Here is a 115,343-nt window from a genome sequence, read left to right on the forward strand (position 1 = left end):
TTCGATGTTGTCGATGCCGCCGAGCCCGGCGACGATCTTCTCAGCCTTGGTGGCCATGTGTTTCTCCCTGTCCGTTCCGTTCGCGCGAGCGCGAATCTCGGCGCACCTGCGGTCCGCTTTGTCACGGTAACCCACGGTTGGCCCAACTTCGCGAGCGAGTGCCGCCGTTCTGCCGAATGATGACGATCACCGGCGGCCTGTCCTCAGCGGGCTCCCGGAGCCTACCGCAACTGGTCTACACCAGTGCGCAACGGAATGCGGACCCGGCTTGTTCCGGGCAGGGAGGACGCCGATGAGTACGGAAAGCGCCGCGGCAGCGCCGAAGAAGCCCGTGTGGAGCGGACTCTTCCAAGGGCTGCAGAAGATGGGGCGCAGTCTCCAGCTCCCCATCGCCGTGCTGCCCGCGGCGGGCATCATCAACCGGCTCGGGCAGCCGGACGTCTTCGGCGCGGAGGGTCTCGGCTGGGACAAGGTCGCCGCGGTGATGGCGGGCGCGGGCGGCGCCCTCCTCGACGGCAATCTCGGCCTGCCGCTGTTGTTCTGCATCGGTGTCGCGATCGGCATGGCGAAGAAGTCGGACGGCTCGACCGCGCTCGCGGCCGTCGTCGGCTTCCTCGTCTACTACACGGTCCTCCGTCAGTTCCCGAAGGACTGCCCCCCGGGTACGAGGGACATCGGCGGCGGCTGCCTGGCGCCCGGGGAGGCCTTCGCCGCCTACACGTACCAGAACCCCGGCGTCTTCGGCGGCATCGTCATGGGTCTGCTCACCGCGTACCTGTGGCAGCGGTACCACCGGACGAAGCTGGTCGACTGGCTGGGCTTCTTCAACGGCCGCCGACTCGTCCCGATCATCATGACGTTCGTGGCGATCGCGTTCGCCTCGCTCTGCCTGTGGGTCTGGCCGCCGATCGGCGACGCCCTGGAGAACTTCAGCGACTGGCTGGTCGGCCTCGGCGCCTGGGGCTCCGGCATCTTCGGCGTGGCGAACCGTGCGCTGCTCGTCATCGGCCTGCACCAGTTCCTGAACGTGCCGATCTGGTTCCAGTTCGGCACGTACGAGAAGCCGGACGGCTCGGTTGTCCATGGCGACATCCCCATGTTCCTGGCGGGCGACCCGAACGCCGGCCAGTTCCTGACGGGCTTCTTCCCGATCATGATGTTCGCGCTGCCGGCGGCGGCGCTCGCGATCACCCACTGCGCGAAGCCGCACCGCCGCAAGGAGGTCGGGGGCCTGATGCTCTCGGTGGCGCTGACCTCGTTCGTCACGGGCATCACCGAGCCGCTCGAGTACTCGTTCCTCTTCATCGCGCCGGTGCTGTACGCGATCCACGCCGTCCTCACGGGCGTGTCGATGGCCGTGACCTGGGCGCTCGGCGTGAAGGACGGCTTCAGTTTCTCGGCGGGTCTGATCGACTACGTGATCAACTGGGGCCTCGCGACGAAGCCGTGGATGATCATTCCGATCGGTCTCGCCTTCGCGGTCGTGTACTACGCGATCTTCCGGTTCGCGATCACCAAGTTCAACCTCCAGACGCCCGGCCGCGAGCCGGACGAGGTCGGGGACGAGATGGAGCGGGAGAACATCAAGTAGCGCTGCGGTCACCCTGCAGAGGGCGACCGATTCGGGGCTTTCGACCCCCTCGTAAGCCCTGCGCAAGGCCCCTGGACCTGACGGTCCGGGGGCCTTATGTCGTGCATTTCCGGCTATGGCTGAGCCCACAAAATTCGCAGGTTCCTTATCTAAGTCTCACGTGCTAAAACTGGTCTACACCACTGATTGGTGTAGACCACGCGGTCCAGACCACCGCGTTCCACGAGACGTCGCCTCCCCCCGTGTTCACCATCCCTGGCGGCGCCTTGCCTTACTGGAGGAAGTTGATGAGTACGGCCACCGCCCAGGCCGCCGCTCCCGCGAAGAAGCGCGGATCCGGCCTGTTCCAGGGCCTGCAGAAGGTCGGTCGCAGCCTGCAGCTGCCGATCGCCGTTCTGCCGGCCGCGGGTATCTTGCTCCGTCTCGGCCAGCCCGACGTCTTCGGCGCCGACGGCCTCGGCTGGGACAAGGTCGCCTCTGTCTTCGCCACCGCAGGCGGCGCGGTCTTCGACAACCTGCCCCTGCTGTTCTGCATCGGCGTCGCCATCGGCTTCGCCAAGAAGGCGGACGGCTCCACGGCTCTGGCCGCGCTCGTCGGCTTCCTGGTCTACAGCAACGTGCTGAAGGCCTTCCCCGTCGCCGAGGCCGTCATCAACACGACCGCCAACAAGGGCGTCGACGTCGCCGCGAAGTACAACAACCCGGGTGTCCTCGGCGGCATCCTGATGGGTCTCATCGCGGCCGTCCTGTGGCAGAAGTTCCACCGGACCAAGCTCGTCGACTGGCTCGGCTTCTTCAACGGCCGCCGCCTCGTCCCGATCATCATGGCCTTCGTCGGCACCCTCGTCGGTGTCGTCTTCGGCCTGGTGTGGGAGCCCATCGGCAACGGCATCTCGAACTTCGGCGAGTGGATGACCGGCCTCGGTGCCGGTGGCGCCGGCCTCTTCGGCCTCATCAACCGCGCGCTGATCCCGGTCGGCATGCACCAGTTCGTGAACACCGTCTCCTGGTTCCAGATCGGTGACTTCACCAACGCGGCCGGCGAGGTCGTCCACGGTGACCTGAACCGCTTCTTCGCCGGTGACCCGAGCGCCGGAATCTTCATGTCCGGCTTCTTCCCGATCATGATGTTCGGCCTCCCGGCCGCCGCGATCGCCATCGCCCACGCCGCTCGCCCCGAGCGCCGCAAGGCCGTCATGGGCATGATGCTCTCCCTCGCGCTGACCTCCTTCGTCACCGGTATCACCGAGCCGATCGAGTTCACCTTCATGTTCATCGCGCCGGTCCTCTACGCGATCCACGCGGTCCTGACCGCCGTCTCGATGGCCGTCACCTGGGCCTTCGGTGTCCACGCGGGCTTCACCTTCTCCGCCGGCGGTATCGACTACCTGCTCAACTGGAACCTCGCGACCAAGCCCTGGCTGATCATCCCGATCGGTCTCGTCTTCGCGGCGATCTACTACGTGGTCTTCCGCTTCGCGATCGCCAAGTTCAACCTCCCCACCCCCGGTCGCGAGACCGACGAGGAGCTCGAGGACCTCACCAAGGCGTGATCCTCACCCGCACGAAAGGGAAGGCCCCGGAACCGACAGGTTCCGGGGCCTTCCCCGTATGTACGGAGGCGTCAGATCTCGTAGACCGCGCCCGGCCGCGCCAGCTCCGACGGGCCCGTGTACACCTCGCGCGCGTCCCGCAGGTTCTGTTCGCCGTCCGTCCACGGCGGGATGTGGGTGAGGACCAGCCGGCCCACATCGGCCCGGGTCGCCTGCGCCCCGGCCTCGCGGCCGTTGAGGTGGAGGGCCGGGATGTCCTCCTTGCCGTGGGTGAAGGAGGCCTCGCAGAGGAAGAGGTCGGTGCCCTCGGCGAGCTCGTGCAGCGCCTCGCAGACCCCGGTGTCACCGGAGTACGTGAGCGAGCGGCCGCCGTGCTCGATGCGGATGCCGTACGCCTCGACCGGGTGGCACACCTTCTCCGTACGGACCGAGAAGGGGCCGATCTCGAAGGAGGCGGACTTCAGCGTGCGGAAGTCGAAGACCTCGCTCATCGAGGTGGGCGAGGGGGTGTCCGCGTACGCCGTGGTCAGCCGCTGCTCGGCGCCCTCCGGTGCGTAGACGGGGATCGCGTCGCAGCGTCCGCCCTCGTGCCGGTAGTAGCGGGCGACGAAGTACCCGCACATGTCGATGCAGTGGTCCGCGTGCAGATGACTGAGGAAGATCGCGTCGAGGTCGTACAGACCGATGTGTCGTTGCAGCTCGCCGAGGGCGCCATTGCCCATGTCGAGGAGCAACCGGAAGCCGTCGGCCTCGACGAGGTAGCTCGAACAGGCCGAATCCACGGATGGGAACGACCCGGAGCAACCGACGACGGTGAGCTTCATGGAGCGTGAACCTCCGTGGACGGGTGCGGAAAGCGCGCTGAGGGAGGGGGAGGCTGTGCGGTCTGTCGAGCGTAAGGCGCACCTGGGCCTGTCGCTCCTTCGTGGCGGCCCGTTGTGGGCGAACTCACGGGCTCTGTCACCGGTTCGGATGGATGGCGGGCCGTCACGGCGGAGTGGGCCGCGCGCCGGTACGGTCTTGAGGTATGGACACGTCATGGTGGCCCGCGCTGGTCGCGGTCGTGGTGATCGCGCTGGTCGTGGCGGTCGCCGGCGGACGGAAGCGTTCGTCGGGGAGGCCCTCGGGCCGGAGGCCTTCGGGGCGGCAGCCCTCGGGAAGGCGCCCTTCGGAGCTGACTCGGCCGCCCGGCAGGCCGTCGGGGCCGCGGAAGGCTCCGTCGCGGCTGCCGCGGGCGGGGGAGATCTGGTGGGCCGACGTGCCCTTCGAGGACGGGCCCGGTTCGAAGGACCGGCCGTGCCTGGTGCTCTCGCTCCGGGGTGACAGCGTGCTCGTCGCCAAGATCACCAGCAAGTACCACGACGAGCGGCCGGGGGTGATCCCGCTGCCGCCGGGGGCGGTGGGCGACGCTCAGGGGCGGCCGAGCTTCCTGGAGACGGACGAGCTGCGGGACGTGCCCGTGGTGGGCTTCCGCCGGAAAGTGGGAACGGCGGACCCGGTCGTGTGGGACCAGGTCCGCCATCTGGCGCGCTGACGTCGTACGGGCCCGCGGGTGCGGGTCCGGGCGGCTACGCCCAGAGCTGGCCCTGGACCGTCTCGATCGCCTCTTCCGTCGTCGCGGCCGTGTAGAGGCCGGTCGACAGGTACTTCCAGCCGCCGTCGGCGACGACGAACGCGATGTCGGCGCTCTCGCCGGCCTTGACCGCCTTGTTGCCGACGCCGATGGCCGCGTGCAGGGCGGCGCCCGTCGAGACGCCCGCGAAGATGCCCTCCTGCTGGAGGAGTTCGCGGGTGCGGGTGACCGCGTCGGCCGAGCCCACCGAGAAGCGGGTGGTGAGGACGGAGGCGTCGTACAGCTCGGGGACGAAGCCCTCGTCGAGGTTGCGCAGACCGTAGACCAGGTCGTCGTAGCGCGGTTCGGCGGCGACGATCTTGACGTCGGGCTTGTGCTCGCGCAGGTAGCGGCCGACGCCCATGAGCGTGCCGGTCGTGCCGAGGCCGGCGACGAAGTGCGTGATGGAGGGCAGGTCGGCGAGGATCTCGGGGCCCGTGGTGGCGTAGTGGGCGCCCGCGTTGTCCGGGTTGCCGTACTGGTACAGCATCACCCAGGACGGGTTCTCGGCGGCGATCTCCTTGGCGACGCGTACCGCCGTGTTCGACCCGCCCGCCGCGGGGGACGAGACGATCTCCGCGCCCCACATGGCGAGCAGCTGGCGGCGCTCCTCGCTGGTGTTCTCGGGCATGACGCAGACGATGCGGTAGCCCTTGAGCTTGGCGGCCATGGCGAGGGAGATGCCGGTGTTGCCGCTGGTCGGCTCCAGGATGGTGCAGCCAGGCGTGAGCCGGCCGTCCTTCTCCGCCTGCTCGATCATGTGGAGCGCGGGGCGGTCCTTGACCGAGCCGGTCGGGTTGCGGTCCTCCAGCTTCGCCCAGATACGGACGTCGTCCGAGGGCGAGAGCCGGGGGAGGCGGACCAGCGGCGTGTTGCCGACCGCCGCCAGCGAGGAGTCGTAGCGCATGTGGATCAGACCATGCCGCCGGCGACGGCCGGCAGGATCGTGACGCTGTCGCCGTCGGTGAGCTTGGTGTCGATGCCGTCGAGGAAGCGGACGTCCTCGTCGTTCAGGTAGACGTTGACGAAGCGGCGGAGCTTGTCGCCGTCGACGATGCGGGCCTCGATGCCGGTGTGGCGGGACTCCAGGTCGGCGAAGAGGTGAGCGAGGGTCTCGCCGCTGCCCTCGACGGCCTTGGCGCCGTCGGTGTAGGTGCGGAGGATGGTGGGGATGCGGACCTCGATGGCCATGGCGTGGGCTCCTGTCGGAAGTGGCGTGATCGGCGCGTGGCGGGGGCCCCCGCGCGGAGGGGGGTCGTGCGAGAGGTGCGCTCGGTGTGCGTGGGTCGCTCAGAGCGCAGCGCGGGGCGTACACATCGCGCTGGCGAGGCGGCACAGGTCGACGTGCAGGCGCGCCACGAGCAGGGGTGTGCCCGGGGTCTGTTCGCTCACGTCATGGGAAACCATGGGCTCATCGTATCGATTCCCGGTCCGGGTTTCGGAATGTGATCTCACATGGTGGATAGTTTCTGACCGCCTGCCGGACTGTGCAGGTAGACGACGGTCGGGCTGCCGCTCCTCGGATGCGGAATGACCTCGGCGTCCACCCCGTAGACGGCGTCGAGGAGGTCCGGGGTGAGGACCTCGGCGGGGGTGCCGCCGGTGACGACTCTCCCCCGCTCCAGGACGTAGAGACGGTCGCAGTACGCCCCCGCCAGGTTGAGGTCGTGCAGGGCGAGCAGGTTGGTGGTGCCCAGGGTGCGGACGAGGCGGAGGACGTCCAGCTGGTGGCGGATGTCCAGGTGGTTGGTGGGCTCGTCGAGGACGAGGAGGGCCGGGTCCTGGACGAGGGCGCGGGCGACCAGGGCACGTTGGCGTTCGCCGCCGGAGAGGGTGGGGTACGCGCGGTCGGCGAGCTCGGTGAGGCCGACGCGGGCGAGGGCGGCGTCCGCGCGCTCGTGGTCGGCGCCGGTGTCGCCCTCCCAGAACCGTTTGTGCGGGGAGCGGCCGAGGGCGACGAGTTCGCGGACGGTGAGTTCGAACTCGGTGGCGCTGTCCTGCGTGACGGTGGCGACGCGGCGGGCGCGGGCCTTGGGGCCGAGGGCACGGAGATCGTCGCCGTCGAGCGTGGCCCGTCCCTCGGTGGGGGTGAGGGTGCCGTAGACGCAGCGCAGGAGGGTCGTCTTGCCGCTGCCGTTGGGGCCGATGAGGCCCACGGTCTCGCCGGGGTGGACGGTGAGGTCGACGGAGCGGAGGCGTTCCTCGTACGAGAGTCCGTGCAGCCGGAGTTCGGTCACAGGGGTGCTCCTTCGGGACGGCGGCGCATCAGCCAGAGGAAGAACGGGCCGCCGGTGAGCGCGGTGAGGACGCCGACGGGGATGTCCTGGGGTGCGGCGACGGTCCGGGCGGCGAGGTCGGCGAGGACGAGGGCGAGCGCCCCGCCGAGCGCGGCGACGGGGAGGAGGCGGCGGTGCGGGGCGCCGACGGCGAGCCGGGCGGCGTGCGGGGCCATGAGGCCGATGAAGCCGACGGCTCCGCTGGCCGCGACCATGACGGCGGTGACGAGGGAGGCGAGGACGAAGACGGCGGCGCGGAAGCGGGCGGTGTCCAGGCCGAGGACGGTGGCGCCCTCCTCGCCGACGAGGAGGAGGTCGAGCGGGCGGGCGAGGGTGAGGAGGACGCCGACGCCGAGGGCGAGGACGACGGCGGGTAGGACGAGGGTGTCCCAGCGGGCGCTGCCGAGACCGCCGAGGGACCAGTACAGCGCCTCCTGGAACTGCTCGGGCCGCCCGGCGACGACCAGCAGGAGGGTGGCGAGGGCGGAGAGGACGTACGAGACGGCGACGCCGGCGAGGACGAGCCGGGCGCCGGTCATGGTCCCGCCGCGGCGCGCGAGCCCGTAGACGAGGACGAGGGCGAGGAGGGCGCCGGCGAAGGCCCCGCCGGGCAGGGCGATGGTCGTCGTCACCCCTCCCCCGATGCCCAGGACCAGGACGAGGACGGCGCCGGCGGAGGCGCCGGAGGAGATCCCGAGGAGGAAGGGGTCGGCGAGGCGGTTGCGGACGAGGGCCTGGAGGACGGCGCCGACGACGGCGAGCCCGGCGCCGACGACGACGCCGAGCAGGACCCGGGGCAGTCGGACGTCGAGCACGATCGTCCGGTACGGGGAGGGGGCGGCCCGCCCGGTCAGGGCGTCGAGCACCTGGCCGGGCGGGATGCGGACGGACCCGAGGGCGAGGGAGGCGAGGCCGGCGGCGGCGAGGGCGAGGGCGAGGCCGGTGACGACGAGGGCGTACCGGACGGGGCGTGCGGGGGCCGGGGCCCGGACCGGAGTCCGGGCCCTGTCGAGGACCGCGGTCACCGGGCCGGGTGGAGCTGGGCGGCGAGCTTGTCGACGGCGGCGGGGACGCGGACGCCGAGGACGGTGTCGGAGAGGGGCATGACGGCGAACCGGCGGTTCTTGATCGCGGGCACGTCCTTGAGGGCGGGGTCGTCGAGGAGCCGCTTCTTCTTCTGCTCGACGGTGGTGGTGCCGTAGTCGTAGATGACGATGACGTCGGGCCGCCTGTCGACGACCTGCTCCCAGGTGGCGTCGCCGAAGGCCTTGTCGAGGTCGGCGAAGACGTTCCGGCCGCCGGCCCGGGTGATGAGCTCGTCGCCGATGCCCTTGCCGCCCGCCGTGAACGCGGTCTTGTCGCCGCTGTCGTAGACGAAGACGGAGACGGGCGGGGTGCCCTTGAGGCGCTTCTCGGTGGCGGTGACGGTGGCGCGTGCCTCGCGGGTCCAGGTCTCGGCCCGGTCGGGGACGCCGAACGTCCGGCCGATCTCGTGGACTTCGCGGTAGAGGTCGTCGAGGGAGGTCGAACCGGAGGGGCAGTACTCGATGTTGAGGCGGGTCCCGATGCCGGAGCGCTTGAGGTCGTCGCGGCCGCGGCCGTCCTTGGCGTCGAAGGCGGAGGCGTAACCGCCGTACACGAAGTCGGGGTCGGCGGCGAGGAGGGCCTCCTTGGAGGGGTACTCCTTCGCGAGGACGGGGACGGAGTCGTAGGCCTTCTTGTACGCGGGGAGGATCGCGTCGTCGAGGTAGGCGGTGCCGGCGAGCGACTTCTCCAGGCCGAGGGCGAGCATGATCTCGGTGACGTGCTGGTTCATGGTGACGACGCGCTTCGGCGGGGCCTGGTAGGTGGCCTTCACGCCGCAGTTGTCGACGGTGTACGGGAATCCCGGTGCGGGCTTCGCCGAGGGGGCGGGCTCCGAGGGGGCCGAGCAGGCGGCGAGGAGCGGGACGAGAGCGAGCGCGGGCAGCAGGGCGCGGCGGGGCCGGGTCATGACGGAATGCCTCCTCCGGGGATTTCCACGTCCCCGATCGGTGGTGAGAGGCGGCAGGTCAGTTCCTGGCTCCCGACGCCCGAGGGCGCCGGTCACAGTGGCGGGACCGTGCCGGATTCACACCGGCTTCCTGGGTCCTGCCGCCCGTTGGTCCGGGCCAGTCTCTCACTCGGCCGGTCCGTCGCTCCGAAGGTCCCTCACTCCGGTCCTTCACTCCGGTCCTTCACTCCGGCCAGGACGACTCGCGGATGGTCGTCACGAAGTCGCCGGGTGTGAAGCCGGGGACGTAGTGGCGCAGGACGTCCGCCTTCACGTTGCCGAAGGTGGTGTCCGGCCTGGGGGCGATGCCCTCGGCGAAGGCCTGCAGGATGCGTCGTTTGAAGTCGGGGCGGGGGTGGGCTGCGACGATCGCGGCCCGGTCCTCGGGGGTGAGGGCGGCGGGGTCGTCGTAGCCGATGCCGAGGACGTCGTACTCGACGCCGGCGGTGACGAGCGCGACCTCGGGTTCCATGAACTCCGGTATCCCGGGGGTGGTGTGGAGGGCGATCGCGGTCCAGACGCGGCGGACGGCGTCCTCGTCGGCGCCGTGCGCGCGGAGGAAGGCGGCGGCTTCCTCGGCGCCGTCGACCTCGAAGCGGCGGCCGCCGCCCCGGTGGGTCTCCGCCAGGCCGAGGTCGTGGAACATGGCGCCGACGTAGAGGAGTTCGGGGTCCAGGCCGCAGGTGCGGCCTGGAGGACGCCGAAGATGCATACGCGGCGGGAGTGGTGTTGAAGTTCTCTCCCAGGTGAACTCGGGAGACTCTCCCCTGGATCGCTCCGGGGAGTTTGACAGGTCATGCCTGTCCGACGACGACCCTTCCGGCCGCCGGAACAAGTACGAGACTCGTTCGGCTTGCTGGGGCCTTGACTATCGCCCCCGACAATGCACTGAGCGTATCAGATTCATTACGGAGCGGAACCGCGGTGCAGCGCACCACTCAAGTGTTCGGTACGGCCGGGGCGGGTTACGAGGTGCGGGTGTGTTCGCCCGGCGGGCGGGACGTCCGCACCTCCTGCGGGCTGCGGATCGGCGCCGACCTCGCGGCCGGGGAGGTGTCCGGCGCGGACACGCTGATCGTGCCGGGGGCGGTGGACGTGGAGCTCTGTACGGCGCTGGCGCCGACGGTGGAGGCCCTGGCGGCGCGCTCGCGGCGGGTGGCGTCCGTCTGCACGGGGGCGTTCGCGCTCGGGGCGGCCGGGCTGCTCGCCGGGCGGCGGGCGACGACGCACTGGGAGCACGCGGCGGAGCTGGCGCGGCGCCATCCGGACGTCGAGGTGACGGCGGACGCGATCCACGTGCGGGACGGCGAGGTGTGGAGCTCGGCGGGGGTGACGGCCGGGATCGACCTGTGTCTGGCCCTGGTGGAGGAGGACCGGGGCCCGGCGGCGGCCCGCGCGGTGGCGCGGGACCTGGTGGTCTTCCTCCAGCGGCCGGGCGGGCAGTCGCAGTTCTCGGCGGCCTCGCGCACTCCCCCGTCCGGGCATCCGGTGGTCCGCCCGCTTCTGGACGCGGTGGTGGCGGATCCGGCGGCGGACCACAGCGCGTCGGCGCTCGCGCGGCGGGCGGGCGTCAGCGTCCGGCACCTGGCCCGGTTGTTCCGGGAGCAGATCGGGGCGACCCCGGCGGCGTACGTGGAGCGCGTACGGGTGGAGGCGGCGCGGATGCTGCTGGAGGGCGGGGCGAGCGTGACGGGGGCGGCGGCGCGGAGCGGGCTCGGCAGTGACGAGAGCCTGCGGAGGGCGTTCGCCCGGCACTTCGGGGTGACGCCCTCCGCCTACCTGGCCCGTTTCCGTACGGCGGCCTATCAGTCCTGATAGGCCTCGACGATCTTGACGTCCTCCTCGGTCACGACGCCCTCGACGATCGTGAAGGAGCGGAACTGGAAGGGGCCCGCGCCGTCCGTGTCGGCGGTGGAGACGAGGACGTAGTGGGCCTGCGGCTCGTTCGCGTACGAGATGTCCGTGCGCGACGGGTAGGCCTCGGTGGCGGTGTGCGAGTGGTAGACGATGACGGGCTCCTCGTCCCGGCCGTCCATGTCGCGGTAGAGCTTGAGCAGGTCCGCGGAGTCGAACTCGTAGAAGGTGGGCGAGCGGGCGGCGTTCAGCATCGGGATGAAGCGCTCGGGGCGGCCGCTGCCCTCCGGGCCCGCGACCACGCCGCAGGCCTCGTCGGGGTGGTCCGCACGGGAGTGTTCCACGATCTGGTCGTACAGGGCCCGGGTGATGGTCAGCATGCCGACAGGATAAGCAGACGGGCCGTCCCGTACCGAGGAGTGGTACGGGACGGCCCGGATGCCGAGACGCCAGGGGGTGTCTTGCTGATCGGCAAGACACCCCCTGGAGGTCAGGACCGCTTGGCGAAGGCGGCGCCCTCGGGGTTGCGGGCCTTCAGGACCAGGTACGAGACGGCGAGGATCAGGCCCCACACCGGTGCGCCGTACAGCGCGACCCGGTTGCCCTCGTCCATCGCCATGGTCACGATGACCATGGCGATGAAGGCGAGCGAGAAGACGCTGAGCCAGATGCCGCCCGGCGCCTTGAACGGCGACTGCGGCAGCTCGCCCCGGTCGGCCTTGAGCCGGTAGCGGATCTGGCAGATGAGGATGACGATCCAGGCCCACATGCCGGAGATGGTGGCGAAGGAGACGACGTAGTTGAACGCCTCGCCGGGCCACTGGTAGTTGATCCAGACGCCGACCATCATGAGCGCGGCCGAGACCGTGGTGCCGACCAGCGGGGTGCCGGACTTGGTCAGCTTGGTGAAGGCCTTCGGGCCCTGGCCGTTGAGCGCGAGGTCGCGCAGCATGCGGCCGGTGGAGTACATGCCCGAGTTGCAGGAGGAGAGGGCCGCGGTCAGGACGACGAAGTTGACGATCGCGGCGCCGACGCCGAGGCCCATCTTCTCGAAGGCGGCGACGAACGGGCTGACGCCCGGCTGGAACTCGGTCCAGGGGACGACCGACAGGATCATGATCAGCGCGCCGACGTAGAAGACGGCGATGCGCCACGGGACGGTGTTGATCGCCTTGGGCAGGACCGTCTTCGGGTCCTTGGACTCGCCGGCGGTGACGCCGACGAGCTCGACCGCGAGGAACGCGAACATGACCATCTGGAGGGTCATCAGGGTCGAGCCGATGCCGTTCTCCCCGGCGAAGAAGCCGCCGAGGTCCCACAGGTGGGTGACGGAGGCGGTGTCGCCGGCGTCGGAGAAGCCGAGGGTGAGGATGCCGGCGCAGATCAGGATCATGCCGACGATCGCGGTGACCTTGACCATGGAGAACCAGAACTCCAGCTCACCGAAGAGCTTCACGGAGATCAGGTTGGCGCCGTAGAGGATGACGGTGAAGACGAGGGCCGAGATCCACTGCGGGATGTCCCACCAGTAGGTCATATAGGTGGCGGCGGCGGTGACCTCGGTGATGCCGGTGACGACCCAGAAGAGCCAGTACGTCCAGCCGGTCGCGAAGCCCGCGAACGGGCCGATGAACTCCCGTGCGTACTCGGAGAAGGAGCCCGAGACCGGGCGGTACATGAGGAGCTCGCCGAGCGCCCGCATGATGAAGAAGATGACGAGGCCCGCGACGGCGTACGCGAGGATCAGGCTGGGCCCCGCGATGGAGATGCCCTTGCCCGCTCCGAGGAACAGTCCGGTGCCGATGGCACCGCCGATCGCGATCATCTGGATCTGGCGGGCGCCGAGTGCCCGGTGGTAACCCTCGCCCGACGTGGAGTCCTCGGCCTCATTGCCGTCGTGCTGCTTGTCGACCTGCACTGAGGTCATGGTGGTGCGCCTTTCTCCATGCTGATCCGCGCGACTGCGTGTGCGTCTGCCGCGGATCAGGTCCTGATCCCCCCGGATGTGGAATGGAGTGCCACCGGCGGTCAGCCGGTCGAAGCGCCCTCGGGAACATGGGTGGCGTCCCCGAGTGGTCGTGAAGATTTATCACGGGGTGGGGGGTGATCGACGGAGATGCGTGTGGCGCACGCCACAGAAAAAGGCAGACAAAAGGGACTCAACACGGCAAGGGTGACGCTCTGATAACGCATTCGTTATCCGGATTTGAGCGTCCGCTGAGCGAACACCGCCCGCTTCCGCGGTGGTGCCCCTACGACATCAGGGTCTCGACGAGGGACTCCTGGAGCGCCCCCAGCCAGAGGTACGCCATCACCATCGGCTTGCGCGGGTCGGAGTCCGGCAGCCGGTACAGCCGCTCGCTCTCCTCGTCGTCCGCGACCTCCAGCCGGGTGCCGATCGTCAGGCGGAGGTCGTTGAGCGCGCCGAGCCAGGCCCGGGCCTCGTCGACGGTGAGCTTCAGGACGGCCCCGCCCTCGCCCACCGAGGCGCCGGCGAGCGAGTCCAGGGCGCGCACGACCACGAGGGCGTCCTCGCGCTTCCGGGCCCGCAGGTCGTTCTCGGTGTAGCGGCGGAAGTCGGCGGCGGAGGCCCGCAGCTCCTCGCTCCCGTCCCCGTACGCGTCGGGGAAGAGGCGCCGGAGGGCGGGGTCGGACGGGGGCTCGCTCGGGCCTTCGGCGAAGAGCGCGGCCAGCGGGTCGGCGTCGGCGTCGGGCTCGTCGCCCGGGCCGATGAGCTCCAGCAGCTGGACGGAGAGGGAGCGGAGGATGGAGATCTCGACCTCGTCGAGCGCGACGGCCGCACCGCCGCCGGGCAGGGTCTCGAAGTGGCCGGCCATCAGAAGCGGTCCTGGGAGAGGGTCGCCCAGAGGCCGTAGCCGTGCATCGCCTGCACGTCCCGCTCCATCTCCTCGCGGGTGCCGGCGGAGACGACGGCCTTCCCCTTCTCGTGCACGTCGAGCATCAGCTTGTGCGCCTTGCCTTTGGAGTATCCGAAGTACGACTGGAAGACATAGGTCACATAGCTCATCAGGTTGACCGGATCGTTGTGCACGAGGGTCACCCAGGGCACGTCCGGCTCGACGACCGCGGAGACCTCCTCGGCGGATTCCGTACGTTCGATCTCAATAGGCGCGACGCTCACTCACCCCATGCTGCCACTCTCGGGGGCCCATCGCACAAACGGGGCACACCCGCCACGACGCGAACGCCCTAGAAATCGTCACTCTGACGATTTCTGCGCTAGCATCGCTGACATGAACGCTGCGGACCTTGGGTTGCCGGTGGACGTACCGTCGACCGCGCTCTTCACCGATCAGTACGAGCTGACCATGCTCCAGGCGGCCCTCCGGGCCGGTACGGCCGACCGGCACTCCGTCTTCGAGGTCTTCACCCGACGGCTCCCCGAGGGGCGCCGCTACGGGGTCCTCGCGGGTGTCGGACGGGTCCTGGACGCCGTCGAGAACTTCCGCTTCGACCCCGCCGTCCTCGGCTTCCTGCGCGAGCACGGCATCGTCGACGAGCCGACCCTGGAGTGGCTGGCGCGGTACCGCTTCTCCGGCGACATCTGGGGATACCCCGAGGGCGAGGTGTACTTCCCCGGCTCGCCCGTGCTGCGCGTCGAGGGCTCCTTCGCCGAGTGCGTGCTCCTGGAGACCGTGATCCTCTCGATCCTCAACCACGACTCGGCGATCGCGGCCGCCGCCTCCCGCATGTCGGCCGCGGCTGGCGGGCGCCGGCTGATCGAGATGGGCGCCCGGCGCACCCACGAGCTGGCGGCCGTCGCCTCCGCCCGCGCCGCGTACGTCGGCGGCTTCGAGGCGACCTCGGACCTCGCGGCCGGCTTCCGCTACGGCATCCCGACCGTCGGCACCTCCGCCCACGCCTTCACCCTGCTCCACGACACCGAGCGGGACGCCTTCCAGGCGCAGGTCGAGACGCTGGGCCGGGGTACGACCCTGCTCGTCGACACCTACGACGTGACCGAGGCCGTCCGTACCGCCGTCGAGGTGGCGGGGCCCGAGCTCGGAGCCGTACGCATCGACTCGGGCGACCTGCTGCTCGTCGCCCACCGGGTGCGGGCGCAGCTCGACGAGCTGGGCGCGCGGGACACGAGGATCGTCGTCACCTCGGACCTCGACGAGTACGCCATCGCCTCGCTGGCGGCGGCGCCGGTCGACGCGTACGGGGTGGGCACGCAGCTGGTCACCGGCAGCGGCCACCCGACCTGCTCCATGGTCTACAAGCTGGTCGCCCGGGCCGGCTCGGCCGACCGCAAGGCGCCGCTGGTGCCGGTCGCGAAGAAGTCCCTGGGCGGCAAGGCCTCGGTCGGCGGGCGCAAGTGGGCGGCCCGGCGGCCCGACGCGTACGGGGTCGCCGAGGCGGAGGTCGTGGGCACGGGACCGGTCCCGCCGGAGCTCATGGACCACCAGCTCCTGGTCGAGCTGGTGAAGAGCGGCGAGGTGGTCGCCCGGGAACCCCTGGAGGCCGCCAGGTCCCGGCACATCGCGGCCCGCTCCGGGCTGCCGATGTCGGCGATCCAGCTCTCGCGCGGCGAGCCGGTGCTGCCGACGGAGTACGTGTAGGAGTCCCCGGAGACGCCCCCTCCCCGGAGGAGGGGGAAGTCTCTAGGCTCGAACCCATCGAACCCGTCGCCCCCGTCGAACCCCTCGCATCCGCCCCATCCGACGCGCTAAGGACACCCGCCATGCACCGCGCATTGATCGTTGTGGACGTTCAGAACGACTTCTGCGAGGGCGGCAGCCTCGCGGTGACGGGCGGCGCGGACGTCGCCGCCGCCATCACCGACCTGGTCGGCCAGACGGCGGGCAGCTCCTACCAGTACGTCGTGGCCACCCGCGACCACCACGTCGACCCGGGCGCGCACTTCGCCCCGGAGGGCGAGGAACCGGACTACGTCACGTCCTGGCCGGTGCACTGCGTGGCCGGTACGGAGGGCGTCGGCTTCCACCCGAACTTCGCGCCCGCCGTCGCCAGCGGGGCGATCGACTCCGTCTTCGACAAGGGCGCCTACGCGGCGGCGTACAGCGGCTTCGAGGGCCGGGACGAGAACGGGCGGACGCTCGCGGAGTGGCTGCGGGAGCGGGACGTCACCGAGGTCGACGTGGTGGGCATCGCCACCGACCACTGCGTCCGCGCGACGGCCGTGGACGCGGCGCGGGAGGGCTTCCGGACCCATGTGCTGCTCGACCTGACGGCCGGGGTCGCGAAGGCGACGACGGAGAAGGCCCTGGAGGAGCTCCGGGCGGCCGGCGTACGGCTGACGGGCAAGCCGGTGGTGTGAGGCGGTACGCCCAGGCCGTGGGCTTCCAGGCCGGGGGCTCCCAGGCCGGCGGACCCCAGGCCGGCGGACCCCAGGCCGCGGGCTTCCAGGCCACGGCCCCCGGGCTGCAGGCTTCCAGGCCGCGGACCCCAGCCGTGGGCTTTCTACGCCGCCGGCTCCTTCGGGAGCGTGCGGACCGGGTGCCAGAGCTCCTGGGCGGCGCCCGGGGCGGATCTCCACAGCAGGCCGTCCGGGTGGTGCAGGACGGCCGTGATCTCGTCCGGTGTGGGCGGCTCGGTGTTGCCGCGGAGGTAGACCGCCCGCAGGCCGAGGTTCCGCAGCCTGGTCAGGGCGCGGGACCGGTTCGCTGCGTGGACCAGGAAGCGGACCGAGGCGCCGTCGCGGGCCGGGCTGGGCAGCCCTATCGCGACGACCACGCTGCCTCCCGGCAACTTGCAGAACCCTCCGTTGGGCATGCGGAACCACTCCCCCGTGGATCAGATGTCAATAAGAACTGCGTCAGACGCACCTAAACACGATCGGCCGCCGCCCGCTAGGGGGCGACGGCCGATCATGGCTTGACCTGCAGTTTCACCAATTACTTGGTGGACGGACCCACCTGGACCGTGATCGTCTGGCCGTTCTTCGGCTCCTTGACGACCTGGATCTTGGTGTTGGTGTCAGTTACCTTGACACCCGCGCGCGGGGTCTCCGGGAACCAGTAGGTGCCCTTGCGGTCGTCGAAGGTCGGGTTGCCGGCCTGGGACGGGACCCAGGTGCCGACGCCGGCCTTGTGCAGCTGGAAGCCATCCGTGCGGGAGATGCTGAACGGGGCGTCGTACGACTGGACGCGGTTGCGCATCAGCGTGCCGTCGGACCACTTCAGCGGGCTCGGGTGGGCGTCGATCGGGAGGACCCGCCCCACCCCCTCGTGCTGAGAGGTGTTGTTGTCCTTCTGGGACAGGTCCCACTTCCAGATGAGCAGACCGTTCTGGTACGGGTAGTGCTCGACCCAGCCGGACTTGTCACCCGTGAAACCGAAGTTGTACGGGCCGACCTTGAGGGTCTGGTCGTACGAGACGTACTGGCGGTTCTCCGCGATGTAGTACTGCTCGTAGTCCTTGCTGAAGCCCTTCGCGATCCGCGAGAAGCCCTTCGAGACCCAGCCGTTGTCACCGTTCTCGGCACCGTCGGCGAAGACCGCGGAACCGTCGGCGGTCAGCGTGATGGCGTCGGCGGTGAAGCCCTTGCCGCCCGCGCCGCCGTCCGTCTGGTAGCGGAAGCGGAGGTCGAACTTCTTGCCCGCGTAGGCGCCCAGGTCGTAGACGAGCTTCTTGTGCGCTTCGGAGACACCGGTCAGCGCCGAGGCGCCGCTGGCGTCACGCGGGAGCGCCACACCGTCGGCGGTGCCGTCGAGGGCCGTCCAGTTGGCGCCGCCGTCGGTCGACACCTCGGTGTAGAGGTAGTCGTACTCGGCCTCGATGTCGTACCAGCCCTGGAGCTCCAGGGAGGCCGACGTCTTGCCGGTCAGGTCGACCGAGCGGGTCAGGGTGTTCTTGAGGTCGTCGCCCATGTTGCTCCACCACTGCGAGGCACCCTCGGCGGGGGCCACGACGTCGGTGGTGACGGCCTTCTTCGGCAGCTCGACGAGGAGCGCCTGCGGGTTCTCGGTGTTGTACTCCGAGACGCCCAGCTTGTGGGTGGTCTTGGTGCCACGCTGCCAGTCGTTGACCTTGGCGTAGTTCAGCCAGCCGAGCTGGAGCTTGTCCCAGGCGGTCATGTCGCCGGGCAGGTCGCCGATCGCGTCCTTGCCCTGGCCGAGCCAGGAACCGGACGACATCAGGGTCCAGAACCCGGTCGAGTTCTCGCCGCCCGAGGTGTCGTAGTGGTCCGGCAGACCGAGGTCGTGGCCGTACTCGTGCGCGAAGACGCCGAGGCCGCCGTTCTCCGGCTGCATCGTGTAGTCGCCGACCCAGATGCCGGTGTCACCGATCTGCGTACCGCCGGACTTGTTGTTGTCCGGGCCGGTCTTGCCGGCGTTGGTGCCGTACGCGTACCAGCGGTGGGCCCACAGGGCGTCGCCGCCCTGGGCGCCGCCGCCCGCCGACTCGTCCTCGCCCGCGTGGACGATCTGGAAGTGGTCGATGTAGCCGTCGGGCTCGTTGAAGTTGCCGTCGGCGTCGAAGTCGTAGCGGTCCCACTGGTCGTACTGCGCCAGGTCGGCCTTGATCTGGGCGTCGGTCTTGCCCTTGGCCTTCTGGTCCGCGGCCCACGCCGTGACACCGTCACGGACGGTGTCCCAGACGTTGGCGCAGTTGGTCTCACCGCAGTAGTTCGAGCCGTAACGGGCCTCGTTGTACTCGACCTTGACCCAGTCGGAGACACCGCCGTCGACCGAGTAACGGCCGGACGAGGTCTTCTCGTAGTAGGTCTTCAGCGACTGCTTGGGCTGTCCCTTGGCGTCCTTGCCGGTGCCGAAGTACAGGTCCTGGAAGTGCTGCCGGCTGTAGTCCGCCTGCCAGGCCGTGGAGTTGTCGTTCGCACGGTCCGGCTGGGCTATCTGGTTGTGCAGGGGACCGGGCTGGCCGCCGAACTTCGGCTTGAGCTCGGTCGTGTCGTCGTCCTTGCGGTCGACAAGGGTGGTCGTGTCGACCTTGTCGCCGAACTCGACGAGGATCGTGAAGATCTTGTCGGTCTTCTCACGGCCGAGTTCGACGTACTTCTTGCTGTCGAGCTTGACGACCTTCGAGCCGTTGCGGCTCTCGACCTTGGCGTCGCCGTTCAGCACCTGCTCCAGGGCAGCCTTGCGCTGCTGCTCCTGCTGCTTGCTGTACGGGCCCTCGAGGTCGTGGTCGACCGTCGTCTTGTCGACGGTCTGGATGCCGGCCGGCTGCACGCTTCCGTGGTTGTCGGCCCAGGCGGTGGTGAAGGTCGAGGCGGTCGCGGCGGTGGCCGCGAGCGCCACGACGACTGCGGACGCTCTGATCGCCCGTCGTCTGTTGGTCACTTGATGTAGTCCTCCCCGGCGCCCACGCCTGCGGACCGAGGGTGGGGTGTCCGTCCGGCGGGGTCGCGCGTCACAAGTGACGACATTTGACCGGAGTGGCGCAAGAAAAGACAGATCTTGACTTGCCCCGACCAACTGCACTATGTGGGAGTAGATTTCCGATAATCGGTGACACCGCGGGCACGTACCGGCGGATGGCGCGCGTTCCGTGACTCCGTGCGCCCCCCGTGCACCGGCACCGTGGGTAAGGTCACGCTTACTTCCGGTCCCGCCAGGGCATCCACCGTCATAGAGTCGTACCGAAGTCCTGAGGGGGCGGTACCCGTCATGCAGCGTCCGAACGCCGCACAACTCGCCTACGGTTCGGCCACCGTCGCCCTCGCGACCGTCGCCCTGCTGTTGCTCTCCCGTACGACGACGACCCTCGGGATCGCGGTGATCTGTACCGCGGGCCTGCTCCTCGGCGTTCTCGTGGCGGTGACGATGCCGGTGCGGGCGGGGTCCGTCAAGACCTCCGCGACACCGGTTCCCGCCGCGACACCGGCCCCTGAGGACAAGAAGATCCGGGTACCGGCCGCGCGCGTGGGCGCGGGGGCCGATACCCGGATCGGTTCGTGACGCTTCGTCCGGACACGTACGGATACGCGTACGGGGCTGTCCCTACTGGGCGGTGACCACCACCGTCTTCGCCGCCTTGTCGTGCAGGCCCTGCTTGTAGGGCTTGTCGACCAGGATGAGGATCAGCAGGAGCAGCGGCCACAGGCAGGCGCAGCAGATCAGCGCGGGCAGCCACAGCACGACCGCCCGCAGCAGCGACTGGCTCATCGGGGGCGTCGAGCCGTCGTTGAGCATCGCGACGCGGAGCTTCATCAGCTTCTTGCCGAGCGTCTGACCGTTCTTGGCCGTCATCACCGTGTCGTAGGCGACGTACGCGACGATCGTGATGAGCTGGAAGACGAGCTGGCTGCCGCCGTTGAGGCTGTTGACCGTGTCCCCGAAGTCGTTGCCGTCCTCGGTCGCCCGCGTGTAGATGTCGAACGGGATGCCGATGATCGCGAGCGGCACCGCGATGATCAACCAGTCGATCAGCCGCGCGAGGATGCGCCGGCCCGACTCGGCGAGCGGCGGCATCCCGGAGAGCGGATCGGTCCCGCCGTAACCACCGCCGTAACCGCTCCCGTACGGGGGTGGGGGCGGGGGCATGTTGTCGTACGGGCTCCCCGGCGGGGGCCCCGGCGGGGTGCCTGGCGGGGTGCCGTACGGGTTCTCCGGCGGAGGCCCCGACGGCGGCGGACCGTCAGGTGGCGGCTGACCCGCGGAGGGTGGCGTGGGCTCCTGCGGCCTCTTGAGGAACGGGTCCTCCTCGGGCGGCTGGCCGGGCGGCGGCTGGTCGGTGCTCATGGGGGCAGTGCATCCCGGGGGCGTCCACCCCGCAAGGAATCATCGCCCGTTCGGGGGACGCCCCCGCCGACCCGCCGCCATACCGGTCACGGAGCCGGCTACCGCGCCACGAAGGTGCGGGCCGCCTTGTCGTGCCAGCACTGGCGCCACGGGCGGTCGAAGAGGCACCACAGGACGTTGAGGACGCCGACGGCCAGGAGCCCGAGGACGCTGTAGACGAGCCAGCGCCGCAGGGCCGCGCCGAACCTCGGCGGCTGGTGCGCCTCGATGTCCCGCACCTCGATCCCGCACAGCTTCTTGCCCAGGGTGCGGCCCCACTTGGTGGTGGGCAGCACCTCGTACAGGATGCCGATGACGAGCAGCGAGGCCAGCACGATCCCGAACTGGACCGAGGTCGTCGAGTCCAGGAGCCACACCTGGACGGTGGTGCCGGACTGCTTGGCCGCTTCGATCTTGCCGTCGATGTGCTCCAGGGCGGCGGTCACGAAGGGGACGGCGGCGGCGCCGACGAGCGCGCCGAGGACCACGGTGTCGATGAGCCGGGCCAGCAGCCGCCGGCCGAGACCCGCGGGACGGGCGGCGGCCTGGGCGCGGGCCGCCTGCTGGAACACGTCCTCGACGGGCGGCTTCCACGGCAGGACGGGCTGCTGCTCCTGCTGCTCCTGGGGCTGGGGGTGTTGCGGCTGGTGCGGCGGCTGCTGCTGTGCCCAGGAGGGCGTGGAGGGTACGGGGGCGGGCGCCTGGGCCACGGGCTCGGGGGCCGGCTGCGGCCGGCGTACCGGGGTGGGCGCGGGAGCGGGGGCAGGAGACGGCGTGGGGGCCGGCGAGGGCGTCGCCACCGGGGTGACGGGCATCCCGCCGAGGCGCGCGGCTCCCCCGGTGGCCCGGGGGTCCGCCGCGGGCACGGGGGCCGGGGCCTGCGCGGCGGCCGGGGCCTGCGCGGCGGCGCGGGGCTCGGCCGGTTCACTCGCGCCGGCGACGGGCCAGTCGGCCGGGGACCGGGGGTCGGGGACGGGCTGGGGCCGGCGTTGAGCCTGGGGCTGGGCGGCCTGGGCCGGGGCCTGGGGTTGGGGCTGGGGCTGGTCCTGGGGTGTGCCCCAGGAGACCTTCCGGTCGCTGTCGCCGCCGAACCCGGACTGCCGGGAGGTGTCCGCCTGCCAGGCCGAGGAGGGCTCCGGCGTCACCGGCTCCTCGTCGTAGTCGTCGAAGAAGACGGGCCCGGTCTCCTCGACCGCGGGGACGGGCGCGGGGAGGGCTGCCGGAACGGGCGCCGGAGCCAGCGCCGAGCTCGGACTCGGGGCATGGCTCTGGGCCGGGGCCGGGGCCGGGGCCGGGGCCTGGCTCGGCACCGGGGCCTGGGTCTGGGCAGGTGCGAGGTTCTGGGCCGGTGCGACGCTCTGGGCCGGTGCGAGGTTCTGCGCGGCGCCGGGGTACTGCGCGACCACCGGCGCGGACGCCGGGCCGGAGGCCAGGACCGGACCCGCGGGGACCGCCCCGGCGGGCGGGTTCGGCGTGCCCTCGCCGTCCTTGGGAGCGGGCCGGCTCGTACCCGGCACCCAGGCACCGCCGTTCCAGTACCGGATGTATCCGGGAATGGACGGGTCCGGGTAGTACCCCGCCTGCGGTACCTCTCCGCCGCCTCCAGGAGGAGTAGCCACTGACCCGACTCCGTTCAGTCACAACGCTTTTGATCCCACGGCCGCTCCCCCGGGCAGCCGCGCCCAAGGAGGACAGTAACGAAGAACGTCCCCGAGGGAAGAAAGAGCCCGTGAGAAAGACCGCCTTCGGGCGACAGAGACCGGAATCCCTCACTCACGGTGATGTTCGGGCCGGTGCCTCCGGGGTCCGAGAGGGGCGCTGAAAACTTTCCGAAAAAACTTCCCGAAGTCGCGTAATGAACGGCGTGGACCCCGCTCTCTCCTGGTGAAGGCCCGTCCGGGGCCCGCCACGAGAGGACGTACGACCATGCAGAACACCGACAACACCACCGTCGAGCGCGAGCTGGAGCTGAAGCTGGTGCTCTCGCCCGAGCGCGCCGTTCCCGTCCCCGCCCGGCTCGCCTACCGCACCGACGACCCGTACGCCGTCCACATCACCTTCCACGTCGGCACGGACCACCCGGTCAACTGGACGTTCGCGCGCGAACTGCTCGTCGAGGGCGTCTTCCGGGCGTGCGGCCACGGCGACGTCCGCATCTGGCCCACGAAGGTCGAGGGCCGCAGCGTGGTCCTGATGGCGCTCTCCTCCCCCGACGGCGACGCCCTGCTCGAAGCCCCCTCCGCGCAGGTCTCCGCGTGGCTGGAGCGGACCCTGCGCGCGGTGCCGCCGGGCACCGAGTCCGAGCGGCTCGGCATGGACGAGGGGCTCGCCGAGATCCTGGCGACCACGGTGATCACCGACGAGCTGTGGCTGCGCGACCCGTGGCCGTCGGACGAGTCGCAGGACGGCGAACTGTGAGCCGCCGTACCCGCCACCTGACGCTCGTGCGCCTCGCGCCCCTCGCGCCCCTCGCGCCCCTCGCGCCCCTCGTACCGGAGGTCTCAGAACAGCTTTCCGGGGTTGAGCAGCCCCAGCGGGTCGAAGGTGTGCTTGATCCCGCGCTGGAGCTCGAGACCGACCGGCCCCAACTCCCTGGCCAGCCACTCCTTCTTGAGGACGCCCACGCCGTGCTCGCCGGTGATCGTGCCGCCGAGGGCGAGCCCGAGCGCCATGATCTCGTCGAAGGACTCCCGCGCCCGCCGCGACTCGTCCTCGTCGGCGTGGTCGAAGCAGACGACGGGGTGGGTGTTGCCGTCCCCCGCGTGCGCGCAGACGCCGATGGTCAGGTCGTACTTCTCCGCGATCGCCGACGTGCCGTCGAGCATCGCGGCCAGCTTCGTCCGCGGCACGCACACGTCGTCGATCATCGTCGCGGGCTTGATCGTCTCCAGGGCCGTGAGGGAGAGCCGGCGCGCCTGGAGGAGGAGTTCCGACTCCGCGGTGTCCGCGGCCGGGACGACCTCGGTGGCGCCCGCCGCCGTGCACAGCTCCCCGACGGCGGCCAGATCGGCGACCGCGTCCCGGGTGTCGAAGGCGCACAGGAGCAGCGCCTCGGTGGTGTCGGGCAGACCCATACGCGCCAGCCTGTTGACCGCCTGGACGGTGGTGCGGTCCATGAGTTCGAGCAGCGACGGGGTGTGTCCGCGCTCCATGATGGTGCAGACGGCCTCGCAGGCGGCGGCCGCGGAGGGGAACTCGGCGGCGAGCGCGAGCTGCGCCGGAGGCTGCGGCCGGAGCGCGAGCACGGCCCCCACGACGATGCCGAGACTGCCCTCGGAGCCGACGAAGAGCCTGGTCAGGTCATATCCGGCGACGCCCTTGGCGGTGCGGCGGCCGGTGGTCAGGAGCCGGCCGTCGGCGAGGACGATGTCGAGGCCGAGGACGTACTCGGCTGTCACCCCGTACTTCACGCAGCACAGGCCGCCGGAGGCCGTGCCGATGTTCCCGCCGATGGTGCACGTCTCCCAGCTGGAGGGGTCCGGCGGGTAGTACAGGCCGTGTTCGGCGACGGCGCGTGACAGCACGGCGTTGACGACGCCCGGTTCGACGACGGCGATCCGGTCGACCGGGTCGATCTCCAGGATGCGGTCCATCTTGACCAGGGAGAGCACGATGCAGCCCTCGGAGGCGTTGGCGCCGCCGGACAGGCCCGTGCGGGCTCCCTGGGGGACGACGGGGACGCGGAGTTCGGTCGCGGTGCGCATGACGTGCTGCACCTGTTCGACGGTACGAGGGAGCACGACGACCGCGGGGGTGCCGGCCGTGCAGAAGCTCGCCATGTCGCGGGAGTAGGAGGCCGTCACGTCCGGGTCGGTGAGGAGCGCCTCGGCGGGGAGCCCGGCGCGCAGCCGCGTCAGAAGATCGTCCATGCGTCCAGCGTGGCACCCGGGGCCATCGGTGTGAACCCGCCGGGGCGGGCGCTTCGTGTGCTCTTCGTACTGGCGCGTACGGGCGCACAGTGAGCGCCATGAAGACCCAGAACGTGTCGAGGACGGTCCTGGCGGCCGGAGTGGGCGCGGTGCTCGCGGCGACGGCCCTGCTGTACGTCCCCGAGTTCGTCGGCCAGGGGCCGCCTCCCCCGCCGGGCCCGGCGGAGCGGGCGACGATCGCGGCGCACGCCGGCGCGCAGGCCGCGCTGCCCGACCTGGCCGCGCTGATCACCGACCGGGAGAAGTGGCTGCGCGGCCATCCGGACGACGACGCGTCCTGGGCGGCGCTCGGCGCGGCGTACACGGAGCGCGGGACGCGGATCGGCGACGTACGGGACTACCCGAGGGCCGAGCGGGCGCTGCGGCGCTCCCTGGCCGAACGGCCCGCCGCCCGGGGCAACGTGGACGCGCAGCTGGGTCTCGGGGCGCTCGCGGGGGCGCGGGGCGACTGGAGGTCCGCCAAGGAGTGGGGCGAGCGGGTACGGAAGGCCCAGCCGGGGCGCTGGCCGGCGTACCCGGTCCTGATCGACGCGTACAACGGCCTCGGGAAGTACGAGGCGGCCCGGACGGCGGCGGAGAAGCTGGAGGAGCTGCACGCGGGCGCGGTCGTGCGCGCGCGTGCGGCGCAGACGTACCGCGACCGGGGCTGGCGCGAGGACGCCGACGCGGCGGCGCTCGACGCGGCGGCGCTGGCCGAGACCGACGCGGACAAGGCGTCGTCGCTCGCGCGCCTCGGGGACCTGGCGTGGGAGCGGGGCGAGGCGGAGGAGGCCCTCGCCCGGTACGGGGCGGCGCTGCGGCTCGTACGGGATCACGGGCCGTCACTCGCGGGGCGTGCGCGGGCGCTCGCGGGCCTGGACCGGCCGGACGAGGCGCTGCGCGACTGGCGGTCGGCCCTGTCCCGGCTGCCGCTGCCGGAGTACGTCCTGGAGGCGGGCGAGCTGTACGAGGCGATGGGCCTGGACGAGGACGCGCGGGCGCTGTACGCGCGGCTGCGGACGGGGACGTGGGTGCGGGCGGAGGTGCCTCTGGTGTTGCTCGACGCGGACCACGGCGACCCGGTGGCGGCGGTCACCCGGATGCGGGCGGAGTGGGCGCGCGGGCACCGCTCGGTGGCGGCGGCGGACGCGCTGGGGTGGGCGCTGTACCGGGCCGGGCTGCCGAAGGAGGCGCTGGGGTACGCGAAGCTGGCCACGGACGAGGGCCTGCGGAGCGCGCTCTTCGCGTATCACCGGGGCGAGATCGAGCGGGCCCTGGAGCAGCACGGGCCGGCCCGCCGCCATCTGGCGGAGGCGCTGCGGATCAACCCGCGCTTCTCGCCGCTGCTCGCACCGAGGGCGGCGGAGGCGGTGGCGGCCCTGGGCGAACCGCCGGACGAACTGCCGCGGGAGCTGCGACCGGAGAAGGCGGAGACGGCGGAGACGGCGGCACAGACGGCGCAGACGGAGAAGACGGAGAAGACGGCGCAGGTGAAGAAGTCCGCGGGGGCGTAGGACGAAGGGAGGGGGCCCGGAACCGGACCCCCTCCCTCGTGGCGACTGGCGACTGGCGCCTGGGCGCCTGGGCGCCTAGAGGTTGCCGCGCTTCTCCTGCTCGCGCTCGATCGCCTCGAACAGGGCCTTGAAGTTGCCCTTGCCGAAGCCCATCGAGCCGTGGCGCTCGATCATCTCGAAGAAGACGGTCGGGCGGTCCTGCACCGGCTTGGTGAAGATCTGCAGCAGGTAGCCGTCCTCGTCGCGGTCGACGAGGATCTTCAGCTCGCGCAGGGTCTCGACGGGCACGCGGGTCTCGCCGGCCCACTCGCCGAGGGTGTCGTAGTACGAGTCGGGGGTGTCGAGGAAGGAGACACCCGCCGCGCGCATCGCGCGGACCGTGGCGACGATGTCGTTGGTGGCGAGGGCGATGTGCTGGACGCCGGCGCCGCCGTAGAACTCCAGGTACTCGTCGATCTGCGACTTCTTCTTCGCGATCGCCGGCTCGTTGATCGGGAACTTCACCTTGAGGGTGCCGTCCGCGACGACCTTCGACATGAGCGCCGAGTACTCGGTCGCGATGTCGTCGCCCACGAACTCCTTCATGTTCGTGAAGCCCATGACCTTGTTGTAGAAGCCGACCCAGTCGTTCATCTTGCCGAGCTCGACGTTGCCGACGCAGTGGTCGATGGCCTGGAAGGTGCGCTTGGCCGGCGGCTCGACGATCGGGTTCGCGGAGACGAAGCCGGGCAGGTACGGGCCGTCGTAGCCGGAGCGCTCGACGAGGGTGTGGCGGGTCTTGCCGTAGGTGGCGATGGCGGCGAGGACGACGGTGCCGTTCTCGTCCTTCAGCTCGTACGGCTCGGTGACGCCGGTGGCGCCGTGCTCGACGGCGTAGGCGTACGCGGCGCGCGCGTCCGGCACCTCGATGGCCAGGTCGACGACGCCGTCACCGTGCTCGGCGACGTGGTCGGCGAGGAAGCGGCCACGGTCGGTCGAGACCTTGATGACGGAGGTGAACACGAAGCGGGCTGCGCCGTTGGTGAGGACGTAGCTGGCGGTCTCGCGGCTGCCGTTCTCCGGTCCGGAGTAGGCGACGAGCTTCATGCCGAAGGCCGTGGAGTAGTAGTGCGCGGCCTGCTTGGCGTTGCCGACGGCGAAGACGACCGCGTCCATTCCCTTGACCGGGAAGGGATCGGCCTTACGCGCGGTGGAAGGGGTGTGATCGATGGTCTCAGTCATGGCAGCAATGTCCCGCCGTTCGGCAAGGTGCGCAAGAGTTTGTTGTTCTGCTGGTCAGGTTGTACAGCGATCGGCGAGTATGGCGGTGCGACTTGTACATCCTGACCATGGGGAGACCGCTGTGGCGATCGATCATTTGGACGGCCGTCTGATCACGCTCCTCGCGCGCGAGCCGCGCATCGGGGTCCTGGAGGCCTCCCGGCGCCTCGGGGTGGCGCGCGGGACGGTGCAGGCGCGGCTCGACCGGCTCCAGGAGAGCGGGGTGATCCGCGGATTCGGGCCTCAGGTGGACCCCGCGGCCCTGGGCTACCCGGTGACGGCGTTCGCGACGCTGGAGATCAAGCAGGGGCAGGGCGCGGACGTGCGGGAGCACCTGGCGACGGTTCCGGAGGTCCTCGAACTGCACACGACGACGGGTCACGGCGACATGCTCTGCCGGCTGGTCGCACGCTCGAACGCGGACCTCCAGCGGGTGATCGACAAGGTGGTGGGCTTCGAGGGGATCATGCGGGCGTCGACGGCGATCGTGATGGAGAACCCGGTACCGCTGCGGATCATCCCGCTGGTGGAGCAGGCGGCGCAGGAAGGGTCGTAGGAGGTAAGGGCGCAAAGAATTCGCTGCAAAAAGGTCTCTGCAAAGAAGAGGTTGCAAAGAACCCCTTGCAACTCTTCCTTTGCAACTCTAGGGTCGAGTCATGTCCGAGCCCGAGGAATTCCTGAGCCGCACCCTGGACCCGCGATCCCTGCGCGGGCTCGCCCACCCGCTGCGCATCCGGTTGCTGCGCGCCCTGCGTCGCCACGGGCCCGCCACCGCCTCCCAACTGGCCGAGCGGCTCGGCGAATCCAGTGGCGCGACCAGCTACCACCTACGCCAGCTCGCGGTCGTCGGCTTCGTCGAGGACGACCCGACGCGCGGCAAGGGCCGGGAGCGGTGGTGGAAGGCGGCCCAGCAGGGGACGCGTCTGGACGAGACGATCCACAGGAACCCGGACCCCGACGTCCAGGGCGCCCTGGAGGTCTTCCTGTTCGAGATGGCGACCATCCACGCACAGGAGATGAACACCTACCTCGGCACCCGGCACGACTGGGACGAGGACTGGCAGGGCGCCTCGGACATGAGCGACTTCACCCTGCGGCTGCCGATCGAGCAGCTGCGCGAGCTGACCGAGAAGATCCACGAACTGATCGACGTCTACCGCGACACCGCCGACACGGACGCGCCGGGCGCCGAGCGCGTACGCGTCCATCTGCACGCGTTCCCCCAGCAGGAGGACTGACCGCCACCACCGGCGCGTCCTCACCCACCGCTCACGGAAGGAACCGCACCATGCATGCCGACATCCACCTGCAGCTGCACGCACTGACCGCCGAGGAGCTGCGCCGCGAGGCCGCCGGCGCCCGCCGGCACACCACCACCCAGGCCCCCGCCGCGCCGCTCCGCGTCCAGCTGGGCTGGAAGCTCGTCGAGTTGGGCCTGCGGATGGTCACGCCCACCGACCGCCCGGTCACCCTCGCGGCATGAACGCTCCGGGGGGAGAAGAAGCTGATGTGGCACAGGGCTCCCGCGGCCCGCTGACCACCGTCCTGACCGCCAACGCCATCTCGATCACCGGCAATTCACTCACCCTCATCGGCGTCCCGTGGTTCGCGCTGGACACCACGGGAAGCCCGGGCAAGGCAGGGTTGGTCGCCTTCTGCGCGGCCCTCCCCGTCCTCCTCTCCACACTCGCCGGCGGCCCGCTCATCGACCGGTTGGGCCGCCGCCGGGTCAGCATCGCCTCCGACCTGGTCTGCGGACTCGCGCTCGCCGCGATCCCCCTGCTGCACCGCTTCGGCGTCCTCGAGTTCTGGATGCTGTGCGCCCTGATGGCGGTCACCGGCCTGTGCCACGCGCCCGGCGAGATGGCCCGGCACGTCCTGGTCCCCGACCTCGCCCAGCGCGCCGGGATCGCGCTCCCCCGGGTGGCGAGCCTGTACGACGCCGTGGCGCGCGGCGCTCGGATGGCGGGCGCCGTACTCGCCGGACTGCTCGTCGCGTTCATGGGCGCCGACACGGTCCTGTTCCTCGACGCGGCCACCTTCGGCCTCTCCGCGCTGCTCGTCGCCGCGGGCCTGCGCGGGGTGCCGTCGGCTGAGCCGATGCGCGACGGGCCCCGGCTCTCCCCCGCCCGCTACCGGGCCGATCTGCGCGAGGGGTACGCCTTCCTGTTCCGCAGTCGACTACTGCTCGGCATCATGGTCATGGTGATGGTCACCAACGGCCTGAACCAGAGCTGGAGTTCGGTACTACTGCCGGTCCACGCCAGGGCGGAGCTGGACGGTCCGGCCGCGCAGGGCCTGCTGGTCGCGGTCTTCGGCGGCTGCGCGCTCGCCGGGGCGCTGCTGTACGGGGCGGTCGGGGAGCGCTTCCCCCGCCGGGCCGTGTTCGCTGCCGGGTTCCTCGTCGGCGGCGCCCCGCCGTACCTGGTGGCCGCGTTCACGGACACCACGGCGCCGCTGCTCGTGACGATGGCGGCGGCCGGGTTCGGCGTCGGAGTGCTCAACCCGATCCTGACGACGGTCATGTACGAGCAGGTGCCGGACGCGCTGCGCAGCCGCGTCATGGGGGCGAGCACGGCGGGAGTCCTGCTCACGACGCCGCTCGGAGGTCTGGCGGCCGGCTTCCTGGTCGAGCGGGTCGGGCTGACGGCGACGCTGCTCGGGATCGGCGCGCTCTACTTCGTGGCGACGCTCGCCCCGGTCGTCTTCCCCGCCTGGCGGGGCATGGATGTCACGGTGTCGACGGGCATACCCGGCGGCGGCAGAACCATCACCGGACCGACAGGGTCCAGGCCGACCGCCGCCGGACCAACCGCCGCCGGACCGACAGGGTCCAAGCCGACCACCGCCGCCTGACCGGCCACGTCCGGGCCCACCGGGTCCGGGGTGGTCAGCAGCTCGGAACCTTCGACTCCTGCCCCTGTTCCAGGGCCCGGAGGGACTCCACGGCGTCGCTGAGCGCGGTGACGGGCACGAGCCGCAGGCCCTTCGGCTGTTCGGCCTGAGCGTCGGAGCACTCCGCCTTCGGTACGAGGAAGACGGTGGCCCCGTCCCGCGCGGCGGCCTGGGTCTTGAGGGAGACGCCACCGACGGCGCCGACCGTGCCGTCCGCCTCGATCGTTCCCGTACCGGCGACGATCCGGCCGCCGGTGAGGTCGCCGCCCTCCCCGTCGCCGTCGAGCTTGTCGACGATGCCGAGGGAGAAGAGCAGTCCGGCGCTGGGACCGCCGATGTCGGCGAGGTGCAGGCTCACCTTCACCTGCTCGGGGCTCAGCTTGAGGTAGTCGAGAGCGGCGAGGGTGGCCGCGTCCTGCGACTCCTTCATCTGACCGAGGTTGTGCTTCTCGACCTCGGCGTCGGACTTCCCCGAGGGGTAGACGGAGTCGTGCGGCAGGACGGCCCGGTCGGTCCGGAACCAGGCGTCGGCCACGTCCCCGAGGTCGACCTCGGTGGACGGACCGGTGGCGACGATCGTCGTCATCCGGAGCTGCCCCTCGGTCGGCCGGACCGGGGCGCCGGTGATGGTGATGATCTCCCGCCCCTTGTCCTTGCCGAGCACGTCGGCGGTCGTGCCGGGCTGCGCGATCGCGTACGGCAGCGGCGCGAGCCCGACGACGGCGAAGAGCGCGACGACGGGCAGGGCGCAGAGCGCGAGGGCACGGTGACGAGGAAGGCTGGAGAGCACGCCCCCAATCTACTGGGACGCGCGCCGCCCCCGGGCCGGGGGCGCGGGCACCGGCAGGTGGCGGGCGAAGAACGATCGCGTCCCGCGCCGCACGGCGTCGACCGCCGCCGCCGGGTCGGCCGCCCCGACGAGCGCGGCCCTCGCCGCCTCGGTGACGAGCCCGGTGGCCTGGAGCTGGGGGACGAGGAACGCGTAGTCGGCGAACACCCAGTGGTCGCTGTCGGTCAGCAGGACGCGCCGGGCGCGCAGCCGCTCCCAGGAGCGTTCGAGGCGCTCGGCGCCGTCGAAGCCGTCGGTGCGGAACAGGAGGAGGGGCCGGTCGAGCCCGTCCAGCGGGTCCGGATCCAGGTCCCGATCCCGATCCCGATCCCGTTCCCGATCCCGATCCCGGTCCAGGTCCAGGTTCAGGTCCAGATACCCCTCCAGGTTCACGCTCGCGGCGAGCCGGTCGTCGGCGGCCAGCGCGAGCCGCCCGGAGTTCGTCCGGTCGGAGCTGGAGCGGGTGTACGCGGGCGGGGGCCCGGTGCCGCCGTGGATCCGCGACCTGCACGGCGGGGACGAGGGCGCCTGGCGCAGGCTCGACCACGCCCAGGGGGCGGCGTACGAGACGGTCCTGGCCCCGGTGTGGCCGCTGGTCCAGGACCTGCACCGGGCGGAGTTCACCCGGCACGCGCTGACGGTCGCGGAACAGGGCCTGGGCGCCGCCCTGACGGCCGCGGCCCCGAGCTCACGGCTGCGGGACGGGATGTGGGAGTGGCCCGGCGTCCCGGGCGGCCGTGACGTTCACCTCGACGGCCGGGAGCTCGTGCTGCTGCCGACCTTCCACTGGCGGGGCGGGCCGCTCGTCCAGGACCTGCAGGGGCGCCCCGTGGTCCTGGCCTACCCGGCGGGCCGGGGCCTGCCGCTCGCCCCGGACGGCGGCGGGACGCGAGAGGAGGCTCTCACGGGGGTCCTCGGCAGGACCCGGGCCGAGCTGCTCCGTGCCCTGGACGAGGCCAGGACGACGACGGGCCTGGCCCGCCGTCTCGGCGTCAGCAACGCGACGGCCTCGGCCCACGCCCAGGCCCTCCGCACGGCGGGCCTGATCACGACGACCAGGACGGGCAGGTCGGTCCACCACGAGCGGACCCCGCTGGGCGGTCTCGTCGCGGGCGACAGCCCGTGAGACGGCGATCCGGTCGGCCGAGCCCCGACCGGCTGCCGCGCGCTCACGACGCCCCCTAGGGGGCGTCCGGCGGATCAGGGCAAGACGCCCCCTAGCGCAGCGCGTCGGCGACCTCGCGGGCCGCGTCCACGACGCGGGGGCCCACGCGCTCGGGGACGGCGTCCGCGAGCATCACCACGCCGACGCTGCCCTCGACGCCGGTGACGCCGACCAGCGGCGCGGCGGCCCCGCTCGCGCCGGCCTCCAGCTCGCCGTGGGTGAGGGTGAAGCCGGGTTCGATCAGGGAGCCCTGGCGGGCGGCGAGGATCGCGCGCCCGGCCGCGCCCCGGTCGAGGGGGTGACGGAAGCCGGCCCGGTAGGCGACGTGGTAGTCGGTCCAGGTCGGTTCGACGACCGCGACGGCGAGCGCCTCCGCCCCGTCGACGAGGGTCAGGTGGGCCGTGGCCCCGATGTCCTCGGCGAGCGAGCGCAGCGCGGGCAGGGCGGCCTCGCGCACCAGGGGGTGCACCTGGCGGCCGAGCCGGAGCACACCGAGGCCGACGCGGGCGCGCCCGCCGAGGTCGCGGCGGACGAGGGCGTGCTGTTCGAGTGTGGCCAGCAAGCGGTAGACCACCGTCCGGTTGACACCGAGTTTGTTGGACAACTCGGTGACCGTCAGGCCGTGGTCGGTGTCGGCGAGCAGTTTGAGGACTCTGAGTCCCCGGTCGAGCGTCTGGGAGGTCTCCGCGGTCACGACGCCCTCTCCTTCGGAGTGAGTGGCGGCGGGCTCTCACGGGAGTGCGACGCCGGTCCCGTCGGCGACGCACGTCAGAGGCCGCCGGCAGGAAGGGGTACACCGGCTGCGCTCCGTGGCGGCGCTGCCACGGGACGATTGCTTTTGAGCCGGGACAGTAGCGACCCGCTCCGCTCAGCGGAAGACCTCGTCCAGAATCCGGGCGTCGACGACCGGATAGAGACGGTTCGGGACCTTCGTCGGCCGTACGAAGGACTTTGGCGGACAAGATCGGCTTTGTCGTGCGCCTAGTTTGGAAGGCGCTCGGAGGCCGACCGTGGGGGCCGGTCTCCGAACCGGATCCCGTCCCCACGGGATGCGTGAGGCCCGTACGCGCAGACTCGTACGGGCCTCATCGGCATCCGGCGGCCACTCGGCCCCGGCGGGAACTCACCGCATCCGGGTGGCCCACTCCTGGACCTTCTTGATCCGCTCGCGGATCTGCCCGGCGGTGGCCTCCGCGCTCGGCGGCCCGCCGCACACCCGGCGCAGCTCGGTGTGGATCACGCCGTGGGGCTTGCCGGTCTGGTGGACATAGGCGCCGACCATCGTGTTGAGCTGCTTGCGCAGCTCCAGGAGCTCCTTGTGGGAAACGACAGGGCGGCGCTCGGCGGGAAGCTCCAGGAGGTCCGCCTCGTCGTCCGGCTTCTTGCGGCTGTGCGCGATCTGCCTGGCCTGGCGCTTCTGCAGCAGCAGCTGGACCTGGTCGGGTTCGAGGAGGCCGGGGATGCCGAGGTAGTCCTGCTCCTCCGCGCTGCCGGGGTGGGCCTGCATGCCGAACTCGGCGCTGTTGTAGAGCACGCGGTCGAAGACGGCGTCCGACTCCAGCGCCTCGAAGGGCAGCATGTCCTGCTCGCCGGTGTCCTCGTCCTGCTGGCGCTCGGCCTCGGCGAGCTCCTTCTCGGACTCGGCGTACGGGTCCTCCTCGCCCTGCTTCTTCGGCTTGTCGAGGACGTGGTCGCGCTCGACCTCCATCTCGTTGGCGAAGCCGAGGAGGCTGGGGATCGTCGGAAGGAACACGGAGGCGGTCTCGCCGCGCCTGCGTGAACGCACGAAGCGGCCGACGGCCTGGGCGAAGAAGAGCGGGGTCGAGATGGTCGTCGCGTACACGCCGACCGAGAGGCGGGGCACGTCGACGCCCTCGGACACCATGCGGACGGCGACCATCCAGCGGTCGGTGTTCTCGCTGAACTCGTCGATGCGGTTCGAGGCGCCGGTGTCGTCGGAGAGGACGACGGTGGCCTTGGTGCCGGTGATCTCGCGGATCAGCTTGGCGTACGAGCGGGCCGATTCCTGGTCGCTCGCGATCACCAGCCCGCCGGCGTCCGGAATCGACTTCCTGACCTCGGTGAGCCGCTGGTCGGCGGCGCGCAGGACGTTGGGCATCCAGTCGCCCTTCGCGTCGAGCGCGGTGCGCCAGGCCTGCGAGACGGCGTCCTTGGTCATCGGCTCGCCCAGCCGGGCGGCGATCTCGTCGCCCGCCTTGGTGCGCCAGCGCATGTTGCCGCTGTAGGAGAGGAAGATGACCGGCCGGACGACGCCGTCGCCGAGGGCGTTGCCGTAGCCGTACGTGTAGTCCGCCGAGGACCTGCGGATCCCGTCGTTCCCCTCCTCGTACGTGACGAAGGGGATGGGGTTGGTGTCGGAGCGGAACGGGGTGCCGGTGAGCGCGAGGCGCCGTGTGGCGGGCTCGAAGGCTTCCAGGCAGGCCTCGCCCCAGGACTTGGAGTCTCCGGCGTGGTGGATCTCGTCGAGGATGACGAGGGTCTTGCGCTGCTCGCAGCGGTTGCGGTGGAGCATGGGCCGGACGCCGACACCGGCGTAGGTGATGGCGACCCCGTCGTACTCCTTGCTGAGCGGCCCGGCGCTGTAGTCCGGGTCCAGCTTGATCCCTATGCGCGCGGCGGCGGCGGCCCACTGCTTCTTCAGGTGCTCGGTGGGCGCGACGACGGTGATCTGCTGCACGACGTGGTGGTGCAGCAGCCAGGACGCCAGGGTCAGCGCGAAGGTCGTCTTGCCGGCGCCGGGGGTGGCGACGGCGAGGAAGTCCCGGGGCTGCTCCTGGAGGTACCTGTCCATGGCGCCCTGCTGCCAGGCACGCAGCTTGCCGGCGGTACCCCAAGGGGCCCGTCCGGGGAAGGCGGGAGAGAGGTGATGGGAGGTGGTGGTGGTAGTAGTCACGATCTCCGGGTTCGACGCTCGTCCAGATATGACAACCGGGCCACCTTACCGGCGGCCCGGTCGGAACCTCGTATGAAACGGGGTGGGGATGGTGCGGTTGCGACTCACCTCACGTCGGGTCACGCGGCCTCGTGCAGCCCCCGCAGACGGCGCGCGATCAGGGCGATGTCCTCCAGGTCGCCAGTGGCCACGTCGATGACCAGCTTGTACGCCTCGTCCTGGTCCACGCCGACCATCTCGGTACCGTTGAAGTCGAGGAAGACCACAGCGCACATCCACGCCATGCGCTTGTTCCCGTCGACCAGCGGATGGTTCACCGCGAGCGACTGAAGGAGGGCGGCGGCCTTCTCGAAGAGATCGCTGTACGCCTCGACACCGAACATCTGGGACTGCGGGCGGTGCACCGCCGAGCTCAGGAGTCCGAGGTCCCGAACGGCGATCTGCTGGCCCGCGCAGGCGAACTCGGCCAGCTCCAGGACCTCCTGGACCGTCAGGTACTTCACTTACTCCCCCAGGCGCTTCAGCAGGTCGGCGTGGTGCAGGGCGTACTTGGCGCCGAGCTTGCGGACGACCCCCCGGTCGGCCTCCTGCTCCAAGTAGCGGTCGATCGCTTGAAGCACTATGGCGTGCATGCTGCGGCCCTCCTCCTCAGCACGGAGCTTGAGGGCCTCTTGCTGGTCGTCGCGGAGACGCAGGTTCATTGCCATACCTGAACGGTACCACCAGTGGGGCCATCTTGGTACTAAATGCTCAGCCCTGCACCCGCTCCGCCTCCAACCGCGTAGCGACCCACGCCCCCACCGCCGCCACCCCCGCCATCGGCAGGAAGACCGCCGCGAAGGCCGCCGGGTGGGAGCCCGTGGCCGCGTGGGAACTCACCGCGTGGCCCGCCGCGCCGCCGCCCAGGGCGGCGAAGGCCGCGCCGCCGGCGGCGAGGAGCAGGACGTTCGAGAGGCCGTCCGAGATCTGGAGGGCGGCCGAGTTCGCGCCCGCCTCCTCCGGCGCCGAGAGCTTCATGAGCAGCACGCTCGTGGAGGCGATCACCGCGCCCATGCCCAGGCACCCGAAGGCCCAGGCCACCGCGACCACCCACACCGGCACCGCAGTGATCAGGACGCTCGGCGCCGCCGCGATCGCGAGGGCGACCAGGACCATCCCGGCGACGACCAGCCGTTCGCGGTACGGCTCCGTCCACGGCCGGGACTGGATCCACGAGCCGAGCGCCCAGGTGAGACCGCCCACCGCCAGGGAGAGCCCGGCCAGGGTCACGCTCAGGCCGCGCTGGGTGACCAGCATCAGCGGGACGAAGGACTCGGCGGCGATGAAGGACCCGGCGGCGATGCCGCGCAGCAGGATGACCGAGGGCAGGCCGCGCTCCGCCCGGGAGGTGCCGCGCGGGAGCAGGCCGCGAATGGCGGGCACGAGGAGCGCGACGCCCGCGGCGGCGGGGAGCAGGGAGAGCCAGCGCAGCTCCTGCCCCGCGTACTGGAGGAGTCCCGCGCCGGCCGAGATGGCGAGCGCGAGTCCGATCTGCCGCCGGTCCCAGGGGGCGACGGGCGCCTCCGGGTCCGCGGGGCCCGAGGCGGTCCGGCGTATCGCGGGGAGGGCGAGGGCGAGCGGCAGGACGACGAGGGCGGGGATGCCGACGAAGACCCAGCGCCAGCCGAGGTGCTCGGTGATCGTTCCGGAGGCGAGCGGTCCGACGACGGAGGGCACGACCCAGCTCGCGGCGAACGCGGCCATGATCGCGGGCCTGAGGTGCTCCTCGTACGCCCGGCTGACGATCACGTACAGCGCGACGATGACCAGACCGCCGCCGAGCCCCTGCACGGCCCGGCCGAGGATGAACATCAGCATGCCGCCGGCGGTCCCGGAGAGGAGCAGTCCGGCGGCGAAGGCGGTCATTCCGGTGGCGAGGGATCCGAGCGGCCCCCGCCGGTCGGACCACTGGCCGGCCAGGACCATGCCGAAGAGGCTGGTGGTGAAGTACGCGGAGAAGGCGAAGGCGTAGAGGGAGACGCCGTTCAGCTCGCGGGCGGCGACGGGCATCGCGGTGCCGACGGCGGTCGCCTCGAAGGCGATGAGCAGGACGACGGAGACGATGCCGATGCTGAGCGCCCGGTGGTCGCCGTCGAGGACGGACCCCTTGGTGTCGTCGTGTGCGGCGGCACGGGGTTCGGGGAGGTCGGCGATGTCGGTGGCGGCGGCATCTGCGCCGGCGTCACGGGGTTCGAGGGCACTCATTCCCCCAGAGTAAGAGGTGAAGTGCTGAATGACCCCTGTCAGGAGTCCCGGTCACGCTCGGTCCTTGGACGTACGACCGGACGTGAGGACAGGGCAGGCCCGGGGCGCGACCGGGCCCGACCGGGGCAGACACGGGGCGCGACCGGGCCCGACCCGGGGCAGGGCCCACGCCGTACCCGCGCGCGACTGTGAACGGCGTGTGGCAGCGGTATGGCAGTCGCATGGCACGGCCCCGGAACCCCTTGAGCCCCTCCCGGCCCCCGCCCTACGGTCGTACCAGTGCACAACACGACCGTGTGCCCGAGTGGTTCAGGGGCTCGCCTGCAAAGCGAGTTACGTGGGTTCGAATCCCGCCACGGTCTCTCATTCCCCCTCCGCAGGCCCCCGTAGGCCTCCGCAGGCCTCCGCAGGCCCCCAGGCCCCCCATGGGAACAGGCGGCGGCCGAGCGCCCCACCGTGAGCGTCGGCCCCGCCGTCCCTCACTTCACGGGCTTGAGCACAGGCTCCCCGGTGAGGCCCGCGTCCCCCTCGCAGCCCAGTTCCCGTGCGACCGCCAGGCCGACGGAGTGCAGCACCGTGAGGTTGGCCTCGCGGACGGCGGCGGTGTCCTGCGGGAACGGGGGCCCGACCTCGACCGTGCCCCTGATCCTCGCCGGACGCTCCTGCGAGCCCTTGAGCCGGGGGCTGACGCACTCCAGGAAGAGGTAGGCCCTCTTGGAGCCCGCCCGCGCCTCACGACCCATGTCGTACGCGTACAGGCCGGCCGACCGCGTCTTCCCGAAGAGGTCGCTCTCGTCGTACAGGCCGAACTGGACGTCGAGCCCGCGGCGCCCGTCGGCGTCCTGCACCTCGCACATCGACGGGTGCGACGTCCGCCGCTCGCCCTTCGCCTGGTCCTCCTCCAGCTGCTCCACGGCACGCCGGAGCCCACCGCTCCCGGCGGGGTTGAACGTCTTCGTACCCAGCACCGTTTCGAGCCCCTCGGCCGCGCCCTGCGACAGCGTGCCGTCGCACTGCTGCGCGGCGGTGACGCGCGGCGGCTCCTCCTCGCCGCCCGTGCAGGCGGTGAGGAGGACGCAGAGGGCCAGCCCCGCGGTGACGGACGTGAGCGTTCTTGCCATGGCGTTCCTCATGAGCGGTCGAGCGGTCGGGGGATCAGCCGGTCTCCGGGGTGTTGCCCGTCTGGTTCGCGTGGTCGTTGCCCTTCGCGTAGCCGCCGTCCACGGATTCGATCATGTTCTGCTTGAACTCGCTGCTCACCTTGTCGCCGTGCTGCGCGAGGAACCGCTCCATCGGCGACTCGGCGCTGTAGCGGCCCGCGGTGTAGAGCTCCTTCGTGTCGTCGTGGATCTGCCCCTCGGTCTTGCCCTTGTGGTCCTCGACGGACTTGTCCGACCAGTCCCCGATGACCTGACCGGCCAGCTGCTCCATGACGCCGGAGCCGGTGTCGACCGCGAGCGGTACGAGGATGGCGGCCGCGCCGACCGCCGCGGTGGCGGGCAGGAAGGCGACACCGGCCGCGATGCCCACCGTGGCGCCGAGCTCCACCCAGCCGGCCTTCGCCGCCTGCGCCTTCTCGTACTCCTCGTGCTTCTTCATGCCCTCGGCCTCGACCTGGTTGGCACGCGACTCGTCCAGCACGCCCTGCAGCGTGGCGCCCGTGTACACGGTGGCGCGGGCGGCGCCCTCGTCGATCTTCCCGTCGGGGCCGACCTGCGCCTCCAGCACACTGGTGGTGTAGAGGCGTTCGGCCGTGGAGACCGTGGCGTAGGCGTCCGGGTGCTGACCGAGCGTGGACAGGAAGTCGATCGCGCCCTCCCGCCCGAACTCCGGGTGGGCCCCCGGCATCTTCGACGGCGCGAAGACGCTCTCGGGGTCGTTCTTGGCGAGGGCCCAGTTGAGGTCGTCGATGTAGCCGGCGCCCATGTTGCCGAGGCTGTCGGCCATCGAGGACTGGTACTTCTTGAGGAGCTCCGGGTCGCTGCCGTACTTCTCGACGACCTGCGTCATGATCTCCGCGCTGGTCTCGTCGCGCTTCAGCTCCGGCTTCGGGTCGTCCCAGCCGTGGCCGAGCGTCGCCGCCTCCAGGGCGTGGCCGAACGCGTCGGGCATGTAGTCCGCGGACTTCTTGGCGTCGTCGGGGTGGTGCCCGTCGATGTCGGGGAAGAAGTCGTACTTGGCGTCGGCGAAGTAGTCCAGGTAGTTGGTCTGCTTCCCGTCCTTCTTCGGGTCCAGGTCGACCGAACCGCCGACGCTGCCGTCCTTGTTGTACGAGGTCGGCTCCTTGGAGAAGTACTCCTTGGCCGCCTCCGGGCTGTGGCCGAGCGCCTCCAGCATCGAGATCATCGGGTCGAAGCCCGAGCCGTTGACGCCGGACGGGTTGTACTGGTTCTTCAGCCAGCCGCCGCCCAGCGGCTTGCTGTCGGCGAACATGTACGGGTCCTTGGCGTGGAGCTGGGTGACGTGCTCCGCGATGGGGACCACGAACTTCGGGTCGTAGTTGCCGAAGCGCATGATGCCGCCGAGCAACTGGTAGCCGAAGGCCGGGTTGTTGTCGTACTTGGCGAGGGGGATGCGCTCCGTGCCGAGCTTGCGCATGTCCGCGGACCACTTGTCGGTCCAGGCGTCGCCGCCCTGCGTGGCCGTCGCCAGGTTGAGACCCAGGTTCTTCTGGAGCTCCTGGACGTCCGCGAGGCGCTCCTTGTCGACCTTGGAGTACTCGTACGTGTCCGTGGACAGCTGCCCGAAGAACTCCAGGGAGCCCTTGGGGCCGAGGCCGTCGTAGAAGGTCCTGGAGAACTCCTTCGAGCCGCTGTTGTCCTTCAGCAGCTCGTTGAGGCGCATCAGCTCCTCGTGGGAGATGTCCCGGCCCTTCTTGGCCAGGTCGACGGCGCGCTGCGCCTCCTCGGCGTCGAGGCTGGTGTACTTCGGGCCGCTGAAGTTGTGCTTGTCCCCGGTGATGTTGGCCTTGAGCGCGTTGGAGCAGGACACGTCGGCGTCGTCGCAGGTCTCGACGATGGTCTCGATCCGCTTCTGCATCGCCGCGATGTCGGCGCGCTCCTTGCGGCACATGTCCTGGAAGTCGGGGTCGTGCCGCATGCCCTGGTCCTTGGTGGAGGACAGCGGCTCCCTGGCCTCGACCGTGCCGTCGGACTTCACCAGGAAGCCCTTCGCGGGGGCCTCCGTCTCGGCGATCGTCTTGAGGTCGTCCTTCGCCTTCTTGAAGGCGTTGTAGCCGTCCTCCAGGACCTTGTGGATGCCGTCGGCGGCCTTGGCGGCGTCGTCGAACTCCTTGGCGGTCTTGTCCACGAACGGCTTCGTGACCTCGGCGTTCACGCCGCGCCAGTAGTCGTCCTTGGCCTTCGCCGCCATCGTCGTGCGGGCGTCCTCGGCGAGCTTCTCCAGCTTGCCCTTCATCGCGGACCAGTCGTCGGATGCCGCCTTCATCTTCTCGAGCGGCGCATGGACGACGTTGTCGTAGGTCAACACAGCAGGGCCCCCGCCTACTTGAAGTATTCGTTGATCTTGGACGCCGCGAGGGACGCCCGGATGTCTTCCTCTTCCTTCGCGTGGGAGGCCGCGCTGTAGTCGAGGTGGTTGGAGATGTTCGCGCAGGCGTCGAGCAGCGTGTTCAGCTGCGAGCTCCACGTCTCCTGCACCGTCGACATCGCGGATCCCGTGAGGAAGCCGTTGCTGGACATGCCCGTCGCCGCTTCCGTGGTGTTCGTGCGCGCGTGGTTCCCGTCCTTGACCAGCCGGCCGTGCAGCGCGTACGCGGCGCTGCCGATGGCCCCGAGCTTGTCCTGGTCGACGCTGAGGTCGGCGTTCCCGCCGCCCCCGCCACCGGGCTCCGGGGCGACCTGGTTGAGTCTCATGCTCACGCTGGTCGTGGACGTGGACCGGACCGACGCCCACTCCTCTTCGAACGACATGCTCTCCCCCGTGCGGTTCGTGCGGTTCATACGGTGATCGTGCGGTGATCGTTCCGGCTTCGCCTCAGCAAGTTCCGTGCCCGCGGAATCATGGGCGATCGTAGTCGCACGGCCATCCGTTCGAGCACTCCCTACCGGGAAATCCCGTACGGAACGAGATCTTCACGACGCTTCACGGCACGCTCATGCCCACTTCACCTTCGCAACTCCGGACAGCCCTGGGCGTTCCGGGCCCGCCCGCGGCCACCCGGCCCGGCCCCGCACAGCCCCGAGCCCCCGACGCTCCCCGGTCCCTGCCCCGCCGGGCCGTGCGGCCCGGCGGCCTCGATAGGCTCGTCCCACCCCGGGCGGCCCCGGGGACGTCGCAACGACAGGCGTGACGGCAGCCGCAACGACAGGGGGACGCACCGGTGGAACGGTCGCGCACGCAGGGGGAGTCCGCACGCCGGAACGCCCCGGACCGGTCGGCGGACCCGGACGGACGGAACGCCCCGGACGGAACGGCGCCCCACGCGCGGCCCGCGGCACAGGGACAAGGACAGGGACAGGGACAGCCGAACGCCCAGGCCCGGCCCTCGACCCCGGACCGGCGGATCGGCCCGTACCGGCTCATCACCCGCCTCGACCCGCCCGGCTCCGCCGTCCCCTGCCGCCGGTTCGTCGCCCGCACGCCGGACGGCGACCGTACGGTCCTGCTGAGCGCCCCGCTGCCCGGCGCCGACCCGGCGCGCTTCGCCGCCGAGGCAGACGCGGCCCGGCGCCTCCTCGGCCCGTGGATCGCGCCGGTGTCGGACGCGGCCGAACCGACCGCCCCCGCCTGGTACGCGAGCCCGTACGTGCCGGCGCTCCCGCTCCCCGTGGCCCTGGCCGTCCACGGCGGCCCCCTGCCCGAGGCCACCGTCCGGGCCGTCGGCGCCGCCCTCGCCGAGGGCCTCGCCGCCGCGCACTCCCAGGGCCTCACCCATGCCGGGGTCTCCCCCGCCGCCGTCCTGCTCACCGCCGACGGACCCCGGCTGAGCTGCTTCGGCGCGGTACGGGCGGCCGCGGCCGACGGCGAACCCCGCACCGGTCTGCCGGGCCTCGACCCGGGGGCGCTCGCCCCGGAGCAGGTCTCGGGCGGCAGGCCCCGCCCGCCGGGCGACGTCTTCGCGCTCGGCGCGGTCCTCGCGTACGCCGCCACCGGCCACACCGTGCCCGAACGCGAGGAACTCCCGCCCGCCCTGCGCCCGGTGGTCGCCGCCTGCCTGGCCCGCGACCCGGCCGACCGGCCCACGGCGGCGGCCCTGATGGCCTCGCTGGCGCCGGCGACCGGGCACCAGACGGTGCTGAACTCGGCCGGCACCCTGCTCACCCCCGGCTGGCTGCCGGGCCGGGTGGTCGCGGCACTGGCCCGCCAGTCGGCGGAACTGCTCGCGGCCGAACTCCCCGAGCCCGCCCACCCGTAGCCCCACCCGTAGCCCCACCCGCAGGCCCCACCCGTGGGCCCGCGCCCACGCCCCGCCCCTGCCCCACCTCCTGGATCTGACGGACCTGACCTCATGCTGTCGCCCCTGACCCACGACGACCCGGCCACCGTCGCCACGTACCGCCTCCTCGCCCGCCTCGGCTCCGGCGGCATGGGCACGGTCTACCTGGCGCGCACGCCCGGCGGCCGTACGGTGGCCCTCAAGACCGTGCACGCCCGGCTCGCCATCGACCCCGCCTTCCGCGCCCGCTTCCGGCTGGAGACGGACGCGGCGCGGATCATCGGCGCACGCCACGGCGCGGCCGTCGTCGACGCCGACCCGCTGGCCGAAACCCCTTGGCTGGCCACCGAGTACGTCCTCGGTCCGCCGCTCGACGACGCCGTCGCGCTCGGCGGCCCGCTCCCCGAGCCGACGGTCCGCGCGCTCGGCGCCGCGCTCGCCGGAGCCCTCGCGCAGCTGCACTCCTCGGACGTGGTCCACCGCGACCTCAAGCCCTCGAACGTCCTCGTCACCGCCTACGGCCCGAAGATCATCGACTTCGGCATCGCCCGAGCGGCCGGCGACGACCACCTGACCCGCACGGGAGCGGCGGCCGGCACACCCGCCTACATGTCCCCGGAGCAGGCGAGCGGCACGGAACACCCCCCGGCCGGCGACGTGTTCGCGCTCGCGGGCGTCCTGGTCTTCGCCGCCACCGGTCACGGACCCTTCGGTACGGGCTCCCCCGCCGACCTCCTGTACCGCGTGCGCTACGCCGAGCCCGACCTCACCGGCGTACCGGAGGCCCTGCTGCCGCTCCTGACGGCCTGCCTGTCCAAGGACCCGGCGGCCCGCCCCACGACGGGCGTCCTGGTCGACCATCTCCACGACGGCCACGGCGAGTTCGCGGACCACCTCCCGCCGCTCGTCCTCACCGACATCGCCCGCCGCGCGACCGACGTCTGGCTCCAGTCCCCCCACCGCCTCCCGGCCCCGGCGGGCGCGTCCGTCGCGGAGACCACCCCGAGCACCCCCCTCTCCCGCCGCCGCGCCCTCACCCTCGGCGGAGGCTCCCTCGTCGGCCTCGCGGGAGCGGGCGCGGGTGTGTGGGCGTGGCTGGGGTCGCGGGAGACGGCCACCACGGGTACGGGTGGCGCGCCGGCCCCGACCGGCCCGACCGCGATCCCCGCCACGACCGCCTCGGACGGCGCCCCGGCGGCGCTGTGGCAGGGCGAGTCCCTGGACCGCGAGCAGAGCACGACGCAGCTGCTCGCCGGGGACGTCGTGGGGTTCGCCGAGACCGTCTCGTTCCGGGCGCTGGACCCGCGGAGCGGGGCCGTGCTGTGGGAGGACGGCATGGTGATGGATCCCCAGCAGGTCACCACGGACGGCACGAACTTCTACGTGTCCGACGGCCCCAACAATGGGCCGGGCTCCCTCCTGATCCGGACGCTCTCACCCCGTACCGGCAAGGAGACGGCCCGGACGATCCAGCTGAAGGGCTTCGAGGGCACCCAGTTCGGTACGAAACTCCTCACGGCCTCCGGCGGGCGGCTCTTCGCCACCTCACGTCTCGGCAGGCAGACGGACCCCCTGGAGGAACGGGACAACGGCTGGCACCTGCTCGCCGTCGACCTGCGCACGGGCAAGGAGCTGTGGCGCCGGCCGTATCCGTACGGCAACGCCCGCCGGTGGCTCTCCCTCGTCGTCGGCGACCGGCTGCTGCTCGGCAAGAACAGCGACGACCTGGAGTCCTTCGTCGTGGAGACGAGGGACGTGCGCACCGGCCGCCAGCTGTGGCGGCGGAGCATCCCGCTCGAACAGTCCCTGTCCTTCATCCCCGGCCAGCTCGCGGCCGACGACCGCCACCTCTACCTCGGAGGTGACCGTCTCCGGGCGGTGCGCCTCACCGACGGCGGGACGGCCTGGGAGTACGGCAAGGGTTCCGTCTTCGGCGTGCCGGCCGTCTCGGGTGGTCTCGTCCACGCGAACGAGGCCGGTCGCGGGCTCGTCGTCGTCAGCGCCGACAAGGGCGTCCGGAGCTGGCAGGAGGAGCCGTCCGGGCGCAGTCTCACCCCGGCTCTCCTCACCGTCCCGGTGGTCGGCGAGAAGTACGTGTACGCGCCCGTGCAAGGCGGTCTGAGCGCGATCGACCGGGTGACCCGCCGTTCGGCCTGGGTGTTCCCGACGGACGCCGAACGGTACGTCGTCGACGCGACACGGACCCGGATCCTCGGAGCGGGCGAGACGTCCGTCGTGGCGATCCCCTTCGCCTGACCGCCCGTACCGCCCTCTCACCCCCTCCCTCCCTCTCCCCCTCCCCGGATCGTTCCCACCGACTTGGAAGCCCACGTGACCACACAGCCCCTCGCCACCGGAGACCCGCTCCGCCTCGGCCCGTACCGCCTCCTCGGCGTCCTCGGCGAGGGCGGCATGGGCAAGGTGTACGTCGGCAGGGACGCCTCCGGTACCCCCGCCGCCGTCAAGGTCCTCCGCCCCGAGCTCGCCCATGACCAGCACCTCGCCCAGCGTTTCGTCCGCGAGGCCGACATGGCGCGGGCCGTCACGAGCCACGGCGTGGCCCGGGTCCTCGACGCGCAGACCGAGGGCGGACGGCCGTGGATCGCCGCCGAGTTCCTCGCCGGTCCGACGCTGGACGTGGCCGTCCGCGCGTACGGGCCGATGGACGTGCCGACGGTCCGCGCCCTCGCCGCCCACCTCGCCCGGACGCTGCACGACATCCACGCCGCCGGGCTCGTCCACCGCGACCTCAAGCCCGCGAACATCGTGCTCACCTCGACCGGCCCGCGGATCATCGACTTCGGCATCGCCCGCCCCGAGCACGGACTCACGCTCACGACGACCGGCCAGATCCCGGTCACCCCCGGGTACGGGGCCCCGGAGCAGGTCCTCGGGCAGCGCGTCGGCCCGGCCTCCGACGTCTTCTCGCTCGGCGCGGTCCTCGCGTACGCGGCGAGCGGCCGGCGCACCTTCGACGCGGGTCATGTGGCGGCGGTGCAGTACGAGGTCGTCCACGGCACCCCGGACCTGAGCCTGGTGCCGCCGGAGCTCCAGGAGCTGATCGGCCCGTGCCTGGCGAAGGACCCGGCGTTCCGCCCGGCTCCCCCGCAGGTGGCCCAGGCCTTCGCCCCGCCGAAGGGCGCCGACCGCGCCTGGCGCAAGGGCCCGCTCGCCGAGGACATCAAGCGGCGCGAGACGGCGACGAAGCGTCTGGCGGCCCCCGAGGACACCGCCGTACCCTCCTCCTCGCCGTCCCGGCGCCGCTTCCTCACCGGCGCGGCCGTGGGCCTGGCGGTCCTGGGCGCGGGCGGCGGGGCGGGCGCCTGGTGGCTGAACCGCGAGGGGACGAAGTCACCGACCGCCGACGTGCCGCCCGCCGTGGCGACACCCGAGGCGGCGTTCATCTCGGTCATCGACGCCCGGCTGGGCGAGACCCCGAAGGCCCTGTGGGGGCCGCTCGACGTGATGACGGAGGAGGGTGAACTCCCCCTGCCCGTACGGGACGTGCTGGTCGTACGGGCGAAGGCGGGCGGCCTGCTCGCCCTCTCCGTCACGAACGGCGAGGAACGGTGGCGGGCCGACGACATCGACGCCGACGCCGGTTTCGTCTCCGTCGCCGGCCGACTGGTCGTGGGCGTCGACGCGAACGGCGTCGCCCATGCCTTCGTCGCCTCCACCGGCAAGCCCGTCTGGCAGTCGCAGAACGACGTCGACAGCCTCCTCGCCGCCGACGACACCCACGTCTACCTGGTGACGAAGGGCAACGAGGTGCGCGCCGTCGACGCCTGGACCCTCACCACCGCCTGGACGCGCCCCATGGCGTCTCCGCGCTCCCCGAGCGGCGCCGCGAAGGCCGCCGTGGGCGGGAAGCGGCTCGCGATCCACGGCAGGGACGGGCTCGTCACGGTCCTGGACACCGGGACGGGCGAGACGGCGTGGAAGCTCAAGGGCCAGGGAACCCACGGGCAGGCCCCGGCGATCGGCGGCAACACCCTGTACCTCGGCGGCCAGTTGCTGATGGCCCGCCGCCTCGACAACGGCTCCTTCCTGTGGAAGGAGGACAGTCAGGGCTTCAGCAACGAAGAAGTGGGCTGGGGCAGTCCGACGGCGGAGGAGGAGTCCGTCTTCGCTGTCGACGGGTTCACCGCCCACCGCTACAGCACGCTGCCCGAAGCGCGCTCCGCGTCCACTGACTGGACGGACTACCTGGACGGCCTGGGCGGCAACATCACCGCCCCCGTCGTGGAAGGCGCGACGGCCTGGCTCCCGGCTCCGGACGACAGCTACGTCCGCGTGGTCCACAAGGCGACCAAGCGGCCCTTCTTCACCATGAAGAGGGACGGCGGAGGCTCCCACGAGCTGGCGAGCGACGGCAACCGCGTCTTCATCGCCAGGGGCGGCCGGATCACGGCGATGCCGGTGTACGGGGCCTGAGACGGCTCCCCTCCCGGCCGGGGCCACCCGGGCAAGGCCACCCGCTCCCGGGCGAGGCCGCTCCCAGGCGGCCCCGCCGTCGGCGCGTGACCGCCCTCAGCCCCGCCGCGAGCGCCGTACGGATACGGCGACAGCGGCACCGATCAGCGCGGCCGCACCGATCCCGAGGCCGATCCAGAGGCCCGTGCCGCCACCCTCGTCGCTCGCCGCCTGGGCGTCGGGAGCCGGCGCGGGCGCGGCGGGGGACGACCCTGACGGGGTCGGCTCCTCCGACGGCCGGCCTTCGGAGGAGGGCGTGGCGGACGCGGTCTCCGGGGCGGCCTCGACGAGGTCGTCGATGGGCCGGACGTCGGCCGGGCCGGGGTCGCCGGGGGTCTTCAGCGTACGGAGGGGCCGGATGGCGCCGTAGCCGACGAAGTCGCTGCGCTGCTCGCCCCCGGTGGGCTTGGCGACGGTGTTGAGCATGACCTTCAGGACCTGGTTGTTGGTCCAGTCGGGGTGCTTCGACCAGAGGAGCGCGGCCGCGGCGGAGGCGAGGGCGGTGGCGTCACTCGTACCGACGGACACGCACATGCCCGTGTCGCTGCCGCAGGCGTGCACCAGGTCCTTGCCGGGGGCCACGATGTCGACCTGGCTGCCGTGCTGGGAGGTCGGGATGCGCAGCATCTTGTCGTCGACGGCGCCGACGCCGACGACGCCGGGGGTGGCTGCCGGGTACTCGACCTGGTTGCCCTTGTCGGCGGTGTTTCCGGTGGCCGCGAAGATCAGTGCGCCCTTGTCCAGGGCGTACTTCACCGCTTCGGTGAGCTGCGTCGAACCCGCCGTGGCGCCCTGCGAGATGTTGATGACCTTCGCCCCGGAGTCGGCGGCGTAGCGAATGGCCTGCGGCACGATCCGGTTGAACTCCGCGTTGGCCGCCGCCTGGCTGGTGTCGCCGATCTCCGCGCTCGACACGCGGACCGGCAGGATCTTGGCGCCCGGGGCGAGCCCGTAGGCCCCGTTACCGCCGTCCCGTGCGCCCGTGCCGGCGATGAGACCCGCCATGCCCGTACCGTGCCCGGTGTTGTCGGTGTACTCGTCTCCCGACGTGTCCGGAGAGAAGTCCTTGCCCTTGAGGATCTGGCCCCTCAGGTCCGGGTTGTCCTTCTCCACACCGCTGTCGAGGACCGCGACGGTGACGCCCTTGCCCGTGCTGAGCTGCCAGATCTCCTCGGCGCCCATGGCGTCGAGGTGCCACTGCCGCTGGCGGAAGTTCTCCGCGTGAGCGGGCACGGATGCGATGCCCACCAGCAGCATCCCCAAGGCGGCCGAGGCGGTGACACGGGCACGGCTCCGACGAATACTGCTGGTACGCATCTGCTTCCTCGCGCTGATCAGTCGACGACGGGCGGCGCCACACGGCGGTTGCCCTGCTGCCAGGTCTCCTCGTCCTCGACGAGGTAGTCGGGACGCTCTCCGTTCCGTTCCTCGCGCCGGTCACCGGCGGGAGTGGAGGCTCCGCGCACGAGGCCGGAGCCGCCGGGCGTGAAGGGGCGCGCGCCGCCGGCCGCGGCGCCGGAGCGCTGCGCCTTGCCGCCGACGACCCCGCCGGTCTCACCGGCGAGGCGGCGCCCGCCGCTGACGCCGTTCTGGCCGGCTCCCATGCCGCCGCCCATGGCGCCGCCCATACCGCCGCCCATCGGGCCGCGGCCGACGCCCGAGCCGTTGCGTCCGCCGGTCTCGCCGCCGATGACGGTGCTGCGCGGGATGCCCGTCGCGGGACGCCCCTGCGTACTGGGCACCTGCCGGCCGCCGCTGATGCCCTCGCGGGTGCCGCCCAGCGGACCGGGGCCCGTCGGGAGCCCACGGGGACCGGTGGTCACCGGACCGCGCGTGCCGCCGGTGGAGGGACCGAGGGGAGGCAGCTGTCCGGTACCGCCGCCCTTCGTGGTGAACGGGGGGACCCCGGTGGTGGTGGTGACGAACGGAGGCGTACCACCGTCCGGCTTCACCGGCGGCGGCGTCGGCCCGGTGGTCTGCGGCGGTCCGGTCGTGGGCGCCGGCAGGGTGTCCACGCTGTCGATGCCGAGGTCCACGGGGACCTCGGGACGGGTCTCCGTGCGGCCGTCGGGACGGATGACGTGCGTCGGCCCGGTCGGGTCACCCGACGGCGGGACGGTGTTCGTCTCGGTCGTGGGGCGGGTCTCCGACTGCTGACGCGGGGTCTGCGTCGACGTCCCGTTGTCCGTGCCGGTGGAGTAGCCGTCGCTCCGCTGGGTGGAGCCGATGGAGGTACTGGTGCCACGGTCGGCGGAGGACTCCGGCACGAACGCCCCGGGCGGCGGCGGGAACGTCGGCGGTTCCGTGTTCCCCATGTGGAAGCTCGACCACTGGTACGCGGAGGAGAGCTTCTCCATCTCGGCCGCCGCGGCCTGCTGGTTCGCCTTCTCCTTGGCCTCGATCGCCGCGAGCTCCTCGCTGGCGGCCATGGCCTTCCTCGCGTTGGCCGCGACGGTCGCCGAGTCGGGGTCGTTGCGGTACTTCTGCGCGGCTTCCAGGTTCGCCTTGGCGGACTCGTGGGAGGTGTACCGGGGAATGGCGCTCTGCGCCAAGGAGATCGCGGAGGCGTTCTCCGTCATCCAGACGGATCCGCGCTCGCTGTAGTCCGCGAGGCCGGTGGTCGCGTTGGCCACGTTGTTGGCCCACTCGACGAAGGCCTTCTCGGCCTCGCCCTCCCAGTCCATCTGACCCATGCTGGTGCGCAGTTCGTCGGCGATGACCGCCAAATGCGCCGCGACGGCCTTCAAGCGCTGAGCCGCCGCTCCGACGTTGTAGCTGCTGGCCTCGTCGACCCACGCCAGCATCTGCTGGTGGGTCATACCGCGGAAGTTGGTACCCCCGCCTCCGCCGCCCTCTGCAGGCCTCATCTCTCGCCTCTTCCCCGTGTTCCCCGAAATTCCGTCTTCGCCGGCCTACTTGAAGGACGTGTCGCTCTCGGTCCCCTGGCTGCCCTCGCTCGCCGAAGGCCCCCGGCCGGCTTCCTTGTCCGCCTTCTCCTTGGCGTCGAAGGTGCGCTGGTGGATCGCGATCATCTTGCGCTTGACGTCGTCGTCCATCTCCTCGAAGCCGTTCTTGGAGGCGACGACGGCGATGCCGAGGCCCTCCAGGCAGTCGTTGAGAAGGCCGGAGAGCTGCACCAGCTTGCCGAGGACCTCGTCGTAGGCCGCGTGAGCGCTCTGCGCCTCGCCCCAGGCCGCGCCGCCCCCGCCGAACTGGGTTCGGGTGACCTGATCGGACTTGAGCTTGCCCGCGCCGGCCTCGGAGCCTTCGAGCTGCGTGATGAGGTGCTCGACGCCCTTCCTGAAGGTCTCCATGGAGTCGGCGCTGTACTTCACGGCCTGCGTCCGCATCCCGGACGCGAGTCCTCCCACGTAGGCTTCCATGCCCGCGCTCCTCCCCCTGTGAACCACATACCGCGTACTACCGAGTCTAGAAGTTCACTGTAGTCAGGAACGACGACAGTGCGCACCTCCCGGTTGCACAAGCAACGGACATCACATGGTTACGAATTGGGCACGGCCACGGCCGCCTGCGGGCGGATCGGGAGGCGGTTGACGGGGCGTCCGGTCGCCGCCCGTACCGCTGAGGCCACTGCGGCGGGTGAGGTGACGACCGGGATCGCGCTGGCCGCCTTCGCGCCGAAGGGGGCCACGACGTCGCGTTCCTCGACGAGTTTCACGATGCGAATGTCCGGGGCATCCAGGGATGTCGGAAGTGCGTAGCCCGTGAAGTCGGGGTGCCGGACCAGGCCGCGGGCGGTGCGGAGGTTCTCCGTGAGGGCCGCGCCGACGCCCTGGGTGACGCCCGCCTCGATGCGGGTGGCCAGCTGGGCCGGGTTGAGGATGCGGCCGACGTCCTGGGCGACGGCCATCTCCACGACCCGTACCGCGCCGAGTTCGATGTCCACGTCCACCACCGCGCGGATCGCGCAGAAGGCGAGGCCGACGAAGGCGTCGCCCTGGCCGTCCTCGTCGAGCGGTTCGGTGGGGTGGGGGCGGCACTGGGCGGTGGCCCAGAGCTCCTTGCCGTCCATCGCCTCCGTGACCGTCGTCGAGAGCACCCCGTCGTACGAGGTGATCTTGCCGTCGGTGATCTGGAGCAGCTCCGTCGACATGCCGAACTTGTGGGCCAGCGGCTGGAGGAGCTGGGTGCGGACCATCTTGGCCGCGCGCTCCACCGCCCCGCCCGAGACCCAGGTGTGGCGCCCGTGGGCGGACGCGCCGGCCGGCGGCTGGTCGGTGTCGACGGGGGCGACGTGGACCTCGTCGATGCCGAGGGTCTCCTGCACGATCTGGCGGGCGAGCGTCGAGAAGCCCGAACCGGTGTCCACGGCCGAGCAGATGACCGTCGCCACGCCGTCCATGACCCGTACGGTCGCCGTCGAGACCTCGTCCGTGCCCTCCGCGCCCAGCATGTGCACCATGCCGAGGGCGTAGCCCACGCCCCGCCGCACCGCGCCGGGTTCGCCCGCGCCCTCGGGGCCGCCGGGCAGCAGCCAGTCGTCCTCCGAGGTGTCCTTGGGGAGCGGCGGCAGCGGGAAGTCGCGTACGGCGGAGAGGAGTTCGGCCACGGGGGCCGGGCAGGTCACGGTCTGGCCGGTCGGCAGGATGTCGCCGGTCGCCAGGACGTTCCGCATCCGCAACTCGGCCGGGTCCAGGCCGAGTTTGACCGCCAGTTTGTCCATCTGCGCCTCGTACGCGGCACACACCTGCATCGCGCCCTCGCCCCGCACGTGTCCGGACGGCGGGTTGTTCGTACGGACCGCCCAGCCCTCCACGAAGGCGTGCGGGACGACGTACGGGCCACAGGCGAAGGCCACGGCCGCCGCGAGGGACTCGGACGAGGAGTCGGCGTACGCGCCCGCGTCGAGCAGGATCTGCGCCTCCACCTTGACCAGGCGTCCCTCCGCGTCCGCGTGGTGGCGGTAGCGCAGCAGGGTGGGGTGGCGGTGGGCGTGGCCGAGGAAGGACTCCTCGCGCGTAGCGGTGAGCTTGACGGGGCAGCCGGTACGGAGCGCGAGCAGGCCCAGCGGGATCTGGAAGCCCGGGTCCTCCCGGTCGCCGGTGGCGCCGGGGACGCCGGTCACGACCACCTTGACCTGGTCGGGCCGCAGGCCGAAGCAGGCGGCGGCCAGGTCACGGTCGGTGTGCGGGTCCGTCGACGCGGTGTAGAGCTCGACGCCGCCGTCGGGGCGGGGCACGGCGAGGCCGGCCTCGGCACCGATCGGCGCCGGGTCCTGGCGGCCGATCCGGTACAGCCCCTCGACGATGGTCTCGCCCGTCGCCTCCGGGTCGCCGAAGCGCAGGGGGATGTGCCGGATCAGGTTGCCGTCGGGGTGCAGCGGCTCGGCGGCGAAGGCCTTCTCCGGGTCGGTCACCGGGTCGAGGAGCTCGTACTCGACGCTGATCGCCGCCGCGGCGAGCCGGGCCGTGTCGGGGTGGTCGGCGGCGACGGCCGCGAGGGCCTCGCCGTGGTGCCGGACCAGGTCGGAGGCGAAGACGGGCCGGTCGGCGACGCGCCGGCCGTAGGTCGCCGCGCCCGGCACGTCGGCGGCCGTCACCACGGCCCGTACCCCCGGCATGGCGACGGCGGCCGACGTGTCGACGGAGACGATCCGGGCGTGCGGGTGCGGGGAGCGCAGGATCGCCGCCCAGAGCAGGCCCTCGGCCCACAGGTCGGCGGCGTACGGGAAGGTGCCCTCGGTCTTCGCCCGCGACTCGGCCTGCGGGAGCGAGGTGCCGAGGCCGTGCGCGGCCGGCTCCTGCCCCGGGGCGCCGGGGGCGCCGGGGGCGTCCGGAGCCGCGGTGGTCGCGTCGCTGCTCACGCCATGCCTCCGTCGTGCGGGTGGGGGATCCGGTGCGGTACGCGGGCCTCGCCGGCGGCCTCGGGCTGGGTCGGCGCCGCGGCGGCGGCGCTCGCCTCGCGCTCGGCGACGACGTCCCGTACGGCTTCGAGGACGCCCCGGTAGCCGGAGCAGCGGCACAGGTTGCCGGCCAGGGCCTGGCGGGTCTCCAGTTCGGTGGGGGCGTGGTTGCCCTCCAGGAGGTCGTGCACGGTCATGCACATGCCCGGGATGCAGAAGCCGCACTGGACGGTCCCGCACTTGGCCATCGCCCGCTGCACGTCGGACGGCTCGCCGTCGGTGGCGAGGCCCTCGACCGTCCGCACCTCGGAGCCCGCGGCGGTCGCCGCCGGCACGAGACACGAGGCGACGAGCCGGCCGTCGACCTTCACGTTGCACGCGCCGCACTCGCCCTGGGAGCAGCCGTCCTTCGCCCCGGCGAGGCCGAGGCGCTCGCGCAGGACGTAGAGCAGGGACTCGCCGATCCAGGAACCCGTGACGGGCCGGTCGGTGCCGTTGACCCGCAGGGTGTACGAGGTGTGGGGGTGCTCGTCGCTGTCGGTGGAGGCGTAGCCGTTGCCGTGGGCTTCGGTGGTGGTGGCGCTCGGGGCGGGAAGCGCGTCCTCGGCGCCCGGCACGTCGTCCGGGGCCTCCACGGTGTCCTCCGGGGCGTCCGGCGCGGCGGGTTCCCCCTCCGCCTCCGGCTCCTCGGCCGCCGCCTCCGGAGCGGTCTCCGGCTCCTCCGGGAGGGCCCAGGGCGCGGGCGCGCCGCCCGGCAGGGTCGCCGGGGCCTCGGCGTACGACGGAGGGAGCGCGGGCTCCACCGCGTCCGGAGCCGCCGGGATCTCCCACTGGCCCGTGCCGCCGCCGGCGAAGTTCCACTCGGCCGTCGCGTGCGGGTCCTGCCCGAAGTTCCCGCCGTACTCCACGCGCTCCGCGTGGTCCGTGTGGTCCGCGTACTCCACGCGCTCCGCGGGCTCGGCCTGCTCCACCTGGTCGAAGTACTGGACGTGCTCCGCCTCCGTCGGCAGGTGCACCGTCCACGAGCCCGTCGCCGCCGGATCGGTCGCGGCCGCCGGGGTGAGCGGCTGCAGCGGGGTGATCATCGGCGGTACGTAGCCGTGGCCCGGCGCCTCCAGGGGGACGCCGTCCAGCATGAAGTCGGGCGGCAGCTGGACGAAGGCGGTCGCGTCGCCGTCGTACCCCTCGCTCTGCGGGATCGGCTCCCAGCCGCCCGGGTTCCCGTGCTGTTCGTCAGTGCTCACGCCAGTGCCCTCCCCAGTGCCCGTCGAGCGAGTGCGGCGACCGTGCGCCGCAGGTGCAGTACGGCCGGCGGCAGCTGTTCGCCGTCCTGCGGGTCCGGGATGCAGGCGGCGGCGACGTACTCGCCGAACGCGGTCAGCGCCTCCGGGGCCAGCCCCCGGTCGTTGTCCCAGTCCACCAGCGAGGCGATCCAGCGCTCCGCCTCCAGCGGCCGCAGCGGCATCGGGGCGACGGCGCCGACCGCGCAGCGCACGCCGCGCCGGGCCGGGTCGAGGACGACGGCGACGGAGGCGGTGGCGCGGGCCGGGCCGGTGCGGCCGGTGGCCTTCACGAAGACCTGGGGGGCGTGGAGCAGCGGTACGCGGACGAAGCCGACCAGCTCGCCGGGGGCCAGCAGGTCGCGGCCCGCGAGCAGGTGGGAGACGGGGATCTCGCGGGTGCCGAGGGGGCCGAGGACGACGAGGTCGGCCTCCAGGGCGGCGAGCACGGGCAGCGAGTCGCCGGTGGGCGCGGCGGTGACCACGTTGCCGCCGAGGGTGCCCGCGTTGCGGATCTGGGGCGGTCCCGCGGCGCGGGCGGCGGCGGCGAGGGCCGGGATGAGGGCGGCGAAGTCGGGGCGGCCCATCCGGGCGTGGGTGAGGCCCGCGCCGAGGAGGGCGTGCCCGTCCTGGTACTGCCAGCCGCGGATCTCGTTGATGCGGCTCAGCCCGACGAGTCCGGCGGGGCGGAGCTGACCTCGGTTGACGGCGGCCATCAGGTCGGTACCACCGGCGACGGGCACGGCGGCCGGCATGGCGGTGAGCGCCGCCACGGCCTCGTCGAGCGAGGCGGGCAGCGTCACGGACTGCGCCGTCTGTGGTGCGTGCGTGGTCAACCCGCTGCCCCTTCCCGGTGTCCCGGTGGTCCCCGACTGTGCCCGGCGGTCGCGCCTGTGTGTGGGCGTACCGTACGTGCTCACAGGCCGGACGTGGCAACTCTGGCACATCTTCCGAGCCGTCCGGCGCGAGGGTCCACGAAGGACTGTTCCGTCCGGGACGCCCCGGGAGCGACGGTAACTTCCGTTTCGCCGCTCTTGGGTGAACCGGGGACGCGACGTCCCTCACACGATCGGGGGCGTCCCCTCCAGAGGTCGTCCGACCACTCCCGGGCGCCGCTGCCAGGGGTGGGGTCCGGCGGGCGGCCGGTAGTCGACGCCGAGGGCGTCGAGGCGCCGGTAGTGGGTGTCCATCCGGCGGGCGAAACCGGCGTGGTCGCGGGCGTCCGGGGCGGGCAGCTCGGACCAGGCGACCTCGGCGAAGGCGGCGAGGCGCGGGAAGACCTGGTAGTCGACGCGGGCCCGGTTCTCCATGACCTCGGTCCAGACGTTGGCCTGGGTTCCCAGGATGTGGGCGGCGGCCTCCGGCGAGAGCCCCGGCGGGACGGGCTCGAAGCGGTAGACGTCCTCCAGGGTGCGGACGTATCCGATGGGCATCGGCTCGTCCTCGCCCGGCGCCTGACGGTGGTCCAGGTAGACGTGCTGCTCGGGGCACATGACGACGTCGTGGCCGGCCTCGGCGGCGGCGATCCCGCCCGCGTACCCCCGCCAGGACGAGACGGCCGCGCCCTCCGCGAGTCCGCCCTCCAGGATCTCGTCCCAGCCGATCAGACGCCGCCCGCGCGCGGCGAGCCAGCGGTCGAAGTGGCGGATGAACCAGGACTGGAGCTCGTCCTCGTCGGCGAGCCCGAGTTCCTTGATACGGGCCTGGGCGGCCGGGGAGGCCTTCCACTGGTCCTTGGGGCACTCGTCGCCGCCGACGTGGACGAAGGTGGACGGGAAGAGGTCGAGGACCTCCTCGAAGACGCCCTCGTAGAAGCGCAGGACGGCCTCGGTCGGGGCGAGGACGTTGGGGTTGACGCCCCAGGTGTCCCAGACGGTGAGGGCGGCGGTGTCGACGACGTCGGTGTTGCCGAGCTCCGGGTACGCGGCGATGGCGGCCTGCGCGTGTCCCGGGAGGTCGATCTCGGGGACGACGGTGATGTGCCGTTCGGCGGCGTAGGCGACGATCTCGCGGATGTCGTCCCGGGTGTAGAAGCCGCCGTGCGGGGTCTCGGTCCAGAGCGGCGAGGCCCGGTGGCCCCACTTGGTACGCGCCCGCCAGGCGCCGACCTCGGTGAGCTTCGGGTGGCGCGCGATCTCGATGCGCCAGCCCTGGTCGTCGGTGAGGTGGAAGTGGAAGACGTTGAGCTTGTGGGCGGCGAGGAGGTCGAGCTGGCGCAGGACGTCGTCCTTGGGCAGGAAGTGCCGGGAGACGTCGAGGAGGAGTCCGCGCCAGCCGAAGCGGGGACTGTCCTCGATCGTGATCAGGGGGAGGTCACGGTCCCCGTCCTGCACGGGCGCCTTGCGGTACGCGTCGGGGCCGAGGAGCTGCCGGAGGGTCTGGGCGCCCCAGAACACCCCGGCGGGGCCGCCGCCCTCGATGACGACGGCCGCGTCGTCGGCGACCGAACCGTCGGTGGACAGGCGGTAGCCCTCGGGGCCGTACTCCCGCGCGACCTCCTCGCTGATCCGCAGCCGGACGGCGTGCGGGCCGGCGCCATCGGAGAACGGCAGTCCGGTGGCGGCGCCCAGGGCGGCGCGCAGCCAGCGCGCGGTGGACTCGGTGCCCGCGCCGGCGTCGATGGTGGTCCGCCGGTCGAGCGGGACGTGTCCGGGGGTGCTCCCCCGGTGCTCGACCGTCAGGGGTGCGGGGATGAGATGCAGATCGTCCGTCATCACGTCGGTTCCTTAGTCCTTCACCGCCCCGCCCAGTCCCGAGACCAGGCGGCGCTGTACGAGTACGAAGAAGACGAGCACCGGGATCGTCATCACGGTCGACCCGGCCATGATTCCTCCCCAGTCGTTCTCGTCGGGCTTGAAGAAGACGAGCAGTGCCATGGGGAGGGTCGACTGCGAGGTGTCGCTGATGAGGAAGGACTTCGCGAAGAGGAAGTCGTTCCAGGTCGAGATGAAGGAGAAGACGCTCGCCGCCAGGAAGGCGATGAGCGCGGAGGCGAGGACGACCGTGCCCGCCACGATCAGCGAGTTGACGAAGTAGCGGCCGAACTCCTGCTGGTCGAAGACGCGTCGGAAGGAGTCGAGGGACGGGGAGAGCGTCCACGGCCGGGGGTCGGTCGACTGGATCTCGCCCGCCGGCTTGAAGGCCGAGAGGACCATCCAGTACAGGGGGAAGGCGACGGCCGCCGCGACGAGGAGCGTCACGGCCTCGGCGGCGAGGCGCCCGGGCCGCCGGATCCGGATACGGAACACGGTCAAAGTTCTTCTCCCTGGCGTCGCAGGAGCCTCAGGTAGACCAGGGTCACGGCCAGCAGGATCAGCAGCATGACCACGCCGATCGCCGATCCCAGGCTCACGTGTTTCCTCCTGCCTCGGGTAGGGATGCATCGTCCACCGGCGTCCGGTGTCGCAGCTGAGTACGGGGATCGAATGCGTGACCTTTTCGTGGGGGTGTCGTTGATCGGATGACAGCATCAGTGGCGGGAAGGGGTTCTGGTGAACCGGAGACTGCCGCTCACCGAGGGCGAAACCGCTCGCACCGCGTGCACCCGCGCATTGCTTCGTACGGGAGTTGACGAGGGGACGGGCGAACTCCTGGCCGCCTCTGCGTTGGCTGAACGGATCGACTGGGCCACTGACCTCGTGTGTGGAATGGCTCGCGGACTGCTGGTCGAGCATTGGAACGCAGGCGATGTCGACGCCCTCGCCTCGGGTGTGGACCCGGGCGGGCAAAAACTGCCGTCGAACGCGTGGATGGCGCTGCGCCGGCTGGGCTGGACCGTGACCGAGCTGGACGGTATCCGTGTCAATGACCGGATCGTGCGGATGGCTCAGGAGCAGGCCGGGCGCACGTTGCGGTCGGCGAAATGGCGGGTTGATCTGACTGCCGGGGTGCTCGCGACCTGGCCCGCTGATCCGGCCAGGCGCACGCCCGAGGAGTGGGATGCGGTACGGGCTGCCATACCCGGTGGGAAGCATCTGCCGTCCAGTGCCATCAAGGGGCGCACCCGGCAGATCGCCGCGTATCTGCGCAGGAACGGGCGGCCGCCGGTCGATGTCTTCGAAGCGGAGACCGCGCCCCGGATCGCACGGATGCTGCTGCTGTCGGCGTGTGACGGGCAGCAGGCCACCATCGAGCGGCACGAGACCGATCCGGGCCGAGCGCTGATCCGGCTGCAACTCCCCGCCCGGCCCGATCCGCGGTCGTACAAGGACTGGACGTGGGTGTCCTGCCCGATCACTCTGCCGCCGACGATCCCGGCTTCGGCGGCGTTGCACCTGCCCACCCTGCGCGTGGCCGGCGGCCGGGTGCGCGCGGATCTCGCATACTCCCACGCCGTTCCCAGGGCCGCCAGAGCCGGGCACACGGTCGCACTCGGCGTGGACTGGGGCCTGAACACCCTGCTCAGTGCCGGGGCTGTCCGGCTCCACGATGACGGCCGCCTCACCGCCCTCGGAGCCGGGGGCATGTTCCGTGCCGGCGGTGTTCTCGCCAAACAGCACCGGCTCCGCCGCGAAAGCGGGTACGTGCAGGCCAAGGCCGACCACTACCAGCGGCTCATCGAGGGGACCACCGCGCATCAGCTGGCCGCCGGACACGATGTGCTCCGTGAGGAGATCCACCGCCTGTCCGAGCGGCGGACGAACCTGAACGATGCTCTGGCGTGGGCCGCGGCGCGGTGGGCTGTCGACCAGGCAGTTGCCGCCGGAGCGACCGTCATCTACGTGGAAGACCTGCGGTCGATGGAAGCACGCGGCATGGGCCGCTCGATGAACACCCGCCTGTCCCAGACAGTGCGCGGGCAGATCGCGGACCGCATGCGGCACCTCGCCACCGAGGTGGGCATCGCGGTGGTCACCGTGCCCGCGAAGAACACCTCGAAGCACTGCCCGGAGTGTCTGACCCCGCTGCGGCACCGCAAAGCCCCCGACCGGCCCACCGTCCCGGGATGGAAATGGGCTATCTGCCCCGGCTGCGGATACCAGGGCGACCGCGACCAGGGTGCGTGGAAACGCATCGCCGCACGCGGCCTCACCCACCAAACGAAGACCGTGACCGAGCGCGCCAACGGCGGCGTCATGGCCATCCGCTCGGTGGTAGACAAGCTCGAAGCCAAAGCCGTGGTCAACCCGACCACCGCTAAGACCAGCCGGGACCGGTCCAAGACCGGACCCACCCGGCGACAGACACCATGCCCCGCGCCCAGGCGACGCAGGGCACCCTCCCCCACCAGGTCGCAAGGCCAGGCGGGCAAGCGTCCGGAGGGACACGCTCACACGGACCGGCCCCGACTGCCCCGCGCAGCCCACCGGCACCAGGACGTGACGACGATCAGCACACCCACCATCGGCCACCGGCCACGAGGAGCAGCCCTGGGCGCGGGATTCCACCTGCACGCCCACGCCACCCCTCCACGATGGGAACCCCGATGCCAGACACTACGTCTGACACGGGATCGCTTAGCTGATTAGAGACGCTGTACTGGGACGAGGCGAGCTTCGCTTCATGCGGACCCCCCTCCAAGCGTGTTGCAACATACGCAATGAGCGTTTCGTTCTGCACAACACGCGTGAGGTTAGGCGCGCCCGCCGCGGGCCGACAAGAGGTCTCGACCACCTCAACCACTCCGTGACCGGAGAAAGCACCCTGCGCAACGGCCGGGCGGCCCCGCGCGCCCCGGAAACGTCCCGCGAGCCCCGGAAACGCGGAACGGCCCCCGTCGCACGTGCCGAAGCACACGCGACGGGGGCCGTCCCCGACGTCGGACCCGCGGGGTCCGCAGGACCCGCTTACTCGTCCTTGCCGCTACTTGTCCTTGCCGCCCTTGTCCTTGTCGCCGCCGCCGGCGCCCATGGACTCGTAGATCTCCTTGCACATCGGACAGACCGGGTACTTCTTGGGGTCGCGCCCCGGTACCCAGACCTTTCCGCACAGCGCCACGACGGGAGTCCCGTCGAGGGCGCTCGCCATGATCTTGTCCTTCTGGACGTAGTGGGCGTAGCGCTCGTGGTCGCCGTCACCGTGGGACACCTGCGGAGTCGGCTCCACGAGGGTTCCCGTACCTGCCCCGCGCTCGGGCTCGAGAGTGCTCATAACCGCCAAGGGTACTGAAAGGCGTGGGGCTCAGTTGAGGGACGGGTCGTCGGGGTACGTCGCGATCATGGCGAGCTCGCCGCGCTGGCGCCGCAGCACCTGGCGCCAGAGGGTCTCCGGGCGCGGCGAGGAGACGTCGCCGGGCTCCGACTCGACCACGTACCAGGCGCCGTCGCCGAGCTCGGACTCCAGCTGGCCGGGGCCCCAGCCCGCGTACCCGGCGAAGATCCGCAGCGAGCCGAGGGCCGGTCCGAGCAGTTCGGGCGGGGTCTCCAGGTCGACGAGGCCGATCGCTCCGTACACCCTCCGCCAGCCGAGAGGGCCCTCGTCACCGGGGATCACGGCGACGCCGAGCGCCGCGTCGAGCGAGACGGGCCCGCCCTGGAAGACCACGCCGGGCTCGCCGGCGAGTCCGGCCCAGGGCGCGAGGATGTCGCCGACGGTCACCGGCGTCGGCCGGTTGAGGACCACGCCGAGCGAGCCCTCGTCGTCGTGGTCGAGCAGCAGGACCACCGCGCGGTCGAAGTTCGGGTCCGCCAGCGCGGGGGTGGCGACGAGCAGTCGTCCTGTGAGCGAGGACACCTCGGTCATGCGACACATGATCCCGCATCTTCGCCGTTCGCGGAGGCCGTCCGGCGCGATCGGGTCGCGATCCGTCCACGATCCCGGGAAGTCGGCCGCCTTCGCAGTTCAGAGGGGGCGCGCCCGGTCCCCGGGCCCACGCGGGCCGAAGGAAGCGGACGGTAACGCTCCGCAAGATCACGGGAGCAGAGGGTGTTGTGCCGAATTCATTACATCTGACAGACCCCCCGACACACCCGATCGGGGTCTCATGGCCCCTTACCCTTTTCTCTGGCCACCCGACCGACTCCACCGGAACGCGAGATTCATGACCGGCACAGACGATGTCCTGCTTGTCCACGGCGGAACCCCGCTGGAGGGCGAGATCCGCGTCCGCGGCGCGAAGAACCTCGTGCCCAAGGCGATGGTCGCCGCCCTGCTCGGCAGCGGTCCCAGCCGACTGCGCAACGTTCCCGACATCCGTGACGTCCGCGTGGTCCGCGGACTGCTCCAGCTGCACGGGGTGACGGTCCGTCCGGGCGAGGAGCCCGGCGAGCTCGTCCTCGACCCGACGCACGTGGAGTCCGCGAACGTCGCCGACATCGACGCGCACGCCGGCTCGTCCCGCATCCCGATCCTCTTCTGCGGCCCGCTGCTGCACCGCCTCGGCCACGCCTTCATCCCGGGCCTCGGCGGCTGCGACATCGGCGGCCGGCCGATCGACTTCCACTTCGACGTGCTCCGCCAGTTCGGCGCCACGATCGAGAAGCGGGACGACGGCCAGTACCTGGAGGCCCCCCAGCGCCTTCGCGGTTGCAAGATCCGCCTCCCGTACCCCTCGGTCGGCTCGACCGAGCAGGTGCTGCTGACGGCGGTGCTCGCCGAGGGCGTCACCGAGCTGTCGAACGCGGCCGTGGAGCCCGAGATCGAGGACCTCATCTGCGTACTGCAGAAGATGGGCGCGATCATCTCCATGGACACCGACCGGACCATCCGGATCACCGGTGTCGACCGCCTCGACGGCTACACCCACCGGGCGCTCCCGGACCGCCTGGAGGCGGCCTCCTGGGCGTCGGCGGCGCTGGCGACCGAGGGCAACATCTACGTGCGCGGCGCCCAGCAGCGCTCGATGATGACCTTCCTCAACACGTACCGGAAGGTGGGTGGCGCCTTCGAGATCGACGACGAGGGCATCCGCTTCTGGCACCCGGGCGGCTCGCTCAACGCGATCGCCCTGGAGACGGACGTGCACCCCGGCTTCCAGACGGACTGGCAGCAGCCGCTGGTCGTGGCCCTGACGCAGGCCTCCGGCCTCTCCATCGTCCACGAGACGGTGTACGAGTCGCGCCTCGGCTTCACCTCCGCGCTGAACCAGATGGGCGCGCACATCCAGCTGTACCCCGAGTGCCTGGGCGGCTCCGACTGCCGCTTCGGCCAGCGCAACTTCCTGCACTCGGCGGTCGTGAGCGGCCCCACCAAGCTCCAGGGCGCCGACCTGGTCATCCCCGACCTGCGCGGCGGCTTCTCGTACCTGATCGCGGCGCTCGCGGCCCAGGGCACCTCCCGGGTGCACGGCATCGAGCTGATCAACCGCGGCTACGAGAACTTCATGGAGAAGCTGGTCGAGCTCGGCGCGAAGGTCGAGCTCCCGGGCAGCGCGCTCGTCTGACGGCCCGTACGCACGCACTGAGGGGCCTCGCATCCGCGGGGCCCCTCAGTGCGTACAGCGTGCGTACAGCGCGTTCTGCCGGGCAAACGGAAGGGCGGCCACCCCCTGACAGGGTGGCCGCCCTTCCTGCGCCTACAGGCTGCCTTACTTGCCCTTGGCGGCTTCCTTGAGCTTCGAGCCCGCGGAGACCTTCACGCTGTAGCCGGCCGGGATGTTGATCGGGTCGCCGGTCTGCGGGTTACGAGCGGTGCGAGCGGCACGGTGGGTGCGCTCGAAGGTCAGGAAGCCGGGGATGGTGACCTTCTCGTCGCCCTTGGCGACGACCTCACCGACGGTCTCGGCGAGAGCGGCCAGCACGGCGTCGGCGTCCTTGCGGGTCACCTCGGCGCGGTCGGCCAGGGCGGCCACCAGCTCACTGCGGTTCATGTTGTTACTCCCGTGTTCTTCTTGCCTGTGAGGCGTGCCACGCGGCGGAAGCCGCGTGATTGGGTACAGCGAAGCCGATGCTGCCAGGGCCTTCGGACAGTCCCCGGACCCGGGTCTAATGACAGACCCTCGCGCCCAAACACGCATCCTGCCCCCACCAGCGGCGGGAACGCCAATCCGGCACCCCCTGGGGTCACACGAAAAGTGCCGGAGCCCCGTGGCGGTGACGTTCCGTCGACTCCGCGATTTCCGTGCGGAGCCGAAAAGCCACCCTAAAGGCGGGTTTGCGGCTCCGCGAATCGCGACGCGCCGTCAGCGCGCGCCGGGTGAGTACCGGGTGAGTGCCGGATGCATGCTTGATGCATGCCGGATGTGCGCCTGGCGGGCGCTGTCAGCGCCCGTTCGACGCCGCGCCCGCGCCCGCCGCCTTGGCCGCGGTGCGCACCGCTCCCGCGACCGCGCCGGCGACCTTGTCGTTGAAGACCGACGGGATGATGTAGTTCGGGTTCAGCTCGTCCTCGGTGACGACGTCGGCGAGGGCCGTGGCCGCCGCCAGCATCATCTCCGTGTTGACCGTACGGGACTGGGCGTCCAGGAGGCCGCGGAAGACACCCGGGAAGACCAGGACGTTGTTGATCTGGTTCGGGAAGTCCGAGCGGCCCGTGGCGACGACGGCGGCCGTCTGGCGCGCGGCGGCCGGGTCGACCTCCGGGTCGGGGTTCGCGAGCGCGAACACGATGGCGCCCTCCGCCATGGCGGCGACGTCGTCCGCGCCCAGCAGGTTCGGGGCCGAGACGCCGATGAAGACGTCCGCGCCGGCGACGGCCTGCTTGAGGGTGCCGGTGACGCCCTCCGGGTTGGTGTTGTCGGCGATCCAGCGCAGCGGCGAGTCGGCCGGGGCGTCCACGAGGTCCGGGCGGTCCGCGTGCACGACGCCCTGGATGTCGGCGACGACGGCGTGCTTGACGCCCGCCGCGATGAGCAGCTTGAGGATGGCCGTACCGGCGGCGCCGGCACCGGACATGACGACCCGTACGTCACCGATGCCCTTGCCCACCACGCGCAGCGCGTTGGTGAGGGCGGCGAGGACGACGATGGCCGTGCCGTGCTGGTCGTCGTGGAAGACGGGGATGTCGAGGGCCTCGCGCAGCCGGGCCTCGATCTCGAAGCAGCGGGGCGCGGAGATGTCCTCCAGGTTGATGCCCGCGAAGCCGGGGGCGATCGCCTTGACGATCGCGACGATCTCGTCGGTGTCCTGGGTGTCGAGGCAGAGCGGCCAGGCGTCGATGTCGGCGAAGCGCTTGAACAGGGCCGCCTTGCCCTCCATGACCGGCATGGCGGCCATCGGGCCGATGTTGCCGAGGCCGAGGACGGCGGAGCCGTCGGTGACGACCGCGACGGTGTTGCGCTTGATGGTGAGGCGGCGGGCGTCCTCGGGGTTCTCGGCGATCGCCATGCACACGCGGGCGACGCCCGGGGTGTAGATCATGGAGAGGTCGTCACGGTTGCGGATGGGGTGCTTCGACGCCATCTCGATCTTGCCGCCGAGGTGCATCAGGAACGTACGGTCGGAGACCTTGCCGAGGGTGACGCCCTCGATGGTGCGGAGCTGCTCGACGATCTCGTCGGCGTGCGCCGTGGAGGTCGCGGCGATGGTGACGTCGATCCGCAGCTTCTCGTGGCCGGAGGCGGTCACGTCGAGGCCGGTGACGGATCCGCCGTGGGACTCCACCGCCGTGGTGAGCTGGGAGACCGCGGTTCCGCTCGCGGGAACCTCCAGCCGGACCGTCATCGAGTACGAGACGCTGGGCGCCGTTGCCATGGCCGAGTTCCTCTGCTTTCCCTGAGCTTCGTTGCTACGCCGCCCCGGCTGGTTGCCTGGCGGCGCCCTCCGATGGTCGCACCTACCTGCCGGTAGCAGGTAATGCGGTCATTTTGTTTTCGGAAAGTAGTTTCCACCATACGAGAGGCATGGGGGAAACAGAAGAGGCTCCCGTCACCGGAGGTGACAGGAGCCTCAACTTTGTGCGTACGTCTAAGTGGCACCGACCCGCCATGCTCGCCTCGCGGCAAGTGGTCCCTCAAAGGGACGAAGGTTGGGCCCGGGGGCTTGGATCGAGCCGGTGCCACGACAAGGCTAACAAACCACCCTGCTTGGCGATTCCAGCGCCACAGGTTGACCGGAAATCGTCCCCGCCAACCCGCGCCCGGCTCAGTCCCGCAGCAGGTCGGGCACCCCCGCCTCGTCCGGCATGTCCCCCGGTCCCGCGACCACCGTGAGCTGCTGCGTCGCCCGCGTCAGCGCCACGTAGAGCACCCGCAGACCGGCCGGGGACTCGTCCGCGATCTCCGCCGGCGACACGACCACCGTGGCGTCGTACTCCAGGCCCTTCGCCTCCAGGGAGCCCAGCGCCACCACCCGGTCACCCAGCTCGGCGAGCCAGCGCGCGGCCTCCGCGCGCCGGTTCATGGCGACGACGACACCTACCGTGCCCTCGACCCGCTCCAGGAGCAGGGCCGCCTCGGACCGTACGGTTTCGGCCAGGCCGGCCTTCTCCTGAACCGGGACGAACCGGGGCTCGACGCCCGTCGAGCGGACCGCGCGCGGCGACTCCTTGCCCGGCATGGCGAGGGCCAGCACCTTGGCGGCGAGCTCGGCGATCTCCGCCGGGTTCCGGTAGTTCACGGTCAGCTCGAAGCGACGGCGCGGCCGGCTGCCGAGCGCCTCGTCCCGGGCCTCCGCGGCCTCGTCCGGGTTCGACCAGGAGGACTGCGCCGGGTCGCCGACGATCGTCCAGGTGGCGTGCCGGCCGCGTCGGCCGACCATCCGCCACTGCATGGGCGTGAGGTCCTGCGCCTCGTCGACGATGACGTGCGCGTACTCGGTGCGCTCCGCCGCGAGCCGCTCGGCCCGCTCCCGCTGCGTCTCCTCCCGTACGGGCATGAGCTCTTCCAGGCCCGAGAGCTGGTCCAGCGGGTCGTACTCCCGCTTCTTGCGGGGCCGGGCCGGGGCGCCGAGCAGGGTGTGCAGCTCGTCGAGGAGCGCCACGTCGTGGACGGAGAGCTCCCGGCGGCGCAGCGAGCGGGCGAGCCGCCGCACCTCGCCCGGGTTGAGGATGCGACGGGCCCAGCGGCCGAGCCGCCGCTCGTCCGCCATCGCGTCGAGCACCCCGCGCGGGGTGAGCTCGGGCCACCAGGCGTCGAGGAAGCCCAGGAAGGAGTCCTCGGTGGAGACGTCCTCGTCGAAGGAGGAGCGCAGCTCGGCCGCGAGCTCGGGGTCGCTGTGCCGGCCGACGGCGCCGGACTTGGCGTACAGCGCGTCGAGGAGCAGCCTGCGGGCGCGCGGGCGCAGCAGGTTGACGGGGGCGGTGCCGCCGAGGACGTTGTGGCGGATGCGCCGGAGGTCGTCGGCCTCCAGCTCGATCCGTCGGCCGAAGACGACGACCCGGAGCCGGCTGGGCGTCCCGGTGGGCGCGGCGGCCTCGTCGTCCTCGTCCAGGGCGAGCTGGGCCCGGGGCGCCGGGGTCTCCAGGGCGCCCCGGGCCGCCTTCCGCAGCACGTGGAGCATCCGGGAGGAGCCCTTGACCCGGGCGACGGCCGGGTCGTCGTAGGCGGTGGCCTCGCAGCCGTCGACGAGGCTGCCGACGGCGCGGATCGCGACCTGGCCCTCCTCGCCGAGGGAGGGCAGGACGCCCTCGGTGTACGAGACGAGGAGCGGGGTCGGCGAGACGATCAGGATGCCGCCCGCGTACCGCCGCCGGTCCTGGTAGAGCAGGTAGGCCGCCCGGTGCAGGGCGACGGCGGTCTTGCCGGTGCCGGGGCCCCCCTCCACGTACGTCACGGAGGCGGCGGGCGCGCGGATGACGAGGTCCTGCTCCGCCTGGATGGAGGAGACGATGTCCCGCATGGTGTGGCTGCGCGCCTGGCCGAGGGCGGCCATCAGCGCGCCGTCACCGATCACGGGCAGCTCCTGCCCGTCGAGGGTGGCCCGGAGCTCGGGGCGCATCAGGTCGTCCTCGACGCCGAGGACCTTGCGGCCCTTGGAGCGGATGACCCGGCGGCGTACGACCCGGCCGGGGTCGACCGGGGTCGACCGGTAGAAGGGCGCGGCCGCCGGGGCGCGCCAGTCGATGACGAGCGGCGCGTAGTCGGAGTCGAGGACCCCGATGCGGCCGATGTGGAGGGTCTCGCCGATATCGGCCGTGTTGTCGGCGCGTACGGCGTCGTCGGCGGGCTCCACGGAGGTGTACGCGCCGTCGGGCCCCTTCTTGCCGTCCTTGCCGTACAGCAGGTCGATCCGGCCGAAGAGGAAGTCCTCGAACTCGTTGTTGAGCCGGTTGAGGTGGATGCCGGCGCGGAACACCTGGGCGTCGCGCTCGGCGAGGGCGCCGGGCGTGCCGACCTGACCCCGCTGGGCGGCGTCGTTCATCAGGAACTCCGCCTCGTGGATCTTCTCCTCCAGCCGGCGGTAGACCTGATCCAGATGTTCCTGCTCGACACCGATCTCACGGTCTCTGACCGTGTCCACGGCTTCCTGCGCGGCCACCTAAGGCCCCCTTCTGACGTGCACTGGGCAGCCGTCGAGCGTACGCCACCGGAAGGCACCGTGTCAGGCGCGATCACCGTTCGAGGGGACCGAACCCGGGAATCCGGGTGGCGGGTCGTCGTGGAGGAGCCGCTGGAAGAGGTGGTGGTCCCGCCATTCCCCGTCGATGTGGAGGTAACGGGGCGCGGTGCCGATACGGGCGAACCCGCTCTTGGCGAGGACCCGTTGGGAGACATGGTGGTCGAGGACGGTGCAGGCCTCGATCCGGTGCATCCCCAGCTCCTCGCGGGCCGTCCGGCAGGCCTCCTCGACGAGCGCGGTGGCCAGGCCGCGCCCGGTGTGTTCCCGGTCGACCCAGTAGCCGAGGGAGCCGCTGCGGAAGGGCCCGAGGACGATCCCGGAGAGGGTCGCGGAGCCGATCACGGTCTCCCCCTCGACGGCGAACCACCGCACGCCGCCGTCCGCGAGCCGCTCGGCCTGTGCCTCGGCGGTGTAGTACCGCTCGGGGCGGTACGGCTCCCAGGGCTTCATGTGCGCCCGGTTCCGCAGCAGGGCGGCGGCGAGCGCGGACGCGTCGCCGGGGTCGGCGGGGTCGGCGAGGCGGATCCGGAAGGGGACGGTGGCTGCACGCATCCCCGTACCGTAACTCCCGGGGGAACGCCCCCTAGGGGGCGTCTTGTCGATCAAGCCGGATCAGGGAGCGGGGCCTGGTGCGTGCGGTCGCAAGGCGGAGGAGGGAGTCAACGCGGAGCGTTGGCGACTGACGACAACGCGGCGAACGTGCGTGCCAGGCCCCGCGAGCCCGGCCTGATCGACAAGACGCCCCCTAAAGAGTGTCGTACTTGTCGTCTGCGGCCGGGTCCAAGGCCAGCCGGTAGCCGCGCTTGACGACCGTCTGGATCAGCTTCGGGGTGCCGAGCGCCGTCCTGAGGCGGGCCATCGCCGTCTCCACCGCGTGCTCGTCCCGCCCCGCGCCGGGCAGTGCCCGCAGCAGGTCCGCCCGGGAGACCACCCAGCCGGGGCGGCGGGCGAGGAGCCCCAGGAGGGCCATCCCGGCGGGCGGGACCGGGCGCAGGGCGCCGTCGACGAGGACCGCGTGTCCGCGGACCTCCACCCGGTGACCGGCGACCGGCAGGACCTGGGAACGGGCCGGGAGCTCCTTGCCGAGCAGCTGGACGAGCGGGCCGAGCCTGAACCGCTCGGGCTGGTACGTGTCGACGCCCTCCGCCTGGAGCGGGAGCGCCGTCACGGGCCCCACGCACACCGCGAGGACCCGGCTCCTCAGCGCGGCGACGAGTTCCGCCCGTACACCCTTCTCCTCCGCCCGGGAGAGCAGCGAGGCGGCGGCCGGGGCGCTGGTGAAGGTCACCGCGTCCAGGCTGCCCGCGAGGACCGCGTCGAGGAGCCGGTCCAGCGGGCCGGTGTCCTCCGGGGGCATCCAGCGGTAGACCGGGACGACGACGACCTCGGCGCCGCCGGCCGTGAGGGCCTCCACGAAGCCCGGCAGCGGCTCCCCGTGCAGCTGGAGCGCGATCCGCCGGCCGGCCACGCCCTCGGCGAGGAGCCGGTCGAGGACCTCGGCCATGGACTCCGAGGAGGGCGACCAGGACTCGGTGAGCCCGGCGGCCCGGACGGCCCCCTTGACCTTCGGGCCCCGGGCGAGGAGCTCGACCTCCCGCAGGACGGCGAGGAGTTCCTCCCCGTACCCCCAGCCGTCGGCGGCCTCGACCCACCCCCGGAAGCCGATCGCCGTGGTGGCGACGACGACGTCCGGGGCGTGGGCGATGAGGTCCTTCGTCGCGGCGAGGAGTTCGGTGTCGTCCGCGAGCTGCACGATCCGCAGGGCCGGTCCGTGGACGACGGCCGCGCCGCGCCGGCGCAGCAGCGCGATGAGTTCGTCCGCGCGCCGCGCCGCGGTGACACCGACCGTGAAGCCGGCGAGGGGGCCGTGTTCTTGCTCGTCCATGGGGCCAGAGCCTGACGGGGATGCGTGACGGACTCGGTTCGCCCGTATTTCCTGGTCGTTACGGTCCGCGCCGGGCACGGTGGATCACACCTGCGCGTATCCGGACCGGGGCGCCACGTCCGCGACCGCCTCCGTGACCCCCTCGGCGGTCTCGGGCACGGCCGCCGACCGCCGAAGGTATACCGCCCAGGTGACGACGATGCAGGCCGCGTAGAAGGCCAGGAAGCCCACGAAGGCCCCGGTTCCGGTGCCGGCGGTCTGGAAGGACTGGCGGAAGGCGAGGTTGATGCCGAGTCCGCCGAGCGCCCCGACCGCGCCGATGAGGCCCATGGAGGCCCCGGAGAGCCGCCGCCCGTAGGCCTCGGCCGCCTCCCCCGCGAGGCCCTTGCGGTGCCCCTGGGCGAGGAAGATCGCCGGGATCATCTTGTACGTGGAGCCGTTGCCGAGTCCGCTGAGGACGAAGAGCCCGATGAAGCCCACGAGGAAGACGGCGAGGGACTCGGCCACGGAGGCGTAGATCACCACACCGGTCGAGGCGGCCATCGCGACGAAGGTCCACAGGGTGATGCGGGCGCCGCCGTGCCGGTCGGCGAGGGAGCCGCCGACGGGCCTGATGAGGGAACCGAGGAGCGGCCCGATGAAGGTGAGCGAGGCGGCCTGGAGCGGGGTGCGCCCGAACTGGGTCTGGAGCACGAGCCCGAACGCGAAGCTGTAGCCGATGAACGAGCCGAAGGTGCCGATGTAGAGGAAGGCCATGATCCAGGTGTGCCGGGCCCGCACGGCCTCCTTCGCGGCGCCGGTGTCGTTCTTGACCGGGGCGAGGTTGTCCATGAAGAGCGCGGCGCACACCGCGGCGACGACGATCAGGGGCAGGTAGACGCCGAGCACGATCCTCGGGTGCATGGCCCCGGCGGTGCCGATCACGAGCAGGCCCACCAGCTGCACGACGGGCACGCCGATGTTGCCGCCGCCCGCGTTGAGCCCGAGCGCCCAGCCCTTCTTCCGCAGCGGGAAGAAGGCGTTGATGTTGGTCATGGAGGAGGCGAAGTTACCGCCACCGACGCCGGTCAGCGCCGCCACCAGGACGAACGTCGTGTACGAGGTGCCGGGCTCCATCACCGCGAAGGCGACGCCGGCGGGCAGCAGGAGCAACAGGGCGCTGAAGATCGTCCAGTTGCGTCCGCCGAAGCGGGCCACGGCGAAGGTGTACGGGATCCGGATCAGCGCGCCGACGAAGGTGGCGGTCGCGATCAGGAAGAACTTGCCGGCCGGGTCGACGCCGTACTGCGGCCCCATGAAGAGCACCATGACCGACCACAGGCTCCAGACCGAGAAGCCGATGTGCTCGGAGAGCACGGAGAAGATCAGGTTCCGCCGCGCGATCCGCTCCCCCTTCTCACGCCAGAAGGTCTCGTCCTCCGGTTCCCACTGTTCGATCCACCGGCCGCCGCCCATGTCGTACCTCCGCGGGTGTCGGGTCCTGGGGCGTCCACAGCCCCGGTCCTCCTGTCGCAGACGCTAGGGAGGCCGCGTTTCAGCCCGGTGCCGCGAGGTGACGGGAGCGGAACCTTGCTCTCACCCGGCGCGCGGGCGCCCTGTGAGCCGCCTTTTCTTTGGGCTCGGTTCGCCTCCGGGGCGCTCCAGCCGGGCTCACGGCCCCGACCGTGCTCGACCCCTCCTTCGTCGGGGCCTCCGCGCGCTCGGGACCGTTCCCCCGGCCGCGCCCCTTCGGCTCACTCGCCCGGCCCGGGGGTGGGCGTCCTCCGGATCGGGGTGGCGGGTGCAGGCCTGGGTGACGGGGTGACGGGGTGTCCCGGTCACCCCATCACCGGTCACCCCATCACCGGTCACCGGTCACTGGTCACCCGGTATCCCCGGCTCGCCCTCCGGCAGCCAGGAGCCCGGCGGGCGGTTCAGCCAGCCCTCCTGGGCGCCGATCTCCGCGGCGGCGGTCCGCAGGGCGTCCAGGCCGGGGTGACGCAGGCCCTTGCGCCACACCAGGCTCACGGGAGACAGGGGTACGGGGTCGACGAGCGGCCGCAGCACGCAGCCCGGCATCGGCGGGAAATCGACGACGGCGAGGACCGGGTTGCGGTGCTTGGCCATGATCCGCCGGAACTCCTCGTGGCCGATCGCGAGCGGCGCGGGCGCGGCGAGCTCGAGCCCGCGCCCCGCGAAGAGCCGCACGGCGAGGTCGGTCCACTCCGGCGTGCGGTCGTTCCCCGCGCCCGCGTAGATCCGCTCCCCTGCCAGCCGGGCGAGCGGCACCTCGGGCAGGGCGGCGAGCTCGTGGTCCTCGGGGAGGATCACGGCCATCCGCTCGTACCGCACGAACTGGCAGCCCAGCCGCGCCCGGAGCCCGGCGGCCAGCCCTCCGTACCGCCCGAAGGAGGTGTCGAGCCGTCCGGCGAGGATCTCCCGCGCGGCGCCCGTGAGTCCGCTCTCGTAGCGGGCCATCAGCTCCTGCTCCGGGGCGAGTTCACGGGCCCGGCGCAGGACGCGCTCATGGGCGAGGCCGGGGGTGTTGAGGTCGACGAGCAGGGGCCGGGGCTCGGCGCGGAAGGCATCGGTCAGCTCGTCGTGGGCGGCCAACACCCTTCGCGCGTACGGGAGAAGGCGTTCGCCGTCGGGAGTGAGGGCGACCTGCCGGGTGGTCCGCACGAAGAGCTCGACGCCCAACTCCCCTTCCAGGCGCCGGATGTCCCGGCTGAGCGCCTGCTGGGCGACGTAGAGGCGAGCGGCGGCACGGGTGAAGTGCAGCTCCTCGGCGACGGCGGCGAAGGCGCGCAGGAGGCGGGGGTCGATGTCGTACGAGGTGGCCACCGCCGCATTTAACAACACAGGTGCGTGAATGGCCACCGATCAGGTGTTGGACCCACCGGGTCCGCGCCCGCGAACCTTGGTCCATGCCGCAACCGGACCTCACCCTCACCCCGGCCGGCCCGGCCCTCGCCCCTCGCTACCGCGACCGGCGAACCGCCGCGGCCGACGAACCCGCCGCGACTCGTGGACCCGTCCTGGGCCGCGGAACCGCCACGACGCGCAAGCCCGTCCTGGGCCGCGGCCCCGGGCGCCGGGCCACCGCGTCCGACGGCCACAGCCTCGGCCACGACCGTGACCGCGACCGCGACCTGCCGAAGGTCTCGCCCCGCAACCCCTACCTCCGCCTCTTCGCCCTCCCCGGCACCCGCGCCTTCACCGTCGGCAATCTGATCGCCCGGCTGCCCAGCGGCATGTTCGGCGTGAGTGCCCTGATCATGATCGCGGGCCGGTACGACTCCTACGCCCTGGCCGGTTCCGTCACCGCCACCGGCCTCACCGCGGGGGCGCTGGCCGCCCCCTGGATCGCCCGGCTCGTCGACCGGCACGGCCAGGCGCGCGTCGCCGTACCCGCCACGCTGTACGCGGTCCTCGGCCATCTCGTCCTGATCCTCTGCGTCCACCAGAAGGCACCCGTCTGGGCGCTCTTCCTCACGGTCGCCGTCAGCGCCACCGCCCCGAACACGGGCGGCATGTCCCGGGCCCGCTGGGCGCACCTCCTCCGGGGCGATCCGGACGCCCTGCACACCGCCAACGCCTTCGAGCAGGCCGCCGACGAGCTGTGCTTCATGCTCGGCCCGATGCTCGCCGTCCTCCTCTGCTCGGCGCTCTTCCCGGAGGCGGGGACGCTCGTCGCCGTCGTCCTCTTCCTCGGCGGCATCCTGTTCTTCGCCGCCCAGCGCGCCACCGAACCGCCGGTCTCCCCCCGCACCGCCGCCGGCTCCCCGCTGCGGAACCGGGGCATGGTGCCGCTGCTCGCGGTCTTCCTCGCCACCGGTGCGGTCTTCGGCTCGATGGAGGTGGTGGCGCTGGCGTACGTGGACGGCCCCGCCGCCGGCCCCGTCCTCGCCCTCCAGGCCGCCGGCTCCTGCGCGGCGGGGCTGCTCTACGGCCGCGCCCGCCGCACCGCACGGCTCCGTAGCTGCCTGGCCGCGATGGCCGTCCTGATGACGATGCCGCTGCTCGCCGCCACGACCGGCTCCCTGCTCGCCCTCGCGGGCGGCCTGCTCGTGGCCGGCATGGCGACGGCCCCGACGATGGTCACGGGCATGGGCCTGGTCCAGCGCCTGACGCCCGTGTCGCAGCTCAACGAGGGCATGACGCTCGCGGTGACCGCGCTGCTCGCCGGCATCGCCGCGGGCTCCGCCACCGGCGGCTGGTCCGCCGACCACGCCCCCTTCGCCGCCTTCGGCTTCCTCGTCCCGGCCGCGGCCGCGGCCCTGGCCCTGGCGCTGTGCGCGGTGACCGGGGTGGGCCACCGCGCACCGGCCCGGAACGAACAGGCCTGACGCGCCTCAGCTCTGCCGCAGGGGCGGCATCGGCACCTGCACGCCGTAGGCGGTCGCCCCCGCCCCGGTGCCGCCCTCGCAGCCGTTGGGCTCCTGCGTGCCGAGGCCCCGCGTCGACGGCTTCTCCGCCGCCCAGAACATGTACCCGAGCAGCCCGGCCGTGGTGCCCGCCCCGTTCGGGGCGGCGTTCCGCACCCAGTCGCCGGTGGCCTTCTGCAGCGAGTTCGCGAAGTCGGTGCACTCGGGCAACGGGCTGCGCCCGTACGCCAGGTAGAGCCCGGCGGTACTGCGCCTTCCCGGGGGACGACCCCCGGACCCCCAGCACGCAGCAGCGCCCCCCTGCGCGAAGCCCCCACCGCCAGGCACCACGCCGGCAGCAGGCCGCGCGCCCTCCCTCGTTTGAGTGACGCCCACGCGCAGGACTCAGCGGTACGGTTCAGGTGTACGCCCGTAGCGGAGGAGAACGCATGAGCGCTCAGCACGCCGAACCCGCCTACCCCACGGCACCCCGCCTGAAAACGGTCGGCGACATACGTGCCGCGTTGCGTCAGGGACGCGGTTTTCCGGGCGACGCGGAGAGCTTTGAAGCCGACCTGGCCCGGGCTCTGGACGCCTCCACGCCCACTGACCTCCACCGTGTCGCCGACGTACTCAACGAGTACGCGGGGAGCATCGCTGCCTACTCGGACCCCGAGTTCGACGCAGCGGTAGAGGAAGGGCTCGACCTGATCTCGGAGATCAAGAAGAGGGGCCCGCTGTCTTGAGCCGACGCACCACGATCGCCGAGATCACCGCAAGCGCGGCTCGACGGTTGAAACTCCTGGGGCCTGTCGCGGAGGAAGCGGTCGAGTCTCTCCGCCGGAAACTCGAGTACGCACCGCGCCTCGGCGTCCGGCGAGAACCTGTCCGCGGGACAGGCGAAGCAACCGCGTACCGGACTCGCGTCGAAGAACGTCCAGGCATGCCAGGGCTGACCATCGTGTACCTGTACCTGCCTCAGCCGGCGCCCCCCGCCGTCGCCATCATCACGGTCACTCCCGATGACTCCGATCGGGACGAGTAGCGGACGGCATGACAAAGGCCCGGCAGTCGTGACGACTGCCGGGCCTTTGCCCACATGGGATGAGTGGAGATGGCGGGAATCGAACCCGCGTCCACCGGTGCAGAAACAGGGCTTCTCCGTGCGCAGTCCGCTACGAGTTTCTCAGCCCCGGAGATCACGCGGACAAGTCTCCGACGGGCTCAGTCACTGTTTGATTTCCCTCTAACCCCCGTGACCGGGGCTAGAGGTTTAGATCCCTAAATGACGCCAGGATCCGGGTCGGGACCACCCCCGGGCTGACGCTCCTCACAGAGGCTTCTGTTCGTTACCTAAAATTAGGCAGCGAGGGCGAAGCGGGAGTTATCGCTCTTGGAGTTGGCGATTATTGGTTGCGACATATGGTTTACGAGATCATTGCCGCTTCCTCGACACGCTTCCCCTGTTTCGACAATCCGCTGTCGAAACCGATCATCCCCATGTTGCTGTATTTAATTGAAAACACAGTTCAAAAGCCGCACCCTCTGTGGGGTGCAAGGCCCATCGTACGTGACCGACGGGTGCTGTCGCCAGCGTATTACCCGCGACCCCGCCGCCGGCAGGCCGCTACGCCGACTGCGCCGCCCGCTGCCTGCGCTTGGCCGCCGCGATGGCCCGGTTCGTCTCGCGCGTGTCCTGCTGTTCCCTCAGGGTCTGACGCTTGTCGTACTCCTTCTTGCCCTTGGCGAGCGCGATCTCGACCTTGACCCGACCGCCCAGGAAGTACAGCGCGAGGGGCACGATCGTGTGACCCGTCTCCTGCGCCTTCGACTCCAGCTTGTCGATCTCCTCGCGGTGCAGCAGGAGCTTGCGCTTCCGCTTCGCCGAGTGGTTGGTCCAGCTGCCCTGCATGTACTCGGGCACATGGATGTTGTGCAGCCACGCCTCGTGGTCGTCGATCTGCACGAATCCGTCGACGAGCGACGCCCGACCCATCCGCAGCGACTTCACCTCGGTGCCCATGAGCACCACACCACACTCATACGTGTCGATGATGTGGTAGTCGTGGCGCGCCTTCTTGTTCTGCGCGATGAGCTTGCGCTCGGGCGCCTTGTCCTGGTTCTTCTTGGCAGGCTTGCCCTGCACGTTCACGAGTCCCTTTGCCATAGTGCGGCCATTTTCGCACTACGAGCCCCCTCTGAGGCCACTCAATACCGTGCGGGCCTGTTCCTCGGCCCCTTCCCCCGCCGTCAGGTCGGGTGTGATGCCCCGGCCGTCCACCGCGTGCCCGGCGGGCGTGCGGTAGTGGCCGACGGTCAGCTCGGCCACGGAGCCGTCCGGAAGGGCGCTCGGCATCTGCACCGAGCCCTTGCCGAAGGTGCGCGAACCGACCGTGACCGCCCGGCCCCGGTCCTGGAGCGCGCCGGTGAGGAGCTCGGCCGCACTCATCGTGCCGCCGTCGATCAGCGCCACCAGGGGCCGGCCGGTGTCGCCGCCCCCGTCCGCGTACACGGCCCGCTGCTCGCCCTCCACGTCGTACGTGGCGACCAGGCCGCCGTCGAGGAAGGCGGAGGCGGCGACGGCGGCCTCCGCGACGAGACCGCCCGCGTTGCCCCGCAGGTCCAGCAGGACCCCGGCGCCGGCCGGGGCGTCCCGTACCGCGTCCCGCACCCGCGCGCCCGCGCCCTTCGTGAAGGCGGCCACCTTGATCAGGACGGCCCCGTCGTCGAGGCGGCGGACGCTGACCGGGTCGGTCGCGAGCCGGGCCCGGTGCAGGGTCCGCGTCCAGGCGACGCGGCCGCGCTCCACCCGGACGGCGACGGCCGATCCCTGGACGCCGTCGCCGCGCAGCAGGGAGACGACCTCGGAGACGGAGAGCCCTCCGACCGGACGCCCGTCGACGGCGACGAGCCGGTCACCGACCCGGAGCCCGGCGCGCTCTGCGGGGCCGCCGGCCTGCACCCGGGTCACCTCGACCCCACCGCCGCCGGTGGCCCGGCCCGCGGAGAGCCCGACGCCCGTGTAGGCGCCGTCGAGGGCCTGCTCGAAGTCGGCGTACTCCTTCTTGTCGTACACCGCGCCCCAGCGGTCGCCGCTGCGGCTGACGAACTCCTCGGCGGCCTGCTTGCCCGACTTCCCGTCGGCCATGGCCGCGGCGGCGGCCCGGTTCAGGGCGGCGCGGTCCACCGTGGCCGTCAGGGCCGGGTCCGGCCGCTCCGCGCCCGCGGTGTCCTGCCGGGGCAGGGAACCGGTGGCGGCGGCCGTGGCGAGGACACCGGTGAAGACCAACGTCAGAACGGCCCCACGGAGCACTCCGCGGGGCCGGATACAGAGGAGGTCGGCGCCGCCCGGCATGGCGCCCACTCTAGGACAAGCGAACGGCGCCGCACGGGCTTTGCCCGTACGACGCCGTTCGCCGTCAGCGGTGTCTTCTCACACCTTCAGGTACTTGCGCAGCGCGACGAACGCGGCCACGGCCGGCATGAGCAGACTGATGGCGAGCATGAGCGGCAGCATGGCGAGGACGGCGTCCCAGCCGATGAACTGGACCAGCTGCATCTTCTCGGCGAGCGCGATGCCGTGGTCGATGAGGAAGTACCGGCCGACGATCAGGAGCACACAGGCCACACCGCCGCCGAGGAGTCCGGCGAACGCGGCCTCCATGATGAACGGCATCTGGATGTAGAAGCTGGACGCGCCGACGAGCCGCATGATGCCCGTCTCGCGGCGGCGGCTGAAGGCCGAGACGCGGACGGTGTTGACGATCAGCATCAGCGCGATGACGAGCATCAGCCCCATGACGCAGAGGGCGGCGATGTTCATTCCGTTCATCAGGTCGAACAGGTTCTGCAGGATGCCCCGCTGGTCCTGCACCGACTCGACGCCGTCACGGCCGGCGACGGCCGTGGCGACCACCTTGTACTTCTCCGGGTCCTTGAGCTTGACCCGGAACGACTCCTGCATCTGGTCCGGCGTGATGACGGAGGCGATGGCGGTGTCGCTGTACTGCTCCTTGTAGTGCTTGAACGCCTCGTCGGCCGACTCGTGGTGCACGGACTCGACGAGGTCCATCTTCTCCAGATCGGCCTCGATCTGCTCCTTCTGCTGACCCGTCACCGCACCCTTGGCGCACTTGGGCGTGGTGGACGCGTCGGTCTTGTTGCAGAGGAAGATCGAGACGTTGACCTTGTCGTACCAGTAGTCCTTCATCGTGCTGACCTGCTCGCGCATGAGCAGCGCGCCGCCGAAGAGGGCGAGCGAGAGGGCCACGGAGATGACGACCGCGAAGGTCATCGTGAGGTTGCGCCGGAGACCGACACCGATCTCGGAGAGCACGAACTGAGCGCGCATGGGTCTGCTTTCTCCTACTCGCTACAGGCTCAGTGCTGGTATCCGTAGACGCCACGCGCCTGGTCACGGACGAGGCGGCCCTTTTCGAGCTCGATGACGCGCTTGCGCATCTGGTCGACGATGTTCTGGTCGTGGGTCGCCATGACGACGGTGGTCCCTGTCCTGTTGATCCGGTCGAGCAGCTTCATGATGCCGACGGAGGTCTGCGGGTCGAGGTTGCCGGTGGGCTCGTCGGCGATCAGCAGCATCGGGCGGTTGACGAAGGCGCGGGCGATGGCCACGCGCTGCTGCTCACCGCCCGAGAGCTCGCCCGGCCGCCGGTCCTCCTTGCCGCCGAGCCCGACCAGGTCGAGCACCTGCGGTACGGCCTTGCGGATCTCGCCGCGCGGCTTGCCGATGACCTCCTGGGCGAAGGCCACGTTCTCTGCGACGGTCTTGTTGGGCAGCAGACGGAAGTCCTGGAAGACGGTGCCGAGCTGGCGCCGCATGTGCGGCACCTTCCAGTTGGAGAGCCGGGCCAGGTCCTTGCCGAGGACGTGCACCTGGCCTTGGCTGGCGCGCTCCTCACGCAGGAGCAGCCGGAGGAAAGTCGACTTTCCGGAGCCGGACGAACCGACGAGGAAGACGAACTCCCCCTTCTCGATCTCCAGGGAGACATCCCGGAGCGCGGGGCGGTTCTGCTTCGGATAGGACTTGGAGACGTTGTCGAATCGGATCACGGATGCACCACGGTCGGCCGGGGGTAGGTGTGCGTGACCTTACGCGAACGGGGATGGCCCGCGCAGTCGCGGTCCTGGCTTGCGTGCTTTATCCTTTTCGCCCTTTGAGTCGGGCGGTGGGTGATCCGTCGGGGCGCGCCGAAACGTCCCGGAGCTGGCACAGTGGTAGGGGGGAACGTCCGGACACCTCCGGGCGTTGTCCTGGTGTGGATCCCTGTGCGGGAGGAGGAGAGCGCATGACCTACGACCGACTGGTGTGCGCCAACTGCGCGGGCCCGGTCGCCGAGGGCCGCTGTCGCGTCTGCCGCGCGAACCGGGAGCGCCTGACCCCTCAGGGGTTGAGCCCCGCGATGCTGCTGACGCTGGCGATCGCCCTGCTCGCCGCGATCGCCCTGCTCACCGCGGTCCGTACGGCCTGATCGGCAAGACACCGCCGGACAGGCCCTAGGGGCGTACGGACGGATCCGGGCGCCCGGGTGGGCGCCGCACGAGCCGGAAGCGCGAGGAAGGGCCGGGGAGATCTCCCCGGCCCTTCTTTCACGCACGTACGTTCACGCGCTCACGCGGGTCCGTCAGACGGCCGCGCGGCCGCCACCGGCCACGAGGCGCGGCAGCATACGGAAACCGATGCCACCGGCGATCATGGTCGCGGCGCCGATGATCAGGAACGAGGTCTCGGCCGCACCGGTCTCGGCGAGCTCTTCCTTCGCCTCACCCTGCTGCACGGGCTGCGAGCCGGCGTTGTTGGTGTCGGTGTTGTTGTTACCGCTGTCCACGCACTCGGCGCCGTCGAGGTCGACGGTGCAGGTGCCGGCGTCGTCACCACTGTCGCCACCGGAACCGGTGGAGCCGGTGGAGCCGTCGACGGTGTCGTCCGGCGTGACGGGGCTCTCGGTGGAACCGCTGCCGCCACCGGTGCTGCCACCGGTGCTGCCGTTGCCACCGTTGCCGTTGCCGCCATTGCCGTTGCCACCGTTGTTGCCGTTACCGCCGCCGGTGTTCCCACCGGTGGTCGGCGGGTCGACGGGCGGGTCCACCGGCGGGTCCACCGGGGGATCGACCGGCGGGTCCACGGGCGGGTCGACCGGCGGGTCGACGGGCGGGTCCACCGGGGGATCGACCGGCGGGTCCACCGGCGGGTCCACGGGCGGGTCGACGGGCGGGTCCACCGGGGGATCGACCGGCGGGTCCACCGGCGGGTCCACGGGCGGGTCGACCGGCGGGTCCACGGGCGGGTCCACCGGAGGATCGACCGGCGGGTCCACCGGCGGGTCCACCGGGCAGTTCAGCGGGTCGGTCTCACAGCTCGGCGGGTCGTCCGTCACGCTGAAGACGTCCACGTCCACGGCCTGCGCCGCACCCGCTGCGGTCAGCGAAGCGCCGGCGGCGATCATGGCGCCGGCCGCGATGCGCGCCATGCGCACTCGCATTTTTCTCGTCATCTGGTTGCTACCCCCAGTAGTCCAACGCGTCATGGGGCAGCGCTCGGGGCCCCGCACAGCAGGGGCAACGTCACGACTGGACCGGCCCCCGTTCACACGCGCCCCAGAAATGCGCATGCCAGTACGCCACCCTTCCGAGTTTCCGATGAAGCGTCAAGGTCGTTGCGCGTGCGATGCCCGAAAGATCCACAAGTGACCGACATGAGACGATGCAACTGTGACGTAAACCCGTAACTCCGGGCCCCACGACATCAGTTGCCTTGTCGACAAAGCACCCCGAGAGTCCCCGTTCCGCTTGCGGCAGCGAATCCGCGCGACGGTACGGAACGAGTCCGGGCCCCGCACCGAGGAGGTGCGGGGCCCGGACTCGTACGGCTGAACGAATCAGCCGGGAAGGCTACTTGTCCTGCTGCTTGCGCCAGCGGATGCCGGCCTCGAGGAAGCCGTCGATCTCGCCGTCCAGGACCGCCTGCGGGTTGCCGACCTCGAACTCCGTCCGGAGGTCCTTGACCATCTGGTACGGGTGGAGGACGTACGAGCGCATCTGGTTGCCCCAGGAGCTGCCGCTGTCCTTGAGGGCGTCCATCCTGGCGCGCTCCTCCTGGCGCTGGCGCTCCAGGAGCTTGGCCTGGAGGACGTTCATGGCGCTCGCCTTGTTCTGGATCTGGGAGCGCTCGTTCTGGCAGGAGACCACGATGCCGGTCGGGAGGTGCGTGATGCGCACCGCCGAGTCGGTCGTGTTGACGCCCTGGCCGCCGGGGCCCGACGCGCGGTACACGTCGACGCGGAGCTCGGACTCGTCGATCTCGACGTGGTCGGAGGACTCGACGACCGGGAGGACCTCGACGCCCGCGAAGGACGTCTGACGGCGGCCCTGGTTGTCGAAGGGCGAGATGCGGACCAGTCGGTGCGTGCCCTGCTCGACGGAGAGCGTGCCGTAGGCGTACGGCGTCTTCACCACGAAGGTGGTCGACTTGATGCCGGCCTCTTCCGCGTACGAGGTCTCGTAGATCTCCGTCGCGTAGCCGTGGCGCTCCGCCCAGCGCAGGTACATGCGCTGGAGCCGCTCGGCGAAGTCGGAGGCGTCGACGCCACCGGCCTCGGCGCGGATGTTGACCAGGGCCTCACGCTCGTCGTACTCGCCGGAGAGGAGCGTGCGGACCTCCATCTCGTCGAGGGCCTTGCGGACGGAGATGAGCTCCGTCTCGGCCTCGGCGAGGGTGTCCGGGTCGTCCATCTCCTCTGCGAGCTCGAAGAGCACCGCGAGGTCGTCGATCCGCCCGCGCAGGGTCTCGGCCTTGCGGACCTCGGCCTGGAGGTGCGAAAGCTTGCTCGTGATCTTCTGCGCCGCCTCCGGGTCGTCCCACAGGGACGGGGCCGCGGCCTGCTCTTCGAGCACGGCGATGTCGGCCCTCAGCTTCTCGAGGTCCAGGACGGCCTCGATCGACCCCATGGTCGAGGAGAGGGACTTCAGCTCTTCGGATACATCGACGACTGCCACGCGTCCAGCGTAACGGCTCCGGGCAAGGAGCCGAACCTTCGGCCGTCGCGGCTGTGCCTACGGCTGGGAGGACTGCTTCGAGTCCTGCGGCGGCGCGTCCCCGTCACCGGAGACCGCCAGGTATCCGCCGGCGCCGAGCGCCCCCGCGACCACGACCGCCGCGACGGCGAGGGTGATACGGCGTTTGCGGACCACGCCCGCCTTGTGGCGGGCGGAGCCGGGCCGCCGGGCGCCCGCCGGGCGCGGGGCGCGGGCGGTGCCGAGGGGGCCGCCGGAGAGCTCGTCGGGGGCGGGGACCCGCATGGAGGTGTGGGTGTCGCGGTTGGAGTCGGCGGAGGCGCCGGGGACGAGCGGGACGGCGGCCCGGCGCGGGCCGGGCTCACCGGCACCCGCACCGGTGGCGTACGCGTCCTCCTCGTACGGCTCCGGTGTCGACGCCGGCTCCGCGTCGGGTTCGTCCACGTCCAGCGGCGGGATGCCCTTGAGCAGCGGCAGGACGTCCTTGAGGCGGGCGGCGAGCTCGGAGGCGCGCAGCCGGGAGGCGGGGGCCTTGGCGAGGCACTGCACGATCAGCTGCCAGAGCTCCTCGGGGATGCCGGGGAGCGGGACGACGGTCTCGGTGACGTGGCGGCGCAGGACGGCGCCGGGGTGGCCGCCGCCGAAGGGAGTGAAGCCGGCCAGCAGCTCGTAGAGCACGGTGGCGAGGGCGTAGATGTCGACGGCGGCGCGCGGCGGGAGGCCCTCGACGATCTCGGGGGCGAGGTAGTCGGGGGTGCCGATGATCCGGGTGGCCTTGGTGCGGCCCGGGGTGTCGATCAGCTTGGCGACGCCGAAGTCGGTGAGGAGGGCGGGGTGGGCGCCTCCCGGGCCGAGCGGGCCCTCCATGTCGAGCAGGATGTTCTCCGGCTTGACGTCCCGGTGGACGACCCCGGCGGCGTGCGCGGCGGCCAGGGCGTCGGCGACGTCGGCGATGATCGCGACGGCGGCCTCGGGGGCGAGCCGTCGCTCCCGGTCCAGGCGGGTGCGCAGGTCGGTGCCGCGCACGAGGTCCATGACCAGGGCCAGGTCCGTGCCGTCGACGACGAGGTCGCGGACCTTGACCACCCGGGGGTGCTCGAGACCGAGCAGGGCGGTCCGCTCCTGGACGAAACGGCCGACGAGCTCCTGGTCGGAGGCCAGGTCTTCGCGCAGCAGTTTGACGGCGACGGGCCCTTCGGGTCCCTCGCCGAGCCACACCGTTCCGGCGCTGCCTCGCCCGAGGATCTGGTGGGCGGTGTAGCGGCTGCCGATGTTCCGTGCCAAGACTGCTCCCTCAGCGGCTGCGGTTCGCGTCAAAACTACGCGTCCGCAGCCGCCGATCGTCACTTCCGAAGGGAAATCACCCTTCGGAAGTCGATAAATCGGCAGTATTACTGCCCCGTACCGCCGGTAGTACCCCCGGAGCCGGTGGCTTCGCCGATCGTGGAGACCCAGTCCGTGACCGTCGAGATGCCGTCTCCGATGGCCTCCCAGTAGCCCTTGCCCTCGGCGATCCAGCCCTGGAGCGGGGTCAGCTCCCAGATGAGCCAGCCCGCGATCACGAACAGGACGATCGTGAACAGGCAGCCCTTGAGGCAGCCGAGGCCGGGGATCCTCATGGGGTTCGCGCTGCGCTGGCGCGGCGGGCGCGGCTCGCGGGGCGCGGGGGCCTGGGGCGGCGGCTGCGGGGGCGTGTACTGCTGCTGGGGCGGCGCGTACTGCTGCTGCGGGGCCGGCGGCTGCGGGGCCGCGTACTGCTGCGGCTGGTGCTGCTGCTGGTACTGCTGCTGCTGCGGAGCCGGGTGCTGCTGGTGCTGGGGCGGCCGCTGCTGCCCGTACTGACCCTGCTGGCCGTACTGACCCTGGCCCTGCTGGCCGTACTGCCCTTGCTGGCCCTGGCCCTGCTGGCCGTACTGACCCTGCTGCCCCTGGCCCTGGCCCTGGCCCTGGCCCTGGCCCTGCTGACCGTACTGACCCTGCTGCCCCTGACCCTGCTGCGGGCGCTGCGGGCGGCGGCGCAGCGGATCCTGGCTCGGGTCCAGGTACTGCACCTGCGTCTGCTCGTTGCGGTCGCGGGCCGCGCGCAGCTGGCTCTGCCAGGGGTGCGGGTCCTCGGACTGCGGCGGCTGGGACGGTACGGGCGGCATGACGGCGGTCGGGTCGGCGCCGCCCGCGGGACCGCTGGTCGGCATCACGCTGGTCGCCGCGGCGGGGTCGTACTGCGACGGGGCGCCGGAGCCGCTGGGCAGCACCTGGGTGGCGTCCGCGGCCCCCGGGGTCTCGGGGACCGGCGCGGGCGCCGGGTCCGGGGCGAGGAGCGCGCCGACGCCGTCCGCCGCCTCGATCTGGGCGGGAGTGGCGTGGACGCCGATGCCGGCGGCGACCGCGCGCAGGCCACGGGCGAGGTTCTCGGCGCTCGGCCGGTGGTCGGGGTTCTTGCTGAGGCAGCGCTCTATGACCGTCCACAGCGGTCCGGGCACGGTCGAGGGCCTGCGCGGCTCCTCGCTGAGGTGCCGGTGGAGGACTTCGAGGGCGGTGCCGCCCGCGAACGGGGGCCGGCCGGTGACCAGCTCGTAGAGGAGGATGCCCGCGCCGTAGATGTCGACGGCGGAGGTCTGCGGGCGGCCCTCGGCGGACTCGGGCGCCACGTACGCGGGCGTGCCGACGAACTCGTGCGTCCGGGTCAGGCCCGGGGAGTCCGCGAGGCGCGCGATGCCGAAGTCGGTGAGCATCGGGTGCATCTGGCCGCCCTGCTCGGCGAGCAGGACGTTGGCCGGCTTGAGGTCGCGGTGGACGACCCCGTCGGCGTGACTGGCGGCGAGCGCGTCGGCGATCTGGGCCGTCAGGAGGGAGGCGGCGACCGGGGTGAGCGGTCCGCTCTCCCTGATGTACCGGTGCAGGTCGGGGCCTTCGACGAGGTCCATGACGAGGGCGAGGACATCGCCCTCGACGACCAGGTCGCGGGTGCGCACGATGTTCGGGTGGGTCAGCCGGAGGAGCACGGACCGCTCGCGCAGGAAGCGCATGACGATGTCCGCGTCGTTGGCCAGCTCCTCCTTGAGGACCTTGATCGCGACGGTCTCGCCGGGCTGGCCGGGCACGGCCGCCTCGGCGCCGGCCGTCTCCCGCTGGCGGGCTCGCCAGACGGTGCCCGTGGCGCCGCGTCCGAGCGGCTCCTCGAGCAGGTACTTGCTGCCGATAGGCCGCACGTCACGCGCTCCCTGCTGATCGTGGTCCTGGGGTCGTTCCGGTGTTGTCCCCGGTGTCCCTGTCCTCTGTTGTGACCCGTCCGGGTGTCCGACCCACTTTAGTGCCGCCGAACGGGTCACAGCCCGGTCGTCCACAGGCCGGTTTTCCGGGCCCGCGCACGGGGTCGCGTACGGGTCGGGCACGCGTCGCGTGCGCGTCGGGCGGAGCTCCGGCTCCGGCCCGACGCGCCGGGAACCGGCCTGGATCGTGTCCGGAACTTGTCCGGAAGAAGACGCTCCACGGGCCGCGACGGTTGCCAGGCATGCTCCGAAGGCATGCTCAACCAGGCATTTTTAGGACCGCAGCCGACCATTCAAGATCACTTGTGGCCGACCCGGGGGCAGGTTGTCGGTGGCAGGTGCGAGGATGCCTACAGCACGTCGCATCGGTGGGGTCGGGAGCCCCCGCGCCGTGCCGACCTGTACCGGACGACGCGTCCGTGCCGGGTGGGGGGAGTCACAGGGCGGTCCCCCTGCCGGGCATCTCGCGCAGAAGGGACCGCTGACGGCGATGCAGATCCGGCTGACCGTCCTCGCGCCGCACTCCGGCCATGGCAGCCACGGCGGCCACGGCGCCGGGCGCGCCTGTGACGTGCTCGTCACGGCCCCCGCCGGGACGGCGCTCGCCGCCGTCGCCTCCGGTCTGGCCGCCGCCGTCACCGGCCCCGACACCTCCGCCTCGGGCACGACCGTGCTCTACGCCGGCGGGGAGCGCCTCGACAGTCGGCGGTGCGTGCTCGGCGAGCCCCCGCTCGTCGACGGCGCCGTCCTCTCGCTCCAGGTCCCCGGCCCCGACGACCGGGTCGGTGAGGCCGCCTCCGCGCGGCTGCACGTCGTGGCGGGACCGGACGCGGGCGGGGTGCACCTGCTGCACGGCGGACCGATCAGAATCGGCCGTTCCGTCGACGCCGACGTGCCGCTCGACGACCCGGACGTCTCCCGCGCGCACTGCACGGTGACCGTCGGCGACGACGGCCGCGTCACCGTCTCCGACCTGGGCTCGACGAACGGGACGACGCTCGACGGCGCCCCGGTCGGCGGCCGCCCGGTGCGGCTCCTCCCCGGTTCCCTGCTGCGCCTCGGCGAGTCCGCCCTCCGTCTGACCGGCCCCGGCGACGAACTCGGGGGTACGGACGCGGTGGCGACCGCACCCGACGGCGAAGGCCACCTGCGCGTCGCGCGCGGGGCGGCCGGACCGTCCGGACCCGAGGGGACGCCGTCGGCCGGCGCGCCCCCCGCGCCCTCCGCCCACCCGGTGGACGACACGACCCACGGGGGCGCGCGCGGCATCCCGTACGACGCCTCCCACGCCACCTCCCCGGGTGCCCGCCGCAACGACGTCTACGTCGATCCGTACGCCGATCCGTACGGCGGCCGCCCCGGTGTCGACTCCCCCGGCCACGCGCGCGCGGAGGAGCCCGAGGACCCTGACGACCACGCCGGCGGCGAGGCCCACAGCCGGACCCGTCCGTCCCGTCGCGAGGCGGCCGCACCGGCCCCCGCGCCCGGCCGCACGGCCGGGAAGCGCGGGCTCGGCGCGTGGGCCCGGCGCCTCGCGGGCGGGCGCGAGGAGCTCCCGGCCACCGCAGCCGACCCCCTGACCACCCCGGACACGCACGTGGGCGCGCCCGCGAGTGCCCGGGCAGGCGAGCGGCCCGGCCCCGGCGCGCGGGACACGGCCACCGGGCCCGTGCCCGTGGCCGACACCTGGCCCGACCCGGCCACCGTCCTGCTCACCGCCCTCGGCCCCGGCCCGCGCCTCTGGGAGCGGGCGGAGGGCCATCCCGAGTCCCTCGTGGTCCGGCTCGGCACCACCGACCGCGCCGAGCTCTCCGGAGTGCCGGTCACCATCGGGCTGCGTGAGGCCGGTTCGCTCGGTCTCGCGGGCCCCGCCGACCGGCTCGCCGGGCTCGCCCGCTCGGTCGTGGCCCAGCTCGCCGCCCTGCACTCCCCCTCCGACCTGGAGATCGTGCTGATCAGCGCCGACCGGAACCGCTCCCTTGAGGAGCGGCGCCGCGCCTGGGGCTGGCTCGGCTGGCTCCCGCACGTCCGGCCGGCCCACGGCCAGGACTGCCGCCTGCTCCTCGCGTACGACCGCGAGCAGGCCCAGGCGCGTACGGCCGAGCTGACCCGGCGACTCGACGACGGTCCGCTCGGTCCCGGCTGGCCCAGCGCCGACCGCGCGTCCGTCGCCGAGGCCGCCGCGCGCCACGGCGGGCCGGCGACGGTCGTGATCGTGGACGGCGACCCCGGTTCGGCCGCGCTGCGCGAGACGGTCGCGCGGCTCGCGGGCGCCGGTGCGGCGGCCGGCATCCACCTTCTGTGCCTCGCCGAGGCGCCCTCGGCGACCCCGGAATCGCCCGTGGCCGCCACCTACGAGGCCGCCTGTGCCGCGTCCCTCGCCTTCCGCGAGTGCGGGGCCGCCGCGCTCCTCAGCGGCGACGTGGCGACGGCCCTGCGGCTGATCCGCACCTCCGGCGGGCGGGTCGCAGGCCACGGCACCGTCGGCGTGGTCGACGCGGTCTCCGTCGCCTGGGCCGACCGTTTCGGCCGCGCCCTCGCCCCGCTGCGTACGGAGACGGCGGCGGCGCCGCGCGGCCGGGCCGCCGCCCTGCCCCCGTCCTCGCGCCTGCTCGACGAGCTCGGCCTGGCCCGGGCCACGCCCGCCTCCCTGCTGGCCCGCTGGGCCTCCGCCGGGGACGGCACCGTCGTGCTCGGCACGGGCCCGCGCGGCCCGCTGGCGGTGGACCTCACCCAGGAGGGTCCGCACCTGCTGATCGAGGGACCCGCGGGCAGCGGCCGCACGGAGCTGCTCCGCTCGGTCGCCGCCTCCCTGGCGGCCGGGGGCCGCCCCGACCGGCTGGGCCTGCTCCTGGTGGACGGCGCGGGCGGCGACCGCGGCGAGGGCCTCGCGGTCTGTACGGAACTGCCGCACGTCACCGAGCACCTGATCGCCTCCGACCCGGTACGGATGCGGGAGTTCGCGCAGGCGCTGGGCGCCGAGCTGAAGCGCCGGGCGGAGATCCTGGGCGACGGCCACTTCGCCGACCGCCGGGGCACGCGCGCGGCCGACCGGCTGATCGGCCAGCGTTCCGCGAGCGCGGCGGAGTCCGTACCCCAGGGTGCCCGCGCGACGGTCCGCGTCACCGCCGACCCGGGGGATCTGACGGACCGCCCGAGCGGCCGCACCCTCCGCACGGGCGACGGCACGATCGGCTCCCTCCCGACCGGCCGGGGGACCCGTACCCCCGACGGCGACCTCGGCGGCCGCCCCAGCGGCAGGATCACGTACTCGAGCGCGGCCGACCTGAACGGCCGCTCCGGCGGACGCGTGTCCCGCACCGGCGACAACAGCCTCCACGACCGCCCCAGCGGCCGTACCCTCCGCGTCGGCGACGACGACACGGCCCGCCCCGGCACCCAGGCCCCGCACCCGGGCGCGGACGACGTGGGCGGCCGCGCCAGTGGCCGGGTTCCGTACCCCGGCGCGGACGACGTGGGCGGCCGCGCCAGTGGCCGGGTTCCGTACCCCGGCGCGGACGACCTCGACAGCCGCACCAGCGGCCGCGTACCCCGCACCGGCTCGGGCGACATCGGCGGCCGCCCCAGCGGACGCCTCCCCTACCCCGGCACGGACGACCTCGACAGCCGCACCAGCGGCCGCGTACCCCGCACCGGCTCGGGCGACATCGGCGCACGCCCCAGCGGACGCCTCCCCTACCCCGGCGCCGACGACCTCGGCGAGCGGTCCGGTTCCCGGACGCGGCCGGCCGGCGGGGGCGCCTTCCTGGCCGATACGCCCAGCGGGCGACTGCCTCGGCGTGAGGGCGGGTCCCTTGAGGATCGCCCGAGCAGCCGGACCCTCCGCACCGGCAACGGTGACCTCACTGACCAGTCGAGCGGGCGCGTGTCGGCCTCCGGGGCCGGCGGGCGCGTCCCGCACCCCGCGAGCGAGCAGCAGGCCGGGGCAGCCGACCCGGCCAGTGGGCGGATTCCGCGTCCCGCCGTCGGGGAGCCCGGGGCCGCCCGGCATGCGGCGGGTTCCGGGCCGCTGCCCCGGCTCGTCGTCCTCGTCGACGACTTCGACGCCCTCGTCGCCCCGGCGCTCGGCGCCCCCGGCCGTCCGGCCGCCGGGTCCGTCGTGCGGGCCCTGGAGGCCGTCGCCCGGCACGGCGAGCGGCTCGGGGTGCACCTCGTCGCCACCTCGGCGCGCCCGGACCGTACCGCCGACACCGAGCTCGCCCACGGGGCGCGGCTGCGGATCGTGCTCGACGCGCCCCCGGTGGCCGCGGGCCCGGACGTACCGGCGGCAGGCCGGGGCAGGCTCGGGCACCCGGACGGGCGCGTGACCCCGTTCCAGGCGGGCCGCGTCACCGGCCGCATCCCCCGGACGGCGACGCTCCGCCCGGTCGTCGTCCCGCTGGAGTGGGAGCGGATGGGCGACCCGCCCACCCGTCGCCCGGTCCGCGAACTGGGCAACGGCCCGACGGACCTGGCACTCCTCGCGAGCGCCCTGGACCGGGCGGCGCGTTCGGTCGAGGCGTCCCCCATAGCACCGCTCGCCCCCGCCACCCGCACCTGACGGCACGTCACGAGGGCATCACGATCGCCCACTTGACGCGGAAGGCGGTATTGCGGGGGCGCCTCCGCCCGGCGTAGACCTGTCGGCACGGGACAGCGACGCGCACAGGAGAGACGGGGCAGCGATGCGTACAACTCTTCGTCCACGCAAGGCCGCAGTGACCATGACGGCGCTCACGGCACTCACCGCACTGGCCCTCGCGGCCTGCGGCACCGAGACCCGCAAGGACCCGGGCGATCCCACGTCCGGCCCCGGCTTACCCCTCAAGGGCGAGGAGATCGAGGTCGCCGCCGTCTGGACGGGCCCCGAGCAGGAGAACTTCACCAAGGTCCTGCGGGAGTTCGAGAAGCGCACCGGCGCGACCGTCACCTTCGTGCCCGCCCAGGACCCGATCGTGAACTTCCTCGGGACGAAGATCGCCGGCGGCTCGCCGCCCGACGTGGCGATGCTCCCGCAGGTGGGCGCGATCCGGCAGGCAGCCACACAGAAGTGGCTCAAGCCGGTCGGCCCCGAGGCCAAGGCCCAGCTCGCCGCGCACTACTCGCCCGGCTGGCAGCAGCTCGGTGCGGTCGACGGCACCCAGTACGGGGTCTACTTCAAGGCCGCCAACAAGTCCCTGATCTGGTACAACACCGCGGTCTTCGAGAACGCGGGCGCGATGGAGCCGAAGACCTGGAAGGAGTTCCTCACCACCGCCGAGACGATCTCGGCCTCCGGCGTCACCCCGGTCTCGGTCGGCGGCGCGGACGGCTGGACGCTCACCGACTGGTTCGAGAACGTCTACCTCTCCCAGGCGGGCCCGGCGAAGTACGACCAGCTGGCCAGGCACGAGATCAAGTGGACCGACCCGTCCGTCGCCGCGGCTCTGACCACGCTCGCCGAGCTGTTCGGGAAGCCGGCGCTGCTCGCGGGCGGGACGAGCGGCGCGCTGCAGACGGAGTACCCGGTCTCGGTGACGCAGACCTTCACGGGCGGCGACCAGCCCAAGGGAGCGATGGTCTTCGAGGGCGACTTCGCCGCCGTCAACATCGCCCAGACGAAGGCGAAGATCGGTACGGACGCGAAGGTCTTCCCGTTCCCGACGGTCGGCGGCGGCACCGCTCCCGTCGTGACGGCCGGCGACGCGGCCGTGGCGCTGAAGGACACCAAGGGCGCGCAGGCGCTGCTCGCCTTCCTGGCCTCGCCCGAGGCGGCGAGGATCTGGGCGGCCGAGGGCGGCTTCCTCTCCCCGAACAAGAGCCTGGACCCGGCCGCGTACCCGAACGACGTCCAGCGCGAGATCGCCAAGGCGCTCATCGGCGCCGGGGACGACTTCCGCTTCGACATGTCGGACCAGATGCCACAGTCCTTCGGCGGGACGCCGGGCAAGGGCGAGTGGAAGGCGCTCCAGGACTTCCTGAAGAACCCGAAGGACATCGCCGGGGCCCAGGCACGCCTGGAGGCGGACGCGGAGAAGGCGTACCGGGCCGCCGCGAAGAGCTGAGGACCCGGCATGCCGTGGATCCCCGACAGCAAGAACCAGCGCAGGAACAGCAACACGGACAGCAACACGGACAGGGACAGGAGCGAGGTCAAGGGCAAGGGCAGGAACAGGAACAAGAGCAGGAGCAGGGCGGTCGCGGCGGGGTTCCTTCTCCCCGCCCTGCTCCTCCTCGGCGCGCTGGTCGTCTACCCGATCGGGTACTCCGTCCGCCGTTCGCTCTTCGACCGCTCCGGCTCCGCCTTCGTGGGCCTGGACAACTACCTCGCGCTCGTCACCGACGACTCGCTCCGCACCGCCGTACGGAACAACCTGATCTGGCTGGTCCTCGCCCCCGCCGTCGCCACCGCCCTCGGTCTGGTCTTCGCCGTCCTCACCGAACGCGTCCGCTGGGGCACGGCGTTCAAGCTCGTCGTCTTCATGCCGATGGCGATCTCGATGCTGGCGGCCGGAATCATCTTCCGGCTCGTCTACGAGCAGGACCCGGACCGCGGGATCGCCAACGCCGTCTGGGTCGGGGTCCACGACACCTTCGCCGAGGCCTCGGGCTTCCCCCGGGCCCGCCCGCTGCCCGCGCACCCGCTGAAAGCGGCCGGCGGCGGCGCGTACGTCACCGAGGAGGCGGTGCGCGCCGGGGAGCCCGTCCGGCTCCCGCTCGTCGGGGTGGCTCCTGGCCGGATGCCGGCGGAGGCCCGCCCCGCGCGCGAGCCCGCTCCCCCGCCCGCGGGGGCGATCACCGGCACGGCCTGGCTGGACTTCACCCGGGGCGGCGGCGGGAAGCCGAACGTCGTCGACCCGGCCGAACTGGGCCTCGCCGGGCTGCGGATCGAGGCGGTACGGGACGGGAAGGTCGTCGCGACGGCCACGGCGGCGGCCGACGGCACCTTCACGCTGCCCGCCGACCGCGCCGACGGAGCCGTACTCCGCCTCCCCGCGAGCAATTTCCGGGAGCAGTACGACGGCGTGGAGTGGCTGGGTCCGTCGCTCGTCACCCCGGCCGTGATCGGGGCGTACGTGTGGATGTGGGCCGGGTTCGCGATGGTGCTGATCGGTGCCGGTCTCGCGGCCGTACCGCGCGAGCTGCTCGAAGCGGCGCGGGTCGACGGGGCGAACGAGTGGCAGGTGTTCCGCCGGATCACCGTCCCGCTCCTGGCGCCGGTCCTCGTGGTCGTCCTCGTCACCCTGATGATCAACGTGCTCAAGGTCTTCGACCTGGTCTTCGTCATCGCGCCGGGCTCGGCGCAGGACGACGCGAACGTGCTGGCGCTCCAGCTGTACCGCTCGTCGTTCGGCACGGACGCGGACCTCGGGGTCGGCTCGGCCATCGCCGTCGTCCTGCTCCTGCTGGTGCTGCCGGTGATGGCGGTCAACATCCGCCGCATACGAAGGGAGACCCGCCGATGACCTCCCTCGCCTCCCGGGTCGCGGCCCGCGCGGCCGGCGGCGCGGTCCGCGTCGTCCTCGTCCTGGCCGGCCTGATCTGGCTGCTGCCGACGGTCGGGCTGCTGTTCTCCTCCTTCCGCTCGCCCGCCGACATAGCGGCGAGCGGCTGGTGGCAGGTGTTCGGGGCCCCGACGCAGCTGACGGCGGAGAACTACGGCAACCTCCTCGCGAACGGAACGATCACCGGCTCCCTCCTCTCCACCGTCCTGATCACCGTCCCGGCCACGCTCCTCGTCCTCGCCCTCGGCTCGTTCGCGGGGTACGCCTTCGCGTGGCTGGAGTTCCCGGGCCGGGACTGGTGGTTCCTGGGGGTGGTGGCCCTGCTGGTGGTCCCGGTCCAGGTCGCCCTGGTCCCGGTGTCGAAGCTCTTCGGCGCGGTCGGGCTCTTCGAGACGACGCTGGGGGTCGTCCTCTTCCACACCGCCTTCGGCCTGCCGTTCGCGATCTTCCTGCTGCGGAACTTCTTCGCGGAGATCCCCCGCGAGCTCCTGGAGGCGGCGCGGCTCGACGGAGCGGGCGAGGTGCGGCTGTTCACCCGGGTGGTGCTGCCGCTCGGCGGCCCGGCGATCGCCTCACTGGGGATCTTCCAGTTCCTGTGGGTGTGGAACGACATGCTGATCGCGCTGATCTTCGCGGACTCGCAGTCGCCGCCGATCACGGTGGCGCTCCAGCAGCAGGTCCGGCAGTTCGGGAACAACGTGGACGTGCTGGCGCCGGGGGCGTTCCTGTCGATGGTGGTGCCGCTGGTGGTGTTCTTCGCGTTCCAGCGGCAGTTCGCGTCCGGGGTGATGGCGGGCGCGGTGAAGTAGGCACTCAGGCCGTCAAACCCTCAGGCCTTCAGGCCCTCAGACCCTCAGGCCTTGAGCGCCGCCACCGCCGAGCGCGCGAGCTCGTCCACGTACCCCGAGGGCAGCTCCGTACGGACGACGACGAGGCGCCAGTACAGCGGGCCGACGACCAGGTCGAGGGCCTTGGCCGGGTCGGTGTCCCCGGGGAGCTCGCCGCGCGCGACGGCCTCCCGGACGATCTGGGCCATGACGCCCTGCCGGCCGTCGAGCAGCGCCTCCCGGATGGCGTCGGCGATCTCCGGCTGCCGCGCGGCCTCGACGAGGAGGTCGGGGATGACCTGCGAGGCGACGGGGTGGCGCAGGGCGTACGAGGCCACTTCGAGGAGTGCGCGTACGTCCCCGTGCAGGGAGCCGGTGGCGGGCACCGGCATGCCCTGGGCGGCGACGGCGCCGACGAGGTCGAGGACGAGGGCGAGCTTGGACTTCCACCGCCGGTAGACGGCGGTCTTGCCGACGCCCGCGCGGCGCGCGATGCCCTCGATGGACATCCGGGCGAAGCCGACGGCCGCGAGCTCCTCGAAGACGGCGGCACGGATGGCCTCGGTCACGTCCTCGCGGAGTACGGCGGCTCCGGCGGGGGCGCGGCGGGGGGTCGGTTCGGTCATGAACGGCATCCTAACCAACGACGACATCACGACGATACGGTTGCGTTCCGACGTGCAGGCGTCCTAACCTCCCCGTAGCGACGATACGGACCCGTTCCATCGTGGACGCCGTCCGCACCGCCCCTAGGAGATGCCCCGCAGCCCCCGTCGAAAGCGCACCCCGTGACCCCCCAGACGCTCCCGCACCCCACAGCGCCACAGGCACCCCGCACCGCACCGGACGCGTCACGCGCCACACCGCAGGCACCACCCCCCGCCACCGACCTCCGCGCGCTCGCCCTGCGCCACGGGCTGACGGTCAGCGGAGCCCGCCCCTCACTCCCCGCCTACGTCCGGCAGCTCTGGTCCCGCCGCGACTTCATCACCGCTTTCGCGACCGCCCGCCTCACCGCCCAGTACAGCCAGGCCCGCCTCGGCCAGGTCTGGCAGGTGATGACCCCGCTCCTCAACGCGGCCGTGTACTACGTGATCTTCGGCGTCGTCATGAACGCCAAGCACGGCGTCCCCGACTACGTCCCGTTCCTCATGACCGGCATCTTCGTGTGGGCCTTCACCGCCGACACGGTCCTGGCCGGCACCCGCGCGATCAGCGGCAATCTGGGCCTGGTCCGCGCCCTGCACTTCCCTCGCGCGAGCCTGCCGATCTCGCTCGCGCTCCAGCAGCTGCAGCAACTGCTGCTCTCGCTCGCCGCGCTCACCGCGATCCTCCTCTGCTGCGGCGAGTTCCCCACCTGGAGCTGGCTGCTCGCCGTCCCGGCCCTGTGCTGCCAGGCCCTGTTCAACACGGGCGTGGCCCTCGCCCTCGCCCGGCTCGCGGCCCGGACCCCCGACATCAGCCAGTTGATGCCGTTCGTGCTGCGCACCTGGATGTACGCCTCGGGCGCCATGTGGTCGATCCGGGCCCTGGCGAGCGGCGGCCGCTTCCCGGACGGCGTGGTGCTGGCGCTGCAGTGCAATCCGGCCGCGGTCTACATCGACCTCATGCGCTTCGCGCTGATCGAGAGCTACACGGCGGACCAGCTGCCGCCGCACGTCTGGGCGCTCGCCGCCGGCTGGGCCGCGCTGGCCTTCGCGGGCGGGTTCATCTGGTTCTGGAAGGCAGAGGAGACGTACGGCCGTGGCTGAGACAGCAGGAACGACAGGAATGACAGGAACGACAGGGACAGCAGGGACAGCAGGGACAGCAGGGACAGCAGGGACAGCGCGAACGACCGAGGACTCCCGCACCCCGACCGTCGTCGTCGACGGCGTCCACCTCACCTACACGGTCCACGGCGGGCACCCCGGCGGCCGGGGCAGCGCCACCGCCGCCCTCGGCCGGATGCTCCGCCGGGGCCGTACCGCACCGACGGGCCGCCGGGTCCACGCCGTCAAGGGGGTGAGCTTCGCCGCGTACCGAGGTGAGGCGATTGGCCTGATCGGTTCGAACGGATCAGGGAAGTCGACCCTCCTGAAAGCCATCGCGGGCCTCCAGCCCGTCGAGCGGGGCCAGGTCTACACCCACGGCACGCCCTCCCTCCTCGGCGTCAACGCGGCCCTGATGGGCGACCTGACCGGCGAACGGAACGTGGTCCTGGGCGGCCTCGCGATGGGCATGAGCCGCGCGGAGGTCCGGGAACGCTACGACGAGATCGTCGACTTCTCCGGCATCAACGAGAAGGACGACGCGATCTCCCGGCCCATGCGGACGTACTCCTCCGGAATGGGGGCCCGGCTGCGCTTCTCCATCGCCGCCGCGAAGAGCCACGACGTCCTGCTCATCGACGAGGCCCTGTCGACCGGCGACGCCCGCTTCCGGCGCCGCAGCCAACGGCGGATCGACGAGCTGCGGGCGGAGGCGGGGACGGTCTTCCTGGTCAGCCACTCGAACTCCACCATCACGGAGACCTGCGAGCGGGTGCTGTGGCTGGAGGCGGGGACGCTGCGGATGGACGGTCCGGCGAAGGAGGTGATGGCGGCGTACGAGGAGTTCACCGCGACGGGCACCACACCCGGCACCGAACCCGGCACCGAACCCACCGCCTGACCCGCTTGACCCGCCTGACCCGCCTGACCAAACACCGAACCCGACACCGAACCCAACGCCGAGCCGGGCGCCAAACCATCCGTAAACCAGACATAGCGGTCTACAGTGCTGAGGGATGACGAACGATCACCCTCAGCCGCCCCGCCGGGCCCGGAACGGCCCCCCGTCACTCACCACGCCCACCAAGTCGGCCTCACCCACCACTCCCACCACTCCCACCTCACCCCCACCCCCCTCCCTCACCGGCTCCCCCTTCGACTCGGACACCTTCACCTCGGCCACCTTCGTCACGGTCGGCCGCGGCCCCTACCTCGCCCTCGCCGCCGCCTGGCTCCTCACCCGGGCCGGCATGCTCCTGCTGCTCCTCCGCGACGACCTCGGCATCGGCGGGGTCGGCCGCGAGGTGGCCCTCTACGAGCACTGGTACGGGCAGTTCGCGACCGGCACCTTCCCGCCCGGTGACGTGACCTGGCAGTACCCGCCCGGCGCGGGCCTCGTGATCATGGCCCCGGGGATCCTCCCCTCGCTCACGTACTTCCAGGCCTTCGTCGCCCTCGCCCTCCTCGCGGACGCGGTCATCACCCTGGCGCTCGCCCGCGCCGACAGCGAACGCCTCACCCACGGCGCCTGGTTCTGGGTCTGCGCCCTCCCGCTGCTCCTGCACCTCCCCCTCGCCCGGTACGACGTCCAGACCACCGCCCTCGCCGTCCTCGCCCTGCTGGCCCTCAACGCCCGCTCGACCGCGGCCCACCAGTTCGGCGGAGCGCTCGCCGGGATCGGCGCCATGGTCAAGGTCTGGCCCGCGCTGGCCCTGATCGGCACGCCCCGGGGTCGTACCAGCCGCGAGGCCTGGACCGCCGCGGTCACCGCCGCCCTCGCGCTCTGCGCCACCCTCGCGCTGTTCTTCTCCGAGTCGTTCGGCTTCCTGCGCCAGCAGGGCAGCCGCGGCGTCCAGATCGAATCCCTGGGCGGCACGGCCCTCGCACTGGCCCGGGCGGCCGGCATCTGGCCGGGCGGGATCGAGTTCCGCTACGGCTCCTTCGAGTACGTCGGCCCGTACGTCTCCAGCATCGGCCACCTCGCCCTGCTGCTCACCGTCATCGCCTTCGGCTGGCTGCTGCTCTGGCGCGTCCGGGCCCGGCGCTGGACCTCCGCGACCCCGCTCGACGCGGCCTTCGCCGCCGTGCTGCTCTTCACCGCCACCAGCCGGGTGATCAGCCCCCAGTACATGATCTGGCTGCTCGGGCTCGCCGCCGTCTGCCTGACCTCCCGCCGGACCGTGATGCGCCCGGTGGCGCTGCTGCTGCTCCCCGCCGCCGCGCTGAGCTCGCTCGCGTACCCCGTCCTGTACGCGGAGGTCCTCGCCGGCACCGCCTCCGGCCTGACCGTCATGGTGCTCCGCAACGGCCTGCTCCTCGCGGCGTCCCTGCTCGCCGCCCGCCGCCTGTGGACGTCGACGGTCACCGCACCGCCCGAACCGACCGGCTGACCAGACCGGACGACGGAAGGGCCCCGCCGGAACACCGGCGGGGCCCTTCCGTCTCCTACCGCTAGCTGTGCGTACGAAGCAGCGTGCGCATCGTGCGCATGGCGACCGACAGGTTCGCCAGGTCGAAGGTGTCCGAGCCCTGGATCTCCTCCAGGGTCGTCCGCGCGCGGCCCAGGATCGCCGCGTTCTTCTCCTCCCAGGCCTTGTACCGCTCCTCCGGGCTCGACGTGCCGTTGCCCGCCGCCAGGACGTCCGCGGTGAGCGCCGCGTGGGCCGCGAACAGGTCCTCGCGGATCGACGCGCGGGCCATCGACTGCCAGCGGTCGCTGCGCGGCAGCTCGATGATCCGGTCCATCAGGTCGGTGATCCGCAGCCGGTCGGCCAGGTCGTAGTAGACCTCGGCCACCGCCAGCGGCTCCTTCTCGGTCCGGTCCGCGATCGCGACGATGTCGAGGACCGGGAAGGCGGACGAGAAGCCGGCGACCCGCAGCGCGAGCTCCTCCGGCACGCCGACCTCGGTCAGCTCGTCCAGGATCGACTGGTACCACTCCAGGTCCGCACCGCGCAGCAGCTGCGGCAGCCGGTCCCAGACCTCCTCGACGCGATCGGCGAAGAACTCGATGGTCTCGCCGATCTGGAGCGGCTGCGGCCGGTTGTTGAGCAGCCAGCGCGTACCGCGCTCGACGAGCCGGCGGGAGTGCAGCCGCATCTGGGTCTGGACCTCGGCAGGCACCCGGTTGTCGAGGGCCTCGACGGCGTCCCAGACCCGGCCGAGGCGGAAGACCACACGGGCCGCGGTCTGCGCCCGGACGATCTCCTCGATCGACGCGCCGGTCTCCTCGCGGAGGCGGTGCAGGAAGGTCGAGCCACCGGTGTTGACGGTGTCGTTGACCAGGATCGTGGTGACGATCTCGCGGCGCAGGGCGTGGTTGTCGACGGCCTCGGTGAACTTCTCGCGCAGCAGCGTCGGGAAGTACGCGTGGAGCAGTCCGCGCAGGTACGGGTCGTCCGGCAGCTCCGTACCGATCAGCTCGTCGGCCACCGTGATCTTGGTGTACGCGAGGAGGACGGCGAGCTCCGGCTGGCTCAGGCCCTTGCTGTTGTTGAGCAGCTCGCGGATCTGCCGGTCGTTGGGCAGGAACTCCAGGGAGCGGTCGAGGCTGCCGTCGCGGCCCAGGCGGCGCATGAAGCGCTGGTGGGCGTGGAGCAGCGAGGGCGACTGGGCGACGGCGTTGGCCAGGGCCGTGTTCTGCGCGTAGTTGTTGCGCAGGACGAGCGTGCCGACCTCGTCGGTCATCTCCGCGAGGATCTTGTTGCGCTGCTTCACGGTCATGTCACCCTCGGTGACGAGCCCGTTGAGCAGGATCTTGATGTTGACCTCGTGGTCGGAGGTGTCCACGCCGGCGCTGTTGTCGATGGCGTCGGTGTTGACCTTGCCGCCCTGGCCCTCGGGGCCGCCGGTCCGGGCGAACTCGATGCGGCCCAGCTGGGTCGCACCGAGGTTGCCGCCCTCGCCGATGACCTGGGCGCGCACGTCCTGGCCGTCGACGCGGATGGCGTCGTTGGCCTTGTCGCCGACGTCCGCGTTCGACTCGACCGAGGACTTGACGTACGTACCGATGCCGCCGTTCCAGAGCAGGTCGACGGGTGCGTGGAGCACGGCCTTCATCAGCTCGGCCGGGGTCATCTTGGTGACGCCGTCCTCGATGCCGAGAGCGGCCCTGACCTGCGCGTTGACCGGGATGGACTTGGCGGTACGGGGGTGGATGCCGCCGCCCGCGGAGAGCAGCGACGTGTCGTAGTCGGCCCAGGAGGAGCGGGGCAGGTCGAAGAGACGGCGACGCTCGGCGTACGAGACGGCCGCGTCGGGGGTCGGGTCGATGAAGATGTGCCGGTGGTCGAAGGCGGCGACCAGGCGGATGTGCTCGCTGAGCAGCATGCCGTTGCCGAAGACGTCACCGGACATGTCGCCGACGCCGACGACCGTGAAGTCCTGGGTCTGGGTGTCGTGGCCCAGCTCGCGGAAGTGGCGCTTGACGGACTCCCAGGCGCCGCGGGCGGTGATGCCCATGCCCTTGTGGTCGTAGCCGGCGGAGCCGCCGGAGGCGAAGGCGTCACCGAGCCAGAAGCCGTACGACTCGGCGACCCCGTTGGCGATGTCGGAGAAGGTCGCGGTGCCCTTGTCCGCGGCGACGACGAGGTACGTGTCGTCCTCGTCGTGGCGGACCACGTCGACCGGCGGGACGACCTCGCCCGCGACGAGGTTGTCGGTGATGTCGAGCAGCGCGGAGATGAAGGTCTTGTACGAGGCGATGCCCTCGGCGAGCCAGGCGTCCCGGTCCACGGACGGGTCCGGGAGCTGCTTGGCGACGAAACCGCCCTTGGCGCCGACCGGCACGATGACGGTGTTCTTCACCATCTGTGCCTTGACCAGGCCGAGGATCTCCGTACGGAAGTCCTCACGGCGGTCGGACCAGCGCAGGCCGCCTCGGGCGACCTTGCCGAAGCGCAGGTGGACGCCTTCGACGCGCGGCGAGTACACCCAGATCTCGAAGGCGGGGCGCGGGGCCGGCAGGTCGGGGATGGCCTGCGGGTCGAACTTCATCGACACGTACGAGTGCGAGGCCCCGTCCGTGCTCCGCTGGAAGAAGTTGGTGCGCAGGGTCGCCTTGATGACGGTGAGGAAGGAGCGCAGGATGCGGTCCTCGTCGAGGGAGGCGACCTGGTCCAGGGCGCCCTCCAGCTCCTCCAGGATGCCGTCGATCAGCTCGGTGCCGGCGCGCTGGCGCTCCGGCGCCATCCGGGCCTCGAAGAGGGAGACGAGCAGCCGGGTGGTGTGGACGTTGTTACGGAGGGTGTCCTCCATGTAGTCCTGGCTGAAGGTCGAACCGGCCTGGCGCAGGTACTTGGCGTAGGCGCGCAGCACCATCGCCTCGCGCCAGGTGAGCCCGGCGGAGAGGACGAGGGAGTTGAAGTTGTCGTTCTCGGCCTCGCCGGTCCAGGTGGCGGAGAAGGCCTCCTGGAAGCGCTCGCGGGCGTCGTCGCCGAGGTAGTCGCCGCCGTTGCCGGTCGGGGCCGGCATCCGCAGACCGAAGTCGTAGACCCAGGCGTGGGTGCGGTCGGAGCAGCGCAGCTCGTACGGGCGCTCGTCGGTGACCTCGACGCCGAGCCGGTTGAGGACCGGCAGGACGGCGGAGAGGGAGATCGGGTCGCCGGTCTTGTAGATCTTGAAGCGGCGCTCGCCGGGGCCGGCGACGACGGGCTCGTACAGGGAGAGCGCGAAGTCCTTGTCCGTACGGGCGAGGGCCTCCAGGTGGACCAGGTCGGCGACGGCCGCGCGCGGCGAGTGGTCGGCCTTGTAGCCCTCGGGGAAGGCGTTGCCGTAGCGGCGCAGCAGCTCGGCGGCGCGCTCCTCGCCGCACTCGGCGTTGAGCGCCTCACCGAAGCCGTCGGCCCAGGAGCGGGCGGCCTCGACGAGCCGGGCCTCGATGCGGTCGACGTCGGCGTCGGTCAGCTTGGCGAGCTCGGTGCCGCGCTTGACGCGGACGACGAAGTGCAGCCGGGAGAGGATCGACTCGGTGTTCCAGGCGGTGAAGTCGACGCTGGTGCCGTCGAGCTCCTCCTTCAGGATGTCGATGATCCGCAGCCGGACGCGGGTGGTGTAGCGGTCGCGCGGCAGGTAGACGAGGGCCGAGTAGTAGCGGCCGTACTCGTCCTGGCGCAGGTAGAGCCGCAGTCGGCGCCGCTCCTGCAGGTACAGGACGCTGGTGACGATGGACCGGAGCTGGTCGACCGGGGTCTGGAAGAGCTCGTCGCGCGGGTAGGTCTCCAGGATCTGGAGCAGGTCGCGGCCGTCGTGGCTGTTCGGCGAGAAGCCGGCGCCTTCGAGGACCTCCTGGACCTTGCGCTTGACGACGGGCACGCGTCGCACGGACTCGGTGTACGCGGCGGACGAGAACAGCCCGAGGAACCGTCGCTCACCGATGACGTTCCCCGCGGCATCGAACTTCTTCACGCCGACGTAGTCGAGGTACGAGGGGCGGTGCACGGTCGACCGGCTGTTGGCCTTCGTCAGGATCAGCAGCTTGTGCTCGCGGGCCTTGGCGCGCGCGTCGGCGGGCAGCCGGCTGAAGGAGGGCGAGACGGGGTGGGCGTGGTGGCCCTCGTCGTCGCCGGAGTGCTGCGGGTCGGAGCGCAGGATGCCGAGGCCGGTACCGGGCACGGCGGACAGGGCGTCGCCGTTGACGAGCTCGTACTCGCGGTAGCCGAGGAAGGTGAAGTGGTCGTCGGCGAGCCAGCGCAGCAGCTCGCGGGCCTCCTCCACCTCGGTCGGCCGCAGGTCGGAGGCGGTGGGCTCGGCCGGGAGACCCTCGGCGATCCTCAGCGCGGCATCGCGCATCTTGTCCCAGTCCTCGACCGTCTCGCGGACGTCGGACAGGACGCGCAGCAGATCCGCGGTGATCTGCTTGAGGTCGGCGCGGTCGGTCTCGCGGTCGATCTCGACGTGGATCCAGGACTCGGTGAGCGCGTCGTGCGGCAGGTCGCCGTGGATCTGGGCCGACAGGACCTCGATGAGCTTTCCTGCGACGTCACGGCGGACGAGGACCTGCGGGTGGATCACGACGTGGATGCCGCGGCCCTGGCGGGACAGCTCGTTGGTGACCGAGTCGACGAGGAACGGCATGTCGTCGGTGACGACCTCGACGACGGAGTGGCTGCTGGTCCAGCCGTTCTCCTCCACCGTCGGGGTGTGGACGCGCACGTTCGCGGTGCCCTGCGGGCGGTTCTCCGCGAGCCGGTAGTGAGAGAGCGCGGCGCCGAACACGTCGACCGGGTCCCGGTCGCCGAGGTCCTCCGGCGCGGTGTGCAGGTAGTAGCGCTGGAGGTATTCGAGCACGGTGTCCCGGTCCGGGCGCTCCTCAGCACCCTCCGGGCCCGTCGGAAGTCGCCCCCCGACCGGGCTGTGCTCAGCTACCCGAGCGGCCCTTTCGAGCAGCTCGGCCTTGGCTTCGTCCAGCTTGGTCTGCATGTCCTCTGACTCCTGTCGCGCGCCGTTGCGTGACGTCGGTGGAAGAAAGGACACAACGCCACGACGCGGTGATTCCGGTCGCAGACGACGTTATGCCCCGATGAGAGATGCCCGGATCGTAATCGGCCACGGAGCGTGGCGCGTCCGGACGGGAAGGATCGGCGAACGCACGGTCGGCCCGGCCGCTGTGGCGGTCCGGGCGGCAGCCGGGGGCTTCGCTGCCCCCACGGCGTATCGCGCTGATCACGGCAAAAGCCTATCGCCCTCGCCCCCCGAACCGTCATGAGCCGTATGCGTACAAAAGAGCGGGCCAAGTTTGACGTTATGGACAGCGACACGTGTCCTCTTGGCAAACCGGCCCGCCGGAGGCAGCGTGTACGCGAGCATGGGCGCAGCACGACAGACCGACCATCTGTGATCTGGGAGAGCCATGGCGAAGATCCTGATCGTGACCGGGGACGCGGCGGAGTCGCTGGAGGTGATGTACCCCTACCAACGACTGCTCGAAGAGGGATACGAGGTCGACATCGCGGCCCCTGCCCGCAAGCAGCTCCGGTTCGTCGTCCACGACTTCGAGCCGGGCTTCGACACGTACACCGAGAAGCCGGGCTACACCTGGCCCGCGGACCTGGCCTTCTCGGAGGTCGATCCGGGCGCGTACGTGGCGGTGGTGATCCCGGGTGGCCGGGCTCCCGAGTACCTGCGCAACGACCCGGAGCTCCGCAAGATCCTCAAGGCCTTCTTCGACGCGGACAAGCCGGTGGCCCAGATCTGCCACGGCCCGCTCCTGACGGCGGCGGTCGGCGGCCTGGAGGGCCGCAGGGTCACGGCGTACCCGGCCCTCGAACTCGACATGCAGGCGGCCGGAGCCACCTTCCAGGACTCGGCTGCCGTGGTCGACGGCCTCCTGGTCTCGTCCCGGGCCTGGCCGGACCACCCCACCTGGATGCGCGAATTCCTGAAGGTCCTCCGCGCCAAGGCCTGACACCCACCGGAGCGTTTCCCCCCTCGGCCGTCGACGGCCGAGGGGGGCGGGTTCCACCGCCCGCCGGCTGGAAGTGGCGGGCTCCGCCCCCAGCCGGCCGGGGGTGGTGGGTGTTCCACCCTCCACCGGCGGGCGACGGCGGTGGAGGGCTCCCCCGGCCCCCGCCGACGGTGGGCGGCCGCCGACGGTGGGCGGCCGCCGACGGGAAGACCCGAGGCCGACGTCGAAGTTGTACGGGTGGTGCAGGTGGGAACCCCGAAGGCCGGGCGCACCACTCCCGCGGGCCCACGCCACAACACCGGTCTGGCCCGGCCCGGCCCCATCGGGGGGGCTACACCAACCCCTCCGCCACGGCCACCGCCTCCGCCAGCGAGTCGACCACCGGCACCCCCACCCGCTCCAGCGACGCCCGGCTGTGCGACCCCCCGGTGTACAGCACCGCCCGCGCACCGACGTGCGCCGCCGCCACCGCGTCGTCCGCCGCGTCACCGATGACGACCACCCGGTCCGCCGGGACACGGAGCGCCTCCAGGTGCCGCACCATGTGCCCGGACTTCCCGTCCGTCGAGTCGCCGACGCGCCCGTCCATCCGGACGAAACGCTCGGCGATCCCGTGGCGCCGCACGAGCGGTATCAGGTCCGCGTGCGGCGCGAGCGACAGTAGCGACTGAGTGAATCCGGAGTCCTGTCGCGCCGCGAGCAGCTCGGCCGCGCCAAGCGTGAGCCCGCACTCCTCCGCCCGCACCCAGTAGTGCCGGTGGAAGGCGCCGTCCATGACGGTCCACTCCTCGTCGGTGGGCAGCCGCCCCATGAGCCGTTCGTAGAACTTCGGCACAGGCACCGTGTACAGCTCGCGGTACTGCTCCAGCGTGATCGACGCGAGCCCGAGCTCGGCGAAGGCCGCGTTCGTCGCCCCGATCACCGCGCCGGTGTCGTCGAGCAGTGTGCCGTTCCAGTCCCAGACCAGATGCTTACCGTGCTTCCCCATGGAAAAACGGTACCGGCCACCTGCGACAACGGACCCCACCGGGCCCGGACAGCGTCCGATCAGGTCCGCCGGCCAGGTCCCCCAACCGCTACCCCAGCAGCCCGGGAATCTCCTGCACCCCGAACCACAGCAGCTCGTGGTCCTCGGCCCCGTCCACCACGAACCGCGCGTCGTCGTCGCCCTGGTCCGCCGCCCCGAGCGCGGCCGCCGCGGCCGTCACGTCCGCCTCGGCGTCGTCCGCGTCGGCGTGCACCGCCGCCGCCTTGGCCAGCGGCACGGATCCGGCGATCCGGACCTCGCCGATCGAACCCGCGTCGAGCCCCCGGTCGGGGTCGACGGAGGCGTCCTTGTCGGCGACGTCGACGGCGACGACGACCCGGCGCCGGGGCGCCTGGGGGTCGCCGGCGAGCAGCCGCAGGGAGGCGGAGGCGGCGCGGTTGAGCGCCGCGTACTCCAGTTCCTCGATGTCGTCGGAGACGTACCACTCGCGCAGCGCGGGGGTGACGGCGTAGGCGGTCAGCGGGCCGGGGGCCAGTTCGCCCGCCTTGTGCGCCTGTGCGAGACCGGGGAGGGTCAGGGGGACGTACACGCGCATGGCTGGCCGCTTTCGTAGACGGAGAGGCCCTCAGGATACGTGCGGAGTCCCCCTTCGGGGTGGCGGGCCGAACGCGCCGTCTGTCCACCACCGGCCCGCCCGGGCAAGGCCCCGAAGAGCCGATTTCCCCCCGCGTCACCCTGATAGGTGATTCCGCCGCGGGACCACCCCGAGGCCGCGGACTCCTTGCGGGAGCTCGGAGCCCACCCGTACAAGATCCCCAACGGAAGTTACCGACTGGTATCAATCGGTTACGCAACGACAGGGGCTCGCCATGAACAGTCACCCGACCGCCACCCAGACGCCGCACCCCGCCGCCGCCACCCGCCCGCGCACCCCGCGCCCCCGCACCGCCCCCGGCGGCCCCGCCGGCACTCACCCTCGCGGTGCGGCGGGCACCCACCCCCGCACGTCGCCCCGCGCGCTCCCCCGCACACCGTCTTCGCGGAGCGCCTGCTCGCCGTGCTCAGCGGGGAGCGGCCGGTCCACTGGATGCTCGGCCACACCGTCGGCGAGGCGTACGAGCAGCTCGTCCTGCTGGCCCCGACGACACCCCTGCGGTCGCTCGGCCCCCGCCCCGTCCTGCGCCGCTGCTCCGTCCAGCTGGACCCGCACCGCACGGTCATGGAGGCGTTCGCGAGCATCGCCACCGGCCACCGCGTACGCGCGATGGCGTTCCGCCTGGAGCGTGGCGCCGACCAGCGCTGGCGCTGCGCCGCCGTCGAGCTCGACGGTCTCGACGTGGCCGCCCGGCACCCATGACGAAGGGGCCGGCGCCCCATCGGGCACCGACCCCTCCCCATCACGGCGTCACGACCTCACAAGGCCACGACCACACGACGTCACTTCTTACGACGTCGCCCACCGCTCGCGTTCTTCTGCGCCTTACGGCGCTCCGCCCGCGTCATCCCGTCGCCCGACTCGTCGTCGGAGGCGAAGTCGCCCTCGACGACACCGCCGTCACCGTCCACGGTCGGCGCGGAGAAGTGCAGACGGTCCGGCCGCTGCGGCGCTTCGAGGCCCTTGGCGCGGATCTCCGGACGCCCGGCGCCCGACGGCACCGCGTCGCCCTTGTCGAGCGACGGCGCGCTCGCCTGCACCGGGACCTCCTCGACCTGCTGCTCGACCTGGACCTCCAGGTTGAACAGGTAGCCGACGGACTCCTCCTTGATGCCCTCCATCATGGCGGTGAACATGTCGAAGCCCTCGCGCTGGTACTCGACCAGCGGGTCCTTCTGCGCCATGGCGCGGAGGCCGATGCCCTCCTGGAGGTAGTCCATCTCGTAGAGGTGCTCGCGCCACTTGCGGTCCAGGACCGACAGGACCACGCGCCGCTCGAGCTCACGCATGATCTCCGCGCCGAGCTGCTGCTCACGGGCGTCGTACTGCTCGTGGATGTCTTCCTTGACGGAGCTCTCGATGAACTCGGCGGTGATCCCGGCCCGGTCCCCGGCCGCGTCCTCCAGCTCGTCCACCGTGACCTTCAGCGGGTAGAGCTGCTTGAACGCGTTCCACAGACGGTCGAGGTCCCACTCCTCCGCGAAGCCCTCGGCGGTCTCCTGGCGGATGTAGTCGTCGATCGTGTCGTCCATGAAGTGCTGGATCTGCTCGCGCAGGTCCTCGCCCTCCAGGACGCGGCGGCGCTCGCCGTAGATGACCTCGCGCTGCCGGTTGAGGACCTCGTCGTACTTCAGGACGTTCTTACGCGTCTCGAAGTTCTGGGTCTCGACCTGCGACTGGGCGGAGGCGATCGCCCGGGTGACCATCTTGTTCTCGATCGGCACGTCGTCCGGCACATTGGCCATGGCCATGACGCGCTCGACCATCTGCGCCTTGAACAGACGCATCAGGTCGTCGCCGAGGGAGAGGTAGAAGCGCGACTCGCCGGGGTCGCCCTGACGGCCGGAGCGGCCGCGGAGCTGGTTGTCGATACGGCGCGACTCGTGGCGCTCGGTGCCGAGCACGTACAGCCCGCCGAGCTCCTTGACCTCCTCGAACTCCGCCCTCACGGCCTTCTCGGCACGCTCCATGGCGGCGGGGAGGGCCGCGGCCCACTCCTCGACGTGGTCGACCGGGTCCAGACCCGCCTGGCGCAGCTCGGCCTCGGCGAGGTCGTCCGGGTTGCCGCCGAGCTTGATGTCCGTACCGCGACCGGCCATGTTCGTGGCGACGGTGACGGCGCCGCGGCGGCCGGCCTGGGCGACGATGCTCGCCTCACGGTCGTGCTGCTTGGCGTTGAGGACCTCGTGCTGGATGCCGCGCTTGGAGAGCTGCTGCGAGAGGTACTCGGACTTCTCGACGGAGGTCGTGCCGACGAGGATCGGCTGACCCTTCTCGTGCTTCTCCGCGATGTCGTCGACGACGGCGGCGAACTTGGCGACCTCGGTCCGGTAGATCAGGTCCGACTGGTCCTTGCGGACCATCGGCCTGTTCGTGGGGATCGGGACGACGCCGAGCTTGTAGATCTGGTGGAACTCGGCGGCCTCGGTCATGGCCGTACCGGTCATGCCCGACAGCTTCGCGTACAGGCGGAAGAAGTTCTGGAGGGTGATCGTGGCGAGGGTCTGGTTCTCGTCCTTGATCGCCACCCCTTCCTTCGCCTCGATCGCCTGGTGCATGCCCTCGTTGTAGCGGCGACCGGCGAGGATACGGCCGGTGTGCTCGTCGACGATCATGACTTCGCCGTCCATGACGACGTAGTCCTTGTCCTTCTTGAACAGTTCCTTCGCCTTGATGGCGTTGTTCAAGTACCCGACGAGCGGGGTGTTCACCGACTCGTAGAGGTTGTCGATGCCCAGCCAGTCCTCGACCTTGGCGACGCCCGCCTCGTGGATGGCGACGGTGCGCTTCTTCTCGTCGACCTCGTAGTCGCCGGTCTCCTCGATGCCCTTGAGCGCGTTGCCGGGCTCGCCCTTCGTCAGGCGGGTGACCAGCTTGGCGAAGTCGCCGTACCACTTGGTGGCCTGGTCGGCCGGGCCGGAGATGATCAGCGGCGTACGGGCCTCGTCGACGAGGATCGAGTCGACCTCGTCGACACAGGCGAAGTTGTGGCCGCGCTGGACGAGCTCGTCCTTGGACCACGCCATGTTGTCGCGCAGGTAGTCGAAGCCGAACTCGTTGTTCGTGCCGTACGTGATGTCGCAGGCGTACTGCTCACGGCGCTGGGCCGGGGTCATGTTGGCGAGGATGCAGCCGACCTCCAGACCCAGGAACTTGTGGACCCGGCCCATGAGCTCGGAGTCGCGCTCGGCCAGGTAGTCGTTGACCGTGATCAGGTGGACGCCCTTGCCGGAGAGCGCGTTGAGGTACGCCGGCAGGGTGCCGACGAGGGTCTTGCCCTCACCGGTCTTCATCTCGGCGACGTAGCCGAGGTGGAGCGCGGCGCCACCCATCAGCTGGACGTCGTAGTGGCGCTGGCCGAGGACACGCTTGGCGGCCTCGCGCACCGTCGCGAAGGCCTCCGGCATCAGGTCGTCGAGGCTCTCGCCGCCGGCGGCCCGCTGCTTGTACTCATCGGTGAGCGCCCGCAGGTCGGCGTCGGAGAGGTTGACGAAGTCCTCTTCGATGGAGTTGACCTGGTCCGCGATGCGGTGCAGTTTGCGCAGGATCTTGCCTTCGCCTGCACGCATGAGCTTGTTGAAGACGGACACTGAGGCTGGTCTCCTTGCCGGTCGGGCCTGGCACTGGGTCTTGTGATGGACGCGAGCGCGGGCACGGCAGGTGGTCCCCACCGCAACGGCCATCGTAAGCGAGACCGCCCTCGCGACGGGAGGCCCGCAGTGCCCGAGCCGCACGGCCTCCCTCAAAGAGAACGCCCGAGGTGGGCGGAAGGTGCCGCCCCACCCGAAAAGTGTTCGCTTCCGCTCCGGTCGCTCACCACAATCCAGACATGGAGCCGATCACCCTCACCACCGACCGTCTGCGTCTGCGGAACTTCGTTCCCGGCGACCTGGACGCGGTGTACGAAATCTGTCAGGACCCGGACATCCGGCGCTGGACCGTGGTCCCGGACCCCTACACCCGGCAGGACGCCGAGTTCTTCCTGAACCGACTGGTGCCCGACGGCTGGCGCGAGGACGCGGAGTACACCTTCGCCGTCGAGCCGGTGTCCGGCGGCCCGCTGCTCGCGGCGATCACGCTGATCAGCCGCGGCTCGGGCGTCTGGGAGGTCGGCTACTGGCTGAGCGAGGAGCATCGGGGCCTCGGGTACATGACGGAGACCGTCCGCGCCCTGGCCCACTGGGCGTTCACGGGCCTGGGCTGCACCCGCCTCGTCTGGCGGGCCGAGCTCGGCAACGCCGGGTCGCGCGCGGTGGCCGAGCGCGTCGGTTTCGCCGTGGAGGGCGTCCAGCGGGCCGGCCTCGTCAACAAGGGCACGCTCCGGGACTGCTGGATCGGCGCCCTGCTGCCCTCCGACTTCGGCCTGCCGAGCCCGTTGCCGTACCTCCCCGCCCGCGATCAGCCCGCCCAGACCTGACTGTCGGTGCCGGGCTCTAGGGTGCGGTGCATGACGACTGCGCCGCACCCCGCCGCCGAACTGTCCGCCGACGAAGCCCGCAGGATCGCGCTGCGCGCCCAGGGGTTCCTGGGCGCCCCCGACCGCAGGTCCGGGGTCCGCGGGGTGCTGCGCGCTCTCGGTCAGGTCCAGCTCGACACGATCTCCGTACTGGCCCGCTCGCACGAGCTCATTCCGTACGCGCGCCTGGGCGCCGTGGGCCGTACGACGGTCGAGGACGCCTACTGGACCCCCGCCCCCACCGGCCCGGCCCCGGCCCGGCCCCACGCCTTCGAGTACTGGTCGCACGCGGCCTGCGTCCTGCCGATCGAGGAGTGGCCCCACTTCGCCTTCCGCCGCCGCGCCTACCGCGACCGCCCGCACTGGCATCACGACCTGCCGGCCGGCGCGTACGACAAGGTGATCGACCAGCTGCGGGCCGAGGGCCCGCGGACGGCGACCGAGCTGGGCGGCGCGAAGAACAAGGGCGAGTGGTGGGACTGGTCCGACGGGAAGGTCGCCGTCGAGCGTGCGCTGATGTACGGCGAGGTGGTGGTGGTCGAGCGGCGCGGCTGGAAGCGGGTGTACGACCTGGCGGAGCGGGCGATCCCGCAGGCGCTGCTCCACGACGAGCTGGACGACGCCGAGTGCGTGCGCCGACTGGTGCGGCAGGCGGGCGAGGCGCTGGGCGTGGGCACGCGCGCGGACATCGCCGACTACCACCGCATCAAGGGCGAGCAGTTCGACGCGGTGGTCGAGGCCTCGGGGCTCGTGCCGGTCACGGTGGCGGGCTGGGGGAAGCCCGCGTGGGCGGACCCGGCGGCGCTGGCCTCCGAGCCGCGCGGCCGGCACCGGACGACGCTGCTCTCGCCGTTCGACTCGTTGATCTGGGAGCGGGCGCGCACGGAGCGGATCTTCGGCTTCACGCACCGCCTGGAAGCGTACGTGCCGAAGCAGAAGCGGGTGCACGGCTACTTCGCGATGCCGGTCCTCGCCGGGGGCCGTCTGGTCGGCCGAGTGGACCCGGCGCGCGAAGGCGGCACGCTGGTCGCCCGGCAGATCACGCTGGACGGCCCCAAGGCCGTCCCGGCGGTGGCGCAGGCACTGCGCGAGGCGGCCGAATGGGTCGGCTGCGACGCGGTGTCCGTGGTCCCGGAGCGCGTGAACCACCCCGAACTGGCCCCGGAGCTCGTACGAGCCCTGAGCTGAGCCGCCGCCCTGCCTGCCTGCCTGCCTGCCGATCTGCTGACCTACCGGGCTACCGGGCTGCCGGGCTGCCGGGCTGCCGGGCTGCCGACCTACCGGATCTCCAAGATCTTCTCCCGCATCGCGTAGACCACGGCCTCCATGCGGGAGTGGAGCTGGAGCTTCTCCAGGATGTTCCGGACGTGGTTCTTCACCGTGTTCTCGGAGATGAACAGCTCCTTGGCGATGTCCCGGTTGTTCATCCCGGTCGCGACGAGCTTGAGGACCTCCAGCTCACGGTCCGTCAGCCGGGGCGCGGGCACGAGCCTGCGCTCGTCGGTGCGCTGGATCATCGACTTGAACTCGGTGAGGAGTTTGGACGCCATCGACGGGCTGATCTGCGACTGCCCGTCGGCGACCGCGCGGATCGCCGTGGCGACCTCGTCGGTGGAGATCTCCTTCAGGAGGTAGCCGGTCGCCCCGGCCTTGATCGCGTCGTAGAGGTCGGCCTCCTCGTCGCTGATCGTCAACATGATGATCTTCGCGCTGGGGGCCACCTCCTTGATGGAGGTGCACGCCTCGATGCCGCCGCGCCGGGGCATCCGTACGTCCATCAGAACGATGTCGGGCAGCAGGTCGGCGGCCTTGTCGACGGCCTCTGCGCCGTCGCCGGCCTCGCCCACGACCTGGATGTCCTCCTCCTGGGCCAGGACGATCTCCAGGCCACGACGGAAGAGGGCGTGGTCGTCCACGACGAGGACCCGGATCGGCTCCTTGCGGTAGGCCTCGCTGTCCGAATCCGATCCCTCCGGAGCCCTCTCCGAAGTCACCGCGCCATAGGACTCACGGCCGCTGAGCACCGGCCCGAAGCTGTCCGCCATCGTTCCTCCCCCTGAAGGCCGTGGCCTGAATTCGTTTCCGGTCCTCCAACCACTGCCCCAAGAGCACCGGTTGGCGTGCACGACATGCTTTCATGCCCCGGCGCCGCGCGGGGTTACCTGTGGGCGCACGAGGGTGCCCCTGGGGGCGCGAACCGCGCTCCAGGGGCACCGCGAGGGACACCTGAGGTGTGTGTGGATGGTGCGGTGGCGGCTAGTCAGCCGCCGAGCGCACCGCCGGCGCCGCCGCCCTCTGCGAGCGGGTCGCTCTCCAGGTGGATGACGCCGTAGTCGTACGCGTGTCGCCGGTAGACGACACTCGGCTGCTTGTTGTCGGAGTCGACGAAGAGGTAGAAGTCGTGGCCGACCAGCTCCATCTCGTAGAGCGCCTGGTCGAGCGTCATCGGGGCGGCCCGGTGGGTCTTCTCGCGCACCACCAGCGGGCCGTCGCCCTGGACCTCGATCGAGCCCATCATCGTGGTGGGCACCTTGTCGGCCTCGTCGGCGACCAGCTGGCCGTCTCCGTTGAGCTGGGCGGCGCCGGGCACCACGTCCCCGACCTCCGCCGCCGACAGCCTGCCGTTGCCACGGCGGGTGTACCGCTTGTCGTGCTGCTTCCGCAGCCGGGCCTCCAGCTTGTCACTGGCGAGGTCCAGGGCTGCGTAGGCGTCGCCTGCCGCCGCTTCCGCCCGGATCACCGGACCTCGGGAGTGGAGGGTGATCTCCACGCGGTCCGACCGGTCGGCCTGGCGCGGATTGTGCTCCTTGGACACCTCGACGTCGAGGCTGATCACCTTGCCGTCGAGCTTCTGGATCTTCTCCAGCTTCAGCTTCTCGGCCACGTGCTTGCGGAACCGCTCGGGCACCTCGGTCTTGCGGCCCTTGACGACGATGTCCACGCAGAACTCCGTTCCCGGATCGCCCTGGTCGGCTCCTTGGCCGCCGGGCATCTCCCTTTGCACCAGACTCCGGTGGTTACCGGAGCTCGGACTTGGCGACTTTTACCTCCTCCTCCCCAGTCGACAAGATCCCCACCCCATCGACAAGAGGTTAATTCGCCCTGAACTCCTGTCCTGTAGGCGCAACCATGTATTCGGTGAGGCAGTGGCGTTCGCCATTCCTCACAACCGAACATAGCCCCTTCGGACGGGTGTCGGCACCCGGTAACGAGACTTACCTCCGTTCGGGTGCTTTCACCTCTCACCACCTGCAACGATCCAAGTTCCTGGCGAGTTCCGGTTTATTTCGAACGAGGCGGGAGAGGATGCGATCACAGCCGCCTGCCGCTGTTCGAATCCATGCTGCGCAGAAGTCCCCGCAGCCCTCCCCGCCATTCCCTGCGGTAATCCGGGAATGAACGGAAGATGGACGTCTCCGAGCGCACGCGCCGCCTCCGCGAGCGAAGCGCCCGTGGTCATCAGGTCGTCCACGAGAACCACCTTTCCGGCCTCGACGAGCCGCGCACCGCCCGGCACCAACTCCAGCGCCCCGGAGAGGTTCGCCAGCCGCCCGCGCGCCCCGAGACCCGCCTGGTCCGCCACGTACCGCCGCTGGCGCAGTACGGGCACGACCCGGGCCGCCCGGCCCTCGCCCCGTAGCCGGGCGGCCGCGGCCAGCGCGATCCGTCGTGTCGGGTCGTGGCCACGCGCCCGTACGGAGCGCCGTGAGGACGGCACCGGTACCAGGAGCAGCGGGGGAGAGCCGAGGCCCGTGGCGGGCCCGGCAGCGGCCGCCACGGCGGCGGCCAGCGCACCGCCCAGAGGCCCGGCCAAGGCCAGCGCCCCCCGCTCCTTGTGAGCGAGAAGAAGCTCCCGTACGGCGTCGGCGTACGGCGCGACGGCATGGACCACCGGCAACCCCTCGGGCTCCGGGTCCGGCCGCACCCTGCGCGGCCCCGTCCCCGTCAGCGCGCCCGCGCACACCGGACACAGGACGGTGCGCGGCCCGCCGCAGCCTCCGCAGGCGACCGGCAGCACCAGCCCGGCGATCTCGCGCCACCACCCCCGCATGACTCCACTGTGCGCGCTCCGGCCGCCGCCGACCACCCCTGTGGAAAACCCGTGGGGTCCCCCGGAACCACTCGGTCCCCAGGAACCCCACCGAACCCCGGAAGTACGTCAGGTGCGCCCCGATTCCGGGGCGCCGACAGCGGCGCCGCTACCCGGGGTAGACGGGAGAGCCGCCGGTCTTGACCACCGGCTGCCAGTTCGTCCCCGGCGCCAGCCGGACGATGCCGTCGTTCCCGGAGTCCGCCACCACCGGAGCCCCGTCGCCGTTCGGCGCGGCGACCGACGTCACCCCGTTCAGACCGGGAAGCACCGCACTCGCCGAGGTCGAGCCGTCCGTCTGGAGGTAGCGGATCTGCTGCACGCCGCCCGCCTCCTTGCCGACGACGACCAGCCGGCTCGGGCCCGCCCACGAGACGGCCGTGACCGACTCCATCCGTGGCGCGGCGGGCTGCAGGTCGACGACCGACACCGTGGGCTCCGCCCCCGTCGTCTGCCGCTCGACCCGGCCGATCTGCAGTGTGGTGCGCTCCCCCTGCGTCACCAGCAGGGCGATCCGCACGCCGTCCGCCGAGACCCTCAGCGCCTCGACCCGGGTGTCGTCCGTCAGCCACGGCGTACGGACCTCGACGGGATCACCGGAGCCGTCGGGCACCATCCACAGGTGCGGCTCCGCGGGGTTGCGGTCGGCGACCCACAGGTCGCCCCGACCGTCCCAGCTCGGCGCGGACAGCCGGTCCGCGGGACGGGCCGCCTTGCTCGACAGCACGGCCGGCAGCGGGTCCTGCTCCGTCGTGATCGAGGAGACGAACAGGTCGCGCCCGTTCGTCCCGACCCCTGCGGCCCGGGTCTCGCCGCGGTCGACGGCGACCGACTGCAAAGGGGTGGTCCCCCGGCCGAACGGCCCGGGCACCTCGGCCGGCTCGTCGGTCTCCTCGCCCCCGACCTCCAGCTTCATCAGCTTGCCGTGCGCGTCGACGAAGTAAGGGTTCTCCTTCGGCACGGTGCCGTGGTCCGCCGCGAACTCGGCCGCCTGCCCCTTGCCCAGCCGGCACAGCGGATCTCCCGTCGACTTCAGGAGCTCGACCTGCTCGACGCGTACGGAGGTCAGATCGCCCAGCGTGAAGAGCAGCTGCGCCGCCATCCGCCGGCACGCCTCGCCCCCCGCCTGGTTCGCCTTGGCGTTGAGCGGCACCTTCAGCGTGGACTGGTCGTCCGTCGTCAGCGAGGTGACGCCCGCCTTCAGCTCCGTACCGGAGGGGAACTGCGAGTCGACGGCCGACTTCAGCCAGTTCGTCGGTCCTTCGAGCAGCGCCTTGACCGTCTGCGTCACCGGGTCCATCCGGGTGACCGGGTCCTGGCGCTGCCGGATGTAGACCGGGTCGGCGACGACCCGGTCCTCCCCGGAGGCGAAGTAGTACTTGTTGACCGACCGGT

The 115,343-nt window shown here is 71.8% G+C and carries 95 protein-coding genes, 1 tRNA gene, 1 other RNA gene, 2 pseudogenes and 1 riboswitch (2 of these 100 running past the window's edge); of the genes and pseudogenes, 34 read left to right on the plus strand and 65 right to left on the minus strand.

Annotation, left to right across the window (positions count from 1 at the left end):
* A protein-coding gene (locus OG580_RS13070) for a PTS glucose/sucrose transporter subunit IIB (RefSeq protein ID WP_267047988.1) crosses the window boundary here: on the minus strand, positions 1-96 show its start. Its footprint begins 177 nt before the window's first position; the window shows 96 of its 273 coding nt (coding positions 1-96); its start codon is at positions 94-96; the stop codon falls past the left edge of the window.
* A 196-nt stretch (positions 97-292) separates the two neighbouring features.
* Here OG580_RS13070 and OG580_RS13075 point away from each other — a divergent pair, with 196 nt between their 5' ends.
* Together OG580_RS13075 and OG580_RS13080 are read left to right on the plus strand one after the other, a co-directional pair.
* The gene (locus OG580_RS13075; RefSeq protein WP_267043844.1) at positions 293-1,591 is read left to right on the plus strand and encodes a PTS transporter subunit EIIC; all 1,299 of its coding nucleotides are present in this window, start codon (positions 293-295) and stop codon (positions 1,589-1,591) included.
* 287 nt (positions 1,592-1,878) lie between these two features.
* Entirely contained in the window at positions 1,879-3,144 is a 1,266-nt protein-coding gene (locus OG580_RS13080) for a PTS transporter subunit EIIC (RefSeq protein WP_267043845.1), read from the plus strand.
* Positions 3,145-3,215: 71 nt separating this feature from the next.
* Here OG580_RS13080 and OG580_RS13085 read toward each other — a convergent pair whose 3' ends face one another.
* Positions 3,216-3,968 carry an MBL fold metallo-hydrolase gene (locus tag OG580_RS13085; protein ID WP_267043846.1) on the minus strand — a complete coding sequence of 251 codons (753 nt, stop codon included), beginning with the start codon at positions 3,966-3,968 and terminating at the stop codon, positions 3,216-3,218.
* A gap of 203 nt (positions 3,969-4,171) precedes the next feature.
* On the opposite strand from OG580_RS13085, the gene OG580_RS13090 reads away from it, so the two are divergent.
* Entirely contained in the window at positions 4,172-4,678 is a 507-nt protein-coding gene (locus tag OG580_RS13090) for a type II toxin-antitoxin system PemK/MazF family toxin (protein WP_267043847.1), read from the plus strand.
* Between the two features lie 34 nt (positions 4,679-4,712).
* Here the strand turns inward: OG580_RS13090 and OG580_RS13095 are convergent, their stop codons facing one another.
* The 7 genes and pseudogenes from OG580_RS13095 to OG580_RS13120 form a co-directional block, all read right to left on the minus strand.
* Positions 4,713-5,663 (minus strand): PLP-dependent cysteine synthase family protein, encoded by a 951-nt coding sequence (locus OG580_RS13095; protein WP_267043848.1) that lies wholly within the window; start codon positions 5,661-5,663, stop codon positions 4,713-4,715.
* 5 nt (positions 5,664-5,668) lie between these two features.
* The gene (locus tag OG580_RS13100; RefSeq protein ID WP_267043849.1) at positions 5,669-5,947 is read right to left on the minus strand and encodes a MoaD/ThiS family protein; all 279 of its coding nucleotides are present in this window, start codon (positions 5,945-5,947) and stop codon (positions 5,669-5,671) included.
* A 99-nt stretch (positions 5,948-6,046) separates the two neighbouring features.
* A complete protein-coding gene (locus tag OG580_RS36145) occupies positions 6,047-6,163 on the minus strand; it encodes a putative leader peptide (RefSeq protein WP_323182562.1) in 117 nt (38 codons plus the stop codon).
* A gap of 44 nt (positions 6,164-6,207) precedes the next feature.
* On the minus strand, positions 6,208-6,993 hold the full coding sequence (locus tag OG580_RS13105) for an ABC transporter ATP-binding protein (protein WP_267043850.1): 786 nt from the start codon (positions 6,991-6,993) through the stop codon (positions 6,208-6,210).
* Entirely contained in the window at positions 6,990-8,057 is a 1,068-nt protein-coding gene (locus OG580_RS13110) for an iron ABC transporter permease (protein ID WP_267043851.1), read from the minus strand. Before OG580_RS13110 ends, OG580_RS13105 begins: the two co-directional genes overlap by 4 nt.
* Positions 8,054-9,025 (minus strand): ABC transporter substrate-binding protein, encoded by a 972-nt coding sequence (locus OG580_RS13115; protein ID WP_267043852.1) that lies wholly within the window; start codon positions 9,023-9,025, stop codon positions 8,054-8,056. Before OG580_RS13115 ends, OG580_RS13110 begins: the two co-directional genes overlap by 4 nt.
* A 59-nt stretch (positions 9,026-9,084) precedes the next feature.
* Positions 9,085-9,158, minus strand: a riboswitch (cobalamin riboswitch).
* Between the two features lie 90 nt (positions 9,159-9,248).
* A pseudogene (locus OG580_RS13120) lies at positions 9,249-9,799 on the minus strand (HD domain-containing protein); the annotation flags it as partial.
* A 189-nt stretch (positions 9,800-9,988) separates the two neighbouring features.
* On the opposite strand from OG580_RS13120, the gene OG580_RS13125 reads away from it, so the two are divergent.
* A complete protein-coding gene (locus OG580_RS13125) occupies positions 9,989-10,879 on the plus strand; it encodes a GlxA family transcriptional regulator (RefSeq protein ID WP_267043853.1) in 891 nt (296 codons plus the stop codon).
* Here OG580_RS13125 and OG580_RS13130 read toward each other — a convergent pair.
* The 4 genes from OG580_RS13130 to clpS form a co-directional block, all read right to left on the minus strand.
* The gene (locus OG580_RS13130; RefSeq protein WP_267043854.1) at positions 10,870-11,298 is read right to left on the minus strand and encodes a M67 family metallopeptidase; all 429 of its coding nucleotides are present in this window, start codon (positions 11,296-11,298) and stop codon (positions 10,870-10,872) included. The genes OG580_RS13125 and OG580_RS13130 overlap by 10 nt on opposite strands.
* 110 nt (positions 11,299-11,408) lie before the next feature.
* On the minus strand, positions 11,409-12,845 hold the full coding sequence (locus tag OG580_RS13135) for an amino acid permease (RefSeq protein WP_267043855.1): 1,437 nt from the start codon (positions 12,843-12,845) through the stop codon (positions 11,409-11,411).
* A 325-nt stretch (positions 12,846-13,170) separates the two neighbouring features.
* Entirely contained in the window at positions 13,171-13,755 is a 585-nt protein-coding gene (locus OG580_RS13140) for a DUF2017 domain-containing protein (protein WP_267043856.1), read from the minus strand.
* Positions 13,755-14,060: an ATP-dependent Clp protease adapter ClpS gene (clpS, locus tag OG580_RS13145; RefSeq protein ID WP_024756388.1), complete on the minus strand. Its 306-nt coding sequence runs from the start codon at positions 14,058-14,060 to the stop codon at positions 13,755-13,757. The genes OG580_RS13140 and clpS overlap by 1 nt, the downstream gene beginning before the upstream one ends.
* A gap of 112 nt (positions 14,061-14,172) precedes the next feature.
* Between clpS and OG580_RS13150 the strand changes: the two genes are divergently transcribed.
* Both OG580_RS13150 and OG580_RS13155 read left to right on the plus strand, forming a co-directional pair.
* Complete coding sequence (locus tag OG580_RS13150; protein ID WP_267043857.1) at positions 14,173-15,501, plus strand: nicotinate phosphoribosyltransferase; 1,329 nt, start codon at positions 14,173-14,175, stop codon at positions 15,499-15,501.
* A gap of 122 nt (positions 15,502-15,623) precedes the next feature.
* Complete coding sequence (locus OG580_RS13155) at positions 15,624-16,220, plus strand: isochorismatase family protein (protein WP_267043858.1); 597 nt, start codon at positions 15,624-15,626, stop codon at positions 16,218-16,220.
* A gap of 143 nt (positions 16,221-16,363) precedes the next feature.
* Here OG580_RS13155 and OG580_RS13160 read toward each other — a convergent pair whose 3' ends face one another.
* Positions 16,364-16,675, minus strand: a complete 312-nt coding sequence (locus tag OG580_RS13160; protein ID WP_267043859.1) for a hypothetical protein — start codon at positions 16,673-16,675, stop codon at positions 16,364-16,366.
* 122 nt (positions 16,676-16,797) lie between these two features.
* On the minus strand, positions 16,798-19,206 hold the full coding sequence (locus OG580_RS13165; protein WP_267043860.1) for an immune inhibitor A domain-containing protein: 2,409 nt from the start codon (positions 19,204-19,206) through the stop codon (positions 16,798-16,800).
* Between the two features lie 327 nt (positions 19,207-19,533).
* Between OG580_RS13165 and OG580_RS13170 the strand changes: the two genes are divergently transcribed.
* Complete coding sequence (locus tag OG580_RS13170; RefSeq protein ID WP_267043861.1) at positions 19,534-19,824, plus strand: hypothetical protein; 291 nt, start codon at positions 19,534-19,536, stop codon at positions 19,822-19,824.
* 42 nt (positions 19,825-19,866) lie between these two features.
* Here the strand turns inward: OG580_RS13170 and OG580_RS13175 are convergent, their stop codons facing one another.
* Positions 19,867-20,607 (minus strand): RDD family protein, encoded by a 741-nt coding sequence (locus OG580_RS13175; RefSeq protein ID WP_267043862.1) that lies wholly within the window; start codon positions 20,605-20,607, stop codon positions 19,867-19,869.
* A 98-nt stretch (positions 20,608-20,705) separates the two neighbouring features.
* Positions 20,706-22,265, minus strand: coding sequence for an RDD family protein (locus tag OG580_RS13180; protein WP_267043863.1), 1,560 nt, complete (start codon positions 22,263-22,265; stop codon positions 20,706-20,708).
* Between the two features lie 307 nt (positions 22,266-22,572).
* Between OG580_RS13180 and OG580_RS13185 the strand changes: the two genes are divergently transcribed.
* Complete coding sequence (locus tag OG580_RS13185; protein ID WP_267043864.1) at positions 22,573-23,064, plus strand: SsgA family sporulation/cell division regulator; 492 nt, start codon at positions 22,573-22,575, stop codon at positions 23,062-23,064.
* Between the two features lie 83 nt (positions 23,065-23,147).
* Here OG580_RS13185 and OG580_RS13190 read toward each other — a convergent pair whose 3' ends face one another.
* Entirely contained in the window at positions 23,148-24,515 is a 1,368-nt protein-coding gene (locus OG580_RS13190) for an FAD-binding oxidoreductase (protein WP_267043865.1), read from the minus strand.
* 98 nt (positions 24,516-24,613) lie between these two features.
* Here OG580_RS13190 and OG580_RS13195 point away from each other — a divergent pair, with 98 nt between their 5' ends.
* Entirely contained in the window at positions 24,614-26,068 is a 1,455-nt protein-coding gene (locus OG580_RS13195) for a hypothetical protein (protein WP_267043866.1), read from the plus strand.
* Positions 26,069-26,143: 75 nt separating this feature from the next.
* Here OG580_RS13195 and hppD read toward each other — a convergent pair whose 3' ends face one another.
* Entirely contained in the window at positions 26,144-27,289 is a 1,146-nt protein-coding gene (gene hppD / locus OG580_RS13200; RefSeq protein ID WP_024761702.1) for a 4-hydroxyphenylpyruvate dioxygenase, read from the minus strand.
* A 121-nt stretch (positions 27,290-27,410) separates the two neighbouring features.
* Between hppD and OG580_RS13205 the strand changes: the two genes are divergently transcribed.
* The 4 genes from OG580_RS13205 (at position 27,411) to OG580_RS13220 (ending at position 30,184) form a co-directional block, all read left to right on the plus strand.
* Positions 27,411-27,884: an Lrp/AsnC family transcriptional regulator gene (locus OG580_RS13205; protein ID WP_267043867.1), complete on the plus strand. Its 474-nt coding sequence runs from the start codon at positions 27,411-27,413 to the stop codon at positions 27,882-27,884.
* A 100-nt stretch (positions 27,885-27,984) separates the two neighbouring features.
* Positions 27,985-28,566 carry a winged helix-turn-helix domain-containing protein gene (locus tag OG580_RS13210; protein WP_267043868.1) on the plus strand — a complete coding sequence of 194 codons (582 nt, stop codon included), beginning with the start codon at positions 27,985-27,987 and terminating at the stop codon, positions 28,564-28,566.
* A gap of 50 nt (positions 28,567-28,616) precedes the next feature.
* A complete protein-coding gene (locus tag OG580_RS13215) occupies positions 28,617-28,811 on the plus strand; it encodes a hypothetical protein (RefSeq protein ID WP_267043869.1) in 195 nt (64 codons plus the stop codon).
* Positions 28,808-30,184, plus strand: coding sequence for an MFS transporter (locus OG580_RS13220; RefSeq protein ID WP_267043870.1), 1,377 nt, complete (start codon positions 28,808-28,810; stop codon positions 30,182-30,184). Before OG580_RS13215 ends, OG580_RS13220 begins: the two co-directional genes overlap by 4 nt.
* Before the next feature lie 34 nt (positions 30,185-30,218).
* Here the strand turns inward: OG580_RS13220 and OG580_RS13225 are convergent, their stop codons facing one another.
* Both OG580_RS13225 and OG580_RS13230 read right to left on the minus strand, forming a co-directional pair.
* Positions 30,219-31,013, minus strand: a complete 795-nt coding sequence (locus OG580_RS13225; protein WP_267043871.1) for a S16 family serine protease — start codon at positions 31,011-31,013, stop codon at positions 30,219-30,221.
* A gap of 9 nt (positions 31,014-31,022) precedes the next feature.
* Positions 31,023-31,445: a hypothetical protein gene (locus OG580_RS13230; RefSeq protein ID WP_267048245.1), complete on the minus strand. Its 423-nt coding sequence runs from the start codon at positions 31,443-31,445 to the stop codon at positions 31,023-31,025.
* A gap of 91 nt (positions 31,446-31,536) precedes the next feature.
* Between OG580_RS13230 and OG580_RS13235 the strand changes: the two genes are divergently transcribed.
* Positions 31,537-32,178 carry a winged helix-turn-helix domain-containing protein gene (locus tag OG580_RS13235; RefSeq protein ID WP_323182563.1) on the plus strand — a complete coding sequence of 214 codons (642 nt, stop codon included), beginning with the start codon at positions 31,537-31,539 and terminating at the stop codon, positions 32,176-32,178.
* A 91-nt stretch (positions 32,179-32,269) separates the two neighbouring features.
* Here the strand turns inward: OG580_RS13235 and OG580_RS13240 are convergent, their stop codons facing one another.
* The 5 genes from OG580_RS13240 to OG580_RS13260 form a co-directional block, all read right to left on the minus strand.
* On the minus strand, positions 32,270-32,911 hold the full coding sequence (locus OG580_RS13240; RefSeq protein ID WP_017237054.1) for an IclR family transcriptional regulator: 642 nt from the start codon (positions 32,909-32,911) through the stop codon (positions 32,270-32,272).
* A 429-nt stretch (positions 32,912-33,340) separates the two neighbouring features.
* Positions 33,341-35,131, minus strand: coding sequence for a DEAD/DEAH box helicase (locus tag OG580_RS13245; protein ID WP_267043872.1), 1,791 nt, complete (start codon positions 35,129-35,131; stop codon positions 33,341-33,343).
* A 119-nt stretch (positions 35,132-35,250) separates the two neighbouring features.
* Positions 35,251-35,634, minus strand: a complete 384-nt coding sequence (locus tag OG580_RS13250; protein WP_267043873.1) for a type II toxin-antitoxin system death-on-curing family toxin — start codon at positions 35,632-35,634, stop codon at positions 35,251-35,253.
* Entirely contained in the window at positions 35,635-35,832 is a 198-nt protein-coding gene (locus OG580_RS13255; protein ID WP_267047989.1) for an Arc family DNA-binding protein, read from the minus strand. It abuts the gene before it with no gap.
* A 49-nt stretch (positions 35,833-35,881) separates the two neighbouring features.
* Complete coding sequence (locus tag OG580_RS13260; RefSeq protein WP_267043874.1) at positions 35,882-37,375, minus strand: MFS transporter; 1,494 nt, start codon at positions 37,373-37,375, stop codon at positions 35,882-35,884.
* 290 nt (positions 37,376-37,665) lie between these two features.
* Here OG580_RS13260 and OG580_RS13265 point away from each other — a divergent pair.
* Positions 37,666-37,737 (plus strand) — tRNA-Cys (locus tag OG580_RS13265).
* Positions 37,738-37,854: 117 nt separating this feature from the next.
* Here the strand turns inward: OG580_RS13265 and OG580_RS13270 are convergent.
* The 3 genes from OG580_RS13270 to OG580_RS13280 are packed head-to-tail and all read right to left on the minus strand — an operon-like array spanning position 37,855 to position 41,307.
* On the minus strand, positions 37,855-38,496 hold the full coding sequence (locus OG580_RS13270; RefSeq protein WP_267043875.1) for a hypothetical protein: 642 nt from the start codon (positions 38,494-38,496) through the stop codon (positions 37,855-37,857).
* A gap of 34 nt (positions 38,497-38,530) precedes the next feature.
* Complete coding sequence (locus OG580_RS13275) at positions 38,531-40,864, minus strand: DUF6571 family protein (protein WP_267043876.1); 2,334 nt, start codon at positions 40,862-40,864, stop codon at positions 38,531-38,533.
* A 14-nt stretch (positions 40,865-40,878) separates the two neighbouring features.
* Positions 40,879-41,307, minus strand: coding sequence for a hypothetical protein (locus OG580_RS13280; RefSeq protein ID WP_267047990.1), 429 nt, complete (start codon positions 41,305-41,307; stop codon positions 40,879-40,881).
* Positions 41,308-41,900: 593 nt separating this feature from the next.
* Here OG580_RS13280 and OG580_RS13285 point away from each other — a divergent pair.
* From OG580_RS13285 to OG580_RS13295, 3 genes are all read left to right on the plus strand, one after another.
* The gene (locus OG580_RS13285; protein WP_267047991.1) at positions 41,901-42,752 is read left to right on the plus strand and encodes a serine/threonine protein kinase; all 852 of its coding nucleotides are present in this window, start codon (positions 41,901-41,903) and stop codon (positions 42,750-42,752) included.
* A 93-nt stretch (positions 42,753-42,845) separates the two neighbouring features.
* The gene (locus OG580_RS13290; RefSeq protein WP_267043877.1) at positions 42,846-45,029 is read left to right on the plus strand and encodes a PQQ-binding-like beta-propeller repeat protein; all 2,184 of its coding nucleotides are present in this window, start codon (positions 42,846-42,848) and stop codon (positions 45,027-45,029) included.
* Between the two features lie 75 nt (positions 45,030-45,104).
* Positions 45,105-47,207 (plus strand): protein kinase, encoded by a 2,103-nt coding sequence (locus tag OG580_RS13295; RefSeq protein ID WP_267043878.1) that lies wholly within the window; start codon positions 45,105-45,107, stop codon positions 47,205-47,207.
* 96 nt (positions 47,208-47,303) lie between these two features.
* Here the strand turns inward: OG580_RS13295 and mycP are convergent, their stop codons facing one another.
* From mycP to OG580_RS13335, 8 genes are all read right to left on the minus strand, one after another.
* Complete coding sequence (gene mycP, locus OG580_RS13300; protein ID WP_267043879.1) at positions 47,304-48,563, minus strand: type VII secretion-associated serine protease mycosin; 1,260 nt, start codon at positions 48,561-48,563, stop codon at positions 47,304-47,306.
* A 17-nt stretch (positions 48,564-48,580) separates the two neighbouring features.
* Entirely contained in the window at positions 48,581-50,065 is a 1,485-nt protein-coding gene (locus tag OG580_RS13305; protein WP_267043880.1) for a hypothetical protein, read from the minus strand.
* A 93-nt stretch (positions 50,066-50,158) separates the two neighbouring features.
* Positions 50,159-50,629: a hypothetical protein gene (locus tag OG580_RS13310; RefSeq protein WP_267043881.1), complete on the minus strand. Its 471-nt coding sequence runs from the start codon at positions 50,627-50,629 to the stop codon at positions 50,159-50,161.
* Between the two features lie 119 nt (positions 50,630-50,748).
* Positions 50,749-53,070: a xanthine dehydrogenase family protein molybdopterin-binding subunit gene (locus tag OG580_RS13315; protein WP_267043882.1), complete on the minus strand. Its 2,322-nt coding sequence runs from the start codon at positions 53,068-53,070 to the stop codon at positions 50,749-50,751.
* On the minus strand, positions 53,067-54,353 hold the full coding sequence (locus OG580_RS13320; protein WP_267043883.1) for a (2Fe-2S)-binding protein: 1,287 nt from the start codon (positions 54,351-54,353) through the stop codon (positions 53,067-53,069). The genes OG580_RS13315 and OG580_RS13320 overlap by 4 nt, the downstream gene beginning before the upstream one ends.
* Positions 54,350-55,225, minus strand: a complete 876-nt coding sequence (locus OG580_RS13325) for a xanthine dehydrogenase family protein subunit M (RefSeq protein ID WP_267043884.1) — start codon at positions 55,223-55,225, stop codon at positions 54,350-54,352. The genes OG580_RS13320 and OG580_RS13325 overlap by 4 nt, the downstream gene beginning before the upstream one ends.
* 225 nt (positions 55,226-55,450) lie before the next feature.
* Positions 55,451-57,103: a beta-N-acetylhexosaminidase gene (locus OG580_RS13330; RefSeq protein ID WP_267043885.1), complete on the minus strand. Its 1,653-nt coding sequence runs from the start codon at positions 57,101-57,103 to the stop codon at positions 55,451-55,453.
* Positions 57,104-57,115: 12 nt separating this feature from the next.
* A complete protein-coding gene (locus OG580_RS13335; protein ID WP_267043886.1) occupies positions 57,116-57,643 on the minus strand; it encodes a carbohydrate ABC transporter permease in 528 nt (175 codons plus the stop codon).
* A gap of 237 nt (positions 57,644-57,880) precedes the next feature.
* On the opposite strand from OG580_RS13335, the gene OG580_RS13340 reads away from it, so the two are divergent.
* Positions 57,881-59,857, plus strand: coding sequence for a zinc ribbon domain-containing protein (locus OG580_RS13340; protein WP_267043887.1), 1,977 nt, complete (start codon positions 57,881-57,883; stop codon positions 59,855-59,857).
* A 334-nt stretch (positions 59,858-60,191) separates the two neighbouring features.
* On the opposite strand, the gene OG580_RS13345 is transcribed toward OG580_RS13340, so the two are convergent.
* Both OG580_RS13345 and OG580_RS13350 read right to left on the minus strand, forming a co-directional pair.
* Positions 60,192-60,479, minus strand: coding sequence for a DUF3039 domain-containing protein (locus tag OG580_RS13345; protein ID WP_024761666.1), 288 nt, complete (start codon positions 60,477-60,479; stop codon positions 60,192-60,194).
* A gap of 30 nt (positions 60,480-60,509) precedes the next feature.
* On the minus strand, positions 60,510-61,070 hold the full coding sequence (locus OG580_RS13350; protein WP_267043888.1) for a YqgE/AlgH family protein: 561 nt from the start codon (positions 61,068-61,070) through the stop codon (positions 60,510-60,512).
* Positions 61,071-61,368: 298 nt separating this feature from the next.
* On the opposite strand from OG580_RS13350, the gene murA reads away from it, so the two are divergent.
* A complete protein-coding gene (gene murA / locus OG580_RS13355) occupies positions 61,369-62,709 on the plus strand; it encodes a UDP-N-acetylglucosamine 1-carboxyvinyltransferase (protein WP_024761664.1) in 1,341 nt (446 codons plus the stop codon).
* A gap of 144 nt (positions 62,710-62,853) precedes the next feature.
* Here the strand turns inward: murA and OG580_RS13360 are convergent, their stop codons facing one another.
* From OG580_RS13360 to OG580_RS13390, 7 genes are all read right to left on the minus strand, one after another.
* Positions 62,854-63,135 carry an HU family DNA-binding protein gene (locus tag OG580_RS13360; protein WP_017237029.1) on the minus strand — a complete coding sequence of 94 codons (282 nt, stop codon included), beginning with the start codon at positions 63,133-63,135 and terminating at the stop codon, positions 62,854-62,856.
* A gap of 391 nt (positions 63,136-63,526) precedes the next feature.
* Positions 63,527-64,957: an NAD-dependent malic enzyme gene (locus OG580_RS13365; RefSeq protein ID WP_267043889.1), complete on the minus strand. Its 1,431-nt coding sequence runs from the start codon at positions 64,955-64,957 to the stop codon at positions 63,527-63,529.
* 390 nt (positions 64,958-65,347) lie between these two features.
* Positions 65,348-67,681 (minus strand): UvrD-helicase domain-containing protein, encoded by a 2,334-nt coding sequence (locus OG580_RS13370; protein ID WP_267043890.1) that lies wholly within the window; start codon positions 67,679-67,681, stop codon positions 65,348-65,350.
* Positions 67,682-67,744: 63 nt separating this feature from the next.
* Positions 67,745-68,314: a GNAT family N-acetyltransferase gene (locus OG580_RS13375; RefSeq protein ID WP_267043891.1), complete on the minus strand. Its 570-nt coding sequence runs from the start codon at positions 68,312-68,314 to the stop codon at positions 67,745-67,747.
* Between the two features lie 193 nt (positions 68,315-68,507).
* On the minus strand, positions 68,508-69,647 hold the full coding sequence (locus OG580_RS13380) for a uroporphyrinogen-III synthase (RefSeq protein WP_267043892.1): 1,140 nt from the start codon (positions 69,645-69,647) through the stop codon (positions 68,508-68,510).
* A gap of 84 nt (positions 69,648-69,731) precedes the next feature.
* The gene (locus OG580_RS13385) at positions 69,732-71,102 is read right to left on the minus strand and encodes a NarK/NasA family nitrate transporter (protein ID WP_267043893.1); all 1,371 of its coding nucleotides are present in this window, start codon (positions 71,100-71,102) and stop codon (positions 69,732-69,734) included.
* 399 nt (positions 71,103-71,501) lie between these two features.
* On the minus strand, positions 71,502-72,470 hold the full coding sequence (locus OG580_RS13390) for a LysR family transcriptional regulator (RefSeq protein WP_323182564.1): 969 nt from the start codon (positions 72,468-72,470) through the stop codon (positions 71,502-71,504).
* A gap of 83 nt (positions 72,471-72,553) precedes the next feature.
* On the opposite strand from OG580_RS13390, the gene OG580_RS13395 reads away from it, so the two are divergent.
* Positions 72,554-73,975 carry an MFS transporter gene (locus OG580_RS13395; protein ID WP_267043894.1) on the plus strand — a complete coding sequence of 474 codons (1,422 nt, stop codon included), beginning with the start codon at positions 72,554-72,556 and terminating at the stop codon, positions 73,973-73,975.
* A 6-nt stretch (positions 73,976-73,981) separates the two neighbouring features.
* Here the strand turns inward: OG580_RS13395 and OG580_RS13400 are convergent, their stop codons facing one another.
* The gene (locus tag OG580_RS13400) at positions 73,982-74,224 is read right to left on the minus strand and encodes a hypothetical protein (protein ID WP_267043895.1); all 243 of its coding nucleotides are present in this window, start codon (positions 74,222-74,224) and stop codon (positions 73,982-73,984) included.
* Positions 74,225-74,442: 218 nt separating this feature from the next.
* Between OG580_RS13400 and OG580_RS13405 the strand changes: the two genes are divergently transcribed.
* The gene (locus tag OG580_RS13405; RefSeq protein WP_267043896.1) at positions 74,443-74,739 is read left to right on the plus strand and encodes a DUF6247 family protein; all 297 of its coding nucleotides are present in this window, start codon (positions 74,443-74,445) and stop codon (positions 74,737-74,739) included.
* Positions 74,740-75,099: 360 nt separating this feature from the next.
* On the opposite strand, the gene ssrA is transcribed toward OG580_RS13405, so the two are convergent.
* The 5 genes from ssrA to ftsE all read right to left on the minus strand — a co-directional run bounded on the left by ssrA (position 75,100) and on the right by ftsE (position 79,063).
* Positions 75,100-75,493, minus strand: a transfer-messenger RNA (tmRNA) gene (gene ssrA / locus OG580_RS13410).
* 127 nt (positions 75,494-75,620) lie between these two features.
* Entirely contained in the window at positions 75,621-76,160 is a 540-nt protein-coding gene (gene smpB, locus OG580_RS13415; RefSeq protein WP_267043897.1) for an SsrA-binding protein SmpB, read from the minus strand.
* A gap of 18 nt (positions 76,161-76,178) precedes the next feature.
* Positions 76,179-77,348: a S41 family peptidase gene (locus OG580_RS13420; RefSeq protein WP_267043898.1), complete on the minus strand. Its 1,170-nt coding sequence runs from the start codon at positions 77,346-77,348 to the stop codon at positions 76,179-76,181.
* A gap of 78 nt (positions 77,349-77,426) precedes the next feature.
* The gene (gene ftsX, locus OG580_RS13425) at positions 77,427-78,344 is read right to left on the minus strand and encodes a permease-like cell division protein FtsX (protein ID WP_267043899.1); all 918 of its coding nucleotides are present in this window, start codon (positions 78,342-78,344) and stop codon (positions 77,427-77,429) included.
* A 29-nt stretch (positions 78,345-78,373) separates the two neighbouring features.
* Entirely contained in the window at positions 78,374-79,063 is a 690-nt protein-coding gene (gene ftsE / locus OG580_RS13430) for a cell division ATP-binding protein FtsE (protein ID WP_024761477.1), read from the minus strand.
* A 236-nt stretch (positions 79,064-79,299) separates the two neighbouring features.
* On the opposite strand from ftsE, the gene OG580_RS13435 reads away from it, so the two are divergent.
* On the plus strand, positions 79,300-79,482 hold the full coding sequence (locus OG580_RS13435) for a hypothetical protein (RefSeq protein ID WP_267043900.1): 183 nt from the start codon (positions 79,300-79,302) through the stop codon (positions 79,480-79,482).
* A 153-nt stretch (positions 79,483-79,635) separates the two neighbouring features.
* Here the strand turns inward: OG580_RS13435 and OG580_RS13440 are convergent, their stop codons facing one another.
* The 4 genes from OG580_RS13440 to OG580_RS13455 form a co-directional block, all read right to left on the minus strand.
* A complete protein-coding gene (locus tag OG580_RS13440; RefSeq protein WP_267043901.1) occupies positions 79,636-80,481 on the minus strand; it encodes an LPXTG cell wall anchor domain-containing protein in 846 nt (281 codons plus the stop codon).
* Between the two features lie 421 nt (positions 80,482-80,902).
* Positions 80,903-82,006: a peptide chain release factor 2 gene (gene prfB / locus OG580_RS13445; RefSeq protein ID WP_267043902.1), complete on the minus strand. Its 1,104-nt coding sequence runs from the start codon at positions 82,004-82,006 to the stop codon at positions 80,903-80,905.
* A 57-nt stretch (positions 82,007-82,063) separates the two neighbouring features.
* A complete protein-coding gene (locus tag OG580_RS13450) occupies positions 82,064-83,308 on the minus strand; it encodes a serine/threonine-protein kinase (RefSeq protein WP_267043903.1) in 1,245 nt (414 codons plus the stop codon).
* Positions 83,309-83,415: 107 nt separating this feature from the next.
* Positions 83,416-85,233 (minus strand): serine/threonine-protein kinase, encoded by a 1,818-nt coding sequence (locus OG580_RS13455; RefSeq protein WP_267043904.1) that lies wholly within the window; start codon positions 85,231-85,233, stop codon positions 83,416-83,418.
* Positions 85,234-85,783: 550 nt separating this feature from the next.
* Here OG580_RS13455 and OG580_RS13460 point away from each other — a divergent pair.
* The 4 genes from OG580_RS13460 to OG580_RS13475 all read left to right on the plus strand — a co-directional run bounded on the left by OG580_RS13460 (position 85,784) and on the right by OG580_RS13475 (position 93,586).
* The gene (locus OG580_RS13460; RefSeq protein ID WP_267043905.1) at positions 85,784-89,854 is read left to right on the plus strand and encodes an FHA domain-containing protein; all 4,071 of its coding nucleotides are present in this window, start codon (positions 85,784-85,786) and stop codon (positions 89,852-89,854) included.
* Between the two features lie 124 nt (positions 89,855-89,978).
* A complete protein-coding gene (locus OG580_RS13465; RefSeq protein WP_267043906.1) occupies positions 89,979-91,337 on the plus strand; it encodes an ABC transporter substrate-binding protein in 1,359 nt (452 codons plus the stop codon).
* Positions 91,338-91,346: 9 nt separating this feature from the next.
* Entirely contained in the window at positions 91,347-92,738 is a 1,392-nt protein-coding gene (locus tag OG580_RS13470) for a carbohydrate ABC transporter permease (RefSeq protein ID WP_267043907.1), read from the plus strand.
* A complete protein-coding gene (locus OG580_RS13475) occupies positions 92,735-93,586 on the plus strand; it encodes a carbohydrate ABC transporter permease (protein ID WP_267043908.1) in 852 nt (283 codons plus the stop codon). Before OG580_RS13470 ends, OG580_RS13475 begins: the two co-directional genes overlap by 4 nt.
* 44 nt (positions 93,587-93,630) lie before the next feature.
* On the opposite strand, the gene OG580_RS13480 is transcribed toward OG580_RS13475, so the two are convergent.
* Complete coding sequence (locus OG580_RS13480) at positions 93,631-94,230, minus strand: TetR/AcrR family transcriptional regulator (RefSeq protein ID WP_267043909.1); 600 nt, start codon at positions 94,228-94,230, stop codon at positions 93,631-93,633.
* A 279-nt stretch (positions 94,231-94,509) separates the two neighbouring features.
* Between OG580_RS13480 and OG580_RS13485 the strand changes: the two genes are divergently transcribed.
* From OG580_RS13485 to OG580_RS13495, 3 genes are all read left to right on the plus strand, one after another.
* Positions 94,510-95,355 (plus strand): ABC transporter permease, encoded by an 846-nt coding sequence (locus OG580_RS13485; RefSeq protein WP_267047993.1) that lies wholly within the window; start codon positions 94,510-94,512, stop codon positions 95,353-95,355.
* Positions 95,356-95,374: 19 nt separating this feature from the next.
* Complete coding sequence (locus OG580_RS13490) at positions 95,375-96,256, plus strand: ABC transporter ATP-binding protein (RefSeq protein WP_267043910.1); 882 nt, start codon at positions 95,375-95,377, stop codon at positions 96,254-96,256.
* Positions 96,257-96,371: 115 nt separating this feature from the next.
* Positions 96,372-97,745, plus strand: a complete 1,374-nt coding sequence (locus OG580_RS13495) for a glycosyltransferase 87 family protein (protein WP_267043911.1) — start codon at positions 96,372-96,374, stop codon at positions 97,743-97,745.
* A gap of 61 nt (positions 97,746-97,806) precedes the next feature.
* Here the strand turns inward: OG580_RS13495 and OG580_RS13500 are convergent, their stop codons facing one another.
* The gene (locus OG580_RS13500) at positions 97,807-102,774 is read right to left on the minus strand and encodes an NAD-glutamate dehydrogenase (RefSeq protein ID WP_267043912.1); all 4,968 of its coding nucleotides are present in this window, start codon (positions 102,772-102,774) and stop codon (positions 97,807-97,809) included.
* Between the two features lie 430 nt (positions 102,775-103,204).
* Here OG580_RS13500 and OG580_RS13505 point away from each other — a divergent pair, with 430 nt between their 5' ends.
* On the plus strand, positions 103,205-103,759 hold the full coding sequence (locus tag OG580_RS13505) for a DJ-1/PfpI family protein (RefSeq protein WP_229314013.1): 555 nt from the start codon (positions 103,205-103,207) through the stop codon (positions 103,757-103,759).
* A 331-nt stretch (positions 103,760-104,090) separates the two neighbouring features.
* On the opposite strand, the gene OG580_RS13510 is transcribed toward OG580_RS13505, so the two are convergent.
* Positions 104,091-104,747: an HAD family hydrolase gene (locus OG580_RS13510; RefSeq protein WP_267043913.1), complete on the minus strand. Its 657-nt coding sequence runs from the start codon at positions 104,745-104,747 to the stop codon at positions 104,091-104,093.
* A gap of 88 nt (positions 104,748-104,835) precedes the next feature.
* Positions 104,836-105,342: a hypothetical protein gene (locus OG580_RS13515; RefSeq protein ID WP_267043914.1), complete on the minus strand. Its 507-nt coding sequence runs from the start codon at positions 105,340-105,342 to the stop codon at positions 104,836-104,838.
* 429 nt (positions 105,343-105,771) lie between these two features.
* Between OG580_RS13515 and OG580_RS13520 the strand changes: the two are divergent.
* A pseudogene (locus tag OG580_RS13520) lies at positions 105,772-106,104 on the plus strand (Rv3235 family protein); the annotation flags it as partial.
* Between the two features lie 80 nt (positions 106,105-106,184).
* Here OG580_RS13520 and secA read toward each other — a convergent pair.
* A complete protein-coding gene (secA, locus tag OG580_RS13525) occupies positions 106,185-108,992 on the minus strand; it encodes a preprotein translocase subunit SecA (protein ID WP_267043915.1) in 2,808 nt (935 codons plus the stop codon).
* A 239-nt stretch (positions 108,993-109,231) separates the two neighbouring features.
* Here secA and OG580_RS13530 point away from each other — a divergent pair, with 239 nt between their 5' ends.
* On the plus strand, positions 109,232-109,819 hold the full coding sequence (locus OG580_RS13530; protein WP_267043916.1) for a GNAT family N-acetyltransferase: 588 nt from the start codon (positions 109,232-109,234) through the stop codon (positions 109,817-109,819).
* Positions 109,820-109,849: 30 nt separating this feature from the next.
* The gene (locus tag OG580_RS13535; RefSeq protein WP_267043917.1) at positions 109,850-111,046 is read left to right on the plus strand and encodes a winged helix-turn-helix domain-containing protein; all 1,197 of its coding nucleotides are present in this window, start codon (positions 109,850-109,852) and stop codon (positions 111,044-111,046) included.
* Between the two features lie 89 nt (positions 111,047-111,135).
* Here OG580_RS13535 and OG580_RS13540 read toward each other — a convergent pair whose 3' ends face one another.
* The 4 genes from OG580_RS13540 to OG580_RS13555 form a co-directional block, all read right to left on the minus strand.
* Complete coding sequence (locus OG580_RS13540; protein ID WP_267043918.1) at positions 111,136-111,903, minus strand: response regulator transcription factor; 768 nt, start codon at positions 111,901-111,903, stop codon at positions 111,136-111,138.
* 215 nt (positions 111,904-112,118) lie between these two features.
* Entirely contained in the window at positions 112,119-112,799 is a 681-nt protein-coding gene (raiA, locus tag OG580_RS13545) for a ribosome-associated translation inhibitor RaiA (protein WP_267043919.1), read from the minus strand.
* Positions 112,800-113,093: 294 nt separating this feature from the next.
* A complete protein-coding gene (locus OG580_RS13550; protein WP_267043920.1) occupies positions 113,094-113,909 on the minus strand; it encodes a ComF family protein in 816 nt (271 codons plus the stop codon).
* 148 nt (positions 113,910-114,057) lie between these two features.
* Positions 114,058-115,343 carry the 3' portion of an LpqB family beta-propeller domain-containing protein gene (locus tag OG580_RS13555; protein ID WP_267043921.1) on the minus strand. 478 nt of this gene lie beyond the right edge of the window, so the window shows 1,286 of its 1,764 coding nt (coding positions 479-1,764); its start codon lies off the right edge, out of view; its stop codon occupies positions 114,058-114,060.

It is taken from the genome of Streptomyces sp. NBC_00094 (assembly GCF_026343125.1).
GTDB lineage: Bacteria > Actinomycetota > Actinomycetes > Streptomycetales > Streptomycetaceae > Streptomyces.

What these genes read in the sequence shown, in the direction of transcription:
- OG580_RS13530 (WP_267043916.1), top strand. Translation starts at nt 109,232, where the DNA reads ATGGAGCCGATCACCCTCACCACCGACCGTCTGCGTCTGCGGAACTTC.
- OG580_RS13550 (WP_267043920.1), bottom strand. Translation starts at nt 113,909, where the DNA reads ATGCGGGGGTGGTGGCGCGAGATCGCCGGGCTGGTGCTGCCGGTCGCC.
- OG580_RS13090 (WP_267043847.1), top strand. Translation starts at nt 4,172, where the DNA reads ATGGACACGTCATGGTGGCCCGCGCTGGTCGCGGTCGTGGTGATCGCG.
- OG580_RS13405 (WP_267043896.1), top strand. Translation starts at nt 74,443, where the DNA reads ATGAGCGCTCAGCACGCCGAACCCGCCTACCCCACGGCACCCCGCCTG.
- OG580_RS13540 (WP_267043918.1), bottom strand. Translation starts at nt 111,903, where the DNA reads ATGGCGGACAGCTTCGGGCCGGTGCTCAGCGGCCGTGAGTCCTATGGC.
- OG580_RS13215 (WP_267043869.1), top strand. Translation starts at nt 28,617, where the DNA reads ATGCATGCCGACATCCACCTGCAGCTGCACGCACTGACCGCCGAGGAG.
- OG580_RS13150 (WP_267043857.1), top strand. Translation starts at nt 14,173, where the DNA reads ATGAACGCTGCGGACCTTGGGTTGCCGGTGGACGTACCGTCGACCGCG.
- murA (WP_024761664.1), top strand. Translation starts at nt 61,369, where the DNA reads ATGACCGGCACAGACGATGTCCTGCTTGTCCACGGCGGAACCCCGCTG.
- mycP (WP_267043879.1), bottom strand. Translation starts at nt 48,563, where the DNA reads ATGCGTACCAGCAGTATTCGTCGGAGCCGTGCCCGTGTCACCGCCTCG.
- OG580_RS13160 (WP_267043859.1), bottom strand. Translation starts at nt 16,675, where the DNA reads ATGCCCAACGGAGGGTTCTGCAAGTTGCCGGGAGGCAGCGTGGTCGTC.
- OG580_RS13475 (WP_267043908.1), top strand. Translation starts at nt 92,735, where the DNA reads ATGACCTCCCTCGCCTCCCGGGTCGCGGCCCGCGCGGCCGGCGGCGCG.
- OG580_RS13360 (WP_017237029.1), bottom strand. Translation starts at nt 63,135, where the DNA reads ATGAACCGCAGTGAGCTGGTGGCCGCCCTGGCCGACCGCGCCGAGGTG.
- OG580_RS13515 (WP_267043914.1), bottom strand. Translation starts at nt 105,342, where the DNA reads ATGCGCGTGTACGTCCCCCTGACCCTCCCCGGTCTCGCACAGGCGCAC.
- OG580_RS13270 (WP_267043875.1), bottom strand. Translation starts at nt 38,496, where the DNA reads ATGGCAAGAACGCTCACGTCCGTCACCGCGGGGCTGGCCCTCTGCGTC.
- OG580_RS13470 (WP_267043907.1), top strand. Translation starts at nt 91,347, where the DNA reads ATGCCGTGGATCCCCGACAGCAAGAACCAGCGCAGGAACAGCAACACG.
- OG580_RS13260 (WP_267043874.1), bottom strand. Translation starts at nt 37,375, where the DNA reads ATGAGTGCCCTCGAACCCCGTGACGCCGGCGCAGATGCCGCCGCCACC.
- OG580_RS13345 (WP_024761666.1), bottom strand. Translation starts at nt 60,479, where the DNA reads ATGAGCACTCTCGAGCCCGAGCGCGGGGCAGGTACGGGAACCCTCGTG.
- OG580_RS13350 (WP_267043888.1), bottom strand. Translation starts at nt 61,070, where the DNA reads ATGACCGAGGTGTCCTCGCTCACAGGACGACTGCTCGTCGCCACCCCC.
- OG580_RS13255 (WP_267047989.1), bottom strand. Translation starts at nt 35,832, where the DNA reads ATGAACCTGCGTCTCCGCGACGACCAGCAAGAGGCCCTCAAGCTCCGT.
- OG580_RS13100 (WP_267043849.1), bottom strand. Translation starts at nt 5,947, where the DNA reads ATGGCCATCGAGGTCCGCATCCCCACCATCCTCCGCACCTACACCGAC.
- smpB (WP_267043897.1), bottom strand. Translation starts at nt 76,160, where the DNA reads ATGGCAAAGGGACTCGTGAACGTGCAGGGCAAGCCTGCCAAGAAGAAC.
- OG580_RS13420 (WP_267043898.1), bottom strand. Translation starts at nt 77,348, where the DNA reads ATGCCGGGCGGCGCCGACCTCCTCTGTATCCGGCCCCGCGGAGTGCTC.
- OG580_RS13385 (WP_267043893.1), bottom strand. Translation starts at nt 71,102, where the DNA reads ATGGGCGGCGGCCGGTGGATCGAACAGTGGGAACCGGAGGACGAGACC.
- OG580_RS13375 (WP_267043891.1), bottom strand. Translation starts at nt 68,314, where the DNA reads ATGCGTGCAGCCACCGTCCCCTTCCGGATCCGCCTCGCCGACCCCGCC.
- OG580_RS13510 (WP_267043913.1), bottom strand. Translation starts at nt 104,747, where the DNA reads ATGGGGAAGCACGGTAAGCATCTGGTCTGGGACTGGAACGGCACACTG.
- OG580_RS13535 (WP_267043917.1), top strand. Translation starts at nt 109,850, where the DNA reads ATGACGACTGCGCCGCACCCCGCCGCCGAACTGTCCGCCGACGAAGCC.
- OG580_RS13130 (WP_267043854.1), bottom strand. Translation starts at nt 11,298, where the DNA reads ATGCTGACCATCACCCGGGCCCTGTACGACCAGATCGTGGAACACTCC.
- OG580_RS13140 (WP_267043856.1), bottom strand. Translation starts at nt 13,755, where the DNA reads ATGGCCGGCCACTTCGAGACCCTGCCCGGCGGCGGTGCGGCCGTCGCG.
- OG580_RS13080 (WP_267043845.1), top strand. Translation starts at nt 1,879, where the DNA reads ATGAGTACGGCCACCGCCCAGGCCGCCGCTCCCGCGAAGAAGCGCGGA.
- OG580_RS13395 (WP_267043894.1), top strand. Translation starts at nt 72,554, where the DNA reads ATGCCGCAACCGGACCTCACCCTCACCCCGGCCGGCCCGGCCCTCGCC.
- ftsX (WP_267043899.1), bottom strand. Translation starts at nt 78,344, where the DNA reads ATGCGCGCTCAGTTCGTGCTCTCCGAGATCGGTGTCGGTCTCCGGCGC.
- OG580_RS13175 (WP_267043862.1), bottom strand. Translation starts at nt 20,607, where the DNA reads ATGAGCACCGACCAGCCGCCGCCCGGCCAGCCGCCCGAGGAGGACCCG.
- OG580_RS13440 (WP_267043901.1), bottom strand. Translation starts at nt 80,481, where the DNA reads ATGGCGCGCATCGCGGCCGGCGCCATGATCGCCGCCGGCGCTTCGCTG.
- OG580_RS13330 (WP_267043885.1), bottom strand. Translation starts at nt 57,103, where the DNA reads ATGACGGACGATCTGCATCTCATCCCCGCACCCCTGACGGTCGAGCAC.
- OG580_RS13365 (WP_267043889.1), bottom strand. Translation starts at nt 64,957, where the DNA reads ATGGCAACGGCGCCCAGCGTCTCGTACTCGATGACGGTCCGGCTGGAG.
- OG580_RS13460 (WP_267043905.1), top strand. Translation starts at nt 85,784, where the DNA reads ATGCAGATCCGGCTGACCGTCCTCGCGCCGCACTCCGGCCATGGCAGC.
- OG580_RS13480 (WP_267043909.1), bottom strand. Translation starts at nt 94,230, where the DNA reads ATGACCGAACCGACCCCCCGCCGCGCCCCCGCCGGAGCCGCCGTACTC.
- OG580_RS13115 (WP_267043852.1), bottom strand. Translation starts at nt 9,025, where the DNA reads ATGACCCGGCCCCGCCGCGCCCTGCTGCCCGCGCTCGCTCTCGTCCCG.
- OG580_RS13435 (WP_267043900.1), top strand. Translation starts at nt 79,300, where the DNA reads ATGACCTACGACCGACTGGTGTGCGCCAACTGCGCGGGCCCGGTCGCC.
- OG580_RS13380 (WP_267043892.1), bottom strand. Translation starts at nt 69,647, where the DNA reads ATGGACGAGCAAGAACACGGCCCCCTCGCCGGCTTCACGGTCGGTGTC.
- hppD (WP_024761702.1), bottom strand. Translation starts at nt 27,289, where the DNA reads ATGACTGAGACCATCGATCACACCCCTTCCACCGCGCGTAAGGCCGAT.
- OG580_RS13490 (WP_267043910.1), top strand. Translation starts at nt 95,375, where the DNA reads ATGACAGGAACGACAGGGACAGCAGGGACAGCAGGGACAGCAGGGACA.
- OG580_RS36145 (WP_323182562.1), bottom strand. Translation starts at nt 6,163, where the DNA reads ATGGTTTCCCATGACGTGAGCGAACAGACCCCGGGCACACCCCTGCTC.
- OG580_RS13310 (WP_267043881.1), bottom strand. Translation starts at nt 50,629, where the DNA reads ATGGAAGCCTACGTGGGAGGACTCGCGTCCGGGATGCGGACGCAGGCC.
- OG580_RS13135 (WP_267043855.1), bottom strand. Translation starts at nt 12,845, where the DNA reads ATGACCTCAGTGCAGGTCGACAAGCAGCACGACGGCAATGAGGCCGAG.
- OG580_RS13500 (WP_267043912.1), bottom strand. Translation starts at nt 102,774, where the DNA reads ATGCAGACCAAGCTGGACGAAGCCAAGGCCGAGCTGCTCGAAAGGGCC.
- OG580_RS13505 (WP_229314013.1), top strand. Translation starts at nt 103,205, where the DNA reads ATGGCGAAGATCCTGATCGTGACCGGGGACGCGGCGGAGTCGCTGGAG.
- OG580_RS13190 (WP_267043865.1), bottom strand. Translation starts at nt 24,515, where the DNA reads ATGGACGATCTTCTGACGCGGCTGCGCGCCGGGCTCCCCGCCGAGGCG.
- OG580_RS13290 (WP_267043877.1), top strand. Translation starts at nt 42,846, where the DNA reads ATGCTGTCGCCCCTGACCCACGACGACCCGGCCACCGTCGCCACGTAC.
- OG580_RS13495 (WP_267043911.1), top strand. Translation starts at nt 96,372, where the DNA reads ATGACGAACGATCACCCTCAGCCGCCCCGCCGGGCCCGGAACGGCCCC.
- OG580_RS13085 (WP_267043846.1), bottom strand. Translation starts at nt 3,968, where the DNA reads ATGAAGCTCACCGTCGTCGGTTGCTCCGGGTCGTTCCCATCCGTGGAT.
- OG580_RS13155 (WP_267043858.1), top strand. Translation starts at nt 15,624, where the DNA reads ATGCACCGCGCATTGATCGTTGTGGACGTTCAGAACGACTTCTGCGAG.
- OG580_RS13185 (WP_267043864.1), top strand. Translation starts at nt 22,573, where the DNA reads ATGCAGAACACCGACAACACCACCGTCGAGCGCGAGCTGGAGCTGAAG.
- OG580_RS13465 (WP_267043906.1), top strand. Translation starts at nt 89,979, where the DNA reads ATGCGTACAACTCTTCGTCCACGCAAGGCCGCAGTGACCATGACGGCG.
- OG580_RS13195 (WP_267043866.1), top strand. Translation starts at nt 24,614, where the DNA reads ATGAAGACCCAGAACGTGTCGAGGACGGTCCTGGCGGCCGGAGTGGGC.
- OG580_RS13170 (WP_267043861.1), top strand. Translation starts at nt 19,534, where the DNA reads ATGCAGCGTCCGAACGCCGCACAACTCGCCTACGGTTCGGCCACCGTC.
- OG580_RS13305 (WP_267043880.1), bottom strand. Translation starts at nt 50,065, where the DNA reads ATGACCCACCAGCAGATGCTGGCGTGGGTCGACGAGGCCAGCAGCTAC.
- OG580_RS13075 (WP_267043844.1), top strand. Translation starts at nt 293, where the DNA reads ATGAGTACGGAAAGCGCCGCGGCAGCGCCGAAGAAGCCCGTGTGGAGC.
- OG580_RS13210 (WP_267043868.1), top strand. Translation starts at nt 27,985, where the DNA reads ATGTCCGAGCCCGAGGAATTCCTGAGCCGCACCCTGGACCCGCGATCC.
- OG580_RS13095 (WP_267043848.1), bottom strand. Translation starts at nt 5,663, where the DNA reads ATGCGCTACGACTCCTCGCTGGCGGCGGTCGGCAACACGCCGCTGGTC.
- OG580_RS13280 (WP_267047990.1), bottom strand. Translation starts at nt 41,307, where the DNA reads ATGTCGTTCGAAGAGGAGTGGGCGTCGGTCCGGTCCACGTCCACGACC.
- OG580_RS13220 (WP_267043870.1), top strand. Translation starts at nt 28,808, where the DNA reads ATGAACGCTCCGGGGGGAGAAGAAGCTGATGTGGCACAGGGCTCCCGC.